Origin of the sequence: Paenibacillus aurantius (assembly GCF_032268605.1) — a bacterium.
GTDB classification, from domain to species: domain Bacteria; phylum Bacillota; class Bacilli; order Paenibacillales; family NBRC-103111; genus Paenibacillus_AO; species Paenibacillus_AO aurantius.
This window is the reverse complement of the sequence record NZ_CP130318.1, coordinates 3,973,922-4,089,264: the sequence shown is the minus strand read 5'-3', so window position 1 is coordinate 4,089,264 and position 115,343 is coordinate 3,973,922. Positions and strand designations below refer to the sequence as shown.

Annotated in this window: 99 protein-coding genes, 1 riboswitch and 1 other annotated feature (1 of these 101 cut by a window edge); of the genes, 83 read left to right on the top strand and 16 right to left on the bottom strand. The window is 54.0% G+C overall.

The window, feature by feature from the left end:
• Positions 1–1,111: 1,111 nt before the first annotated feature.
• The 3 genes from MJA45_RS18470 to MJA45_RS18460 all read left to right on the top strand — a co-directional run bounded on the left by MJA45_RS18470 (position 1,112) and on the right by MJA45_RS18460 (position 5,043).
• Positions 1,112–1,612, top strand: a complete 501-nt coding sequence (locus MJA45_RS18470) for a hypothetical protein (protein WP_315603379.1) — start codon at positions 1,112–1,114, stop codon at positions 1,610–1,612.
• Between the two features lie 736 nt (positions 1,613–2,348).
• A complete protein-coding gene (locus MJA45_RS18465; protein WP_315603378.1) occupies positions 2,349–3,371 on the top strand; it encodes a homoserine dehydrogenase in 1,023 nt (340 codons plus the stop codon).
• 226 nt (positions 3,372–3,597) lie between these two features.
• Positions 3,598–5,043 (top strand): sulfatase family protein, encoded by a 1,446-nt coding sequence (locus MJA45_RS18460; protein ID WP_315603377.1) that lies wholly within the window; start codon positions 3,598–3,600, stop codon positions 5,041–5,043.
• A 146-nt stretch (positions 5,044–5,189) separates the two neighbouring features.
• Here the strand turns inward: MJA45_RS18460 and MJA45_RS18455 are convergent, their stop codons facing one another.
• Positions 5,190–6,656: an MFS transporter gene (locus tag MJA45_RS18455; protein WP_315603376.1), complete on the bottom strand. Its 1,467-nt coding sequence runs from the start codon at positions 6,654–6,656 to the stop codon at positions 5,190–5,192.
• Between the two features lie 157 nt (positions 6,657–6,813).
• On the opposite strand from MJA45_RS18455, the gene MJA45_RS18450 reads away from it, so the two are divergent.
• The 9 genes from MJA45_RS18450 to MJA45_RS18410 all read left to right on the top strand — a co-directional run bounded on the left by MJA45_RS18450 (position 6,814) and on the right by MJA45_RS18410 (position 14,662).
• On the top strand, positions 6,814–7,398 hold the full coding sequence (locus MJA45_RS18450; protein ID WP_315603375.1) for a TetR/AcrR family transcriptional regulator: 585 nt from the start codon (positions 6,814–6,816) through the stop codon (positions 7,396–7,398).
• A 254-nt stretch (positions 7,399–7,652) separates the two neighbouring features.
• Positions 7,653–9,077: an MFS transporter gene (locus tag MJA45_RS18445; RefSeq protein ID WP_315603374.1), complete on the top strand. Its 1,425-nt coding sequence runs from the start codon at positions 7,653–7,655 to the stop codon at positions 9,075–9,077.
• Positions 9,078–9,183: 106 nt separating this feature from the next.
• Complete coding sequence (locus tag MJA45_RS18440) at positions 9,184–9,522, top strand: metal-sensitive transcriptional regulator (protein ID WP_315603373.1); 339 nt, start codon at positions 9,184–9,186, stop codon at positions 9,520–9,522.
• A 244-nt stretch (positions 9,523–9,766) separates the two neighbouring features.
• Entirely contained in the window at positions 9,767–10,096 is a 330-nt protein-coding gene (locus MJA45_RS18435; RefSeq protein WP_315603372.1) for a metal-sensitive transcriptional regulator, read from the top strand.
• Positions 10,097–10,129: 33 nt separating this feature from the next.
• Positions 10,130–10,330 carry a cation transporter gene (locus MJA45_RS18430; protein WP_315603371.1) on the top strand — a complete coding sequence of 67 codons (201 nt, stop codon included), beginning with the start codon at positions 10,130–10,132 and terminating at the stop codon, positions 10,328–10,330.
• Positions 10,331–10,359: 29 nt separating this feature from the next.
• Positions 10,360–12,801, top strand: a complete 2,442-nt coding sequence (locus tag MJA45_RS18425; protein ID WP_315603370.1) for a heavy metal translocating P-type ATPase — start codon at positions 10,360–10,362, stop codon at positions 12,799–12,801.
• A gap of 30 nt (positions 12,802–12,831) precedes the next feature.
• A complete protein-coding gene (locus MJA45_RS18420; protein ID WP_315603369.1) occupies positions 12,832–13,746 on the top strand; it encodes a hypothetical protein in 915 nt (304 codons plus the stop codon).
• Between the two features lie 23 nt (positions 13,747–13,769).
• Positions 13,770–14,390: a nitrite reductase gene (locus tag MJA45_RS18415; protein WP_315603368.1), complete on the top strand. Its 621-nt coding sequence runs from the start codon at positions 13,770–13,772 to the stop codon at positions 14,388–14,390.
• 14 nt (positions 14,391–14,404) lie between these two features.
• On the top strand, positions 14,405–14,662 hold the full coding sequence (locus MJA45_RS18410) for a glutaredoxin family protein (RefSeq protein WP_315603367.1): 258 nt from the start codon (positions 14,405–14,407) through the stop codon (positions 14,660–14,662).
• Positions 14,663–14,900: 238 nt separating this feature from the next.
• Here MJA45_RS18410 and MJA45_RS18405 read toward each other — a convergent pair whose 3' ends face one another.
• Positions 14,901–15,770, bottom strand: coding sequence for an alpha/beta fold hydrolase (locus tag MJA45_RS18405; protein WP_315603366.1), 870 nt, complete (start codon positions 15,768–15,770; stop codon positions 14,901–14,903).
• Positions 15,771–15,879: 109 nt separating this feature from the next.
• Here MJA45_RS18405 and MJA45_RS18400 point away from each other — a divergent pair, with 109 nt between their 5' ends.
• Positions 15,880–16,761: a LysR family transcriptional regulator gene (locus tag MJA45_RS18400; RefSeq protein WP_315603365.1), complete on the top strand. Its 882-nt coding sequence runs from the start codon at positions 15,880–15,882 to the stop codon at positions 16,759–16,761.
• Positions 16,762–16,871: 110 nt separating this feature from the next.
• Here MJA45_RS18400 and MJA45_RS18395 read toward each other — a convergent pair whose 3' ends face one another.
• Positions 16,872–17,630, bottom strand: coding sequence for an MBL fold metallo-hydrolase (locus MJA45_RS18395; RefSeq protein WP_315603364.1), 759 nt, complete (start codon positions 17,628–17,630; stop codon positions 16,872–16,874).
• A gap of 175 nt (positions 17,631–17,805) precedes the next feature.
• On the opposite strand from MJA45_RS18395, the gene MJA45_RS18390 reads away from it, so the two are divergent.
• The 12 genes from MJA45_RS18390 to MJA45_RS18335 all read left to right on the top strand — a co-directional run bounded on the left by MJA45_RS18390 (position 17,806) and on the right by MJA45_RS18335 (position 25,971).
• The gene (locus MJA45_RS18390; RefSeq protein WP_315603363.1) at positions 17,806–18,213 is read left to right on the top strand and encodes an Lrp/AsnC family transcriptional regulator; all 408 of its coding nucleotides are present in this window, start codon (positions 17,806–17,808) and stop codon (positions 18,211–18,213) included.
• A 12-nt stretch (positions 18,214–18,225) separates the two neighbouring features.
• Positions 18,226–18,369 carry a hypothetical protein gene (locus MJA45_RS18385; protein WP_315603362.1) on the top strand — a complete coding sequence of 48 codons (144 nt, stop codon included), beginning with the start codon at positions 18,226–18,228 and terminating at the stop codon, positions 18,367–18,369.
• Positions 18,370–18,479: 110 nt separating this feature from the next.
• On the top strand, positions 18,480–18,770 hold the full coding sequence (locus tag MJA45_RS18380) for a DUF6509 family protein (protein WP_407083057.1): 291 nt from the start codon (positions 18,480–18,482) through the stop codon (positions 18,768–18,770).
• Positions 18,771–18,958: 188 nt separating this feature from the next.
• A complete protein-coding gene (locus tag MJA45_RS18375; RefSeq protein WP_315603360.1) occupies positions 18,959–19,633 on the top strand; it encodes a response regulator transcription factor in 675 nt (224 codons plus the stop codon).
• Complete coding sequence (locus tag MJA45_RS18370; RefSeq protein WP_315603359.1) at positions 19,630–20,964, top strand: HAMP domain-containing sensor histidine kinase; 1,335 nt, start codon at positions 19,630–19,632, stop codon at positions 20,962–20,964. Before MJA45_RS18375 ends, MJA45_RS18370 begins: the two co-directional genes overlap by 4 nt.
• A gap of 140 nt (positions 20,965–21,104) precedes the next feature.
• The gene (locus tag MJA45_RS18365; protein WP_315603358.1) at positions 21,105–21,452 is read left to right on the top strand and encodes a hypothetical protein; all 348 of its coding nucleotides are present in this window, start codon (positions 21,105–21,107) and stop codon (positions 21,450–21,452) included.
• 103 nt (positions 21,453–21,555) lie between these two features.
• The gene (locus tag MJA45_RS18360) at positions 21,556–22,503 is read left to right on the top strand and encodes a hypothetical protein (RefSeq protein ID WP_315608054.1); all 948 of its coding nucleotides are present in this window, start codon (positions 21,556–21,558) and stop codon (positions 22,501–22,503) included.
• Between the two features lie 53 nt (positions 22,504–22,556).
• Positions 22,557–23,162, top strand: a complete 606-nt coding sequence (locus tag MJA45_RS18355; protein ID WP_315608053.1) for an NADP-dependent oxidoreductase — start codon at positions 22,557–22,559, stop codon at positions 23,160–23,162.
• Positions 23,163–23,374: 212 nt separating this feature from the next.
• Positions 23,375–23,989: a CGNR zinc finger domain-containing protein gene (locus tag MJA45_RS18350; protein ID WP_315603357.1), complete on the top strand. Its 615-nt coding sequence runs from the start codon at positions 23,375–23,377 to the stop codon at positions 23,987–23,989.
• Positions 23,990–24,130: 141 nt separating this feature from the next.
• A complete protein-coding gene (locus MJA45_RS18345; protein ID WP_315603356.1) occupies positions 24,131–25,036 on the top strand; it encodes a pyridoxamine 5'-phosphate oxidase family protein in 906 nt (301 codons plus the stop codon).
• A gap of 40 nt (positions 25,037–25,076) precedes the next feature.
• A complete protein-coding gene (locus MJA45_RS18340; RefSeq protein ID WP_315603355.1) occupies positions 25,077–25,445 on the top strand; it encodes a hypothetical protein in 369 nt (122 codons plus the stop codon).
• Between the two features lie 13 nt (positions 25,446–25,458).
• Positions 25,459–25,971: an HPP family protein gene (locus MJA45_RS18335; protein WP_315603354.1), complete on the top strand. Its 513-nt coding sequence runs from the start codon at positions 25,459–25,461 to the stop codon at positions 25,969–25,971.
• Positions 25,972–26,093: 122 nt separating this feature from the next.
• Here MJA45_RS18335 and MJA45_RS18330 read toward each other — a convergent pair whose 3' ends face one another.
• Entirely contained in the window at positions 26,094–27,155 is a 1,062-nt protein-coding gene (locus MJA45_RS18330) for a sulfite oxidase (protein WP_315603353.1), read from the bottom strand.
• A 174-nt stretch (positions 27,156–27,329) separates the two neighbouring features.
• On the bottom strand, positions 27,330–27,548 hold the full coding sequence (locus tag MJA45_RS18325; protein WP_315603352.1) for an alpha/beta-type small acid-soluble spore protein: 219 nt from the start codon (positions 27,546–27,548) through the stop codon (positions 27,330–27,332).
• 138 nt (positions 27,549–27,686) lie between these two features.
• On the opposite strand from MJA45_RS18325, the gene MJA45_RS18320 reads away from it, so the two are divergent.
• The 7 genes from MJA45_RS18320 to nrdF all read left to right on the top strand — a co-directional run bounded on the left by MJA45_RS18320 (position 27,687) and on the right by nrdF (position 37,303).
• Positions 27,687–28,532: an ATP-dependent DNA ligase gene (locus MJA45_RS18320; protein ID WP_315603351.1), complete on the top strand. Its 846-nt coding sequence runs from the start codon at positions 27,687–27,689 to the stop codon at positions 28,530–28,532.
• Positions 28,533–28,604: 72 nt separating this feature from the next.
• Positions 28,605–28,863, top strand: a binding site (T-box leader).
• Positions 28,864–28,922: 59 nt separating this feature from the next.
• Positions 28,923–32,018, top strand: a complete 3,096-nt coding sequence (gene ileS, locus MJA45_RS18315; protein ID WP_315603350.1) for an isoleucine--tRNA ligase — start codon at positions 28,923–28,925, stop codon at positions 32,016–32,018.
• 370 nt (positions 32,019–32,388) lie between these two features.
• The gene (locus MJA45_RS18310; protein ID WP_315608052.1) at positions 32,389–33,123 is read left to right on the top strand and encodes a class I SAM-dependent methyltransferase; all 735 of its coding nucleotides are present in this window, start codon (positions 32,389–32,391) and stop codon (positions 33,121–33,123) included.
• 198 nt (positions 33,124–33,321) lie between these two features.
• Positions 33,322–33,496, top strand: a riboswitch (cobalamin riboswitch).
• Between the two features lie 171 nt (positions 33,497–33,667).
• Positions 33,668–33,892: a glutaredoxin family protein gene (locus MJA45_RS18305; RefSeq protein WP_315603349.1), complete on the top strand. Its 225-nt coding sequence runs from the start codon at positions 33,668–33,670 to the stop codon at positions 33,890–33,892.
• Positions 33,889–34,260 carry a class Ib ribonucleoside-diphosphate reductase assembly flavoprotein NrdI gene (nrdI, locus tag MJA45_RS18300; RefSeq protein ID WP_315603348.1) on the top strand — a complete coding sequence of 124 codons (372 nt, stop codon included), beginning with the start codon at positions 33,889–33,891 and terminating at the stop codon, positions 34,258–34,260. Before MJA45_RS18305 ends, nrdI begins: the two co-directional genes overlap by 4 nt.
• Entirely contained in the window at positions 34,257–36,350 is a 2,094-nt protein-coding gene (nrdE, locus tag MJA45_RS18295) for a class 1b ribonucleoside-diphosphate reductase subunit alpha (RefSeq protein ID WP_315603347.1), read from the top strand. Before nrdI ends, nrdE begins: the two co-directional genes overlap by 4 nt.
• Complete coding sequence (gene nrdF, locus MJA45_RS18290; protein WP_315603346.1) at positions 36,338–37,303, top strand: class 1b ribonucleoside-diphosphate reductase subunit beta; 966 nt, start codon at positions 36,338–36,340, stop codon at positions 37,301–37,303. Before nrdE ends, nrdF begins: the two co-directional genes overlap by 13 nt.
• A 101-nt stretch (positions 37,304–37,404) precedes the next feature.
• On the opposite strand, the gene MJA45_RS18285 is transcribed toward nrdF, so the two are convergent.
• Positions 37,405–39,063, bottom strand: coding sequence for a sialidase family protein (locus MJA45_RS18285; protein ID WP_315603345.1), 1,659 nt, complete (start codon positions 39,061–39,063; stop codon positions 37,405–37,407).
• Positions 39,064–39,660: 597 nt separating this feature from the next.
• On the opposite strand from MJA45_RS18285, the gene MJA45_RS18280 reads away from it, so the two are divergent.
• On the top strand, positions 39,661–40,839 hold the full coding sequence (locus MJA45_RS18280; protein WP_315603344.1) for an iron-containing alcohol dehydrogenase: 1,179 nt from the start codon (positions 39,661–39,663) through the stop codon (positions 40,837–40,839).
• 133 nt (positions 40,840–40,972) lie between these two features.
• On the top strand, positions 40,973–41,779 hold the full coding sequence (locus MJA45_RS18275; protein ID WP_315603343.1) for an IclR family transcriptional regulator: 807 nt from the start codon (positions 40,973–40,975) through the stop codon (positions 41,777–41,779).
• Positions 41,780–41,894: 115 nt separating this feature from the next.
• Here the strand turns inward: MJA45_RS18275 and MJA45_RS18270 are convergent, their stop codons facing one another.
• Positions 41,895–43,256, bottom strand: coding sequence for a sulfatase family protein (locus MJA45_RS18270; RefSeq protein ID WP_315603342.1), 1,362 nt, complete (start codon positions 43,254–43,256; stop codon positions 41,895–41,897).
• A 171-nt stretch (positions 43,257–43,427) separates the two neighbouring features.
• Between MJA45_RS18270 and MJA45_RS18265 the strand changes: the two genes are divergently transcribed.
• From MJA45_RS18265 to MJA45_RS18185, 17 genes are all read left to right on the top strand, one after another.
• Positions 43,428–44,276 (top strand): AraC family transcriptional regulator, encoded by an 849-nt coding sequence (locus MJA45_RS18265; RefSeq protein ID WP_315603341.1) that lies wholly within the window; start codon positions 43,428–43,430, stop codon positions 44,274–44,276.
• Between the two features lie 112 nt (positions 44,277–44,388).
• Entirely contained in the window at positions 44,389–46,650 is a 2,262-nt protein-coding gene (locus MJA45_RS18260) for an AraC family transcriptional regulator (protein ID WP_315603340.1), read from the top strand.
• Positions 46,651–46,856: 206 nt separating this feature from the next.
• Positions 46,857–47,720 (top strand): carbohydrate ABC transporter permease, encoded by an 864-nt coding sequence (locus MJA45_RS18255; protein ID WP_315603339.1) that lies wholly within the window; start codon positions 46,857–46,859, stop codon positions 47,718–47,720.
• Between the two features lie 20 nt (positions 47,721–47,740).
• On the top strand, positions 47,741–49,288 hold the full coding sequence (locus tag MJA45_RS18250) for an extracellular solute-binding protein (RefSeq protein ID WP_315603338.1): 1,548 nt from the start codon (positions 47,741–47,743) through the stop codon (positions 49,286–49,288).
• Positions 49,267–50,211: an ABC transporter permease gene (locus MJA45_RS18245; RefSeq protein ID WP_315603337.1), complete on the top strand. Its 945-nt coding sequence runs from the start codon at positions 49,267–49,269 to the stop codon at positions 50,209–50,211. The genes MJA45_RS18250 and MJA45_RS18245 overlap by 22 nt, the downstream gene beginning before the upstream one ends.
• A gap of 28 nt (positions 50,212–50,239) precedes the next feature.
• Positions 50,240–51,595: a sulfatase family protein gene (locus MJA45_RS18240; RefSeq protein ID WP_315603336.1), complete on the top strand. Its 1,356-nt coding sequence runs from the start codon at positions 50,240–50,242 to the stop codon at positions 51,593–51,595.
• Entirely contained in the window at positions 51,592–53,025 is a 1,434-nt protein-coding gene (locus tag MJA45_RS18235) for a sulfatase-like hydrolase/transferase (protein ID WP_407083056.1), read from the top strand. The genes MJA45_RS18240 and MJA45_RS18235 overlap by 4 nt, the downstream gene beginning before the upstream one ends.
• Before the next feature lie 180 nt (positions 53,026–53,205).
• Positions 53,206–53,952, top strand: a complete 747-nt coding sequence (locus tag MJA45_RS18230; protein WP_315603334.1) for a BNR-4 repeat-containing protein — start codon at positions 53,206–53,208, stop codon at positions 53,950–53,952.
• Positions 53,921–54,454: a hypothetical protein gene (locus MJA45_RS18225; RefSeq protein WP_315603333.1), complete on the top strand. Its 534-nt coding sequence runs from the start codon at positions 53,921–53,923 to the stop codon at positions 54,452–54,454. Before MJA45_RS18230 ends, MJA45_RS18225 begins: the two co-directional genes overlap by 32 nt.
• Before the next feature lie 173 nt (positions 54,455–54,627).
• Positions 54,628–55,578, top strand: a complete 951-nt coding sequence (locus MJA45_RS18220) for an ABC transporter permease (RefSeq protein WP_315603332.1) — start codon at positions 54,628–54,630, stop codon at positions 55,576–55,578.
• Positions 55,579–55,589: 11 nt separating this feature from the next.
• Complete coding sequence (locus MJA45_RS18215) at positions 55,590–56,456, top strand: carbohydrate ABC transporter permease (protein WP_315603331.1); 867 nt, start codon at positions 55,590–55,592, stop codon at positions 56,454–56,456.
• 34 nt (positions 56,457–56,490) lie between these two features.
• A complete protein-coding gene (locus MJA45_RS18210; protein WP_315603330.1) occupies positions 56,491–58,071 on the top strand; it encodes an extracellular solute-binding protein in 1,581 nt (526 codons plus the stop codon).
• Between the two features lie 70 nt (positions 58,072–58,141).
• Complete coding sequence (locus MJA45_RS18205) at positions 58,142–60,631, top strand: glycoside hydrolase family 38 N-terminal domain-containing protein (protein WP_315603329.1); 2,490 nt, start codon at positions 58,142–58,144, stop codon at positions 60,629–60,631.
• A 14-nt stretch (positions 60,632–60,645) separates the two neighbouring features.
• The gene (locus MJA45_RS18200) at positions 60,646–61,848 is read left to right on the top strand and encodes a DegT/DnrJ/EryC1/StrS family aminotransferase (RefSeq protein WP_315603328.1); all 1,203 of its coding nucleotides are present in this window, start codon (positions 60,646–60,648) and stop codon (positions 61,846–61,848) included.
• A 17-nt stretch (positions 61,849–61,865) separates the two neighbouring features.
• Positions 61,866–63,593, top strand: a complete 1,728-nt coding sequence (locus tag MJA45_RS18195) for a polysaccharide deacetylase family protein (RefSeq protein WP_315603327.1) — start codon at positions 61,866–61,868, stop codon at positions 63,591–63,593.
• Positions 63,594–63,691: 98 nt separating this feature from the next.
• On the top strand, positions 63,692–66,199 hold the full coding sequence (locus MJA45_RS18190) for a hypothetical protein (protein WP_315603326.1): 2,508 nt from the start codon (positions 63,692–63,694) through the stop codon (positions 66,197–66,199).
• Between the two features lie 3 nt (positions 66,200–66,202).
• A complete protein-coding gene (locus MJA45_RS18185; protein WP_315603325.1) occupies positions 66,203–67,195 on the top strand; it encodes a Gfo/Idh/MocA family protein in 993 nt (330 codons plus the stop codon).
• Here MJA45_RS18185 and MJA45_RS18180 read toward each other — a convergent pair.
• The gene (locus MJA45_RS18180) at positions 67,187–68,260 is read right to left on the bottom strand and encodes a response regulator transcription factor (protein ID WP_315603324.1); all 1,074 of its coding nucleotides are present in this window, start codon (positions 68,258–68,260) and stop codon (positions 67,187–67,189) included. The genes MJA45_RS18185 and MJA45_RS18180 overlap by 9 nt on opposite strands.
• Before the next feature lie 24 nt (positions 68,261–68,284).
• Positions 68,285–70,087 carry a cache domain-containing sensor histidine kinase gene (locus tag MJA45_RS18175; RefSeq protein ID WP_315603323.1) on the bottom strand — a complete coding sequence of 601 codons (1,803 nt, stop codon included), beginning with the start codon at positions 70,085–70,087 and terminating at the stop codon, positions 68,285–68,287.
• A gap of 283 nt (positions 70,088–70,370) precedes the next feature.
• Here MJA45_RS18175 and MJA45_RS18170 point away from each other — a divergent pair, with 283 nt between their 5' ends.
• The gene (locus MJA45_RS18170) at positions 70,371–71,804 is read left to right on the top strand and encodes an MDR family MFS transporter (RefSeq protein WP_315603322.1); all 1,434 of its coding nucleotides are present in this window, start codon (positions 70,371–70,373) and stop codon (positions 71,802–71,804) included.
• 118 nt (positions 71,805–71,922) lie between these two features.
• Here MJA45_RS18170 and MJA45_RS18165 read toward each other — a convergent pair whose 3' ends face one another.
• Positions 71,923–72,522, bottom strand: coding sequence for a DUF2087 domain-containing protein (locus tag MJA45_RS18165; RefSeq protein ID WP_315603321.1), 600 nt, complete (start codon positions 72,520–72,522; stop codon positions 71,923–71,925).
• 204 nt (positions 72,523–72,726) lie between these two features.
• Here MJA45_RS18165 and MJA45_RS18160 point away from each other — a divergent pair, with 204 nt between their 5' ends.
• The 20 genes from MJA45_RS18160 to MJA45_RS18065 all read left to right on the top strand — a co-directional run bounded on the left by MJA45_RS18160 (position 72,727) and on the right by MJA45_RS18065 (position 97,611).
• Positions 72,727–73,719 carry a LacI family DNA-binding transcriptional regulator gene (locus tag MJA45_RS18160; protein ID WP_315603320.1) on the top strand — a complete coding sequence of 331 codons (993 nt, stop codon included), beginning with the start codon at positions 72,727–72,729 and terminating at the stop codon, positions 73,717–73,719.
• A gap of 76 nt (positions 73,720–73,795) precedes the next feature.
• Entirely contained in the window at positions 73,796–75,586 is a 1,791-nt protein-coding gene (locus MJA45_RS18155; RefSeq protein ID WP_315603319.1) for an L-fucose isomerase, read from the top strand.
• A 154-nt stretch (positions 75,587–75,740) separates the two neighbouring features.
• Positions 75,741–76,820, top strand: a complete 1,080-nt coding sequence (locus MJA45_RS18150) for a glycoside hydrolase family 172 protein (RefSeq protein ID WP_315603318.1) — start codon at positions 75,741–75,743, stop codon at positions 76,818–76,820.
• A gap of 208 nt (positions 76,821–77,028) precedes the next feature.
• Complete coding sequence (locus MJA45_RS18145; RefSeq protein ID WP_315603317.1) at positions 77,029–78,246, top strand: carbohydrate kinase family protein; 1,218 nt, start codon at positions 77,029–77,031, stop codon at positions 78,244–78,246.
• Positions 78,247–78,259: 13 nt separating this feature from the next.
• A complete protein-coding gene (locus tag MJA45_RS18140; protein WP_315603316.1) occupies positions 78,260–78,808 on the top strand; it encodes a D-lyxose/D-mannose family sugar isomerase in 549 nt (182 codons plus the stop codon).
• Between the two features lie 15 nt (positions 78,809–78,823).
• The gene (locus MJA45_RS18135) at positions 78,824–79,864 is read left to right on the top strand and encodes an aldose 1-epimerase family protein (protein ID WP_315603315.1); all 1,041 of its coding nucleotides are present in this window, start codon (positions 78,824–78,826) and stop codon (positions 79,862–79,864) included.
• 286 nt (positions 79,865–80,150) lie between these two features.
• Complete coding sequence (locus MJA45_RS18130) at positions 80,151–80,978, top strand: class I fructose-bisphosphate aldolase (RefSeq protein WP_315603314.1); 828 nt, start codon at positions 80,151–80,153, stop codon at positions 80,976–80,978.
• On the top strand, positions 80,975–82,123 hold the full coding sequence (locus MJA45_RS18125) for a Gfo/Idh/MocA family protein (RefSeq protein WP_315603313.1): 1,149 nt from the start codon (positions 80,975–80,977) through the stop codon (positions 82,121–82,123). The genes MJA45_RS18130 and MJA45_RS18125 overlap by 4 nt, the downstream gene beginning before the upstream one ends.
• A 136-nt stretch (positions 82,124–82,259) precedes the next feature.
• Entirely contained in the window at positions 82,260–83,015 is a 756-nt protein-coding gene (locus MJA45_RS18120) for a DeoR/GlpR family DNA-binding transcription regulator (protein WP_315603312.1), read from the top strand.
• Between the two features lie 270 nt (positions 83,016–83,285).
• Entirely contained in the window at positions 83,286–85,211 is a 1,926-nt protein-coding gene (gene rbsK / locus MJA45_RS18115) for a ribokinase (RefSeq protein WP_315603311.1), read from the top strand.
• Positions 85,212–85,225: 14 nt separating this feature from the next.
• Positions 85,226–86,593 carry an acyclic terpene utilization AtuA family protein gene (locus tag MJA45_RS18110; protein ID WP_315603310.1) on the top strand — a complete coding sequence of 456 codons (1,368 nt, stop codon included), beginning with the start codon at positions 85,226–85,228 and terminating at the stop codon, positions 86,591–86,593.
• Positions 86,590–86,901 (top strand): DUF4387 domain-containing protein, encoded by a 312-nt coding sequence (locus MJA45_RS18105; protein ID WP_315603309.1) that lies wholly within the window; start codon positions 86,590–86,592, stop codon positions 86,899–86,901. Before MJA45_RS18110 ends, MJA45_RS18105 begins: the two co-directional genes overlap by 4 nt.
• Positions 86,898–87,833, top strand: a complete 936-nt coding sequence (locus MJA45_RS18100; RefSeq protein WP_315603308.1) for an ABC transporter permease — start codon at positions 86,898–86,900, stop codon at positions 87,831–87,833. Before MJA45_RS18105 ends, MJA45_RS18100 begins: the two co-directional genes overlap by 4 nt.
• 9 nt (positions 87,834–87,842) lie before the next feature.
• Complete coding sequence (locus MJA45_RS18095; protein WP_315603307.1) at positions 87,843–88,727, top strand: carbohydrate ABC transporter permease; 885 nt, start codon at positions 87,843–87,845, stop codon at positions 88,725–88,727.
• A gap of 27 nt (positions 88,728–88,754) precedes the next feature.
• The gene (locus MJA45_RS18090; protein WP_315603306.1) at positions 88,755–90,239 is read left to right on the top strand and encodes a type 2 periplasmic-binding domain-containing protein; all 1,485 of its coding nucleotides are present in this window, start codon (positions 88,755–88,757) and stop codon (positions 90,237–90,239) included.
• Positions 90,240–90,328: 89 nt separating this feature from the next.
• Positions 90,329–91,507, top strand: a complete 1,179-nt coding sequence (locus tag MJA45_RS18085; RefSeq protein ID WP_315603305.1) for an ADP-ribosylglycohydrolase family protein — start codon at positions 90,329–90,331, stop codon at positions 91,505–91,507.
• Positions 91,508–91,551: 44 nt separating this feature from the next.
• On the top strand, positions 91,552–93,609 hold the full coding sequence (locus tag MJA45_RS18080) for an ADP-ribosylglycohydrolase family protein (protein WP_315603304.1): 2,058 nt from the start codon (positions 91,552–91,554) through the stop codon (positions 93,607–93,609).
• Positions 93,606–94,508 carry a ribokinase gene (gene rbsK / locus MJA45_RS18075; protein ID WP_315603303.1) on the top strand — a complete coding sequence of 301 codons (903 nt, stop codon included), beginning with the start codon at positions 93,606–93,608 and terminating at the stop codon, positions 94,506–94,508. The genes MJA45_RS18080 and rbsK (MJA45_RS18075) overlap by 4 nt, the downstream gene beginning before the upstream one ends.
• Before the next feature lie 7 nt (positions 94,509–94,515).
• Entirely contained in the window at positions 94,516–95,421 is a 906-nt protein-coding gene (locus tag MJA45_RS18070) for an alpha/beta hydrolase (RefSeq protein WP_315603302.1), read from the top strand.
• A gap of 261 nt (positions 95,422–95,682) precedes the next feature.
• Positions 95,683–97,611, top strand: coding sequence for a methyl-accepting chemotaxis protein (locus MJA45_RS18065; RefSeq protein ID WP_315603301.1), 1,929 nt, complete (start codon positions 95,683–95,685; stop codon positions 97,609–97,611).
• A 105-nt stretch (positions 97,612–97,716) separates the two neighbouring features.
• Here MJA45_RS18065 and MJA45_RS18060 read toward each other — a convergent pair whose 3' ends face one another.
• A complete protein-coding gene (locus tag MJA45_RS18060; protein WP_315603300.1) occupies positions 97,717–98,562 on the bottom strand; it encodes a helix-turn-helix transcriptional regulator in 846 nt (281 codons plus the stop codon).
• 129 nt (positions 98,563–98,691) lie between these two features.
• Here MJA45_RS18060 and fabF point away from each other — a divergent pair, with 129 nt between their 5' ends.
• Entirely contained in the window at positions 98,692–99,939 is a 1,248-nt protein-coding gene (gene fabF / locus MJA45_RS18055; RefSeq protein ID WP_315603299.1) for a beta-ketoacyl-ACP synthase II, read from the top strand.
• A 158-nt stretch (positions 99,940–100,097) separates the two neighbouring features.
• Here fabF and urtE read toward each other — a convergent pair whose 3' ends face one another.
• From urtE to urtA, 5 genes are all read right to left on the bottom strand, one after another.
• On the bottom strand, positions 100,098–100,793 hold the full coding sequence (gene urtE / locus MJA45_RS18050) for an urea ABC transporter ATP-binding subunit UrtE (protein ID WP_315603298.1): 696 nt from the start codon (positions 100,791–100,793) through the stop codon (positions 100,098–100,100).
• Positions 100,786–101,571: an urea ABC transporter ATP-binding protein UrtD gene (gene urtD / locus MJA45_RS18045; RefSeq protein ID WP_315603297.1), complete on the bottom strand. Its 786-nt coding sequence runs from the start codon at positions 101,569–101,571 to the stop codon at positions 100,786–100,788. Before urtD ends, urtE begins: the two co-directional genes overlap by 8 nt.
• A gap of 50 nt (positions 101,572–101,621) precedes the next feature.
• Entirely contained in the window at positions 101,622–102,800 is a 1,179-nt protein-coding gene (urtC, locus tag MJA45_RS18040) for an urea ABC transporter permease subunit UrtC (protein ID WP_315603296.1), read from the bottom strand.
• 62 nt (positions 102,801–102,862) lie between these two features.
• Positions 102,863–103,768, bottom strand: a complete 906-nt coding sequence (gene urtB, locus MJA45_RS18035) for an urea ABC transporter permease subunit UrtB (protein ID WP_315603295.1) — start codon at positions 103,766–103,768, stop codon at positions 102,863–102,865.
• 90 nt (positions 103,769–103,858) lie between these two features.
• Complete coding sequence (urtA, locus tag MJA45_RS18030; RefSeq protein ID WP_315603294.1) at positions 103,859–105,133, bottom strand: urea ABC transporter substrate-binding protein; 1,275 nt, start codon at positions 105,131–105,133, stop codon at positions 103,859–103,861.
• A gap of 236 nt (positions 105,134–105,369) precedes the next feature.
• On the opposite strand from urtA, the gene MJA45_RS18025 reads away from it, so the two are divergent.
• The 10 genes from MJA45_RS18025 to MJA45_RS17980 form a co-directional block, all read left to right on the top strand.
• Positions 105,370–105,696 carry an urease subunit gamma gene (locus tag MJA45_RS18025; RefSeq protein WP_315603293.1) on the top strand — a complete coding sequence of 109 codons (327 nt, stop codon included), beginning with the start codon at positions 105,370–105,372 and terminating at the stop codon, positions 105,694–105,696.
• A complete protein-coding gene (gene ureB, locus MJA45_RS18020) occupies positions 105,693–106,079 on the top strand; it encodes an urease subunit beta (protein ID WP_315603292.1) in 387 nt (128 codons plus the stop codon). Before MJA45_RS18025 ends, ureB begins: the two co-directional genes overlap by 4 nt.
• Positions 106,063–107,805: an urease subunit alpha gene (gene ureC / locus MJA45_RS18015; protein WP_315603291.1), complete on the top strand. Its 1,743-nt coding sequence runs from the start codon at positions 106,063–106,065 to the stop codon at positions 107,803–107,805. The genes ureB and ureC overlap by 17 nt, the downstream gene beginning before the upstream one ends.
• Positions 107,806–107,867: 62 nt before the next feature.
• Positions 107,868–108,569 (top strand): urease accessory protein UreF, encoded by a 702-nt coding sequence (locus MJA45_RS18010; protein ID WP_315603290.1) that lies wholly within the window; start codon positions 107,868–107,870, stop codon positions 108,567–108,569.
• 38 nt (positions 108,570–108,607) lie between these two features.
• The gene (gene ureG / locus MJA45_RS18005) at positions 108,608–109,270 is read left to right on the top strand and encodes an urease accessory protein UreG (protein WP_315603289.1); all 663 of its coding nucleotides are present in this window, start codon (positions 108,608–108,610) and stop codon (positions 109,268–109,270) included.
• Positions 109,263–110,141 (top strand): urease accessory protein UreD, encoded by an 879-nt coding sequence (locus tag MJA45_RS18000; protein ID WP_315603288.1) that lies wholly within the window; start codon positions 109,263–109,265, stop codon positions 110,139–110,141. The genes ureG and MJA45_RS18000 overlap by 8 nt, the downstream gene beginning before the upstream one ends.
• Positions 110,142–110,351: 210 nt before the next feature.
• Positions 110,352–112,103: a cache domain-containing sensor histidine kinase gene (locus MJA45_RS17995; protein ID WP_315603287.1), complete on the top strand. Its 1,752-nt coding sequence runs from the start codon at positions 110,352–110,354 to the stop codon at positions 112,101–112,103.
• Between the two features lie 5 nt (positions 112,104–112,108).
• The gene (locus tag MJA45_RS17990) at positions 112,109–113,677 is read left to right on the top strand and encodes a response regulator transcription factor (protein ID WP_315603286.1); all 1,569 of its coding nucleotides are present in this window, start codon (positions 112,109–112,111) and stop codon (positions 113,675–113,677) included.
• A 106-nt stretch (positions 113,678–113,783) separates the two neighbouring features.
• Complete coding sequence (locus MJA45_RS17985; protein ID WP_315603285.1) at positions 113,784–115,112, top strand: ABC transporter substrate-binding protein; 1,329 nt, start codon at positions 113,784–113,786, stop codon at positions 115,110–115,112.
• 193 nt (positions 115,113–115,305) lie between these two features.
• A protein-coding gene (locus MJA45_RS17980) for a carbohydrate ABC transporter permease (protein ID WP_315603284.1) crosses the window boundary here: on the top strand, positions 115,306–115,343 show its start. It continues 865 nt past the right edge of the window; only the first 38 of its 903 coding nucleotides appear in the window; the start codon lies at positions 115,306–115,308; the stop codon falls past the right edge of the window.

Sequence of the window (115,343 nt, the reverse complement as noted above, 5' to 3'; positions counted from 1 at the left end):
ACAGTCGGCTATGAGTGGCTGACTACCCTTGTGGAAATTTTCTGAAATTACGATTGATCATTGAGACCATTTGGACATACGGGATACGTATGTACATTTTGAGTCTCCCTTTTTTATTCCACAACATGGAGGACATTGGATGCCGGAAATAATGCTAAATGTATCAACTTGGATATGTGATCGGAAATGCGGGTTGGATTTGCGTGAATGCAAAGGATGGAGTGGTATCCGTTATTTGGACGATGAACTCACTTGTAAGGTTCGAAAAGCGGTTGACCCGCAGGAATTAAATTCGATCTTGCCATCGACAATGGTGAAAAGTTGGTCGGCAGTTTTTCCACAGGACCGAACGGTCAGCATCGCGTTAATGGCTATAACCTAGGAAGTCATCGTGTTAGCATTAACGGAGCCGAGCTGTTCATTATTCAGTGTTGGTGATCTTTCCTATTTCTTCACTGCCCGGTGTAAAGTGCGAGGTGGTTTGTTAAAAATGCTTATATATCAAGGTTTTTTAAATATTGGAAGCATAATTTTGCCATGGTCAATCGGAAGCATAAGTATGCAAAATCGGCAATTTTATGGGTTAAGTTACAATTATTCATGAAAAATAATGAATTCATTAAGGTTACCCATCACGGCAACAAAACAATTTGGCTGTAAGTATAACCCCAAGAAAATTAAATAAACAGAGGATTAGGCAATTTACATATTCATTTTAAAAGCAAACCAAGTTTAAAAGATTAATTTGTGGGAACACTTGGATGTAATTGAACTAAATAAGTACGATATAAAGGCGGGGAAAACGTTGATAGCTATATCAAGTGATTTATTTCGAATTTAGGAAAGTATTTGACGCTATTTCTGAGTGCCATGAATCCTCAATAATTGGATGTCCTAGCAATCTTTTGTTGACTGGAACCTCAGGCAGGTACTGGAAAATCAACTCTTTTGTCTTTTTACAAAAACAAGTATTTGGAGAAATGTATCAGTGATTCAGTTTTTCCAATACTTTTTTTGAAATTGCCACTTCAGCAAAACCAAGGCAATTAGCCATAAGTCTATTAGAACAAATGGATGTTAATTATCGTAATAATCTCTCTTTTTATCATCAATGACAAACAAAGTTGTTGAGTCAATTACACAACTTGGTATTGAAATGATTATGCTCGATTATATTGAGCATCTTTTCGATGCTACTACTCTAAGAATACATAGAGATTCCGTCGAATGGCTTAGAATTCTACTTGACGCTATACAGGTTTCAGTTATTTTTTCTGGTTTAGAAATTTCTAATAAATTACCAGTTCATAATGAAACATTCGCTAGTAGGATTCTATCTAGGGTAACATTGTCTCCATTAGATGAAGATGAGTATGACATATTTCTTCAAGCAATTGATTCTTGCTTGCCTTTCTCCGAAAAGTCATGTCTTACGGATCAAAAAGCAGCCGAAAAATTGTATCTCACGTCGGGCGGACTCCCAGGTTACACTAAAGAGATAATAATTAAAGCAACTATATTGGCTTTTGAAGAGGACCGACTTACAGAGTGGCACATAAATAAAGCTTGTAATTTGCTTAATAGCTCACAAAATTTTAAAAATAGATTTTGACATGCTAGATGAACAACATCTTATTAGAAGAAAGTCGAAGAAATTCTATTTAATCTAGCATTATAAGTAAATTTCAGTAATTGCATTATTTAAGTACTTAACTGTGACTTTATGAGTCATTAGTTAAGTATTTTTTTGTTTAGGTAGTGAGCGGTAAGCGAAAAACTTTATACACTTTTTTGCATAAATAATGCATAACTTAAAATACGGTTTTTCGCATTATTTATGAAAAGGACGAATTTTTATTCAAATTTACTTTTTCTCTTCTCATTAAATATGAAAAAGCAGATTGATAAATCAACGATTTTCAATCCATTTTTCTCAATAATAATGACGCCACACATTGCTGTACGCCGCGTTCTTTTTTTGCTTGTGTTCGAATGGTGGAATTATGGAGCCTATTAGGCCATCACAATCAACAATCATCAAGCATCAGGTCTACTGCTCCCGCCCTTATTATGCCGCCAGTTTCGCGGGGGATCCGACTGGGACGGGTTCGGCTGGTTTTAAAAATTTGACCAGTCCTTTAAAAAAGAATACCATGAATAAATTTGGTACAGAATCAGAATCGCAGTTAGAACAATTCCCCCAATCAAGATCTGTTTTTTAGTCATCATTTCCCTCCTAAACCATCGTAGTCACTTCTATATTCTACAAAGCTTTTTTATGTTATTTTTATCCATGATAAGGTAGGGGAATCGATTTTTCAAAGTTTCATACTAACGGGGGATTGGACATGCGCCAAATAAGAATTGTATTAACCGGTTTTGGCACCGTAGGCCGAGAATTTATTCGTCTTATAAAAGAGAAATCCGAAAGGATTAAAGAGAACTACAATCTTGAATTACGGCTGGTAGCGGTAGGAGGACGGGATGGTTTTATTGGTTCGGAGGAAGGACTACGCCTCGATAGTCTGTCTGAAGCCAGGCCGGGGTCCCAATCGCTAGCGGATTATGCTCGAAACTTTCACATGCCACTTACGACCCGTTATGGGAAAGCGGATGTATTGGTAGAAGCTGCCCCTACGGATGTAGAGAGGGGCGAGCCGGGTTTTACCCACATCATGACAGCATTCCGTAATCGGATGGATGTTATAGCCATTTCCAAAGGTGCGCTTGTGGCACGGTATGATACGGTTTTCGAGGCGGCCAAAGCCAACAAGGTGAGAGTAAAATATAGCGGGGCAACGGCCGCCGCCTTGCCAACAAAGGATATTGGTGAAATCAGTTTAGCCGGCAGCGAAATCGTGGGGATCGAAGGGATCCTTAACGGGACGACTAATTATATCTTAACCCGCATGCAGGAAGATGGTCTTTCTTTTGAAGAAGCCTTGCTAACGGCCCAGCAGAAGGGCATCGCGGAAACCAATCCGGATTTGGATGTAAAAGGGATCGATAGTGCTTGTAAAATTCTCTTATTATCTAATGATTTACTTGGCACTCATTATTCGCTGAAGGATCTGTCGATCCAGGGGATTGATCAAGTAACCAAAGAGCAAATAGCTGGAGCTAAAGGAAGAGGGATGAAATACAAGCTTCTTGCCAGAGCACATAAACAGGAGGGGAACGTTCACATTAGCATCGCTCCTATGGAAATCGGTCCCGGTCATCTGTTGGCCGCCGTTGACGATACCAATAAAGGTATCGTTTTCCAAACGGATACCATGGGGGAAGTTTGTGTGCTGGGGGGTTCCTCCAGTCCTCGAGGGGCAGCTGCAGCGGCATTGAAAGATCTAATCAATTTGTATCGGGATCATTAAACCTTTTAAATAAAAGGAAAAAGATTGAGATGTTGTACGGAGAAAGGATTTTGAGGAGCAGCATGGAAGTATTCTTTCAGGAACGCCATGGTTCGACATCCAGCGGCGAGGCCGGAAGTCCGCTTGTCTTATCCGCAGCCGCCGCTTAAGCTGGCCAGCTTTATTTTATCAGAGAAAGGAGTAATCAGCGGTCCCGAAAGGTGGATTTAGCTGGTGATCGAGAACAATGAATATTCTCCTTTTGATCACTGACCAGCAAAGAGCCGACACGATTGAGAAAAGCACCGTATGTCGAACCCCAAACCTCGATCTTTTAGCAAAATCAGGGGTGCGTTTTACTCGCGCTTACACTCCTAATCCGATCTGTTCGCCAGCAAGGGCCAGCCTGATGACAGGTCTCTATCCGAGCCGCCACGGCATGGTCGATGTGACGCATAATGTGCCCAGCTACCGCGCAGACCTTCAGCCCGGCTTTCCGATGTGGTCGCAGGTTTTGAAGCAGGCCGGCTATCATACGGGCTATTTTGGCAAATGGCATATTGAACGCTCGGATAACCCTCATGCCTTCGGATTCGACATCTCCCTTTCCTGTCAATCGGAAGAATATATCAAGTACCGCGAATCGCTGGGTCTTCCGAGAAAGCCACACCTTCTGCATCAGCATACTCTTGTTAAACAGGGATATCATTCGGTCGTGCATTACGGTATTTGCGATGAGCCTGCAGAAGCTTCCGAACCTTATTTTCTCTACAGCAAGGGAATCGAATTTATAAGAAGTCAGCAAGACCGGTCTGCACCTTGGGCCGCCGTCATCAGCGTGAAGGAGCCGCACGACCCGTATATAGCGGCAAAATCTTTTTTTGACTCCTATCGACAAGAGGATATTCTACTTCCGTCCAGCCGCCGGGATCCGTTAACGGATAAACCCCGTATCCTGAGAAGATTGCAGTCGGTATGGGAGCCCCTCTCGGATGATCAAATAAAAGAAGCCATAGCTTGTTATTATGCGATGTGCACGCTCGTCGACGAACAGGTAGGCAGAATCATACAGGCTTTGAAGGAAACGGACCAGCTTGAGAACACGCTCATTGTTTATACATCGGATCACGGGGATATGTTAGGGGACCATGGCTTGTTTCTAAAGGGAGTCACTCCTTACGAGGAGGTTTACCGAATTCCCTTGATCCTAGCCGGAGCCGGCGTTAAATCGCCGGGAAGAGTCTCATCGGCGGTTGTCAGTCTGGTTGATCTTGCCCCGACGATAATCGAGACGGCGGAACTGCAGGAAATGGATGGCCAGGGGCGCTCTCTTGTGCCGCTTCTTCGAGAGGAAATCGGCCACGAGGAAGTGTCTGCGTATTGGCAGGAGGGATACGCGGAATTTTTCGGCCAGCGGCTCGGCTACAGCCAGCGTCTCGTATGGTTTGACCGGTATAAATACGTGTTCAACGGCTTCGACTTTGATGAACTTTATGACTTATGCGCCGATCCGGACGAGATGAACAACCTTGCCGGCCTGGAGGAGTATGAGCCCATACTGAAAGCAATGGTAAGCCGAATGTGGAGCCGGGTGCATCGCTTGGGAGACCACTCTTTAGGTGAAACTCACTATGGAATGTTCCGTTTTCTCCCCATTGGACCGAACGGGCCGGGAGAGACCGGAATGTGTTAATTTTACATAAAGATCGCCTGCACCGCCCATTGCGAATTAGCGGTGTCAGGCGATTTTTCATTACGGGATATATTCGTTCACTTCTTTGGCTTGTAACCAGGCTGGGGTGAATTCCTTGATCTTCTTAATAAGATTCTCTTTCAAGATCAACGGGCTCCGTTTCGCCCCGCCAGCATCAAGGCGAGCGGCAGGATGAGCGCACTGGCGGCGGCAAGCACATATAGAGAAATGGTAAACGCGTCGGGATAGGCGGAGACCGAACCGGTGCGGGCTTCTAGAGCGCTAAGCCAAACGATGCCGATCAGGGCGATTCCGACCGTAGAGGCGATCTGTATGCTGGTTGTCATGACACCGGATGCGGAGCCGATGTCCGTTGTGCGGATTTTCGCCAAAACGATATTAGTCAGTGGCGCGGCGACGAAGCCTTGACCGATGCCGAGCGCAGCTAGAGCCGGGAACCACACGCCGATATCGGATGAAACTCCGGTCGTTCGGACCGCCCAGCTAAGCAGCAGGTAACCGGCTGTCGTCAAGATGGAACCGAAGGTCAGCACGTGGGCTCCAAGCTTCGCAGCGACTCGGGAAGAGAACAGCGATGCGAGGAAATAGCCCATTCCCATTGACCCGATTACAAGACCTGCCTGCAGAGCCGAGAAATGAAGTCCAAGCTGAAGCATGTAGGCGGCGACAAGGAAGAAGGCGCCCTGCGACGACATCAACAGCAGCACGATGAGAATGCCGGACGTAAACACCTTATGTCTAAAGAGATCGACATTCATAAAGGGGAGCTGGCCGCGGCGCAGCAGTCGCCGTTCGTACCAGGCGAACAAAACCAACACAGGGGCCGACAAGAGCAAGCTGACGACGAGACCGGCGGGCCATCCTTCACGCTGTCCCTGCACGAGCGGATAGACGAGCATCAACAAGCCGGCAGCGGCGAGTGCGGCTCCCATCCAATCCTGTCCGGCACGATCCGGCGAGCCGGATTCCGGAATAAACGGGATCAGGGTTAGGATTAAAGCCCCGACCAGGACACTGATCAGGAACACCGCCCTCCAATCCAGATCCCACAGATTCATGCGGAGCAGCATCCCGCCGATTATCTGCCCGGCCGTCGCCGCGATTCCCTGGGTCGCTCCATACATGCCGAAGATCGCACCTCGACGTTCCGGAGTATAATTGGCTTGAATGAGGGATAAAACCTGCGGCATAAACAGAGCGGCGCCGACGCCCTGCAAGACGCGCGACGCAATGAGCATAGGGACTTGGGCAGACAGGCCGCATAACAGAGAAGCGATCGTGAATAAGGCCACTCCAATGAACAGCATTTTCCGGCGTCCAAACCGATCGCCCAGCCGGGCACCGATAATCAACAGCACGGCGAACGTCAGAGTATACCCGGTAAGCAGGAATTGTACATCGGCGAAGCTGGCTCCGAGCCCTTTCTGGATCGAAGGCGTGGCTACGTTCACGATAAACACGTTCGACACTGCCATAAATACAGGCAAAAGCAGAGCCGGCAGCATCAGACGCGATCTGCGTTCGTCTCCTTTGGAGACGGGGACGCGAGTCCGCACCAACTGGGCGGAAGCGTCCGAAAGTGAATTGGACATAGAATGTTCCCCTTTCTCATTACTCGCTCGATTGACAGGAGGCGAGAGAATTTCATACAATGGGGGAGACAGGTCTGTCTCTTTATGATGAAATGATACAGACAGATCTGTCTGGCGTCAACACAATTTTTTCCAACCTATAGAGGAGGGGTCGGGGATGAATAAAGAATCTGCTAGAGATCGTATACTGCGGGTCGCCTCCGAATTGTTTTACATGGAGGGCATACGGGCGGTCGGCATCGATCGGATTATCAAGGAATCCGGCGTTGCCAAGGCAAGCTTCTATCGAAACTTCGCGACGAAGGATGATCTGGCGGTTGCTTATCTCGAATCCCGAGATGAACTAAAAGTAGAAAAGCTGGAAAAACTGAGGCAACTGTATCCGGGCGACCCTAAGGAACAGCTCGTCACCCTTATTCACGACGTGACCGAAAAGATGGGGAAGCCGGATTACCGGGGGTGTCCGTTCTTGAACGCAGCAGTCGAATTCCCGGATCCGGATCACCCCGCACACGTTAAATTGCTGGACATTCAGAGGAGCTTCTGGTCTCGGGTTCAAGAGCTTGCAAGGGAAAGCGGGGTACGTCAGCCCAAGGAGCTGGCTGCGCAGCTGAGGATGTTGTATGACGGATTCGTCATGAAGAGTTACCTGGATAAGACCGATTATGATCCGGAGTCTTTCCGGAAGGCCGCGGAGCTGCTCTTGGAGAAGCAGCTCGCTCCGGACAACCATCGCGGGTAACGGAAGGTATTCATTTCGCGGGACATGGTTAAGGATATAACGAAGGTAGAAGAGACATGACGAGGGATATGCCAGCCAAAATAAAAACGGCTAAACCGGAACAATAGGTTAGCCGTTTTTATTTTGCTGCTGGAGGTACCTGGCTCCGTACAAAAATGGATGGAAAAATCTTCTTGACATATAGGGTAGGGGGCTATACTATTTTTATTGAAGTCGAATTCCATTCAATAGTTCAGCAAGGGAGGAAATCAAACATGTCAACGCAAGCAAATGCAATTGCAGCGCCGGATGCACGAAGATGGAAAGCCTTATTTTTGCTTTGTCTCGCACAATTCATGGTGATTATGGATACATCCATTATTGGGGTGGCGCTTCCGGCCATCAAGGAAGCGCTCGGCTATTCTCAAGATAGCCTCCAATGGATTTTCAACGCCTATGTCATCTTCCTGGGGGGCTTCATGCTCCTTGGCGGACGCCTATCTGATCTGTTTGGCCAGCGAAGAATGTTCATGCTGGGATTTTTCATTCTTTCCATGGCTTCTTTGCTGGCCGGTCTTGCCTGGTCGGAGGCAGCGATGAATGCCGGTAGAGCCCTGCAGGGTCTAGGATCGGCGTTCATTTTGCCTGCCGCGCTAACGATTGTGATGATTTTATTCAGTCATAACCCGAAAGAACGGAATAAGGCGCTCGGTTATTGGGGAGCCTCAGCGGCAGCTGGCGGTACGGCAGGTGTGTTTCTTGGCGGTGTCATTACCGAATGGCTCAGCTGGAACTGGACATTCCTCATCAATATCCCGGTAGGGATATTCGCACTGATTTATAGCATGAGGGTCCTTCCAGCCGGAGAACGTCAGATGGGGAGCGTTGATGTTATCGGATCGCTGGCGATCACAGCGGCGCTTATCCTCGCTGTTTATGCTATTGTTACGGCTGAGCAAGTTGGATGGGGATCCGTCCAGACGCTTACCTTGCTTCTCATTGCCGCGTTGCTGTTACTCGTATTCTTTGTGATTCAAAAAGTAAAAAGAGAGCCTCTTATCCCGCTTGGCATATTTGCCGCGCCGAACTTACTTGCCGGCAACCTTGCTTTTGGCCTGCTGGCAGGTGCATGGATTCCGTTATGGTTCTTCTTGAATTTGTATTTGCAGCAAGTATTGCGGTTCTCAGCATTTGCTGGCGGCGTAGCACTTGTCCCCATGACGGTTCTCGTCATGGTTGTCATGATCGGATTAACGGGGCGTTTAGTCGGACGATTTGGTTTTAAAAGCATTCTGGTTATTGGGTTTCTTGCTTTGACAGGCTCTCTGTTCCTGTTAGCCGGCTATACGCCGATCCATGGGAGCTTTGTGGCGAATGTACTTCCAGCGTCTTTGCTGGGTGCATTGGGAATGGCGCTTGCCTTCATCCCCGGCACTATTGCTTCGATGTCAGGGGCAAAGCCGGAAGAAACGGGCCTAGCATCAGGGATCGCCAATACAAGCTATCAGATCGGTTCGGCGATTGGTCTTGCCATTATGTCTGCAGTGGCAGCCTCCTGGACAGGCGGGCAGCTTGAAAAAGGGGCAGAGCAAATCGCCGCACTGAATACCGGCTTCCATGCGGCGTTCATCGGGGCGGCGATCGCTTCAGTCGCAGGCGCGCTCCTTGCACTGCTTTTCTTGCGGAAACCGAAGCAATAAGAAATCGACGTTGATGATTTAGCCTTGGCTGGGTCACTTTTTGTTTTCTTTGTATAGGGTAGGGGGGCTATGGTATAATAGGAGGTGAGAAAAAGGAGTGATTTGGATGGAGGAACTTACGCAAGATAATGCCCAGACGCCTACCCACGATTCGTGCTGCACGAACGGGCGGCAAAGTCACCATTCTGAAAAAACGAAAAACAATTTGATAAACCGCCTAAACCGAATCGAAGGTCAGGTTCGGGGGCTTAAAGGTTTGATTGAGAAGGATACTTACTGCGACAATGTGCTAAATCAAATTTCATCGGTCCAGTCCGCATTGAACGGTGTAGGAAAACTTCTTTTGGAGCACCATATGAAGAGTTGTGTGATCGAGCGTATTCAAGACGGGGAGAACGAAGTGATTGACGAACTCCTAGTCACCATTAATAAGCTTATGAAATAAGGATTGCCTGGAATTTGAAGTGCACCCCGTCATGTAGACAGTACAAATATTAAAAGTCAGTTAAGCGGCTTTGGTCCTGAATTCCATCGGACTAAGGCCGTTTAGTTTTCTCATGGTGAATTTTCTAGTCTGCGCATGAGAATCCCTTTTGTTTGGATTCAAATATAGGGATGGGGGGTAATGTAAATATGTGTTGACGGAAATAGTATAGGGGGGTATGCTATATACCAAGGAGGTGCTGACGATGGACGTTATGGAAGTGAAGGTTGAAGAAGCATGTTGCCCGTCCGATAATGGCCGAAGAAGTCACCATTCCCTAGCCGTAAAATCGGACCTGACCGTTCGCCTAAATCGTCTTGAAGGGCAAATTCGCGGTGTGAAAGGTCTCATTGCTAAAGACACTTATTGCGATCAGGTGTTAAATCAGATCGCTGCCATCCAAGCTGCACTGAACAGCGTGCGAAAAGTTCTTTTGACAGGACATCTTAAAGAGTGTGTGGTAGAGCGCATCCAACAAGGCGATGCCGAAGTCGTAGATGAGCTGCTGCAAACCATTCAAAAGCTGATGAAATAATCACCAATAAACAGTTAAAGGAGAAATGAATCCATGAAAAAGGTAACGTTGAAAGTTGAAGGTATGTCTTGCGAACACTGTGTCAATTCGATTGAAGGGGCTTTGAAAACAATCGGGGCAAGCGGCAAAGTCGATCTCTCGGGCGGAACGGTAGCTGTAGCGTACGATGAAAGCCAACTGACGCTCGCTGCCATTAAGGAAGCCATTGAAGAACAAGGATACGACGTGGTTTAACGAAACGGAAAAAAATCGAGGTGTTCGTGATGGAAGCAGCCAGACTGGAAACGGAGCAAACATCCCTGCAATTAACCGGTATGACATGCGCCACTTGCGCAAACCGGATTGAGAAGGGACTCCATAAACTCGAAGGGGTGACGAAAGCGAACGTGAACTTTGCCCTGGAACGGGCGACGGTTACGTACGATCCGAAAAAAGTAAATCTCGCGCAAATGGAACAAAGCATTCAGAAACTCGGCTACGGTACGGCAAAAAAAGTCGTCGATTTCAAACTGGAAGGCATGACCTGCGCGGCTTGCGCGAATAAGATCGAGAATGGCCTTGGCAAATTGCCCGGCGTCACGAACGCTTCCGTTAACTTTGCTATGGAAACCGCACGGGTCGAATACAACGCGGCCGATGTATCTATCGCCGATATGCAGCAGCGCGTGGAAAAGCTGGGCTATAAAGCGATACCGAAGCAAGACGAAGCCAATCATTCGGAGCATCGCGAGAAAGCCATTTCGCAACAAAAGCGCAAGCTGCTGATCTCCGCCGTCCTTTCGCTGCCGCTGCTCTGGTCCATGGTCAGTCACTTTTCGTTCTTATCCTGGATCTGGATGCCGGAACTTTTCATGAATCCGTGGTTTCAATTGGCGTTGGCTACACCCGTTCAATTTTACATTGGCAAACAGTTCTATGTGGGCGCGTTCAAAGCGTTGCGGAATAAGAGCGCCAATATGGACGTACTCGTCTCGCTCGGAACGTCGGCTGCGTATTTCTACAGCTTATACTTAACCATTGAATGGGCCTCAATGGGCAGCATGGCGCATCACGGTCCATCGATGTACTACGAAACGAGCGCGGTCCTGATCACTCTCGTTATTCTCGGGAAGCTTTTCGAGTCGCTGGCTAAAGGCCGTACATCCGAGGCGATCAAAACGCTGATGGGCCTTCAGGCGAAAACGGCTCTCGTTGTTCGGAATGGGCAGGAAATGACGATTCCGGTCGAAAACGTACTTGTCGGCGATATCGTGGTGGTGAAACCGGGGGAGAAGATTCCGGTAGATGGGGAAGTCCTGGAAGGCAGCTCTTCGGTCGATGAATCGATGCTAACCGGCGAAAGCATCCCGGTCGAGAAAAAAGCCGGAGACAGCGTGATCGGTGCTACCGTCAACAAAAACGGCAGATTGAGCTTGAAAGCGACCAAAGTGGGCAAGGAAACCGCCCTTGCCCAAATCATTAAAGTCGTGGAAGAAGCGCAAGGCTCGAAAGCGCCTATTCAACGGGTAGCGGATGTCATTTCCGGAATCTTCGTACCGATCGTCGTAGGGATTGCGGTTGCTGCATTTCTCGTTTGGTACTTCTGGGTTACCCCGGGCGATTTCGCAAATGCGCTGGAGAAAGGGATTGCCATCCTGGTCATCGCCTGCCCTTGCGCACTGGGGCTTGCTACACCGACATCGATTATGGCGGGTTCCGGCCGAGCCGCGGAGCTTGGCGTGCTGTTCAAAGGCGGCGAGCATTTGGAATCCACGCACAAGATCGATACGATCATTCTCGACAAAACCGGCACCGTAACGAAAGGTAAACCGGAACTTACGGATGTTGCCTCCGCGCATACGGAAGAACATGCCTTTCTACGCTTGGTTGGCGCTGCCGAGAAGGACTCCGAGCATCCGCTTGCGGAAGCAATCGTTGCCGGAATCCGGGCCAAAGGCATCGAGCTTCCGGCAACCGATCAGTTCGAGGCGATTCCAGGGTTTGGGATCCGTGCCGTCGTCGAAGGCAAAGAGGTTCTGGCCGGTACGCGCAAGCTGATGGCGAAATATGACGTTTCGGTGGAACAGGAGCTTGACCGGATGACGCAGCTTGAAGAAGATGGAAAAACGGCGATGCTGATTGCGGTTGACGGAGCGTATGCGGGTCTCGTCGCGGTAGCCGATACGATTAAAGATACGTCGAAAGAGGCTATAACGCGACTGAAAGAAATGGGTATTGAGGTCATCATGATCACGGGTGACAACGAACGCACCGCACGGGCGATTGCGGGGCAAGTCGGCATCGATCATGTTCGCGCCGAAGTGCTTCCGGAAGGCAAAGCGGAAGAAGTGAAGAGGCTGCAAGCCCAGGGCAAGAAGGTGGCGATGGTCGGCGACGGTATCAATGACGCCCCCGCGCTGGCGATGGCAGATATCGGCATGGCGATCGGTACCGGTACGGACGTGGCTATGGAGGCTGCCGACGTCACCCTGATGCGCGGCGATCTGACGAGCATACCGGATGCGATCTACATGAGCCGCAAGACGATGAGTAACATCCGCCAAAACCTCTTCTGGGCACTCGGCTACAACACCCTCGGTATTCCGATTGCCGCGATTGGACTGCTGGCCCCTTGGGTTGCGGGCGCGGCGATGGCGCTCAGTTCGGTGTCCGTCGTCCTTAACGCTTTGCGGCTGCAGCGTGTCAAGGTTCGCTCTGTATCCTAGAACTCGTAATGAAACGGAGTTGTTATAACCATGAAGAAGAAAATCATCCTCGTCGCTGCTGCGATTCTCGCTTTCAGTGTATTGGCCGCATGCGGCAAAGCGGAGGATAAGAAGCCCGCAGGCGGAAATAACCATGCGGGTCATGGGGCAAGCGGTGGGCAAGAGAACACCGCAGGTCATTTGGAGAAGGGGGCGGAAGATATGGAGCACGGAGGCGGCCACGGCGGCCATGGCGCAGATGCGAAGGCTACGACGGAGAATCTTCAAGCATCATTTTCCTTCCCCGCAGGCGCCGCAAAAGCAAATGAAGAAACGGAATTGACCATTCAAGTGAAGGATAAGGACGGGAAACCGGTCAATAAATATGATGTCAATCATGAGAAATGGCTTCATCTCATCATCGTCAATCACGATTTGTCTTTCTTTAACCACATTCACCCCGAGTTTAAGGGAGACGGCACTTTTACGGTGAGTACGTCGTTCCCGGCTGGCGGGGAGTACAAAGTGTTTGCGGATTTTATTCCGGCTGGCGGGGCCAATACTACGCTCAGCGAGTGGGTGAAGGTGGAAGGCAAAGAAGGCAAGCATGCCGCGATTGCAGCTGACGCCAATCTTGTGAAAGAAGTTAATGGCAAGGAAATTGAGCTCTCTATGAGTGCCGCCAAACCGAAAGAAGACGTGACGTTGACTTTCAACATACGCGACGCGAAGACGAAAAAGGGTATCCATAATCTGCAGCCATATTTAGGCGCGGTCGGCCACGTCGTGATTCTTTCGGAAGATGCGAATCAGTATCTTCATGTTCATCCGATCGATGAGAAAGCAACCGGGCCCGATGCGAAATTTGCTACTTCTTTTCCGCAAAGCGGCACGTTCAAAATTTGGGGACAATTTCAGCACAATGGCGAAGTAATCACCGTACCGTTTGTCGTCCATGTGAAATAACGGAAGAGCAAAGGGAGATGATCATGGGAGAAAAGACGAAACTGGCGGTATCGCCTGCGATTCAAGTCGGGGGAAGCCTATTTACGCCGGATCAACTTGCCAAAATTGGTACGGTTGCCGGTTCGGACACCAAAATTGAAATGACCTCCTTCAAGCAGCTTTACTTGGAAGTGCCTCTTGATAAGCGAGAAGCCATCCAGGAAGAGCTTGAGCACGCCGGCTTGGAAGTGTATCCGGCCGGGTTTGCGACCAAGAGCCTGATCGCCTGCAACTTCTGCAAAGGCGCGGAAGGAGCCGGTCTGGAGACGGCTCGCATCTTGAATCGGGCGATCGCCGGCATCGCGACGCCAACGCCGCTGAAGATTGGCTACGCAGGCTGTGCGCTGGGCACAAGTGAGCCGCTGCTGAAGGATATCGCTGTCGTCAAAATGCGGGATACGTTCGATATTTATGTTGGAGGAGAACCTAAAGGCATCAAAACGGTGACAGGACGGCTGCTTGTCTCCGGCCTAACAGAGGAACGACTGGTCTTTGTGGTATCTACGCTTATTGATTTCTACAAGCAGCAAGCAAAAGGAAAAGAGAAGTTCAGCAAATTCGTGGACCGGATCACGATGGAGCAGTTAAAACAAATCGTCGCGTAAAGGAGTGAACGGCCATGCCGAAAATCGATCCGAAAGAACCAATCAAAATTTATACGATCCCGACCTGCAGCGACTGCCACTTTGCCAAGCGCTATTTCAATGAGAATCAAGTTCCGTTTGTTGACTACAATTGCGAAGAAAATATCGAATATGCGAAAGAAGTTTTGGAGCTGACAGGAAAGCAGGTCGTCCCAACCATCGTCATCGGCGACAAGGTGTTTGTCGGTTTTGCGGAGAACTTGAATGAAATAAGCAAACTCCTTGTAGGCTAAGACTTATAGAAGTCTCGCGCAGGCTCTATTTGTGTCCGTGTCATCCCTGTAAGCATCAGCAGTCATCTTTGGAAGATCAAACTCCACAAGAAAACAGGCTGCCTTAATGGCTGCCTGTTTTCCATTCTGAACCTAGGGGCTACCTGTTAGCCTACGAGCTGGATGCTGCCGTAGTCTGACATAGCGTATTTTTCACGGAGAAAGGCGCTTATAGCTGAACTTGTCGAGCGGTCTCCGTTTAGTTCCATGCAATCGACTGTATAAATTCCCGCAGTTCAATATTAAACCGTTCCGGTTGATCCCAGAAGACAGCATGTCCTGCCTCTTCATACAGCGCTAACCTGGAGTTAGAAGTGATTTCAGCGATTCGTTGTCCAACGGCAAGATTGACTGTTCGATCATGCAATCCTTGCGCGATAAGAACCGGCTTGGTGAGCGAGGCTAACAAATCATCATTCGTCACTTGCCTGGTAAAGATTCCTTGATGAACGTAAGCCGGGACAATTACATTACATCCTAGAAAGAAGTAATGCTCCTCCTGAGAAAGCTCTTTATGATGAACACATTGCTTTAACCACTGATCCAGAGCATTTATTCGTACCATAGGTTCATCCGAAAAAAAGCTTGTTGAATATTGCAACGTGGCGCCAGACAAATCAACCATAGCCGCTTCCCTGCCGAGTCGTGTTATCGCTCCGACAAAATGGATACCTCCAATATCCTTCTCCCCATAAATACGGATATAATCGAGAATGGGAATTCCGGCGAACGACCAACCGACTAATGCGGGCTGCATTAACTTCAGTTCTCGGATGACAGCGTGAATATCATCCGCCCACAACTGTGCTTCTCCATACCCGTCTTTCGGTTTCTGGGAAAGTCCATGTCCGCGCAAATCCATGGTGACCAATCGAAAATCCGAAGCAAGTTCTGAATGAATCTGCTTATTCCAACATAACCGGCTCTGCGATCCGCCGTGAATAAACAGGATATGGGGGCCATGAACATTGCCGAACTCCTCTACATGCAATTTAACGCCTCCACCTCCGGTTACCGAATGTACGGTGGGTTTTCGCCATTCATTTTGTAACGGATTATTACTCGACATATCCTATCCCTCCTTATTGTTAGAATCGTATAATTGTTCTTTTATGATGTCTAATTTATATTAATCATAAGAATCATGAGTTTTTGTAATCATTTGAGGAGGGCATTGGATGGAGTGGCAGCAGATTGAATATTTTATCGCAGTTGCGAATTTGCAGCATATGACAAAGGCAGCGAAAGAGCTCTCCCTCACTCAACCCGCATTAAGTCGTTCCATCGCCGCTCTGGAAAAGGAGCTAGGCGTGGCTTTATTTGAACGCAGCGGCCGCAACTTGGTTTTGAATCGGTATGGACGCCTCTTTCTGAAGAGGGCCAAGCTCGCTTTAATGGAAATGGAGAAGGCCAAACAGGAGATTGCGGATCAAATCAATCCTTATGGGGGAGTAATCTCTCTTAGTTTCCTTCATATGCTTGGAGCTCAATTAATTCCGTCCTTGCTTGGTTCGTTCCGGGATCGATACGCTGACATCCGATTCGAGCTGCATCAGAGTTCCAATGACGAGCTAATGAAGCTGATTTCAAACAATGATTGTGATTTCGGCATAACCACACCGGAGTTTGTGAATGACACTTTATATTGGCATTTAATAGGGAAATCGGAACTTTTCCTGGCACTCCCTCTTAATCATCAATGGGTTAATAAAAGCAGCATAAGCTTGGACGAGCTTCAGGAGGAGCCTTACGTCGGATTAAAAACCTCTTGCGGATTAAGCTTCACCATCCATAACCTTTTCGAAAAAACGCAGATTCGTCCGAACACCGTATTTCATGCAGATGAATTGGATACGGTAGCCGGTTTGGTATCTGCTGGATTTGGGGTCGCTTTGCTGCCAAAGACTTTAGGTCTTCAAAGCCATCCTTTGGTTTGGGTGAACGTGGATGAACCGGCATGCGAGCTTTCGGTTGGAATGGTTTGGAAAAAAACTAAACAACTTACCCCTGTATCTAATATTTTTCTTGAGTTCATACGTGAAAGGTATCCCATTGAATGAGTTCTCTGCAAGATGAAGTGACGTGGACATACAACGTGCGCTCATGGAGCCTAGACAGGGGAGTAATACAAAACAGACAGGAAGAAACCTCTCCTGTCTGTGGGTGCTTTTTAGAAGGAATAGGCTTCTCCGTCATCCGGTACGAGTACATGGGAAGCGATGCCTTTTTCCCGCAAAAAGCTTTTTAATTCTTTCCTGGATAAAGTCCAGTGGTTTACAGCTTCCATATGGACGGAGATGATGGTTGCGTTAGGAGCTGCCTTATACACCTCATGGATATCTTCTTTCCCCATGACCAGGGAACCGCCTTGCAGGAATTGATTGTCTCCGCCGTTAACCACGATAATTTCCGGGCGGTGGGACTCGATCGTTTCCCGAACGGCTTCGTACCATACCGTATCTCCGGCTACATATAACGTTTTCTCATCGGGGTGCTTGAAGACGACGCCGCATATTTCACCGGTCCGCTTCAGGATCTCCCCCCTTCCGTGCTCGCCTTTGGTTTTCTGGACCCGGATCCCCTCAAAGGCCGTATCTTCTCCTAATACCTGAACATTTCGGAAACCATCGTTTCTGACTGCCAATGCGTCTTCCTCGTTCTGCACGAACATTTGGATATCCTTGGGCAATGCTTCTTTGGCCGTGTCGTCAAAGTGATCCAAGTGCAAATGAGTCAGAATAACGGCGTCCACTTTAATGATATCGTCAAGGGAAGCCGGCAAACCGACCAAAGGGTTGAATTGATCCTGCCTTACGGAATTGGGGAAAGGAGGATATGCGCCTTTATCGGCCAAAAACGGATCGATCAGAAACGTATTTCCCGCATATTCCACAACCAGGGTTGCGTTTCGAATGAGGATAACTTTCATCTTTATAGCTCCTTTTCTTTTTGATGAGTAAAGTTTACGCCATACGCCATACGAGGTTACAGGGATGAAATCAAGTCTTTTTCGTGTTTGACTTGAATTTTGAAAGGATGGTGTTTATTTTGGATAAAGGGATAGATGGCAGGGTCACAAAAACAATTAAAGAGGGTTGGATCTAATGTTGGACCATACGGATAAGCGCATCCTGGAGGAGTTATCTAAAAAAAGCAGGATCTCGATGAAGGAACTGGGAGAGAAGGTTCATTTGACGGGGCAAGCGGTCGCATCCCGGGTCGTGAAGTTGGAAGAGAACGGAGTCATTGAGGGGTATACCGTTAAAGTCAATCAAGCGAAACTGGGGTTCGTTGTCCATGCTTTTCTTAATATCTATACAAAAGATCCCCGTCATCAACCGTACCTCGACTTTGTCAAAGCGCAGGAGACCTTCATCCTCCACAATTATAAAATCAGCGGTGACAGCTGCTATCTCATGGAATGCAGATTTCCATCCAATGAACGGCTGGATGAATTTTTGATGGACTTGAATAAGCATGCCAACTACAAATTGTCGATTGTCATATCCTAATAACTTTGCGCGATGATGCGACAACCGGTGGGAACAGCTCCATTCCTTCATGTGAAGGATGCGGCGAACGCGGCTGAAGTGATCGGCATGGTGATGACAATAGGAGTCAACCGCAACAGGGGCGGAATCAGGGCTTATACGGAAGAAGACATCTAATGGGTCGACTTTATTGTAAAAGCCGAAGGTGAGATGAGCTGTATTATGGGATATACTGTTATGAAGAGGACGGCCGGTCGGCCGTTAATTCATACGAAACGAAGGTAGGGATGGTCATGAATATTACTTCCTATAGGGTGGAGCAGGTAAAAGACCCGTTCCAAATTATTTCAGGCAAGCGGTTTGAGTTTATCATTGACATAGAGGTGCCGGAGGATGATGAGCTCCATACGGATAAAGGAGTGTATGTGCGGGTGGTGTATAGAGTGGATGGAGACGTATCGGGGATCGTCACCCACGATGTCAGGGAGAGGTCGACTGAGCGGATTCTTGATTTTGACCTGGAGGATGATGAAGAGGCTGTGATCGCCGAGTTTTGCAAGGAGCATTTGCCGGAATAGATAACTTTGGCCCTAAACAAAAAAATCTTTCCTTAGTCAACCAAATACTGGAGATATGTCGAAAGATCCTGAGCCACAAATATGGTGTGCGGGATCTTTTTTAGATGCCCATTGTGGATGCTCTCTTGGAGTAACCCTTATCTTAGTGTAAAATTTTACTCATCCTTTATAAGGAAGGGACTTTTGAGATGAACTCAACGATTTTACATATTGAGGATGATCCGGAAATTGGATCATGGGTCAGCGATTTTTTAACCGGACGGGGTTATGAAGTGATATGGTTAAATTCCGGACAAAATGTAATGGAGCATATGGGGCAAGCCGATCTTGTCCTATTAGACATCATGCTGCCTGGGTTAGATGGGTATACCATCGGACAGCGTCTTAAACAAAAGTACCCTGACAAACCCATTATGATGTTAACAGCCAGAACCTCCATGGAGGATAAACTACAGGGACTTTCCTTTGCGGATGACTATATGACAAAGCCGTATCATCCCGACGAACTAGAGGCGCGGATTCAAATTCTGCTCCGGCGCTCTGGCGTTGTCTCTGTCGATCTTATGCAGTTGGGGCATTTGAAATTAGATCGGAAAGTCAACCTCATTATGAATACGGAAACCGATACGGAAATTGTTCTGACCGGTAAACAATTTCATATTTTTATGTATTTTCTCGATCACCCCAATCAGATTCTAACCCAAAGGCAAATATATGAAGCCGTGTGGGAAGATCTCTATATCAAAGGGGATCGAACCTTAATGGTGCATATCCGTCATTTGCGTGAAAAAATAGAGGTTGATCCCAGTCATCCGAAGTTGATCGAGACGATTCGCGGCATCGGGTATAGGTTGAAGTTATGAATATTAGAAGATCGCTCGTCACCAAATATGTCCTGCTGATCCTCACCTCTATCCTCATGTGGCCTATTTTGCCGGCCCTCTATTATTTGCCCGGCATTTTGCTTAAACAAAAGGCGATACTTGATCCACTGGAAATAGAAGAAATGTGGAAACATGCAGCTGAACAACTAAATGACGCGGATGAGCTTGCAATCAATGAAAAGCTGGGTAAGATACAAGAAAACTATCAGAAAGCCGAGCTCTTTTGGGTCGACAAAGCTGGGAAAACCCATATGATCCATAAGCGCATCACAGAAATTCCCGATGAATGGACCCCCTCGAACCTCGTCAATTATCTCGATAGGAAGAAGACACTAGGCCTATTCACCGTAACCGCTGTGATGGGTACAGAAGACCAAAAAGGATTTATGGTTTTTCAGATCCCAAAATCTGCTACGACGCTCGCCATTAAGCCGGTATATGAAGATCTCTTATTAATCCTCCTTATAATTGTCGCAGGTGTTACGATCGTGATGGTATCCTTGTTGTTCTTTGTTAGCATTCGCAAAAGGCTTGTAAAACTTCAAACGGCAATGTCTGATACCGGAAACAACGGGATACCGGATGAAGTCGCAGTCAACAACAGCGATGAGATTGGACAGTTGGAAAAAGCCTTTAACCGGATGGTGACCCAATTGAAAATCAGCAGGGCACGGGAGAAGGAGGAGGAAAACCTTCGAAAACAATGGATCGCCAACATATCTCACGATCTCCGCACACCCATGACCATCATTCAACAGCATGCCTACACGGTTCAGAGCAATCCATCCTCACCCGGAGCAACGAAGTCCATGCAAATCATTATCAAAAAACTCCATGATGTTGGAAAATTACTCGAAAACCTGCTTACCCATACCTTGCTGTCAGCGGGCAAACACCCAATAAAACGGGAAGTTATCGATGTTATAGAGGAAATGCACCATGCCGCTGTGGAATGGTACCCTGTCTTAGAAAAAGAAGGATTTCGAGTGGAGATAGACTTACCGGACCAAGTCCTGAATTGGAATGTGGATCCCTTATGGCTGCGATGCATTCTGGATAACCTGGTGCAAAACGTGATCCGATATGCCCAATCCGGTCTATACATAGGGATTGGTTTTGTTGAACGGAATGGCATCATGTGCCTGTACATTGAAGATAAAGGAGAAGGAATAAAGCAAGACACAGAATCGAAAGGGGCCGGTATTGGTCTGTCCATCGTCTCCTTAATGACGAAAGAAATGGATATCGAGTGGGAGACATCTAGCTCTTCAAACGGGATAATCCATTATTTAAGCCAGAACTTAAACTAAATTTAACCTTCCGGTCACCTCAATTTCCCATTTAACGAGTAAAGTGGGATTTGAGGTGATTTTATTTAGGAAAGGTGTTAGGAATGGGTCGACGGGGACCATGTGGTCACAATCTAAAGTTTGAATAGGAGGATTTACAGATGAGAAAATCAATTGTAATCATTGCTATCGTTATTTTTATTATTGGAGTCTTGCATATTGTTGTAACTCCAATCGCTTACCAGGGATATACAATCGATGACCTTTGGTTTGCGAGTGCCGGTTTAGCCCTGATTTTTGTTGCTTTTTTAAATTATATTCTGATGAACATAAAGCAAAGGCAGACAAAAATTTTTGTTGTATGTCATGTGGCAAATACGCTGTTAACGATTTTGGTTTCCCTGCTTCTTACATTTGCCTTTGCTCCTCATATCCTTTTATTGTTTGTTTTATTAGTTCTGGAAACCTTACTTGTCATCAGATATCAGTTCTCTTCAAAATTCGATTAATGGCAAACCGCTATCAGAGATCTAGGGTAGGTTCTAAAGCACTTGTAGAGTTATTTTAGGAGGTAAGAACATGCAATACGAACAAAACTCGACCATTGACGACATGACAGGAACAGCAGAGTGGAAGGTCTCCCGATTAATGAAGATGCGAAGAATTTGCGGATATGGTGCTGCCTTAGCGGTGACTCCCTATCTGCTGATCAAAATCGCCTGGACTTTCGGCCTTTTCCTTCCGACCGAGCAAATGGGCGACGCCAGTTGGCGCGCGATCAACGCAGCAACCGCGGTTATCGCCGCGGTCGGCATCCTGCTGGCGATGGCGTTCTGCCGGCCGTGGGGGGAACGGCTGCCCGCGTGGCTGGTAGCCCTGCCCGTGTGGATGGGCACGGGTTTGCTCGTTCCCCTGCTGTTGCTAGCACCAGTGCTCGGCCCGGCCGCTATGAACCGGGACATGGAGGCAGGTGCCGCCGACTTCTGGGCCTACGAGCAGATCTTCGTCATGGTTTCACTGATCGGGGTCGGCATATGCCTGCCACTCGCCTTGGCGGGGTACGCCAAGGCACGGTGGCCGGAGGCACTGGGCGGTTCGACCGAGAGTGGTAAGCTGCAGGGACATACCCGGCAGCTGCAGATCCCCCTGGCAAGGATAGCCGCAGCCGGCTGCATCCTGCTCGGCGTCATCAAGGTATTCTGGGCGGCGGGCGGCACCCTCGGCATCGACCCGGGCCTGCTGGATGGCCGCGACGTGTGGTGGCAGCTGCTGACGTTGAGTACCGGGGTGTGGTCCTTAGCGGGGGCGTGGGGCTTGCTGGTGCTGACCTCCCGCCGCGGGTCGAGGAGGTTCTTGCCTCCCATGGCGGCGGCATGGATCTCCTCCGGAATGCTGTTCTCCTACAACCTCTTTTCCGCCATTCACCCCGATGCGCCGTCCTACCCGGAGTATCCGCTGGCACGGGTACTTGCCACAGAGGCCGGCATCGTCCTGGGTGTAATGATGTTGCTAATCATCCTGCTGGTGCTGCATGACCGACGTCATGCCCGACTTGAGTAGTTATTTCCCTTTATCGAAAGATCAAAATTGGTATTGGAATGGGTCTCTATTTGGTGGCTCTTAAGCCTTATTCCATCAGCTTTGATGAGGCAGCAACGATATCAGGTGGTGCAGCAACCGCTTGGCAGGCACTAATACATGATGGAGGGCTGCAAGCAGGAGAACGGGTCCTGATTCATGGAGCTGCTGGGGGAGTCGGATTATTTGCTGTCCAATTCGCCAAATGGAAAGGTGCGCATGTAATTGGGACAGCTTCTGCGGCAAATGTGGATTTTGTACGGTCATTGGGAGCAGATATAGTGATCGATTATTCCTCTACATCGTTTGAACAAGTCGTGCAGGATGTGGACCTTGTTCTTGACACCGTGGGAGGGGAAACGCTTGAACGCTCATGGGCTGTAATAAAATCCGGAGGAACTCTTATTTCCTTATTGGAACAACCGTCATTGGAAAAAGCGCAGGAGTTGGGCATCAGGGCATTAAAACCGAGCCGTCTTTCCACAAGTGAAGATTTGAAAGCCATTGTTCAATTAATGGAAGAGGGGATCGTGAAGACCATCATTGCCGGAACATTTCCTTTGTATGAAGCCGGTCTTGCCCACGAAATGAGCCAACGAGGACACGGACGTGGTCGTATAGTGCTTCATGTTTCAGATTAATCCATGTTTCCAATTCGGGTGACGCCAGCAACATTGGCAATGCATTCGTCGAAGAGACGTTCAAAAATAAGGCAGAGAAGAAGACCGCTCTCGATGAGCGGCCTTTTTATATTTAGGACCCAAGTCAAGACGGTCAAGAATCTCCGTCGTTTGAATAAACGAGAGAGATAGAGCTATAATGAGGGCAAACAGGCGGTAAGGAGTGCGGAAGGATGCCCAAGAAAGTCGCCCCATCATTTTTTTTCATAGGAAACCATCCGGCATTGGACTTTATAAATACGGAAGTCGTAAGCGATGGCAAGCTGGTGGATCTGCTAGGGACATGGGAGGATATCTTGAATTGGTTATCCCTAAGTCAGCTCTTTACAAAAGAGCAAATCCATGCCGTGAAGGAAAAATGGGGGCCTGCAGAAAGCAAAACACTAGTCGCGGATGCCGTCGAGCTCCGAACGAGCTTGCAAACGTTGGTTAAGCAGGCGATACAGGGAGCGGAAGGATCCGTAGAAGCCACAGAGCATGTTAACCGGATACTAAAGGATCAGGTTACGACGACAAGATTGCTGCGCCTCGATGGCGGATTCTTCGTGGAACGGCAGGTCGAGGTACGGGACCCGAGCGATTTGCTCATTCCGGTGGCTGAGGCGGGCGTTGACTTGCTCGCCCATGTCGATTTTGGATTGGTCAGGAAGTGCGGGAATCCGGATTGCGTTCTTCATTTTTACGACAACAGCAAGAACGGGACGCGCCGGTGGTGCAGCCAGAAGACGTGCGGCAACCGTATGAAGGTAGCGGCGTATCTGGAAAGGCGCAAACCTAAGGAAACCTAAAAAATCGCTTGTCTCAGACCAAGGTCTGGGACTATTTTCTGCTCTTTTTTATTAACCACTAAAATTGATGTTTACAGGTTAAAAAAATTGAACTATAATACTCTTAAGCCAGTTAAGATGGTTAAAAAAGGAGGTGGACCTATGAACGATGTGTTTCATGACGGCGAGCTGGCTGTGCAAGCTTTGGCGGGAGAACGGATTGTCGCGGAGCAGAACGGCAGGAACATCCAGAACATCCTTTTCAAAGGCGCGGCAGCCTTTCTGCGGACCCAATCTCTTCTTATTGCTTCGACTGCCGGAAAGGACGGTAAGGTATGGTGCTCGTTTCTGACCGGTGAACCGGGCTTCCTCCACGTCACGTCTGAAACGGAATTGACTATCGTATCGCGGCTTCCGGAGAGCGATCCCCTCCGTACCCATTTGAAAGCCAATCCGGAAATCGGCCTTCTGGCGATTGATTTCAGCAGGAGAATACGGATGAGAATCAATGGAAAGGGAGAATGGGATGGGGACCGGAACCTTACGGTAACCGCCGACCAGGTATACGGCAACTGTCCTAAATACATACAGAAACGATCCCTGCAGCCGAACGGAGGCTATCGTCGTACCGAACGAACGGCGTTTCACAGCCGGGTACTCGAGGCAAAGCATCAGGAGTGGATCGGCGAGGCGGATACTTTTTTTGTCGGAAGTGTCAGCCCGGAAGGAAAAATGGACGCCTCTCACCGTGGGGGACCGCCGGGTTTTGTAACGGTGGTGGACGACCGGACGCTCCTTTTTCCCGACTATTTCGGTAATTCTATGTTTAATACGCTAGGCAATATTTACAGCAATCCGAGCACGGGGCTTCTCTTTCTCGATTTTGACGGCGGCCACTCCCTGCAGCTGACCGGGCGATCCGAGATCGTCTGGGACAAGACGGAGGCTGCCCGGTTCCCGGGGGCGGAGCGGCTCGTCCGCTTTGAAATGGATGACCTGCTGCACATCGAAAATAACACCCCCATCCATTGGGAATTTTGCGAGTATTCTCCTGCGAACCCCCTATAAAAAGGAACGATATTAAATAATCCTATTGGAGGTATGAGAAATGGCAGTAGCAGCGAAATTTGTGATCATTATTCAGGCGAATTCCCACGACGTAGGCAAAGCGGTGCATGGCTTATTGTACGGGCAGGAGCTGCATGAACAGGGCTTTGAGGTCGATATTCTCTTCGATGGGGCGGGAACAGAATGGCCAAACGAGCTAAGTAAGGCCAATCATCCGTTCAACGGATTATATAAGCAGGTGGTGAAGTCAGGAATTGTGAAGGGCGGATGCCAGGCATGCTCGGGCTTTCACGATGTAGAGAATGAGATACAGGAGGCGGGGGTGCCGTTGGTTGGCCATGAGGAGACAGGGGGACATCTTCCGTTTGCCCAGTATATCAAAGACGGGTATTTTCCAATTGTCCTCTGAAGGGAAGGCCGTAATGCGCGAAACGTATTTCTCTAAAATGAAGGGATCGGGAAAAAGCCCTCTGCAAGTCCTTCCCTGGAATGCCTTTATGGGCTTCCTGGGTGGGCTGTTTACCATCGGGTTATTATCCACCCTGACCGATCTGACCTCGGCCGTATGGATTATGGCTCCGTTTGGCGCCAGCTGCGTGTTGGCGTTCGGGGTCTGGGAAGCGCCTCTCTCTCAGCCGAGAAACATCATCGGCGGGCATCTCATTTCCACTCTTGTCGGCCTGATCTTTTATCACAGCTTCGGCCCAGGCGTTCTGGTAACGGGGCTGGCGGTCGGTACCGCAACCGCTGCCATGATGCTGACGAAAACGACACATCCGCCGGCAGGTGCCGATCCGATTGTGGTGATCCTGGCAGGCAGTGGGTGGTGGTACCTGATTTCCCCGGTTCTGCTCGGCTCCGTCCTCGTGGTTATCCTTGCTCTTCTGGTGAATAACGCCAGCCGCCATCGGAAATATCCTACATTCTGGTACTAAACGTATACAAGACCATGCTTCGGCATGGTCTGTTTACAGGACCGATCGTTCACGGGAGGAGCTTCCACGTGCTCTCCGTGACAGCTTGCTGGCGGCTGCATTAATCCGGAGAATTGAGTCCTTTACTCCACCTTGACCCGTACGGTGGAATAGGCGTTATACCCATAACCTTTTCGGTTCCATCTTGCTTCCGCCGGTTGAGCGAATCCGAGCGAGTCCGCAGCCCTGGACATGATGGTGTACTCCCCTTTTTGGGTGGCGGCCCAGGTGTAGGTCCAAGTGATCCAACGATACGGATTTCCGGGATCTTTTTGAATGGCAGCCGGTTCCCAGTGGTTTCCCCCATCTGTGCTGATTTCAACCTTGGTAATGAATCCGGTTCCCGTCCAGGCCAATCCGTAAATTTGATGCGCCCCAACTTCCAACACGCTCCAGTCTATCGGTTGCTGAATGATAGAATCGACATGGATCGTAGTTACGGGCATTTTCCCCGCGTCGCTGTCTTTTTCCGGATAGTACATGTAATCGTTAGCTTGAAAAGGCCCGTTGAAAGGAGTGCGGATTACCGTTATGCTTCGGAGCCATTTGACGGAGGCCATCGCATACCACTGAGGAACAATTAGCCGAAGCGGATACCCTTGCTTGTAGGGGATCGGGTTCCCGTTTAGCGCATAAGCAATTAACGTATCCGGATGCAATGCTTTTTCCAAAGGAAGACTTCTTGCAAATACGAACTCGCCTTCAAGATCGGTACGGCTTCCGTAATCGGATCCTTCAAACAAGATTTCTTTTGCTGTCGCCTGCAATCCAGTCCACTTAAGCAGCTCTCTTACAGCCACTCCTTTCCAGACGCCCTGGCTCATGGCACCGCCTTCCCACTGTTCACCAAAAACCTTCGGAGCAAAATGTCTTCTATTGTTTCCGGAGCATTCCAAAACAACCATGATCTCTTTGGACGGTAAACGGAGTAAGTCTTGGTAAGAGAAAACCAGCGGCCTCAGAATCTCCCCGCCTACTGAAAGCTTGAACGATTGCTCGGATATTGCAGGATAGGGAAAATGATTTCTTCGGTAAAAGTACTGCTCTGGAGTAACGGCCGCAGAAATAAAAGGGATGGGGCTCTCTTGATTTTCCGGGATCAATCTTCGCGTAACTAGATAAGGCTTGCTTTCCGGCGAACGCATTGTTATGACCACCCGCTATGCTCGATATTCGACTTTCATCTGCAACCGATTATATGAGAGCACCGTAAACAGCATGATAAAAGGCGCGAACCTTTTCGCGCCTCAAATGCCGAACAAAGCTTAGCGTGCGAATATTTCCGTTTCGTGAGCAGGCCCCTGAGAATAAAACCAAGGTTAACGTTGAGATAGCGTTTGTTCGGCCATCTGAACCAAGCGGCGAACCATGTGTCCGCCGATCGCACCGGTGTCACGTGTAGCCATGAAGCCATAATAGCCATCGGCCGGAATATCAATACCGAGTTCCTTAGCCACTTCGTATTTCAACTGTTCGAGTCCTTGAGCAGCTTGAGGAATCACGATTTGGTTATTGCCTGCTCCCTGTCTTCTTGCCATGAAAACCCACCTCCATCTGGTTTCCCGTATTATGTGGAAATCTTATGCGCCTTATCCAACATTCTCATAGTTAAACGTTAAATAGTTCTTGCTACAATCGGAGAAGGAAGAGGTGTTGGTATGAGCTTTATTTCTCCGATGTTGCTTGAAACAGGCGATCAGCCCTTCAATGATGATCGTTACCTATTTGAACCGAAGATCGACGGCCACCGCTTGATCCTTTCGCATCGAAACGGCCAGACCAAGCTGTACACCCGGTACCAAAATGAATGCACCCGCCAGTACCCCGAACTGCTGCGCGTTCCAACGAATGACGATGTGATCTTGGACGGAGAGGTCGCCTGCATCGATCCGGATACCGGTGAAATCTGCTTGGAGTCGGTTATGGAACGATTCCGAACGACCAAGCAAACAAAGATTCAATACGCTTACAAGACCCAGCCCGTCCATTTTGTGGCCTTCGATATCCTAAGCCATAATGGCCGGGACCTACGCCGGCTGCCGCTGGCGGAGCGCAAAGTCATCTTGAACGAAGTGCTTGAGGACAACCATTACTTCAGCAAAAGCATGGTTGTCGATGGCCGCGGCACCGAACTGTTCCGGCTGATCCAAGAACGAAACATGGAAGGCATCGTCGCCAAGCGCAAGGACAGCATCTACGTCAGCAAGCGCAGCAACCAGTGGGTAAAGATTATCAATTGGCAGTACGCAGACGTTTACATAGCGGGCTATCGAAGGAAGGAATTCGGCTGGCTCGCTGCCGTTCCAACGGCCGATGGCCAGATGCGGACGGCAGGCGTCATTGAGCTTGGCGTCACGCCGGAGCAGAAGAGAGCATTTTATGGGGTCTGTAAACACCTTGTGATCGGGGAGGATAACCATTTCGTTCACCTGGATCCTCGGATTAGGGCGAAGGTCAAAATCCGGAATTGGACCCGAAGTGGAATGCTCAGAAGCCCTGCCTTTGTTGAATTCGCCTTATAAGGGGACACGCAGGACGTGCAAGTTGACATTCTATAGAAAGTAGTGTAAAAATAAAACAACTAAATACCCTATTTAAATTCATTGACGAGAACGAGTACGCTAATCCGTTGTTCCCCAGAGAGTTGGCCTTGTGCTGAAAGCCAATGTTCAAGAATTAGCTGAAAATCCTCTCCGAGAAGGAAAGCTGAAGTGGTATAGGTAAGCTGACCCGGGATCCTGCCGTTACAAAGGACGCGTATGATGGTACGCAGGATGAGCTGCCGTGTGATTATTTGCTTGATGATCATTACGGAACCAGGGTGGTATCGCGAGGTAAAATCTCGTCCCTTTCGGGACGGGATTTTTTTGTTTTTTTTCGTCAACCAACAGGATAAAGAAAGGGTTGGACAAATGAGAAAAGTCGATGGGAAAGAAAAAGCGAGAACCCGGGAGCTGCGGGTTCTCGGACAGTGGAAACAAGGCGGCACGTTCAGCAAATCGATTGAAAACCGCGAGGGTAGACCGAACTTTGTTTTTTATGAAGGACCTCCTACGGCAAATGGAAAACCGCATATCGGCCACGTGCTCGGAAGAGTGATTAAGGACTTCATCTGCCGCTACAAAACGATGTCCGGTTATCGGGTCATCCGCAAAGCGGGGTGGGATACCCACGGACTCCCTGTTGAACTGGGCGTCGAGAAACAACTGGGAATCTCCGGCAAGAAAGAGATTGAAGAGTACGGGATTGCTGAATTCGTTGAACAATGCAAGAACAGTGTATTTGAGTACGAAAAGCAGTGGCGGGAATTAACGGAAGCGATCGCTTACTGGACGGACATGGATGATCCGTACGTCACCCTGACGAACGATTATATCGAGAGTGTATGGAACCTTTTGTCCGTCATTCATAACAAGGGACTGCTCTATAAAGGGCATCGGGTGAGCCCTTATTGCCCGGACTGTCAAACCACGCTCAGCTCCCATGAAGTCGCACAGGGGTATGAGGATGTTAAGGATTTGAGTGCTACCGTCAAATTCCGAAGCAAACGGACCAACGAAACGTTTCTTGCCTGGACCACAACGCCTTGGACGCTTCCGGCGAATGTTGCTTTGGCGGTAAACCCAAACCTGGAATACGTTAAGGTCAAAAAGAATGGGGAAGTCTACATTATCGCGGAAAAACTAGCGGAGAAGGTCTTTAAGGACGATTACGAGATCTTGTCCAAGCATAAAGGTTCGGAATTCGTCGGCGTTCCTTATGAGCCGCCTTTCCCTTATATCCAAGTGAAAAAAGGACATATCGTCGTGGATGCCGATTATGTAAGCGACACGAGCGGGACGGGAATCGTTCATCTTGCCCCGGCCCACGGGGAGGACGACTACCGTACCACCATGCAGCACCAGCTCGATTTTGTGAATGTGGTTAACCAGGCCGGACGTTATACCGATCTCATTACCGATTACGCGGGACGTTTTGTTAAAGATTGTGACGTTGACATTGTCAAAAGCCTGTCCGAGAGAGGTCTGCTGTTCGCCAAGGAACGTTACGAACACAGCTATCCTTTTTGTTGGCGATGCAAATCTCCGTTACTTTATTATGCAACAGATAGCTGGTTTATCAGGACAACCGCCGTTAAAGAACAGCTTATCGAAAATAACAAAACGATCCAGTGGTATCCCTCTCATCTTCAGGAAGGACGGTTTGGCCATTTCCTGGAGGAGCTTGTCGATTGGAACATCAGCCGGAACCGTTATTGGGGAACGCCGCTTAATGTGTGGGTATGCCAGGATTGCGGGGCCGAGTATGCGCCTTGTAGTCATCAGGATCTCCGGGATAGATCCGTACAGCCGATTGCAGACAACTTGGAGCTGCATAAACCTTACGTGGATGAAGTCTATCTGCACTGCTCTTGCGGCGGTAAGATGCAAAGAACACCGGAGGTGGTGGATGTCTGGTTTGACAGCGGCTCCATGCCTTTTGCCCAGTACCACCATCCCTTCGGGGAAGAGAAGCTTTTTAAAGAACAATACCCTGCCGATATCATTTGCGAAGGAATTGACCAAACGAGAGGCTGGTTTTTCAGCCTGTTGGCCGTTTCCACCCTTTATAACGGTAAAGCACCGTACAAAGCCGTCCTCTCAACCGGGCATGTACTGGATGAAAACGGACAAAAGATGTCCAAGAGCAAAGGCAACGTAATCGACCCTTGGGAGATCATCGAGGAGTATGGGACAGATGCGTTTCGCTGGGCCTTGCTGTCCGATAGCGCGCCATGGAACAGTAAGCGTTTCTCGAAACAAATCGTGGCCGAAGCCAAATCGAAAGTAGTCGATACGCTGGTCAACGTGCACGCTTTCTATGCCTTGTACGCGGCGATCGATCAATATGAGCCGGAAAAGTATCCGAAGCAAGCCGCCAGGAGCCTATTGGATCGTTGGATATTGTCCCGGCTGTACAGTACGCTTCAAAAAGTTACAAAAGGACTCGAAGCGAATGATTTCCTGAACCCGGCTAAAGAAATCGAAGCCTTTATCGACGAGCTCAGCAACTGGTACATCCGCCGCTCGCGTGATCGTTTCTGGGGCAGTGAAATGTCAGGAGATAAATTATCCGCTTATCAGACTCTGCGTGAAGTGTTATTGACCCTTGCAAGGATGATCGCACCCTACGCTCCATTCCTTGCTGAAGATATTTACCTGAACCTGGATGGCGCGGGAAGCGTTCATCTTACGGATTACCCCAAGGCGGATGAATCCGCGATAGACGAAGCATTGGAAAATGACATGGAAACGGCGAGGCACGTAGTCGAACTGGCCCGAAGCATTCGTAACGAAACCGGGATCAAAACCCGGCAGCCCCTGTCCGAATTGGTTATCTCGCTAAACCGAGAATTCAACCTGGCACCGTTCGAAACCATCATCAAGGACGAAATCAACGTTAAAGAAATACGGATGGAAAAGAATGATAAGGGGTTTGTCGAGTACAAGCTCAAATTGAACCTCAAAGCGGCTGGTAAAAAGTATGGTAAATTTGTTGCCCCTCTTCAACAACATTTGAAGGAGCTAACCTCTCACGTTACCACTCAAATAGTCCATAACGGTTATTTCGACATCATCATGGATGAAGAAGACTTTCATCTAACCCTTGACGAGCTGCTTATAGAAAAACAGGCAAAAGAAGGGTTCGCATCAGCGGCCGGTTACCAAGTGACCGTTGCATTGAATACGGTAATTTCAGAGGAACTGCGGCAGGAAGGAGTTGTACGTGAGGTCATACGCGCCATTCAGGACTACCGTAAGAAACTGGATCTGCCGATCGAGAAGCGGGTGAATCTTTTCCTTGATGTCGACAGCAAGACGAAAGAAGCCATGCAGCGGTTCGAGAAGGTGCTGTATGAGAACGTGTTGCTTTCGAGTATCACCTACGAGAATAAAGCAGGCATGGAAGCCGTTTCGATCGAAGACAATATTGTCCGAATGCTCATTGATGTACAATCAGGGAAATAAGGAGTAAAGCTTTCTAAAAAGGAACTTCAATAGATTTTGAAGTTCCTTTTTTCCTTACGTTTTCCTAATAGTTGATGGGGCATGTCGGCTTTGCTTCGAATTCTAGCTCTTCTTTCCTTGATCGTCCGGGTCGTTAGAGCGTGACGGGCTGCTCTTTGGGTTGGTTTTATCGGGCTTGGTTTTGGTACTCATGGCTAAGTTCACCTCCTGGATTATCCCTAATGAGTATTTCTCAAAACCGTTATCCTTATTAGAATTAACCATTAACAGGATGGGGTTGACTTTGGTTATAATAGTGTTTCAACTGGAAAAATTTCTTGATGATTTATTAAAATATAGGATGGAAGATGAGCCAGGAGGTGTCCGTGATATGAAACAAAACAAGTATGATGACGAGAATTTTTATTCGGCGTATGAAAAAATGCCGCGTTCCGTAAGAGGGTTAGAGGCTGCAGGGGAATGGCCTGTATTTCAATCCCTATTACCGGACTTCAGAAACAAGAGCGTGCTGGATTTGGGGTGCGGATTCGGATGGCATTGCCGTTATGCAAGGGAGCGGCAGGCCAGCTCAGTGGTCGGCGTAGACATCTCGGAGAGAATGCTTCAAAAGGCTCGAGAACGCACAGACGATCCAGCCATTTCATATATCCATAAGCCGATTGAAGACATTCATTTCCCAGAAGGACAATTTGACATTGTAATCAGCTCATTGGCTTTTCATTATTTGGAGTCTTTTGATCTGATTTGCAACAAGGTCTATCACTATTTGAAAGCTAATGGTGTCTTTATCTTTTCGGTGGAACATCCCGTATTCACTTCGAGAGCCGAACAAGATTGGTATTATGATAACCAAGGGAATCGGTTGCACTGGCCGGTCGATAATTACCAGGAGGAGGGGATTCGGGAAACATCCTTCCTAACGGAGAACGTGATAAAATATCATCGTACGTTATCCACTTATTTGAATGGCTTACTTAACGCCGGGTTCCATATTAAAGCGGTGAAAGAACCCATTCCTTCCGAAGAAATGCTGCAAAGCATCCCTGGGATGAAGGATGAATTACGAAGACCCATGTTTTTGATTATATCAGCAGAAAAGCAGTAAGAACCACGGGACACTCGAGTTAACGGCTACGATAGCTCTATCACCCGCAGCCGTTTAGGCCTTTGTTTCCAGTCAAAGACGGATTAAAGCGTCCTTTTCGCGGGATCAAGATATTGAGTTGAAACGAACGAAAAACTCTTTTTTTCACTATATCTTGGAATGTGGGCCGCGTTGTGCTACAATCTCCTTATTCCAATTTCATAATAGTTTCGGTTAGGTACTACACGGTAGTTTAATAGGGAAGCTAGTGAAAGACTAGCGCTGTCCCCGCAACTGTAACGCTGACGAACGTTGGACCCACTGTGCTTCGGCATGGGAAGGGAACGGGAGAATGAAGCGAAGCCAGGAGACCTGCCCGACTGAAACGACGATTGCATTTCTCCGGGGGTTGAGGAATGGAACGAACAGGACGGGCTTCCCGGCAGCTTTGCGGCGCTAATGCGTTGTTAGTTTGCCGTACTTTAGCACACTTTCGTTTGAAACACCCTCGGAGCTGAGGGTGTTTTTTTATTTCCGATTTACCTATTGGACGGGAGGAGAAAAAATGAAACTGTATACGAAAACGGTCTGCCCCAAATGCCTGTGGATCAAATCAGAGGTACAGCGCTCCGGCCTTGCGGTAGAAATCGTAAACCTCGACCACGACACGGCGGCACAGGAGCGGCTTGCTGAGGCTGGCATTAGGAGCGTACCGGCCATGGAAGTCGACGGCCAATTCCTAGTGGATCCGAATGAGATGATTAAGCGAATGGAGCGGAAGAACGGATGATCGCTTACGCCAGCAGAACGGGAAATGTTCGTTATATCGTAAGCCGGCTGGGGCTGCCCGCCGCTGAGATCGGGGCGGATGTCACGCTGGAGGAACCGTTCCTGCTCATTACCTACACGGATGGAATAGGGGAGATTCCTCATCAGGTTAAGCAATTCCTGGAATCGAATGGAGCTTATTGCCGTGGGGTCATCGTAAGCGGCAACAGCAATTTTGGCCATCATGTCTTCGGGGGGGCCGGCGATGCGATTTCGCAGCAGTGGCAGATCCCCTTGGTGCGCAAAGTCGAGATGCGCGGCTTCCCGGAAGACTATGAGGCGATCCATCAGTATTATGAACGCTGTTTTCGAGAGGAGCGAGTTAGATGAAGTCGTATTTAAAGCTGAATAACGAAGTTCTGAATCACTACAATCGAACGGGAAAGCTCGATCTCGACAAAGACAAGGAGGGAACGCGCCGCTACTTCCTGGAACATGTGAATGTGAAGCTGCGCTACTTTATCGATACGGAAGAGAAGATCCGCTACCTTGTGGAGGAAGGATACTATGACCCCGATTTCCTCCGGCCCTACAGGATGGAATTCATTAAAAGGCTTTATGAGAAGGCTTATGCCTACCAGTTTCGTTTTCCGTCGTTCATGAGCGCCAGCAAATTTTACGAAAGCTATGCGATGAAAAGCCGGGACGCCGAGGAAATTCTCGAGAAATACGAGGATCGAATCGTAATCATTGCCTTGTATTTGGCTCAAGGGGAGGAGAAGCTGGCGGAACGGGCGGTTGAGGCGATGATGTCGGCTTATCAACCGGCCACGCCTACTGCTCTAAACAGCGGCAAACGGGCTCGCGGGGAGTTGGTCAGCTGCTTCAAATTGACCATGGATGATTCCATGAACAGCATCGCCGAGAATATCGGCTATTGCCTGGAGCTGTCCCGCTTGGGAGGCGGAGTTGGCGTCAATGCCACCGACTTGCGTCCGCTAGGCGATCCGATCAAGGGCATTCTTAACCGCGCCAGCGGCGTTATGCCGGTAGCCAAGCTGCTCGAGAACTCGTTCTCGTATTCGAACCAGCTCGGTCAGCGAAATGGTTCCGGTGTGATCTATTTGAACATTTTCCATGCGGACATCGAGAATTTCATTTCCTCCAAGAAACCGAACGCCGACGAGAAGATTCGTCTGGCTACGCTTTCGACCGGGATTATTGTTCCCAGCATTTTTTTCGAGCTAATGAAGCGGGATAAAGACATGGTGCTGTTCAGTCCATACGACGTCTATAAAGAATACGGCAAGCGGATGTCCGAAATCAGCATCAGCAGCATGTATTATGAGTTGCTGGATAATCCTAACATCCGCAAGATCAAACGGATTAACGCGCGTAAATTGTACACGGAAGTCAAGAAAGCACAGTTCGAGTCGGGCTATCCGTTCGAGGTGTTCGACGACAATGTGAATGAGAACCATGCGCTCCGCCATTTGGGACGGGTGAAGATGTCCAATCTCTGTACGGAGATCCTGCAAGTACAAGAGACATCGGTTATTCACAATCATGGGACCGAGAACGAGTATGGGCTGGATGTGTCCTGCAACTTAGGCTCCATCGATATCCATAAAGCAACGAAGGACGAGCAATTCGAGCAATTGATCGATACGGCCATGCGGCTGCTGACCAACGTGTCGACAATGACCAACATCCAGAACGTGCCGTCCGTCGCGAAAGCAAACCGCTGTATGCACTCCGTCGGCCTGGGCGTCATGAATTTGCACGGACATTTGGTGTCGCAAGGGCTGGCGTATGGAACGCCGGAGTCGATCATCTTCGTAGACAAGTTCATGGAGGCACTCAATTATTTCTCGCTTCAGTCCTCGATGCGGATCGCCCGGGATAGAGGGGAGACGTTCCAAGGATACGAACAAAGCGATTATGCGAACGGAACCTACTTTGACAAGTATGTCACCAAATCCGAGGAGCCCTTGCCCGACGTAGTCACGAAGGCATTAGGGCATGTACCGCTGATTAGCCGGGAGATGTGGATAACCTTGAAGGAACAAGTCATGACGTACGGCTTGTTTAACTCCTACCGGTTGGCCATTGCCCCTACGGGGAGCATCTCCTATATCCGCAACAGTACAGCTTCCATCGCCCCTTGCACGGAGAAAGTCGAGATTCGCGATTACGCCGACAGCCGCACCATCTATCCGATGCCGTTCTTGAATAATGACAATCTATCGCTGTACAAGGAGGCCTACGAGATCGACCAGTTTCGAATGATTGATCTCTACGCGGCCGCCCAGAAGCACATCGACCAAGGGATCTCGATGACCTTGTATGTAACCGACCAGTGGACGACGGAGAACCTCGCCCGGCTGTACATTTACGCCTGGATGAGGGGAATCAAGACGGTGTATTACGTACGCCAGCGCTTGCAGACCATGGAGGAGTGTGTAGCATGTTCGATCTAAAGCCGTTCGAAGCGGTTAACTGGAACCGCAATCCGCTGGAGCTCACCAAAGTATTCTGGGACCAACAATGGAAGCAAATCTGGTTCCCCGAAGAAGTGGCAGTCAGTAAAGATATCAAGCAGTGGAAGGACTTTCCCCATCAGGACACGTATAAGAAAGTATTCGGCGGTCTGACGCTGCTTGATACGATTCAGACGAATATCGGCATGAACGAGATCGCGCGGTATGCGCCCGATTTGCAAGAAAAAGCGTTATACACCGTGTTCGCTTCGTTCGAAGCGATCCATGCCAAATCGTACTCTTACATTTTTACTACCTTGTGCACGAATGGCGAGATCGATACGGTGTTCGACTGGGTCCAGCGCAACGAGTACTTGCAGTACAAAGCCAAGCGAATCAGCGACATCTATTTAGCGATTGAAGAAGACGACCCGGTCTCGCTATGGAAGGCGATGTTCGCTTCGGTCATGCTGGAATCGTTTCTGTTCTACTCGGGCTTCTTCTACCCGCTCTACTTGGGCGGTCAAGGGGTGCTCCGCAACAGCGCGGAGGTCATTTCTCTCATTTTACGCGACGAATCCATCCATGGAGTGGCGATCGGGTATTTTGCACAGCAGCGCTTCAAGCCTTTCACACAGGAGCAGAAGGAGAAATTGACCGTATGGGGGTATGAGTTTTTGCTGGATCTGTACCACAACGAGATGAAATACACCCATGATCTTTATGCTGAGACAGGTCTAACCCCCGATGTCAAAAGCTATGTCCGCTACAATGCGAATAAAGCGCTGATGAATATCGGCTTCGAGGTTATGTTCCCGGAGGAGGAGGTCAATCCGATCGTTATGAACGGGATCCGGAACGAAGGCTCGACCTATGATTTCTTCTCGCAGAAAGGTTCGACTTACGCGGTGGCCAAGGTCACTCCGATCACGGATGATACCTTCCGATTTTAAGATTACACCTAACGCTGCTTTGACCACCTCTACTACTCACCTCTTGCACAAAAGAAAACCGACCGCAAGACGGGCGGCCGGTTCGTTGGGGACGCGAGGGATTAGTCCCAATACAGGTTGTCGACGTAGTAATCGTCCCCGGTTCCCGTCGTCGATCCGCTCATGAAGCGGACGCGGTCGATGGTCGCAAAGGAGTTCCATTTGCCCATACGCCCTTTGTAGACGTCGTTGATATACAGGTTCGCCCGTGATGTCGAGACGGCTTCGATCTTGATTTTGTTCCAAGCACCTAAGGTGACAGACCCCGCCGGGGCAACATTCGTCCAGGCACTGCCGTTATACCAGTTGACGCTGCCGTCCGCCGTGATGCAGACATGAAACACGCTATGGGCGTTGTCGTTGGCTCCGCTATTCAAGCTGATGATATTGCCGTTCGTGGAGGAGACGGGGCGGATCATCGCCTCGAACGTTTTGAACGATTTGGCGGTCGAGGTCTTCACGACATTCGTCAGAACCGAGCTCGACGTGTCGTTGATGCGGAGCGCTTTCGAGCCGGCGTATACCGGACTGCCGACGACGGTCGCATTGCCGCCGACAACGGTAAAGCCGATCGGCGCGCTGCCGGCCGTATCGCTCTCGAAGCCGTTCATCGGGATCGCGGAGCGGACGACGTCGATATACTTTCCTATGATTTTGGTCCGTGTGGAGTTGTCGCTTATGAGCAGGAGCTTATTCGCTGACACTTCGCGGACACCCGTGTAATTGGACGCGGTGGAGCCGAACGTACCGGTCTGCACAGCTCCCCACATTTGTCCGCTGCCGTCCAGCGAGAACAGCATTTTGGTTGTCGGCCGGCCGAAGCTGAGGACGAGCGTACCGTTGGTCATCATCGTTAAGTCCGGATCGACGCTGTAGGCATCGGCACTGTCGACGCCCGGCAGCGGAACCGGCGTGCTCCAGGTCAGGCCGTCGTTCGTGGAACGCGTCTGGTAGAGCGGATAGCTTACGCCGCCGGATGTCCCGCCGGTTCTCATGACGACTAGGAGGGAGTTGTCTGCGGCGCGAATGGCGACCGGCTCGCAGAAGCCTTCGTTACCGACGGTCGTGCTGTACGCAACCGTAGATACGACGCTCCAGTTGGCCCCGCCGTCAGTAGATTTGACCCAAAGCACTCGATATTTCGAGTCGGTGGTGTACTTCCCGTACATCGTGCCCTGCAGGGACCCGTCAGGCATGACCAGGATGCTGCGATGAAACAGGAAGCCTCCCCAGTTCGCCGAATTGACAGCCTGATCCTGCGGGAAATTCACGTTGCCGGTAAGCTTCGTCCACGTCGTTCCGCTGTCCGAGGAAATCCAGTAGAACATGGTGGAGTTGCGCGCGTCGACCCGCTGCGTCACATAGCTTGTTCCCATCAGATCGCCGTTGTTAAGGCGGATAATGCTCGTCAGGTAAAAGTCCGTATTTTGCTTATACGTCGGCCATGTCGCTCCTCCGTCGGACGAGATGCGCATGCCGTCGGTCGTGGGGTACAGGACGGAATCCGGATGCTGGCTGAAGGTGACGATCGCTTTATTATTCACGTATGACAAAAAGGGCAAATGCCGGGTCGCCGTTCCGCCGTCCTCGACTGCAAATTCGGCTCCGTACGAAATGCTCAGCGTGTCGGGAGCGGCGCTCGCGGCCGGACCGGCTATAACGGATAGCGCGAGCACGAAGCAAAGCGACCAGATCAGGCGGGTGGAGCGGCAACTCCCCATTCGGTTCCTGTTCAATCCATTCATCCTTCCCGTTAATGGAATTTGGCAAGCTACTCTTGCAAAAGGATGGATCTCGCGAGGTCAAAAAGTTACGAATCAGCCAGGGTATCGGGCAAAGAGATACGGCGGTACCGACAATCCGGAAGTAAGACTGGAGAGGGGGAGAACATGCGGATTCCTAAGAGGAGTTCATGCTGTAGGAAGAGGCAAGGATCGACTTCCGTAAAGGCTTATTCTTCGTCACCGCCTTTCGACTAAAGAAGTCTCGTTTCCTGAAAGGTGTTTCTTGTAACGGCATCATTGACAAAAGCACGATCCGTGTTAATATGTGAAACATATGTGCCGTTATGCGAAACATTATAACGAACGATCGGCGAATGTTCAATATGCAGTTTTAAGGTAGAAGGTCCGGCTGCCGCATTACGTAACACAAAAAAAAGGTGCCCCAAAGTCACGTCTTCTCTTATCATCCGCACCCGGGGATCGAATGGGTCGCAGCGGTAGGCGTCCGGGCGGAACAAGGGGAGAAGTCGGCCGGGGTGGCGCCGGTGCCGTCATAGAAGTGAAACGGTAATCCGAGGAGGTAAGGAAACCATCATGGGAACCCATTCCAAGCTAACGTTCGCGCCGTTATGTTACATCGGCTGCGGAGCCGTATGCCGGTTAAGTGATGAAGTGAACAAACACGGCGCCAAACGCGTTCTGCTGATCGCCGATCCGATTCTCGTCAAGCTGGGGACGGCATCACGCATCGCCGCTCAAGTGGAGGGGCCGGCATGCAGCGTTGACGTGTTCGCGGACGTTACGCCGGAGCCGTCCCTGGAGCTTGGCGAGCGCTTGATCGAGCATACGCGCAGCGGAAAGTACGATTTCGTCGTCGGCTTGGGGGGAGGCAGCGCCCTTGATCTGGCTAAGCTGGCTGCCGTACTCTCCGGAAACGTTGGCAAGGCGGCCGACTATCTGAATTTGTCGGCAAGCCGCCGAATCGCCCATAAGGGACTTCCCAAGGTACTGATTCCGACAACGTCCGGTACCGGCTCGGAGGTGACGAACATTGCGGTATTGTCGCTTGACCATACAAAGGACGTCGTGGTGCACGATTATTTGCTGGCCGATGCGGCGATCGTCGATCCGGAGCTCACTTTGACGGTTCCACCGCGGGTAACCGCCGCCACGGGAATGGACGCGCTGACGCATGCGGTCGAGGCCTATTTGTCTGTGAGCGCCACACCTGCGACGGATGCGCTGGCTCTGCATGCCGTGCGGCTGATCGGCCGGTCCCTGCGGCGGGCGGTTCAAGACGGAGCGTACCTCCCGGCTCGGGAGGAGATGAGTCAGGCCAGCTTTATGGCGGGACTAGCTTTTTTCAACGCGGGGGTGGCGGGGGTACATGCGCTTGCTTATCCGCTCGGCGGACAGTTTCACCTTCCGCATGGCGAAGCCAATGCGGTGCTGTTGCCTTATGTGATGCGGCATATCGCTTCGTCCTGCAGAGGACGGATGACCGATCTACGGCACGCGCTCGACCCTGGCTCCGTGTTCCAGCCCGACGCGGAAGCACCGGAGCCATTCGTCGCACAGCTGCACAACCTGATTAAGGACATCGGTTTACCGGAGAGGCTGGAGGCCTGGAACATTGCGGAACGAGATCTTGCAGGGCTTGCGGATGACGCCTGCAAGCAGACGCGGCTCCTTGCACGAAGCCCGATGCCGCTGGGGCGGGACGACATTTACGCCATCTACAAAGCCGCCTGCGACGGACCCGCTAAGGAATAACACACAGGGAAAACCGACACCGCTTCCATGACCGGTTGCCCGGCCGGCACTAGGCGATTATTCTCTGCTTCAGCTTGCCGGATCTTTACCCAGGATGTTATATTGGGCTCAAAACCGACGGAGGATTAGCATAATGAAGGAAACAGACGAGAGGCAGGAACGATATACGATCCAATCGATTGATAAAGCGCTCGATTTGATGGAGCTGCTCTCTGAAAGAGGCTCACTCAGCTTGATTGAACTGACCGAGCTTTTGCAGCAGCCGAAATCGTCGACTTACCGCATTGTTCTCACGCTGGAAAATCGCGGATTTATAAGCCGCAGCGATGTGGACGGCAAATATTGCCTGGGCTATAAACAGCTGATTCTGACCAAAAATTTGCTCGAGCAAAGCAATATTCGGACGGCCGCCTTTCCCGAAATGAAGAAGCTCTCGGACTTGTATGGCGATACGATCAATTTAGGTGTTTTGACGGAAGGCGCGATTCTGTATCTTGAAATTATCGAAAGCATGCATGCTTTGCGAATGACGGATTCCGTCGGCTCCAGGTCCCCGTTCCATGCGACGGCGATGGGCAAGGCGATTGCGTCGCATATGAGCGAGTCGGCAGTCGATGTGTTAATCCGGGACTATGGACTAGAGCGTTATACGGACAATACCATTACAACCCCGGAGCGGCTCTGCGAGGAGCTTGCCTTAATCCGCAAAAGGGGCTTCGCCATGGATGATCAGGAGATTGTGGAAGGCGCGCGTTGTCTTGCGGCTCCCATCTTCGGGCTGCATGGACATATCAACGGAGCGATCAGCATTTCCGGTCCGATGCACCGTTATACCGACGAGAAGGTTCCCGAGATCGCGGCAAACGTTATGGCGGCCGCCGCCGTCATCTCCCGAAAGCTCGGCGCGGTTCCGTCTTCTTCGCCAGTGCCCCGCTCGTAAGTTGGAATGGAAATCCACTTCCCGCCGGTACTCTTGTCAAAAAAAAATCGCCTGCGCCGCCAATCGGAAAAATTAGCGGAGTCGGGCGATTTTTTTATAGGGGAGCTGTCACACTTCACAGCTTTAGGCGCAGCTCTTCGATCGAAACCCTCCGTTTCCCAGCCGGCCTGGACTGTGCAGGGACAATTTCAGGTACAGGCTCGCCGGCCTCGGCCATGCGGGAGATGAGCTTCCTCTGGAGTTCATCGGCCACGCTCCGGTAGGAATCCCATCCGGCAAGATTGGTTAACTCATAAGGGTCGGCCTGTAAGTCATACAGCAGTTCTTCCACATAGCTCTCCGCATGCGATTCGGACCAGCCGTCGAGATCGGGAGCGGTTACACCGTATTTCCAGCGGCCGGTTCGAATGGCTCTTCCCACCTGGGATTCGCTGATCTGCACCAGCACCTCCTCCGGCCATTCGACCGGTTCTCTTCTTACCAAAGGAAGAACCGAACGGCCCTGCATGTCGGAAGGGACGGGAATGCCGGCCGCGTCAAGCAGCGTGGGGGGGATGTCCAGCAGGCTGACCAGCTGCCGGACCTGGCCTCCCTGCATAAAACCCGGGCCATAAATCGCCGCAGGAATCCGGATCGAGCTCTCATGCGCACTTCGTTTGTATTCCCCGTTGCGTGTTTTAAAGTGGCATCCATGATCCGATGTGAACAAAACGATAGTTTTTCGGGTCAAATCCAAGCTTTTCAGCGCATCCATCAGCCGTCCGAGCGCTTCGTCCAGCCGCTTTACCATTCCGTAATAACCGCCGAGGTGCTGAGGTGCGGTGCCGCCCAGCGCTTTCAGATCCGGCGGGGTCCACCGGTCGGTGTACATCTCCTCATAGCCGTCCGGAGCCGGGTAGTTGTCCGTATGGTTCTGGTGATGCGGTTCCAAATAGGACAGGAACAGGAAGAACGGATGGGTTTGGTTACGATCGATATAACGAATGGCCGCGTCCGTCTGGGCATCGACCCGGTAGCCGGGCAGCTTCACTTCCTTGCCGTCGTTGTCATATAACACGGTGCTGTAGGCGTCCGAAGAAAACTCGAGAAGATTGGCCGCCAGCCAATACTCATAACCGCCCCGGTCTTCGGCAGGCACGGGTTCTTTCTCCGAAAGGTGCCATTTTCCGATATATCCGGTCGCGTATCCGGCTTGTTTAAAATAATGAGCCAGTGTTCGTCTTTCTCTCGGCAGAGGAATGGCATTTTTAAAGCAGCCGGTTGTCGTGGCGTACATCCCGGTCTGAAGACAGGAACGGGCCGGGCCGCAAACCGGCTGACAAGTAAAGGTATGGTACAAATGCGTTCCTTCCCGCGCCATCCGGTCAAAGGTTGGGGTTAAGCCGAGCGGGTTTCCATGTACGCCCGTCGTGTCCCATCGCTGCTGGTCTGTAAAAAAGACAATCACATTTGGCTGTTCCCTGTCGTTTTTCTTCATCTTTATGTACTCCTTTGCTTCTTCATGGATAGGAATTCGAGCTTGGAAAGCGAAGAAATATATTCAGGTTGCCAGCGCGCGTCGGCGTGCCTTAGAACTAATGATAAAGACTGAGGGAACTGGTGGGAATAACGAAGTGTTGGTTTGGCATAATGTTGGGTGGAAAGGCGGATGAGGATGCGGGAATACCAGTTTGAGTATGCGAATATGTGGTTCATGGAGCCATCCTCCCTGCAGCAGGCAGGCGGCTGTTGGATCGTGAGAGCGGGCCGGAACCAGGCGAAGCCCCATTACCGGATCGGACCGAAAAGGATTGAGTGCTATAGTCTTCATTTTATATTGGAAGGAAAGTTGAAGCTGAAACCAGGCGAGGAAGAGGAGGTTGAACTGGAGGGCGGGGACCTCTTTTGTCTTTTTCCCGAAAAAACCTATAGATACAGCTCCGTCTCCGGCGACCGTGCCCTGCAGCTCAATTGGCTGGCTATAAATGGACCCCAGGTGCCTCAAATTCTAGAGGCTCTTGGCTTGAAACGAAACAAGACTTACTTGAAGGGCGTTGTCGTGCCCGAGATCAGGGCGGTACTTAAACAGCTGCTCGCCCAGATCTCTAAGAGCGAAGCCTATTCGTTTATGCTCCAAAGTCTGCTGTTTCTGCTGCTGGACAAGCTTACCTCCACCAAATCTTTTGAACCGGCCTGCTCCTCCTCGCGCCATGATTGGGTTTCCCGGTCAATGGAATATATGGAACAGCATTTTACCGAACCCTTATCTGTGGAGCAGCTGGCCCAAATGGCCGGCATTCAACGCTCTTACTTTTCAACAGCCTTCAAGGAACGGACCGGATTGTCTCCCGCCCAATATTTGCGGCATCTGCGTATGGAAATGGGGGTGCAGCTGCTAAAAACGACGAAATTGTCCGTTACCGAAGTGGCTCTTTCTACGGGATACCCGGAGCTGTTTGCTTTTTCAAGGGCGTTTAAGCGGCATTACGGCATCTCGCCAAGCGAATACCGCGATTGATCCTTATGATAAGAATTTGTATATTTTACCAAAAACCGATTCAAGTATGCTATACTCTAGCTTCAAGAAAGCAGTAAGGTGGTGGGAAATGGACATTCCAAAGATATGGAGGATGCTCTGGTTTCGAAAAACGCTGCTCTTTTTCTTCCTTACGGTTTGTATCCCCATGCTCACGATCAGTTCCATTTATTTGTTCACCTTCTCTCAAGAGCTGCAGTCCCGCTATTCCAGCTCACTAAGTATGGAAACGGACCGGCTGACCGATCAGCTGGATGCTTTAATGAAACCGATCGAGAGGCTGTCGTGGCAGCTGACCTTCTCCAGCAGTTTGGACAATCTTTTGCTGCGCACCGATAAGGCCAACATGTACGACTATTTGAAGCTGCAGACGGCGATGAGGGACCAAGCTTCGATAGGCGGATTCATACAATCCCTATATGTGTACTTTGGGGTAAGCGGCAAAGTGATAACGACGGATGAGGGGCTGTATGCGTTACAGGATTTTTTCGATAGGAGCATCATCCAACAGAATCAGCCCAGTGGCTCTTATCAGATCCGGAATCTTGCTTTCGATAATTTCGGGAACCGGACGAAAGAAGAGAGTTCCGTCATCACGTTCCAGCAGGAGCTTCCGCTAGCCGGTCAGGTAAAGCTTGGACGTATGATTATCAATATTGACCTGAACCGGTTCGAAAAGGCCCTTCGCAGCGTCAATAAGTCCGACTCCGGCTCGTATTTTCTGATAGACACGAACACCGGCCGGGTTTTTTTGAAAGAGGGCGATTTTTCGGGGGAGCATGGCGACTGGCATCTGACGAATTGGAAGCGTTATCACAAGATGAGCGATTTCGTCACGCTGAACGGCGAGCGGCACTTTACCGCTTACCGCAGCATCAACGATTCCTGGCTTCTCGTGAAAACCTTACCTGATCTGTCCTATAGGTCGGAATTTGCCGCCAAACGGAAGTCCCTTATGCTGACGGACCTGATCCTATTGCTGATCGGGTTTGGTTTCGCTTTTTTGTTCTCCTTTATCGTCTATTCCCCTTGGCGCCGCATCTTCAAGCAGTACGGCTCGCACTTTATGCCATCGTCCCCAAGCAGGATTTACGACGAATCCGCACTGTTCGGGGAGGGGGTAAGGCGTCTGCTGACGGAGAACAGCCGGATTTACACGACCATGGAGCAGATGTCACCCCTGCTAAGGCGCAAGCTGGTCTATGATCTGCTGAACGGCTATGCGGGCTCGGACTCCTCCATCCCCCAGATGCTCAAAACACACGGTATCGAATTTCCCGAGGAACGCTACATGATCGGCGTCGCTTCCTACGAACCCGGCGACTTGAAACCGAATGAGGAGCCGGAATCGCTTAATCTCCTTTTGTTCAGCATTATTGAGACGGCCTTCGCCGGATTGTATTATACGATTGGGACCTGGGTGGAAGACGGACGGTACGCCTTTATTCTTAATGTGGGGACCGAAACGGATGAGAAGGATTTGAACGGCCGGCTCCGGGCCGAATGCCAGCGTATTAACATAATGCTCGAAGAGCAGATGGGCATAACTGTACGTTTCGCGTTCAGCCGTTTGCTGGATAAGGTAAGCGGAATTTCCCAATCTTACACCGCGACACGACGGCTTTTGAATTATCGGGCCCTGTATTATAAAGCCGAAGTCCTGTTTGACAGCGAGGTGGAAGCAAGCCGCAAGCATCCCGTATTTCCGGTCTCCCTGCAGCATCTTCTCGTCCGCCATGTATTAAAGGGGGACCGCAGCGGCGCAGAAGAGACTTTGGAGCTGTTTTTTACCCAGTATATCGATAATGGCAAATTCCCCCCGGCTAAAATGCAGGAAACCATGATGGTCTTGATGGGAGCCCTCATGAATGAGCTGCTTAAGGAAGGATACGACCTGGAGGATATGGAGGATCTTCCATTCTTGTTCTGGCAGGACTGCAGCGACAGGCAGGAGCTCAAAAACTTTCTCCATGCGCGGATCGGACGTCTCATCGATCGGATGAATCCCCAGGAGCCGCCCAAATCGGGGAACGACTATGTCGTGAGGACCATCGCGATTATCGAACAGCGCTATATGGACAATCTCACCATAGCCGATTTGGCCGGCGAGCTCGGGCTTACCCCGAATTACATCAGCCGCCTGTTCAAGCAGGAGACGGGGGTGCCGCCGCTTGATTATTTGACGCGCTACCGGATTAACAAGGCGAAAGAACTGATGCTTTTTTCCAAGCATTTGACCTTGAAGGAAATCAGCCAGCAGGTTGGCTACCCCGACGTGCACAGCTTCATCCGCTTTTTTAAAAAATACGAGTCCGTTACACCGGGTACCTTCCGCAAGCTGGAGATGAAACCCTGATAAAAGCAAATCCGCCTACCGGATGGAATGGCGGATTTTTGTTTTGGATGTGTCATTTCTAACCAGTCCCGTCCGGATAGACGATTTAGGCGGATTTTCCGCATGGAAAGACGGAAATTGCGGATTGAGAAGGAGCCTTCCGGGCCGGATAATGAAGGAAGACCGGTCCATTCAACAAAACATGCTTGAACTTACGAGGAGGGGCAATGAATTTCGCTAAGCACAGATGGGGACTTTTTCATTGGTTCAACGGGATCTTTTTTCTGCTGTTCGCCACGGCGACTTTTTATCCGCTCTGGCATGAGATTTCGGTTTCGTTAAGCTCTCCGGAAGGCGCGGCAAGAGGAGGATTCTTTTTTTTGCCGAGGGAGATCAACGGGGAAGCCTATCAGACGGTGCTGGATTCCCCGTATATTTGGAGGGCCTACACGAACTCCGCCTTTATCACGATGACGGGCACGATCCTTAGCACGTTCCTTACCGCTTGTACGGCGTACCCGCTTGTCATTCGGGGACTTCCCGCCAAACGGTCGATTACTCTCGCCATTTTGTTCACGATGCTATTCAGCGGCGGCATGATTCCCGCCTACCTGCTTGTCAAAAGCCTGGGACTGGTCAATACGCTGTGGGCGGTCATTATTCCATCCGCTATTTCGGCGTACAACGTGCTCGTCATGCGCAGTTTTTTTGAAACGCTGCCTTACGAGCTGGAGGAATCGGCGATGATGGACGGGGCCAATCCTATCGTGACGTTTTGCCTGATTATTTTGCCGCTGTCCACACCGGTCCTCGCCACAATCGCGCTCTGGGAAGCAGTGGGGCTCTGGAACAATTTCCTCCAGTCGCTGATTTACCTGAATGATAAAAGCTTGTATACGCTGCCTCTGCTCCTTAGAGATATCATAAACGGGCAGCAGGCGGCGATGCAAAGCGGCGAATTCTCGAAAACGTCAACGGATTCGGTCATCGCCGCAACCGTGATTCTAACGATCCTTCCGATTCTGTGCATCTATCCGTTCTTGCAGAAGTATTTCACGAAAGGCGTCATGATCGGCGCCATCAAATCTTAATTAGCGGGGGTATTGGAAACATGAAGCATGTTCGGAGAACCGTTCCGGTTCTGCTTACCTTGATGCTCGGACCCGTTCTCGCGGCCGGGTGCCAAAGCAAATCCTCGAATCCCGCTCCCTCATCGAGCACGGATGCGAAACAGCCGGTGACGTACAAAATTTATATGAACCGGGGCGAGGTCAATTACCCGGAGGACGGCGGGGAAGGCAAGAAGCTGATGCTCGAAGGCTTGAATAAAGCGGGAATTAGCGGAGTCGATTTTAAAGTATCGCTCACGGGCGGCCAGGAATATTTCACCAAGCTGAACCTGATGATCGCTTCCGGCGATGTTCCGGATTACTTCAGTGTCGATTTGCCGACGATGACCAAACTGGCCGGAGAAGGCTTGATCATGCCGCTGGACGACATGCTGAAAAAGATGCCCAATGCCAGCAAATACTACAAGCCGCAGGATTTGCAGGCCGGCATGGTCAACGGCAAAATTTACGCTTTTCCGGACGCCATTCGGCCGGAGCCTTTTAACGGCCAGAATGTAAACGGCTTCGTCGGAAGGCTCGACTGGCTGAAAAAAATCGGAGCGGGCGAGCCGAAAACATTGGATCAGCTGTACGATGTCCTGAAAGCGTTCACGATGAACGATCCGGACGGCAACGGCAAGAAGGACACGTACGGGTTGGGTGGCACCAAGCCCGGCGCATTCGGATCTGTCTCCGGCTTCGACGGCATTTTCGGCGCATTCGGCGTGGCGCCCAGCTTCTGGCACGAAAGAAACGGCACGATCAAAATGGGGATGGTGCTGCCGGAAACGAAGCAGGCTCTTACCCTTTTGCAGAAATGGTACAAGGAAGGCTTGATCGATCCGGAGTTTCCGGTCACAACGGATAAGCAGCTGGATGAGAAGATGACGAACTCGAAGGTCGGAATCGTCGGCAAAAACGCCTGGCTGGTTCAGCCGACCAACAGCGCAAGCTACAAAGCCCTGCAGAAGCTGGTACCGGGTGCCGAGCTCGGCGTCATCGTTCCCCCGACCGGACCGGGGGGAAGCGGCTGGCCGGAGGCAAGTCCCGGAGGCGGCGGCTTGAAGGCGGTTTCCGCCAAGGTGAAGGATCCCGATCGCCTGGCCAAGCTGCTCGACTGGATTACCAATGACCAGCCGGAGGGGGGATTTTTCCTGACGGCGTACGGAATCGAAGGCAAGGACTATACGTTCGACAAGGCGAACAACCGCATTACCCAAACGACGGATGCGACTGCGTTATCGGGCCGCGGCTTATCCAACCCGGTTCAATTCATCAAAGTCGTGGACCGGCGCTGGAGTCCCCAGGTAACGCTTGACGCCCTGCAGAAAACAAATGAGCACACGATGAAAAACGCTTTGTGGACGACGCTGCCCGCCCAGCTGGATTATCCCGACCTCGGCAAGCTGTGGGAAGAGTATTTTATCAAGATCGTAACCGGAGAATTTTCGGTGGACAAATGGGATGAATTTGTTCAGAAGTATTACAGCCAGGGCGGCAAGGAGATCGAGCAGGAGGCAAACGCCGAGTGGAAGAAGGGCAAGCGCTGATGGAATTGACAAGAGAGACAACGATGCGAACGAGGTCCCGCCGGAATTACCGGTGGGACCGTTACAAATATTATTATTTGCTGCTGCTGCCCGCTATGGTCTACTTTCTTGTTTTCCAATATGCACCGATGTTCGGAATCGTGATTGCGTTCAAGGAGTATCGAATTGTCGACGGCATTTTCGGCAGTCCCTGGGCGGGGCTGAAATGGTTCGAACGGCTATTTTCGGCCCAGGACTTCTGGATCGCTCTGCGCAATACGTTAATTATCAGCTGCTACAAACTGCTTTTCGTCTTCCCGGTTCCCATCGTCCTCGCCTTGTTTTTGAATGAAATATGGAATGTGAGATTTAAGCGATGGATCCAGACCATCATTTATTTCCCGCACTTTGTGTCCTGGGTTATCCTTGCGGGAATTCTGCACGCCTTATTTTCTTCCTCGACAGGCATATTAAGCGCGATCGGCATCAGCGTTTCGCCCATGATGCAGCCGGAGATGTTCCGCGGCATGCTGGTCGCGACGGAAATTTGGAAAGAAGCGGGCTGGGGAACCGTTATTTATTTGGCGGCCATCGCGGGAATTAATCCTGAGCTGTACGAGGCGGCTAAGATCGACGGGGCAAGCCGCTGGCAGGAAATGTTCAGAATTACCCTGCCCTCCATCGGCGGGACCATCCTTATCCTGCTTATTTTGAAAATGGGCCATATCCTGAACGCCGGCTTCGATCAGATTTTTGTACTGTACCATGCGCTGGTTTACCAAGTGGCCGACATTCTGGACACATACGTGTACCGCGTCGGATTATCGATGGGCCGTTTCCCGCTCGCGGCGGCGGCGGGGCTGTTCAAGTCGGCCGTCAGCCTGGTTCTTATTCTGCTTACCAACACCATTGTGCGCCGTATGGGCGGGTCGGGATTATGGTAGAACCCATTACATTTCTAGGAGCTTGCCGATGAATCTTTTATTGATTATGGCGGATGAGCATAGACGGGATGCGATGGGCTGCGCCGGCCACCCCGTCGTACGGACTCCGCATTTGGATGCGCTGGCGGCGGGGGGCGTTCGTTATACGTCCGCTTATTGCACGAGCCCGCTTTGTGTGCCGAGCCGGGCGAGCTTCGCATCCGGACGTTATGTGCACGAAACCGGGTGCTGGGACAATGCGGCACCCTACAAGGGGCAGCCGGTCTCCTGGGGCCGGCTCCTGAAGGAAAACGGGGTAGACGTGACGACAATCGGCAAGCTCGATTTTGACGGAACCCACGATCACGGTTTTGATGATGCGCGATTTCCCGCTTATCGGAAAGAGCATTCCGGCGGGGGGGCCTTCGATCGCCATCCGCCTAAGCCGGCGGCAAGGGGCAAGGAGAGGCTTGCCGACTCCGGCACCGGCTCCTTCTGGACGGAACGGGTGGAAAGAGAAACATCCGAGGCCATTTATTTCCTGATGAATGAAGTGCCGCACAAGAGCAGGCCATGGGTGCTGTGGCTCAATTATTTGCCGCCGCATTTTCCGCTCATTGCTCCGGAGCCCTATTCTCGCTTATATCCCGAGGAAAAGGTGGATATGCCATTCGATTTGCCCGCGGCCGATAGGCATCCTGTTGTCCAACAGATGAGGGAGTACTACAACATGACCGATCTGGACGAGTCGACGGTACGGCGGGCAAGAAGCGCTTACTATGGATTGTGCACCTTGATCGACGACCAGGTGGGCCGGGTGATGGCCGCTTTGGAAGCTTCCGGCCAGGCGGACAACACGCTGATCGTTTATACGAGTGATCATGGCGATCAATTGGGAGATCACGAGCTTTGGTGGAAAGGCTCCATGTACGAGACAAGCGTCGGGGTACCGCTTTTGGTATCCGGGCCGGCAATTGAACCGGGGATTGTGGACGACACGCCCGTTTCGCTTGTCGATCTGAGTGCGACCATTCTGGATATGTTCGGTATCGAGGCACCGTCCGGGTGGCGGGGAACCTCGCTTCTCAAGCTGATGGAGCAGCCGGATCCGGAGCGTGCGGTCTTCAGCGAATATCATGCTCACGGCGCGTCGACGGGTTTGTTTATGATCAGGCGCGGACCGCTAAAGCTTGTGCATTACGAGGGCTTTGAACCGGAGCTTTTCCATCTGGAGGAGGATCCGCAGGAGTTGCGCAGCCTCTCCCGTGAGCCCGAATGGCAGACGGCAAGGACGGAGCTCGAGCATGCCTTGGCCGCAATCGCCGACACAGCTGCGGTCGATCTGGCGGCAAGAAGCGACCAGTCTTTGCGGCGGGAGCAGCGGGAAGAAAGGAAGCGGCAATGAACCATAGGGAACGACCCCATATTCTCGTTTTTATGACGGATCAGCAGCACGCGGATACGATTGGACCAGCAGGGGTTTGCCGGACTCCGCATCTGGATGCTCTAATGGAGGAAGGGGTTACGTTTAGCCGGGCCTTCACCGCCTGCCCGATGTGCACCCCATCCAGAGCAACCGTCATGACCGGCTTATACCCGCATGAGCATCGGCTTGTGATGAACGCACATTCGGCGCTTACCCTGCAGGAGCGTTTGTCCGAGGGAACGCGAACGATCGGCACCACTCTGCGGGAGAGGGGGTACCGCACCGTATATGCCGGCAAGTGGCATGTGGGGAGCTCGCTGCCCACCGAACACGGCTTTGACGAAGAGTTGAAAAAGCGGGCTGCTCACGATCATCCGGAATGCGGCCGGGTCCGCGACAAGGTCGTCCTGAAAGACCGGACCGGAGAAAAGGTGCTGGCGGGCGGCAGCGATGCTCTCCCCAGCGAAACCGATGAATTCCGGCTGGCCGAAGCCGTGAATGGATGGCTGGAGGCTCACCAGGAGGACGAGGAGCCGTTCTTCCTCTTCGCCTCATGCGGGAAACCTCACGTTCCTTGGATCGTTCCGGAGCCATACGCGTCCCTATACGATCCTCAGCAGATCCTGGAATGGCCCAGCTACCGCGATGATTGGAGAGGCAGACCGGAGACGTATCGGAAAAATTACCTCAATATCAATTTTTGCCGTCTGCCGAACCAGTGGCCGGTCATGGCGAAAGCACTGGCCAAGTATTTCGGTTTGGTGACCATGGTTGACGACGCGTTCGGCTCCATAGTAAAAAAGCTGGAGGAGACCGGTTTAATAGACCATACCATGATCATTTTTACTTCCGATCACGGCGAGATGATGGGACGTCATGGTCTAGTAGGTAAGACGGCCATCATGCTGGACGATCTCATCCGGGTCCCGCTGGTTGTTTATTGGAAGGGAAGGCTGATTCCGGGAATGCGTGACGAGCTGGTCAGTTTGCAGGACTTGTTCCATACCCTTATGGAGGTGGCGGGAGGGCAGGCGGACGGGAAGCTTGACAGCGTTTCCTTTCTTCCCAGTCTTTACGGAAAAGACGGAACGGGACGTGACGCCGTGTACGTGGAGCACCATGGCACCACGGCCATGCAGTGCGTACGCGCCGTCAGAACGGCCCGCTACAAATACGTCTTCCGGGCCCATGAGACGGATGAACTGTACGATCTGGAGCAAGACCCCGATGAAATGGTGAACCGAATCCACGATCCCGGATATGCCGAACCGAAGGAGAGACTCCGCGAAATGCTGCTTCAATGGTCGGAAGCCAGCGGCGATTTTGCCAGACAGGCGATCGTAAGCTGCTTTGCGAATGAGGAAGGCGTCGTTTTCGAATCGGAAGTCATGGAAGAACAGACACCATAAATTTTCATGCCTCTGGCATAAAAGCCCGGAGGCTTTTTATTTGCCCTGTCGTCCGCTAACTGGATTTAAGAAGTATAATGGTCTTAGCAGCTTAAAATCTTATACAGGGGAATCGGGATGAGCTGGCTAAGATCACCCAGGCCGCTTATGATCGTTTGAAGTAAGAAGGGGGATAAGAGCATGAAAGAGGCCCGCCTGACCCATGATTTAGCTGGAGAAAGCTTCCCTGCTTTAACGGAGGACGGAGCTTGGTGTTTTTTTGCGGACCCTCGAGCCGTTTATTGGGAAGGGGAGTATCAAAAAACTTACATCGGATGGTTGACCCGGGAAGGACACGTGATGGCCGGAAGCTATGATCACCAAACGGGGCAAATCGCGTCGGTGATGCTAAAGCATGGCTTACAGAAGGACGATCACGCGAATCCTGCCATCCATATAGACGCAGAGGGGTTTGTGACCGTTTATTATTCGGCGCATAACGGGGACCACATGTATTACCGGAAGTCGTTATCCCCGGAAGATATCTCGGGATGGGGGCCGGAACGGAAGCTTGTCGTGAACACCGAAGGCCGTTTCGGTTTTACCTATCCCAATCCGGTTTACCTGCTATCCGAAGCAAAGCAGTTCCTGTTTTGGAGGGGCGGTGACTTTAAGCCGAATTATTCCCAGTGCAGCCATGAGGGAGAGTGGGAGCCGGCCCGGACCCTTATCCAGGGAAGCGGGGCAAGACCCTATATTAAATATGCGACAGACTCTAACGAGAAAATCTACTTTGCCTTTACCGACGGCCATCCGAACGTAGAACCAGCCAACAGCATTTACTGTGCGTATTACAGCCAAGGGCTCTATTTATCAAGTGGACGGAACCCCCATAAAGGATATCTCGCACCTGCCTTTGAACCCTGCCGAGGTGCACGCCGTTTATGACGCCAAACAGCTAGGACGGAAAACGTGGATATGGGATATAGCGTTAGACAGCCACAACCAGCCTGTCGTCGTGTACGTTGTCTTTAATAAGGAGGAGGACCATCGGTACTGGTACTCCCGGTGGGACGGGGCGGAATGGAGGCACGTAGAAATCTGTGAGGCCGGCCCTTGGTTTCCCGAGACGCCTCCGGGAGCGATTGAGACGGAGCCTTACTACTCAGGAGGCCTTATCCTTGATCATCATGATCCCTCCCATGTGTATCTATCCCGATGCGTCGAGGGGGTCTTCGAGATTGAACACTGGTACACGCCGGATCACGGGGAAACCTGGGCGAAGGAAGCTGTCACGGAGAAATCGGCGAGGCATAATGTAAGGCCCTTCGTGTCCAGGGGGCATTCCGGCCGAAACGGCTTGTTGTTCTGGATGCACGGCAGCTATACCCATTGGACCGATTACGATACGCAGATTAAAATGGTTCCTTTGCAGCATGATAGGAGTTAACTAAGACCTTGAGGGATTTATCCTTCAAGGTTTTTCCTTTTCCCCTCTAGGACCCACCCCGACAGCGCTTACACAAAATATCACAACATTTCGCAAAAAAAACCATGTCTCCTTCCGCCCCTTCCCCTTATAGTAAAGACTACATTACTTAACCGAGGAGGGGAGCGGCCGCCATGTTGGAACAACCGCTAAGTGCCGATGCTGTCCACCCGGTGCACCGGCGTAGAAAGAAGAATTACTTCCTCAAGCATTGGGCCATTTATTCCATGATCCTGCCGGGACTCGCTTACTTCGTTCTGTTTCGGTATATCCCGATAGGCGGAAGCATCATCGCCTTTCAGGATTACAACATCTTCAACGGGGTGCTGCACAGCCGATACGTCGGCCTGAAGCATTTTGAGAATTTGTTCGCTTACCCGGATCTAATGCGGATAATCAAGAACACCTTGCTCTTGAGCTTGTACCAGCTCGTTTTCGGCTTCCCGGCACCGATTATTCTCGCTCTGCTGCTGAATGAAATGCGCAAGCTCGTGTTCAAGAGATTGCTGCAGACGGTGCTCTACCTGCCGCACTTTCTTTCCTGGGTTATCGTCGGCGGGTTGTTCATCAGCTTCCTTTCGCCTTCCACGGGACTGCTGAACGAGGTGGTAAAAGCTTTCGGGGGGACGCCGGTGTTCTTCATGCAGGAACCCGCTTATATCCGAAGCATCATTGTCGTCTCGGGCATATGGAAAGAAGTAGGCTGGGGAACCATTCTCTACTTGGCCGCTCTGGCGGGAATAAATCCCGAGCTGTATGAAGCGGCGGAGGTGGATGGGGCCGGGCGCCTCCGGCAAACGTGGAGCATTACCCTGCCGAGCCTGCTGCCGACGATTGTCGTCCTTCTGCTGCTAAGAATAGGAAGCATTCTCGATACGGGCTTCGAGCAGGTGTACATGTTCATGAACCCGCTGAACACCGTAAACTCGGAGGTTTTCGACACCTATATCTACCGAGTCGGTCTTCTCGGGGCCCAATACAGCTACACGACGGCCATCGGAATCTTTAAATCCGTTGTCGGGTTCATCCTGCTTATGGGAGCTAACCAGCTCAGCAGGCGGGCGACCGGCGAATCGATCTATTAGGAGGGGGACGGATGAATGCCCTATTTTCCCGCCAAGCCTTCAGCGTGCTGAACTATCTCGTCATGACGCTTTGCGGTATCGTTATGCTGCTGCCCTTTCTGCATATCGTGGCCGGCTCGTTCAGCAGCGGACATGCCCTGATTACGGGGCAGGTGACCGTACTGCCGGTGGAGTTTAACCTGGAGAACTACAAAGCGGTGCTGAACAACCGCCCGATCTGGAACGCTTTTGGGGTAACGGCTGTCGTGACGGTGCTGGGAACCCTGTTGAACCTGGTGTTTACTCTGTTGATGGCCTATGGCTTATCCAAGCCGGATCTTCGAGGCCGCAAGGCGATCATGCTGCTCATCCTCTTCACGATGATTTTCCAGGCGCCGCTTATTCCTTCGTACTTGCTTGTTAAATATTTGGGGATGCTCAACACCATTTGGGCCCTCATGATTCCGGGCTTGATCAGTGCCTTCAACCTTATCATCATGATTTCCTTCTTCCGTTCTTTCCCCGAGGGACTGGTCGAATCCGCCAAAATGGACGGCTGCGGGGAATACCGCACGCTATGGAGAATCGTTCTCCCGCTATCCCTGCCGTCTCTTACGACCATCGGATTGTTTTACGCCGTCAGCCACTGGAATTCGTATACGGCGGCGCTCATATACGTCCGCAATCCGAAGCTTCAGCCCCTGCAGATCGTTCTGAGACGGCTCATCGTCGAAAGCGATGCGGAGCAGATGATGCGAAGCGCCGTCGTGACGATTCAATCGTTAGAGGGGATCAAGGCTGCCTCCATTATTGTGGCGACCGTACCGATCTTGGTTATCTACCCGTTGATCCAGAAGCATTTCGTTAAAGGCGCGATGCTCGGGTCCGTGAAAGGATAAAGATTTCCAGCAATCCATAAAGGAGAGGGTTCGAGTGTCAAACAAAAAGATTATGCTTGCCCTGATGACAGGCGTTCTGGGGACATCCCTTGCCGGCTGCGGAGGAGCGAATGACCAGGCGAAAGCCGGGAACGGGGGAGGCGATTCCAGCCAGGCAGGTCCGGCCAAGATCAAGGTCGCGCTTGAAACCGGAGGGCTTTCCTATGTAGAGGGTTCACCGGACCTTAACAACGATCCGTATGTAAAAGCGGTAGAGAAAATGGCCAATGTGGATATGGATCTCCAGCTTATTCAACACCAGAACTACAGCCAGAATATGCAGCTGCTTTTTGCCGGGGGAGAGCTTCCTGATCTGCTTCAAACCCAAGGGATCAACAAGCCGGAGGTGGCGCCTGCCATCGATGCCGGCGTGCTGCTTCCTCTTGACGAACTGATCGACAAGTATGGTCCTAACCTGAAGAAGCACATTCCGAAAGAATCCTGGGCCAATGCCGCCGTCAGCAAGGACGGGAAAATCTACGGAATTCCGCAGGAGAATCCGATCCGCAACAGTGCAGTAACCTACATGCGCAAGGATTGGCTGGACAAGCTCGGTCTTCAGCCTCCCAAAACCGTTGACGAATACATCAAGGTGCTGACGTCCTTCCGGGACAACGACCCGAACGGCAACGGCAAGAAGGATGAAATTCCGTTCTCGGCACGGGCCAAGTTCTCTTTCGGCTTCCAGTTCTTCTCGGCTTACGACGTCCATCCACAAACGTGGACATTTGAGAACAACCAGCTCGTACCGAATTTTATCCGTCCGGGTATGGTAGAAGCGCTTAAAGTTTACAAAACATTATACGATCAGAAGCTGATCGACAATGAATTTCTCGTAAACCAGGGCAAAGATTGGGATGCCAAAATCAAGGGTGCGGGAACCGTAGGCATGTGGGCAACGACCTCCGCCGCACCGGACGGAGTTCTGGCCGCCATTAAAGCGAACGTGCCTACAGCCGAGATTGCCCTCATTCCTTCTCCGGTAGGACCGAGCGGCAAGCCGGGCGGGGTCTATCCGCTTGGGTCGACCGTCTCCGATTTTGTGTGGACGATTCCTAAGAACGCCAAGAACCCGGAAGCCATTATCAAGTTTCTGGACTGGTTCTACGCGGAAGGAGACAAGGAAAAGGACAATTTCTTCATGTATGGCCTGAAGGATGTCAATTACACGGAGCAGAACGGGCAAATTCAGTATAAATACCCTACCACCAACGAAGCCATCGGCCAGCAGGTCATGTTCCAGGAGTGGATTCACTTCACCGGTCCGAAGCGCCATTTAACCGATGAAGCGTTCCTGAAAGGCAAGCCGAACGGAGATCTGATTGTAAAATCCCTTCAGGTGGCCAAGGCCGAAGGCTTTGAGGATGCCGGAGTGGGAATGCCTTCGCTGCCGACCATGCAGGCCAGACCTGAGCTGAAGTATGACGGGCTGTGGCTGGAGTTTGCGGCCAAAGTAGTAACCGGCAAGGAATCGGTAGACAAGTTCAATGATTTCGTGGCGGACTGGAAGAAGCGCGGCGGCGACCAGGTCATCAAGGAAGCGACGGACTGGTACAACCAAACGCATAAAAAGTAAACGACGCGTGCAGCCGGCCCCCGAATCTTTTCGGGGGTTTTGCTTACCGCGAAGAGGAGTCGATGCCCCTATGAGAAACGTACACCTGATCTGCAATGCCCACCTGGACCCCGCCTGGCTGTGGCAAATCGAAGAGGGGGCGGGAGAGGCTCTTTCCACCTTCCGCATCGCGGCCGATTTTTGCGAAGCTTACGACGGGTTCGTCTTTAACCATAATGAAGTGATTCTCTATCAATGGATCGAGGAATACGATCCGGCTTTGTTCCAAAGAATCCGGAAGCTCGTGGCCGAAGGCAAATGGCACATTATGGGCGGGTGGTACCTGCAGCCCGACTGTAACATGCCGAGCGGCGAATCGTTCGTCCGGCAAATTTTGACGGGGCGGCGCTATTTCCAAGAGAAGTTCGGGGCCCGCCCGACCACGGCGATCAATTTCGATCCGTTCGGCCATACGCGGGGGCTCGTTCAAATCATGAGCAAGGCGGGCTACGATTCGTATATCGTCTGCCGGCCGGGGGACAACGATTGCCCGCTGCCGGGTGACGAGTTCGTCTGGGTCGGCTACGACGGCTCGGAGGTGATCGGGCACCGAGCCTATAAGGCGTACCTGTCCGGTCGCGGGAAAGCCCACCTGAAGGTAGAGGGCTTTCTCGCCGATCATCCGGAGAAGGAGACCGGAATGGTGCTGTGGGGGATCGGCAACCACGGGGGTGGCCCTTCCAAGCTCGATCTCGATAATTTGCAGGAGCTGAAAGCCCGCACCAAGGACCGGACCCTTCTTCATTCCACTCCGGAAAACTATTTTGCGGAGCTGAAGCAGACCGGTGTGGAGCTTCCCCGTCATGAGAAAGATCTGAATCCGTGGGCGGTCGGCTGCTACACCTCGCAGATCCGCATCAAGCAGAAGCACCGCAAGCTGGAGAACGAGCTGTACTTTGTGGAGAAGATGGTTTCCCACGCGGCCCTGCAGGGGCTCCTTCCTTACCCCGGCCGGGAGCTCAAGGACGCGCAGCAGGATCTGCTCACCGCGGAATTCCACGACATTCTGCCGGGAACGTCCATCCGTCCGGTTGAGGAGGACTCCCTCCGGTTAATGGACCATGGCCTGGAAATTCTCTCGCGCCTGAAGGCCAAAGCTTTTTTTGCCCTGACCCAGGGGCAGGAGAAGGCGGAGGAGGGAACGGTCCCGCTGTTTCTGTACAATCCCCACCCTTATAAGGTTAAGGGAATGTTCGAATGCGAATTCCAGCTCCCGAAATCCTCCAAAGGGGAGTTTGCCTACCCGGTGGTGCTGCGCAGCGGCGTGAAGCTCCCCAGCCAGGTGGAGAAAGAGCTGAGCAGCCTCTATATCGATTGGCGCAAAAGGGTCGTCTTCTACGCGGAGCTCGAAGCGTCCTCGATGAACCGGTTTGACTGTACCGTGGAGTTCATGCCGGAGAAGCCGAAGCCTGCCCTTCAGGAGAGCGGCGGACGGATCCGGTTCGAAACCCCGGAGCTTCTGGTGGTGATCAGCACGGAAACGGGATTGGTGGAGGAATATAGAGTTGAGGGAGTTTCGGTTCTGAAAAGCGGAGCGTTTTGTCCGCTTGTCCTGGAAGACGCGGATGATTCCTGGGGACAAGTCCATAGCTTCCGCAAGCTGAAAGGACGCTTCAAGCGGATGTCCAAAGCCAAAGCGGCCCGGTATTCCGGTCTTAGAGGCAAGCCGATCGAAGCGGTTCGCGTCATCGAGGATGGGGCGGCCCGAACGGTGGTGGAGGCGTTGTTCGAATATGGGGATTCCATGCTCTGCCTGCGGTACGGCCTTCCCAAGAGAGGGACAGAGGTCCGGGTGGATCTGACCGTTCATTGGAACGAGAAAAGGAGCCTGCTTAAGCTGTCGGTTCCCACCGCCTTGTCCGCGCCCGAATATTGGGGGCAGGTCGCTTATGGAGCGGACCGACTTCCATCTGAAGGGAAGGAAGCCGTTGCCCAGAAATGGACGGCCGCCGTATCGAAGGAGGATGGAGTGGCCTTCACCTGCATCAATGACGGAATCTATGGCTCCGACATGGCGGACGGGGAAATTCGGCTGACCCTTCTCCGGTCTCCCGGGTATTCGGTTCTCCCCGGAGGAAAGTTGCCATTTCCCATGCCGCGTGACCGGTTCTCCGACCGGATGGACCAAGGAGAGCGGACCTATTCGTTCTGGCTGAATGCCGGCCCTCTCGAGGAGAGAATGAACTCCGTGGACCGGGAAGCCTTGTCTCATAACGAGAAGCCCTATGCTCTTACGTATTTTCCGCCGGGAGCAGGAGACAAGCCGGAACCCCTCGTTAGGCTGGGTGACGAAACGGTGCTCATGACGGCTTTTAAACAGGCGGAGGATGAGGAAAAGCATTACATTCTGCGTCTGTTCGAACCAACCGGAACCGCAAGATCCACGAGCGTGGAGCTGCCTTCTCTCGGGATCGGGCAGACGGTAAGCCTGAAGCCTTTTGAAATCAAAACTTACCGGATTCGAACCTTGGAACGGACCATGGAAGAAGTATCGCTGATCGAAGAACCGATGGAAAGGTAAAGGAGAGATCGAGAATGGAACGTTTGGCTGCAGATGGCGGGAAACCGGTCCGTACGGAAGCTTTTCCCGTATGGCCGGTAACCGGGGAAGAGGAAGAACGCCTGGTGCTGGAAGTGGTCCGCTCCGGCAAATGGGGCGGCTCGGGCACGCGGATCAAGCTGCCGGAACTGGAGGAGAAGTTTGCCGCCATGCACGGGGCGAAGCATGCGGTAACTCTCGTTAACGGAACGCTTGGCTTGACCGTAGCGCTGCAGGCGGCAGGAGTAGGACCCGGAGATGAGGTGATCATGCCTCCTTATACCTTCATCGCCACGGCTTCCTCCGCGCTTCTGTTCGGTGCCGTGCCGGTGTTTGCCGATGTGGAACCGGATTCGATGAATCTGGATGCGGACCGGCTGGAGGAGGTCATCACCCCGCGCACCAAAGCGGTCGTGGCGGTGCATCTCGCCGGGGCACCGGCCAACATGGACAAGATCACCGCGATAGCCCGCAAGCACGGGCTAGCCGTGATCGAGGATGCCGCTCAGGCGGTCGGGGCTTCCTGGGACGGGCGGCCGGCCGGCTCCTTGGGTGACTTGGCCTCCTTCAGCTTTCAGCTGGGCAAGAACGTCACCTCCGGGGAGGGAGGGATTATCCTTGGCAGCGACGATAAGCGGATGGATGCGGTCTGGTCGCTGGTGAATGTGGGCCGGATCAAACAGGGAGGCTGGTACCAGCACGAGAGGATCGGATGGAATTTGCGCATGACGGAATTCCAGGCGGCGGTTCTTCTTGGCCAGCTGTCCCGCTTTGAGGAGCAGTTCCAGAAGAGGGAACGCAATGCCCGCCGGCTGACGGAACTTCTGAACGGAATCGAAGGCATCCGCGTGCTGCCAAGGGATCCCCGGGTGACCCGACATGCTTACCATCTCTTCTTGTTCGGGCTGCAGCCGGAGCTGGAAGAGAGAATCGGCAAGGCGGACTTTATCGCCAAAGTTCAGGCGGAGGGCATCCCGGTGCATCCCGGCTATGTATCGCTTAACCGGAATAAGGCCGTCCGGGCCGCGGTAACCAGGCTGACGGGACAGGAAAGGGAGGTGACCTGCCCGGTCAGCGAGAGGTTCAGCGACCGGTTGGGCATGTGGCTTCACCAGAATGTCCTGCTGGCCGGGGACTCGGACATGCAGGACATCGCGGAGGCCGTGCGCAAAGTGGCCGAATGGGCAAGAGCTCGATGAAAGGAGTCGGTGAAACGATGAAACTAGCCCGAATTGGAATTTTGCTTGACCGGCAAGCCGCCTCCCGGCTGCATGGGCTTGGACAAAATGTTTTTCAGGCTTATCTCGGTGAAATTCTGGCACACGCGGGAATCGGGTTCCGTTGGCTGGATTCGGCCGATGAGCTGAACAGGGACAGCTTCGACCTCGTTCTGGTCGCCCTGGCCGGGGAGGACAAGGCAACGGCCGAAGCCCTTCTCCGCTTTGCGGAACAAGGAGGAGGCATCCTGTCCTACGGAGGGCTGAACGGACGCCTGGCTTCCCGTCTCGGGTTTTGCCGGGGACAGGAATGTGGACCGGGCTATCTCATCCAGTATTCGGGGGAAGGGACGGGACAGACCCTCCGCTTCCTGACAGCTGTCCCTTGGCGTGCTTCGGGGGGAGCCCCCGCTTATCCCATGAGGGAGCGGGGAATCCTCATCCCGGGAGCACCGGAGGACCATACGGCCGGAGCGGCGTTCCAGCAGTTTACGATCGGCACCGGCTTTATCGACCGCTGGGCGGTGGATATTCCCTCCACCGTCGTTCAGCTTCAGCAGGGAGCCGGGCCGGTGACGGAGGATGGGGCACCGGCTCCGGACGGAACCGCCGAACTCAATGACGGCTTTCTGAAGGCCGATGATGTGTTCGAGCTGGATTGGGAGTGGGATCGGAAGAAGACCGAAACGGGACAGCCGTATTTCAGCACGGCCTACGCCGACTTGTGGCGGGAGGAGCTGATCGGTCACCTGCTGCAGCGTGCGCTCGGGATGGAGCTTACGGTTCCCTTCGTCGACTACTGGCCGGAGGGAGTCTCCTATACGGCGGTTCTTTCCCATGACAGCGACGGAAATCTGGAGGAGGAAGCGCAGGCCGCGCTGGAGCTTCTCGAGGAATGCGGGATTCAGTCAACCTGGTGCATGCTCGAGCCTGGCTACAGCGCCGAGATCTATAGCCGGATCCGCGAGGCGGGGCACGAGTTGGCGTTTCACTACAATGCCGTGGAACCGGATGAGGGCTTTTGGGACGAGTCGGAATTCCGGCGGCAGCTGGAGTGGCTGAGGAAGGCGATCGGAGAAGAGGGACCGCTGACTAACAAGAACCACCTGACCCGAACCGAGGGATGGGGAGAATTTTTCCGGTGGTGCGAAGGGGCCGGCATTACTTGCGACCAGTCCAGGGGACCCAGCAAGAAAGGAAACAGCGGGTTTCTGTACGGGACCTGTCATCCGTATTTCCCTATCTCCTGGTCGGATGAAAGCAACCGGCTCTACAATGTGCTTCAAATCGGCTTCCTTACCCAGGACCTGGACCATGGGAAATGGGCGGACAGCAGCGTTATCGTCCCTTATTTGGAGGAAGTGAGGAAGGTTCGGGGGGCGGCGCATTTTGTCGTTCACCAGTATCACATTTACCGGCGGGAAGAGGTTCGGGACTCGATGAGACGGATCGTGGCCGAAGCGAGGAAACGGGGCTTTGCCTTCTGGACGATCCGGGAGATCGAAGAATGGGAACGCTGGCGCCGTGAGCTTACGATCAAGGCAACACCAGAGGACGGACGGTTCTCCGTTATGGATTCGAAAGGAAATTCCCATTGGCAGGGCAAGAAGCCAGTCGTGTGGATTCCCGTATCGGCGGAAGAGCAGTCAGCCGGAGAGGCTGAGGGACTTACCCAACGATTTGGGGTCTGGTGCCGTCAGGCGGCCCCGGCCATAGAAGAAGCGTAGAAAGGCGGTATGCGGATATCAGACGATAAGAGAAGGGAAAATCGTTTGCGCTCGATCCGCCTTACCAGAATTTATTTCAAAGAAAAGGGATGGTATCCATGGAGTTTACACCGGTCACCGAAGTGCTGCCGGTTCCTCCCGTCCGATGGGAGAATGCCGGGGATAACGAGCTGGCTTCGCGGATTTACCGGATTCTGCTGCGCTGGCTTCCTTTCGCCAACGAACAGTTCGGAGAATGGGACGGCCGTCCGGAATGCGGGCATTTTTTCGGGGGGCACTTCTGGTACTGCTCGGATACGACTTCCGTCTCGCTCGTCTATGCCATTATGGCCAAGCTGGGGAATTATGACGAAGGCGTAACGGGGATCCCCCGGGAAGAAATCCAGGCCAGGGCGATCCGGGGAATCCGTTACGCTGGCTTCACCCATGATACGGGGCCGGAGGATTGTGTCCGGGTCGAAGGGGTTCTCTCTTACACAAGCGGCAAGAAATGGGGGGGCCGCGGGGATAACTTCTTCATGGCGAGCCAGAACGGCCGCTCGGTGGCTTCGCTTTGCCATGCCGCATGGCTGCTCTGGGAGGAGCTGGATGACGAGACCAGGCTGATCGTGCAGAATGTCGCCGTCAGCTATGCCGACCGGTGGAGCGGGGAGGAGCCGAGGAATGGGGCGTACTACGATACGCAGTGTGAGGAGAATGCCTGGACCTCCATGGGGATTGCGGCGGCTGTGGCGCTTCTCCCCGGTCACCCGCACCATGCGGAATGGGTCAAAGGGTTTATGCAGTGGTCCATCAGCTCGGTAACGACCTTCCGCGACCGGCTGGCCGATCCTTCGGGGCTCATTGATACCCCTCTTGCCAACCGGGTCAAAACGGTAACCTTTCATCCGGACATGACGACCGAAAACCATGCCTTTGTTCATCCGAGCTATCTATGCGCGGGAACCAACCTTCGTGCGCTTCATGCCACGTTCTCGCTGCTTGGCGGACAGCCCATTATCGAAACGGCGCTCCATAACAACGTGGAGCTTTATGAACGGACCGTTCGGGTCTGGTCCCAGTTCGACGGGTTGGCGGTGCCGGTGCAGGGACAGGATTGGTGGTACAACCGGCAGCATGAACGACAGCTGACCCATACGGTGCTGAATGTCCTTCATGGGCACCGTGACGCGGCTCTCTTGGAGAGGGCGGCCCTCGGGTCCATTGAGAGGATCCAGGCGAGCAACCCTCGTGGTTGTCTGCTGGAGGAGAATGGAGAAACCTGCGTCATCAATGCCGCCCACGCCCAATACGCCAAAGACCTGGAGCCGGGCTCGGCCTTGGACCTGGCGACCTCCTTTCTGCTTCATACCTTTGGCGGCCTTGGGGCTGAGCCGTCCGGACGTCAGGAGTTCGCCTGGCGAATGTCGGGGGTCCATCATTATCCGTACGGTTGCACAACGGTCTACCGGACTCCGGAAGCCTTCACCAGCTTCAGCTGGCGGAATAACGTAATGGCCCTGACCCTTCCGCGAAAAGGGCTTTGGACGGTCACCCCCTTGTATGCAAGCTACACCGGCACTGTGGAGTTTGAAGTAAGCAGGGGAGTGCAGGGACTATCGAACGAGCACATTATCCGCGATGTGGACCGCAGCCGGATTTCCCTGCTTAACGACGGGTTCGGAGCGGCCGTCTCCATCTCCCGGGGGGACCGCGAGCTTCTTCAGCATGCGGCTTTCGTAGCGCTTCCGGACGGTTCGAGCGTGTACTTCGAGAATTGGGAAGTTCTGCGCAGCTGCCGGGTAAAGGAAATCAGCACGGGGCTGATAGGCGTACGAAACGATTCGTATTCCGCTATGCCCGAGCTTGCCCCGGGAACCCGAACCGTTTACCTTCCGGAAGGGGAGGCTGTTTTCCAAGGGTTCTATGGAAAGGAGCCCAACCGCATAGTTTCTTTCGGCTCCATCCCGTATTTGAATGTGGATAACGAAATCGGCTATCTGCTCTACGGTTCCCAAGAGGTCCGTTACCTTAACAAGCATGAATATCCCAAGTGGAAAGGCGTAGAGGATATTCTGACGCTCAATTATCGGGAGCCCTTGGAGCTATCGGAATCGGGACCGGGTGCCCTGGAGCCATTCGTCGCCGTCTCGCTTCCCAACCGCACCAGAGAACAAACGGCGGAGGCATACCGCCAATCCGCCCTGTTATCATCCGGTGAAGAGGCAGGCCCCGCTCTGCTGGAAACAGGCGGTTATCTGGTTTATGCCTATCATGGAAGCATTCCGGTAGAAGCGAGAGCACAGAAGCAAGCCCAAGGCCGCTGCGTGTTGTCCGTTTATGAAGGGAACGGCAGGCTGGCATCCGGTAAGTGGAATTGGAGGAATAAAGTGGAGCCCTTAACGGCGGGCTATTATAAAGCCCGGTACCGAATGGAGCTGGAGGCCGGCCCGCAAACGGACCTGGAATGGAGCTTGCACGGGAACCGGCTGCTTCTGCTCAATCACGGATCGCAAATGGTGAAGCTCCGGTTGCAGCCCGCAGGAGGCGAGAGGGAAGAGGGCGGAAGCTGGGAAGAGCGGGAGCTCGCGCCCGGAGGATATCTTGTTTATGAAAGGGAGGGATAGGCAATGGAGTACCGGTATGCGATCATCGGCTGCCAGCACGGTCACATAGCCTTGTTTCTGGAGGAAATGCAGGCACTCGGGCATGAATGTGTCGGAATCTACGATTCGGAGCCGGACTACCTTGCCCGAACGTTAGCCGCCCGGTTTCAGGTTCCCTTGTCCGCCGATCCCGTCCCTCTGCTGGAGCGGGCGGATGTGATCGGCTGTGCCGCCGTGAACCGGGAGAAAATCGATATCGTGGAGCTGTGCGAGAAGTATGGCAAGCCTGTCATGCTGGACAAGCCGGCTGTCATTTCCCGTGAGGGGCTGAATAGGTTGGAAGGGGTCTTGAACCGGGGCAGGATCCAGGTGGGCATGCTTCTGACGGAGAGATTCCGGCCGTCTCTCGTCACCTTGAAGCATCTGATCGAGGAAGGGCAGCTTGGCGAGCTCGTGCATATTGGCATGCGCAAGCCCCACCGGCTCTCACCTGCCAGTCGGCCTGCCTGGTTCTATGAGAAGGAGCGGAACGGCGGGCTGGTTGTTGACCTGCTTATTCATGACTTTGACCTGCTCCGGTGGCTGACAGGGGCCGAATGTGTCAGCTTCCAAGGCTACAAAGGCAAGAAAAGCCACCCCGACAAGCCCTCCTTCTACGACTGGGCTTCTCTTGAAGTGCAGCTCAGCAGCCGGATGTCGGCCAGCCTGTACACCGATTGGCATACTCCGGAGGCGAGCTGGACCTGGGGGGACGGCCGCTTGTTCGTAACCGGAACGGAAGGAACGGCCGAGCTCCGGCTGGAGGGAGATCCGCTTCAATCCGCCCCCGAGCTGCTCCTGCTTGTCACCAATCGGAATAAGCTTCGAACCGTTCCCTTACGGGAGCCCGCAGGAACGGTAACGGCCGATTTCCTCGTCCGAATCGAAGGGAAAGGCTCCCTCCTCACCCATGGGGATCTGTTGACCGCTTCCCGGGCTTCTCTGGAAGCGGACGAAGCCGTCCGTGTCCTAGTCTGACGAAGGCGCGTCCAATCCCATGGCTTTGCGGTAGTAGCTGGGGCTCACCCCGTACAGCTTTTTGAACACCTTGGCAAAATGGGGGTAGTCCTGGTAGCCGACGGCATAAGCGATTTCATACGTTTTGGCTAAAGGATCGCGAAGAAGCTCGCAAGCCCGTTCCATCCGCAGCCGGGTCAGATAATGAATAAAGCTGATGCCAAACTCCTCTTTGAACATCCGGCTGAAATAAGAGGGAGAGATTCCCGCATAATCGGCGGCATCCTGAAGGGAAAGCTTCTCATTCGAATAATTCTCCTTGAGGAAATCCGCCGTCCGTTTCATGTTATGATGGCTCTGCCAGTTACGGCTCTGGCGGATTTCGTCCGCCTTCCGGGTAAATAAGCTTTCGATTTCCCCGCGAAGGGCGTCAGGGTCCTCCGAAAGGTCGGCTCCCTTATCCCCGAAGAGTAGGATCGTGCCGCTGCTCTTCTCCTCCAAGGCTCCGTTAACGAAGGAAAGCAGGTCAAGCCAGAATCCTTTGGCCCGCCCCTCTAGACCGGGAGTGGAAGAGGAGAATTCCCGGTGAAGGTCATCCAGCAGGCCGGATAAAGATTCCCCATTCAGCAGCCAAAGAGCTTCGGCGAGAACCTCCGCCCGGCTTTTGATGAACCAAAGCCTATCCCGGCGTTCCAGCTCGGAACGGTTAATCTGATCAAGGCTGGCCTCCACCTTATCCAGAACCTCTCTCAGCTGGTCCGGTTTAATCGGCTTGAGCAGGTAATCCGCCACTCCGAAGCGCAGGGCCTGCTGGGCATAAGAGAAGTCGTCGTGTCCGGAGATGATGACGAATATCGTTTCGGGAGCCCTGGACCGGGCCTCACTGATCAATTCAAGTCCATCCAGAACCGGCATGCGAATATCGGTAATGACCAGCTCCGGCCGGTGAACGCTTATCCACTCCAGCGCCTCTCCGCCGTCTTCGGCTTCCCCAATCACGGTGAACGGGCTGTTCTCGTACTCGATCAATTTCTTAAGGGTGCGCTTGATCAGCATTTCGTCGTCTGCCACCACTACTCTGTACATAGGTTTCACCTCCAGCTATTCCCCCTAATCCGTCTTGTCGTAAGGAAGCCTGATCTCGATAAGGGTACCGGGTCCTTCTGTCCGAAGGATATGCAGGCCGTACGGCTCGCCGAAGGTCAGGCGAAGGCGCTCATGCACATTCATCAATCCGATCCTTTTGCGAGAAGATGCCGGTTCATCCGGCTCTTCTTTTGCATTTTCCAGGAACAGGCGGTTGTATCTTTCGATGAGCTCCGGTTCCATCCCGCCCCCTTTGTCCGAGATCTGCACCAGATATCCGTCGGCAAGAGGGATTCCCTTTATTCCGATATAGTCCGGCCTCTGTTTATGTTTCTCATAAGCATGGATAAAAGCATTCTCCACCAGGGGCTGAAGCATAAGCCGGACCCCCAGCACCCTTGCGGCCGTCTCCGGGTCGACGTCCAAATCAATGGCCAGGTGCCGGAAGCGTTCGGACTGGATGGAGAAATAGGTGGTGATATGATGCATCTCTTCCGCCAGGGTCACCACCTGTCTCGCATCGCCCACGCTGTACCGGAAGATGTCGGCAAGCGAGGAAGCCATCCGGGAAATCGGCGTAACTCCCTCAAGAATCGCATAGGAATTGATGACCTCGAGCGTATTGTATAGGAAGTGGGGGTTAATCTGCGACTGCATGGCTTGAAGGGAGGATTCCCTTTGCCGTATCTGCATCTCCTTCTCCCTGAGCTCGGAGGTATGAACGAACTCAATGAGCCGGCGGAGCTCCGCCACCATCTTGTTGAAGCTGCGGTTCAACATTCCGATTTCATCCAGCCGTCTCTCCGGAGCATGTACCGTAAGGTCCCCGTTCTCGGCTTTCTTCATAAGACGCTGAAGGTTCGATAGTGACAAGGTCAGGTTGAAGGAGAACGCACTGATGACGAGAAGCACGAACAGAACCAAGCCGGATCCTATCCAGATGGTGGTATTGCGCAGCCGGTTCAAGCGGCCGTTCAGCTCGTTCAAAGGGACCTCCGAAATCATCGTCCATCCGGTACGCTCCGATTTCTGCATATAGATCAGCTTGTTGACCCCGTCCACTTTGCGGTAGACCGCTTGACGGTCAGCCGTTTGAAGATAAAAGGCAGGGGCAGGCCGGCCGAGCGTGGACCAGTCGGGATCATAAACAATGCGCCCTTCCGCATCCATCAGCCATACCTTACCGGTTTCCCCGAGCTTAATACGGGACAGCATGGAGGAAATTTTGTTGAGCTTAAGGTCGACGGCTAGAAGGCCCATCGTCTGGTAAGTCTGGGCATCGCGGAAATAGCGGAGCACGGTAATCGCATTATTGCCCGAAAGCTTGTTGATTCCAGCGACCTTAAAGGTTTCCGTTCCGGTGGCGTTCATCAAATACCCCACGTTACGCTCCCGTGCCCCGTAGTTCCCATAGCTTGTGACGGCTCCGTTCTTGGTGATGATGGAGAAGCCGTATAGATCGGGCCGGCTGTTAACCATGTTGGGCAGCAGCTCTTTTTCTATTTTACCGGAGATCTCGAACATCCCGTATTGATCGGAAGGATCCGTTTTCATAAATTGAATAATCAGGGGATGGGTAACGAGAGGGAACGTCACATTCTCCACATCGCTGAAATAGGAATCGAGCTGGCTGCTGAGCCGTTCCACCAGCTGGATATTGGCCTGCTCGGCATTGTCGCGGATCGTCTTGGTGGCCTGCTCGTACCAAAGGATGCCAAGCACTAGAAAGGGGGCGCACAGAAGGCAGAGAACCAGCACGATCAATTTGGTTTTGATGGATAACGTCTGCAGCCTGACAGGCTTCATGGTGGCCGTTCCTCCGGACATAACGGAATTCTCCATTCCATTCTCTTTTGTGCGATTATATCATGATTGGCTGTTCGAATGGTCACTTATTTGCAGAAGAAGGTAATATTTTCCTGGACCGTTTTGTTAGAAACAAACATTTTGATATAAATGGATTCCGAAGCGGAGGGGAAGGCCGGGCAGACTCGCGAGAAAAAAATAGATTCCGTCCCCGTTTCCCGTTATGATATAGAGACCGGATGGACAAGACAGAGTAAAGAGAAAAAGAGAGAGAGTATACTCGGAAAAAGGATGGAGTGCGATCATGAAGAAATACAATACGCGGGCCATTATGGCCTCGCTGCTTATCTGCGGTTTCGTCGGCATGTTCAGTGAAACGGCGCTCAACATCGCGATCAGCAATTTGATGGAGATCTTCCAGATTACGGCCGCCACGGCGCAGTGGTTAACGACGGGGTTCTTGCTTACGCTTGGCATTCTGATGCCTCTGACCGGCTGGCTCCTGCAGCGATTCTCCACAAGGCAGCTGTTTATCGGCTCACTTGCCAGCTCCATCGCGGGTACGTTGCTCGCCGCCGTTTCTTACAGTTTTGAAATGCTGATGGCCGCCCGCGTTCTGCAGGCGGTGGGCATGGGGCTGCTCATTCCCCTCATGTTCAATACGATTCTAGTGGTATACCCGCCGGAGAAGCGCGGGGCGGCCATGGGCTTCGTCGGGCTCGTCATTATGTTCGCGCCGGCCACCGGTCCAACGGTAGCGGGGTTGTTAATCGAATATTTCACCTGGCATTATATTTTCTGGTTATCCCTGCCTTTCCTGATCCTTGGCCTCTTGGTTGGGCTGAAGTATCTGGATAACGTCACCGAGGTGACGAAGTCGCGGGTTGATCTGCTGTCGGTCGCCTTGTCCACGATCGGCTTCGGCGGGGTTGTGTTCGGCTTTAGTAAAGCGGGGGAAGGCTCGGAGGGATGGACCAGTCCCATCGTCCTGACGTCCATTCTCGTGGGGGCGGCCGCTCTACTCCTGTTCTCGCTGCGGCAGAAGACGATGAGCGAGCCGATGATGAATCTTGGGGTATTCAAGTATCCCATGTATCTCGTAGGACTGGCCATGGTGCTGTCGTGTATGATGATCATCCTGTCGAGCATGATTATCCTGCCCATGTTTCTGCAGAAGGGGATGAACCTGACGGCCTTCACCGCCGGTCTCATGCTACTGCCGGGCAGTGCTTTGAACGGTATCCTGTCTCCCCGAATGGGGAAATTGTTCGACAAATACGGACCGAGGTGGCTCGTTATTCCCGGCCTGATCCTGGTGGGGATCATGCTGTGGCTTTTCTCCACCTTAACGCCCGTGTCTTCTGTGGGTTTCATCGTAGCGCTGCACATCGGGTTGATGGTGGGCATTTCGATGGTATGGATGCCTGCGCAAACGAACGGACTGAATCAATTGCCGCCTGAGCTCTATCCGCACGGGACGGCGATCATGAACACCCTGCAGCAGGTGGCGGGAGCCATCGGCACGGCGATCGCCATCAGTATCCTTACCGGCGGGATGGAGAGGTATATGAGCGGCGCTCCGGCGAAGGCTGTTCAGAACCCGCTGGCCCATGCAATGACGGCCGGATCCCAGCATGTCTTTCTATTCGCCTTCGTCGTAACGTTAATCGGTCTTGCGATGGCGTTTTTTATCCGCCGGGTTGCCGTTACTCATTCAGCGATGAATTCGATGCATTAACGCTTGTATCGGAAAATAAGTGTATATTTGCAAAAAGAATGGCGGGGCAGGCGAAAGCTTGCCCCGCTTTTTTTAGCGAAAGCTTCCGGCTGACCCGCTTCTCTTCCTGATCGCTTGATCAGGAAAGGGTCTTCCAGTTAGCCCACATCTCGGGAGGGTTCAGCTCATAAATCTGATTCTCCCTGAACATGAACTGGTGCATAATGAATTCCCTTCGGATTGTGGCAAAATCGTCATGAAAACCGGTTATAAACTCGTTGATTTCCTTCTCGGTATAAGTTCTGCCCATTTCCAATTTTGAAATCAAAACCTCCAGCACCATAAGCTTCTTCTTAAGCTGAACGGGGATGCTCTTCAGCTTACCCTCTTTGGTGAAGAAGTTCTTAATGACCGAGTCCCTCAACCGGTTCTCGTTGTCCTGCGCCATCTCGTTTCCTCCTTTGGTTTTGCGGTAAATCAGGCTTTCCGTAGCCGTGGCATAGCTCTTGATGAAATAATGGTTTAAGGAAAAATATATGGTATTCTTCTCCCGCCGTTCGTTAAGCAGGCTGGCTTCCCGCAGCTTCGCCGCGTGGTGGGTGATGGTAGCGGGGGTGACACCGAGCTTCTCCGCCAGTACCTGCCCGTTCCGCTCCCCGTCCGCCAGCAGGATCAGCAGTTTGATTCGGGTAGGATCGGCTAGAGCTTTGTGATACTGGACGACTTTTTCTAATTGCACGAAGAACACCGCCTTTTTGTGATTTATAATTTAATGAATGTCTAATTAGATGATTGTTAAATTAGATGGTAAGCGAATGATGCGTCCGTGTCAATGCTCTTTTTTCGTTACGGCATAAAATTTTGTTTGGCCAAAACCCCATTGGCAAAGATATCCGACTCTGCTAGACTCAATGTGTAAACGTTAACATAACAGGAGACGCAGATGAAGAAAATCACCATTAAAGACGTAGCCCAGGAAGCGGGCGTATCTACGGCCACAATCTCCCGGGTTCTTAACAACACGGGCTATGTGAGTGAAGGGGCGCGCCGCACCATCCTGGAAACGATCGAGCGCCTGAATTACCGGCCGAATGCCATCGCCCGCAGCCTCAAGCAGGACAGATCCCGGATGGTCGGCATCGTATTGCCGGACATGACCAATCCCTACTTCATGAAGCTTTCCCGTTCCCTTCAGAAAAGGCTCCGGCAGAGCGGGCTTCACGGCATGTTTATGGATACCTACGGGGATCCGGACATGGAGCTGGAAGCTCTGAACGGGTTGATGATGATGAGAGTAGAAGCCGTCGTCTTAGCCGGAACCGGGCGGAATGTTCCCGCTATTCGCAAGATGGTCCGCGGCTCTGGCATTCCGTTTGTTCTCGTAGACCGGAAACTTCCGGGCGTCGCGGCCGATCTCGCGGCGGAAGAGAACGAGGCGGCGGCCCATGAAGCGGCTGCCGAGCTGGCGCAAAGGCACGAAGCAATCGGGATACTGGCCGGGCCGGACTGGATCAGCACCGCCCGGGAACGGCTGGACGGAGCCGCCGCCGCCTTGAGGGAAGCAGGCGTGGCGCTCCCCGCGTCTTATGTATTCGCCGGAGACTTGACCAGGGAATCCGGCAGGGAGGGAATTCTGACCTTCCTGCAGCTTCCGAAGCCGCCGACTGCGGTCTTCAGCGTTAACAACGAAATGACCTTCGGCCTCTATCTCGGTCTCCGGGAAGCAGGAAAAGCGCTGGATTCCATCGAGGTGGCCTCCTTTGGCGATCTGGAATTTTCGGGATTGTTCGGTCATAGGCTTTCGATTGTGGAGCAGTGTCCGGACGAAGTAGGCCAAGCGGCGGCGGAATTGTTGATCCGGCGGCTTGCTCATGCGGAGAAAGGGGAAGGAACCGAGAGTCGCACCTTCGTGCCCACACTGGTACGCAAATGGTGAAGAGAGGGGAAACCCTCTTTTTTGTTAGCCGATAGGTTAACGTTTACCTATCCGAATTATGGGAGGAGACTGAGGGATGGAAGGAAGCGCATGGAACCGCTGGAAAGGAAGCATGCCGAAGATCGGAATACGCCCCATCATTGATGGCAGGCGAGGTGGGATTCGGGAATCGCTCGAGGAAGTCACGATGAAAATGGCTGAGACGGTGGCGGACTTTTTAACCGCTAACCTGCGTCACGCCAATGGGGATCCGGTGGAGTGCATCCTAGCCGAAACCTGCATCGGCGGGGTCGCGGAAGCGGCCCGCACGGCGCAACGGTTCGCGGGTGAGAATGTCGGGGTAACGATTTCCGTCACGCCTTCCTGGTGCTACCCAACGGAAACGATGGACACGGATCCTTTCCGGCCCCAGGCCATCTATGGCTTTAATGGAACGGAGCGTCCGGGCGCCGTGTACCTCGCTGCGGCTCTGGCGGCGCATAACCAGAAGGGGCTTCCGGCGTTCAGCATTTACGGCCGGGACGTTCAGGACATCACGGACACCACCCTGCCGGACGATGTGAAAGCGAAGCTGCTTCAGTTCGCGAAGCCCGCTCTGGCCGTGGCTGTCATGAGGGGCAAATCCTACCTTTCCATGGGCTCGGTTTCCATGGGCATTGCGGGCTGCATCATAGACGAAAGCTTCTTCCAGGATTATCTGGACATGAGGAACGAGTATGTGGATATGAGCGAATTCCTGCGCCGGATGGAGCTCGGCATTTATGACAAGGAAGAGTTCGAAGCCGCGATGGCCTGGGTGAAGGAGAACTGCCGGGAAGGAGAGGACGTCAATCCGGTTGACGGGCAGCGCACCCGGGAGCAGAAGGACGAGGATTGGGCCGTCTCCGTCCGAATGACCCTGATCGCGCGGGACCTGATGACCGGGAACCCGAAGCTGGATTCGATGGGATATGGCGAGGAGGCCCTCGGTCATAATGCCTTGGCGGCCGGCTTTCAGGGCCAGCGCATGTGGACCGATTTCAAGCCGAACGGGGATGTCATGGAAGCGATCCTCACGTCTTCCTTTGACTGGAACGGCATCCGCCAGCCGTATATGCTCTCTACCGAGAATGACGCTCTTAACGGAATGACCATGATCTTCGGCCATCTGCTGACGAATGCCGCGCAAATCTTTGCCGACGTACGAACCTACTGGAGTCCGGATGCGGTACAAAAGGCAGCGGGCTATGAGCTGGAGGGGATGGCGAAGGACGGAATCATTCATCTTATCAATTCCGGACCGGCCGCCCTGGATGGGACGGGCCGCCAAAGCCGTGAGGGAAAGCCGGCCATGAAGCCGTTTTGGGAAATTAGCACAGAGGAAACCAAAGCTTGTTTAGAGGCGGTGGAGTGGCGCCCGGCCGTCGACTTTTTCCGCGGAGGCGGGTTTTCGACCGATTATACGACACGGGAAGGCATGCCCGTTACCATGGCCCGTCTTAACCTGGTCAAGGGACTGGGGCCGGTGCTGCAGCTGGCCGAGGGCTATACGGTTGAGCTTCCCGGCGAAGTGCACGACAAGCTCGACCTCCGTTCGAACCCGACCTGGCCGACGACCTGGTTCGTCCCCCGCCTGACCGGGGAAGGGGCGTTCCGCGACGTCTATACGGTGATGAACAGCTGGGGCTCCAACCACTGCGCGGTCAGCTTCGGGCATATCGGAGGCGAGCTGATCACGTTGGCCTCCATGCTGCGGATTCCCGTATGCATGCACAACGTGCCGGACGACCGCATTTTCCGGCCGAGCGCCTGGAACGCTTTCGGCACCGGAGACGCCGAAGGGGCCGACTACCGGGCATGCGCGGCGTACGGGCCGCTGTATAAGTAGCCGGGAACGGGGCATCGAATGTCCCGATCTTAAAGACCGGAATGTCCGGAGACCCAAGTGTCGGGCCATCCCTTCCCGGAAGAGGTCGCGCCTCCAGACAAGGTCCTGTTCAACGTCACCAATCCAAACGAATGAATTGAGGAGGATGTTTAGTATGATACCATTCAATGGAATCGGCATGGGAATCGGCAGTCTCTCCCGTCTCTCCAACGCCCAGACACGCTCTATCTCTCCGGAGAATTTCACCGGCGAAAAAGGCAAGGGTGCCATGGCCACGGAAGGAACCGGATCGGGGCCATCCCGGGATTTGGGGCAGGGATGGAAGGTCTCTCCGTCCGTCTTGGTGGAAGGGAACACGGAGTTCACCATGGGCGAAATCACCGGTCCCGGCATGATCCAGCACATCTGGCTCACCTGCGCCCCGGAGGTTTGGCGTTCCTTGATTTTTACAGTGTATTGGGACGACGAGACCGAGCCATCGGTGCAGGTGCCCGTGGGTGATTTCTTCTGCAACGGCTGGTGCGAGAGGACCAACGTCAACTCCCTGCCTATCGCCGTGAATCCCGCCGGGGGATTCAACAGCTACTGGGAAATGCCCTTCCGCAAGAAGGCCCGCGTTACCATGAAAAATCTTTCTCACGAAAATGCCGTGCTCTACTACCAGATTGATTACACCTTGACGGAAATTCCGGAAGATCTGGCGTACTTCCATGCCCAGTGGCGCAGGAGCAACCCGCTTCCCTACAAAGAAGTACATACGATTATCGACGGCATCGAGGGAAAAGGGCATTACGTGGGAACCTATCTCGCGTGGCAGGCCAACAGCAACAACTGGTTCGGCGAAGGGGAGATCAAGTTCTATATGGACGGGGACCGGGAATATCCGACGATCGCGGGGACGGGGACCGAGGATTACTTCGGAGGCGCGTGGAACTGGGACATGAACAACCAGTATACGACTTATTCGACCGCTTTCCTCGGCATGCACCAGGTGATCAAGCCGGACGGCCTCTACCGGGCCAATCAGCGCTTCGGGATGTACCGCTGGCATATCATGGATCCTATCCGGTTCGAGGAAGACTTAAAGGTAACCATCCAGGCACTCGGATGGAGGTCGCACGGCCGGTACCTACCTCTTAAGGACGATATCGCGTCCGTCGCTTTCTGGTACCAGGCGGAGCCTCATGGGTCTTATCCGCCGCTGCCGTCCAAGGACGATCTCGAAGTTATCTGATACAGCATTCCCCTGTATCCCGGCCGAGGCATCACCTCTTCCCCGGACGGGGCTTTGTTCGAAAGAATATTTGTGAGAAATGAACCCAAACTTTCGGGATTTTTGGTAAACTAACAAAAAGGGATGTTACAAAATAACATTTTATGTCCTTTTGTTAGCATACTGGCAGGTAAGAGTTCCTTTTATCCCATTTTTAGTGAGGTGTTTCATGAAGCTGTCTCAACCGTCATCTCCGGAGGTAGCCGTGGCCGGTCATATTTGCTTGGACCTCATTCCTGCCCTCCTCGGGGAAACCGCCGTTATACCCGGCAAGCTTCTGGCCGTGGGACCCGCCGTCACGTCCACAGGAGGAGCGGTGTCCAATACGGGGCTTGCCCTTCACCGGCTCGGGTTCCGCACCCGGCTGCTCGGCAAAGTGGGCGACGACTTGTTCGGCAAGTCAATCCTGGCCATAGTAGGGCAATACGGCAAGGAGCTGGCCGACGGCATGATCGTCTCCGCCGGGGAACACAGCTCGTACACGGTCGTGGTAAGTCCGCCGGGGGCGGACCGCTGCTTCTGGCATTACTCGGGAACGAACGACACCTTCGGGGAGGATGACCTGGCTCCCGAAAGCTTGCAAGGCCTGCGGCTTTTCCATCTCGGGTACCCTACTCTCATGAAGAGGCTTTACCGGAACGAGGGGCGGGAGCTGGAGCAGCTATTGCGAAGGGTGAAGGAGCAGGGAATAACGGTGTCCCTGGATCTGGCGGAGCCCGACCCTTCCTCGGAAGCCGCCCGGCAGGATTGGAGGGCTATTCTGGCAAGGGCGCTGCCTTATACCGATATCTTTCTCCCGAGCTTTGAAGAACTGCTCTTCCTGCTGCGGCGGGAGCAATTTATGGAAATGAAGCGGCAGTACGGCCATGACCTGCTCCCGCACGTGGAGACGGAACTGCTTAGAGAGTTAACGGCGGAGCTGCTGGGTGGCGGAGCGGCCGTCGCCGGAGTAAAGCTGGGCACCGGTGGGCTTTATCTTCGTACGACGGAGGAGGCCGCCCGGCTGTCACCGGCACGGATGGGGGCTGCGGCTCCCGCCGATCCCTCCAGTTGGAGGGGAAGGGAGCTTCTCGCTCCATGCTTTCAGGTGCCGGTGAAGGGAACGACGGGAGCGGGCGATTGTACGATCGCCGGCTTTCTGGGCGGGATGCTGAAAGGGCTTTCCCTGGAGGATGCCTTGCTCCGGGCCGTAGCCGTAGGAGCCTGCAATGTGGAGGAAACGGACGCCCTCTCGGGTATTCCCCCGTGGGAGTGCGTGAACGAACGTCTGGCGGGCGCGTGGCCTCAGCTTCCCTCGGTCATCCGACTCGAGGGGTGGAGGTATCAGCAGGAGTTGCTGCTCTATCGCAGTCCGCTGGATGCCGGGCAAGTGAAGGATCTAAAGTGAGGAGGCTGGTTTCATGTTGAACAAGAGAGAGCTTCAGCATTATCAGGAGCAGACAGCCGGTTCTCTAAACCGGGCCGGGATTGTGCTTACCCCGGAAGAAGAAGCGGGGATCGAAATCGCGGATTTCGGACTGGGGGAGTTCGAGAAGCAGGGCCTTGGGCTTGTCACGTATATCAATACGGATCCTTACTGTGCCAAGGAGCTGGTTCTTCTTCCGGGGCAGACCTGTCCGGAGCACCGCCACCCTCCGGTCAACGGAACGCCGGGGAAGCGGGAGACGTTCCGCTGCCGGGCGGGGCTTGTTTATTTGTATGTCGAGGGGGAGGCCGCTCCATCCGTTCAAGCGGCGGTACCCCAGGGCAGCGAGGCTTACTATACGGTCTACCGGGAAATCGTGCTGACTCCCGGCCGGCAGTTTACGATTCCGCCGGATACCCTTCACTGGTTTCAGGCCGGACCGGAAGGCGCGGTCGTCTCCGAATTCTCCAGCACGAGCCGGGACGAAGCGGATATCTTTACGGATCCCCGAATTGTGAGGGAACCGCAAGTCGAGGAAGGCTGACAGGTGGAAAGGACCATGAAGCTATTCGGAAGAAGCTGGACACGCGATGAACTGGAAGCCCGGGTGGGGCGGATCGAACAGCTGGGCGGAATCCGCAGGGTCCGCCTCGAAGAAGGAGTCGAAACAGGCACGGAACAGATCTGGGTGAGGACCGGAGCCGGTCTGGCCTACGCCGTGACCCCCTCCAAGGGCATGGATATCTCCCTGGCTGCGTTCGGTGATGTGCCGATTTCCTGGCAAAGCCCCAACGGAGACGCCCACCCAGCCTATTACGACAGCCGGGAAGCCGAATGGGTCCGGACAGCGTCAGGGGGCTTGCTCATGACATGCGGCCTGACCCAGGTGGGATCGCCCGGCGCCGATAAGGAAGGAAGCTACGGGCAGCACGGACGTGCCCACCACATCCCCGCCCGCCAAGTGTCGGCGGTGTCCGATTGGGTGCAGGACGAATACCGGATGGAGGTACGGGGTGTTGTAGAAGAGACATCCATCTTTGGCGACTGCCTGCGCTTAAAACGAGTCATTCGAAGCCGTCTCGGGGATAACCGGATTCAGATAACCGACGAGGTGGAGAATATGGGGTTCCGGGAGGCCCCTTTTATGCTGCTTTACCATTTCAACTTTGGATTTCCTCTCCTGGATGAGGGGACCCGCATCGTGTTTCCGGAAGGTCCCGTCCGGCCGCGGGAGCCTGGAACGCCTATCGACGGGATGGACACCTGGCAGCAGCCGGATCCCTTATTCCAGGAACGGGTGTATTACCGGCGGCCGGAACCGGACGGCCAAGGATGGGCGCGTGTGCGGATCGAGCAGCCTGCTTTTCCGCAAGCCGGTGGGGGGACATTCCCGCTGACGGTAGAGCTCGGTTGGCACACCGGGACGCTGCCGAACCTGATCCAATGGAAAATGGCGGGAGCGGGAGAGCATGTCTTGGGCATCGAACCCTCCAACTGTTTTGTAAAGGGCCGGGCGGCGGAGAGGGAGAAGGGGAGTCTGGTCCGGCTCGCCCCCCGCGAAAAAGTGCAGACCGAGCTGTATGTGGAGATTCGACGATAGGGGATTGGGGTTATGAGCACGGAAGGGCAGGCTGGAAGAAAAGGGGGCTCTCCCGTGTTCTTAAGGCTGCTCAGCAGCGGAAGCAGCTTGACGGCATGGTCATGCCGCTTCATGGAAAGGTCCCGACTAGGGTCCTTTTTTATGCTTGCCAATCGGAAGGTTGCCGGGGGAAGGCAAGAATAGGGATAGACATTCCGAACAATCGAACCTATAATTATGTTTGAAATGAATACATAATGTTCGAATATAACAAATGGGGTGAATGTTCATGTCAGCGAGCGCAAGAATGAACCGGATGTTTAGTCCCGAAGGCAAATGCTTCGATGTGGCCATCGATCATGGATTTTTTAATGAGTTTTCTTTTCTTTCTTCCATTGAAGACATGAAGCAAGCCGTCGAAACCGTGGTCAAAGCCAATCCCGATTGCATCCAGCTCAGCATCGGACAGGCGAAGCACCTGCAGGAGCTGCCCGGCAAACAGAAGCCGGGTCTGGTGCTGCGCACCGACGCGGCCAACATTTACGGCACGTCCCTGCCGTCCTACCTATTCAGCGAGATTATCGACGGAGCCATTGAACATGCCGTACGTCTTGACGCCGTGGCGGTGTGCGTGAATCTGCTTCTGCTGCCGGGGCAGCCGGAGCTTCATTACCAATGCGTGAAGAACGTCATGAAGCTGAAAAGCGACTGTGAACGGTACGGCATGGTGCTCATGGTGGAGCCGCTCGTTATGCTTCCGAATGAAACGAAAGGCGGCTATATGGTGGACGGCGACCTTCACAAAATCATGCCGCTCGTCCGCCAGGCTGTCGAGCTGGGGGCCGACGTGATCAAAGCCGACCCCTGCGACGAGGTGGAAGAGTACCACCGGGTTATCGAGGTGGCTTCGGGAGTTCCCGTCCTGGTACGCGGCGGAGGCCGGGCGTCCGATGAAGAGATCGTCACCCGTACGGTCAAGCTGATGGAACAAGGCGCCTCCGGCATTGTGTACGGCCGGAACGTCATCCAGCACCCGGAGCCGGAGAGGATGACCCGGGCACTTATGGGGATTGTCCATCGGGGGGACAGCGCGGAAACGGCTCTATCCATCCTGCAGGGAGGCGAGCAGGCATGACCCAACGAACGATTCGTTTCGGCGTAATCGGCTGCGGCTTGATGGGCAAGGAGTTTGCCAGTGCGGCCGCCCGCTGGTGCCATCTGACCGATGTAAATTTCATTCCCGTTATTACGGCTGTTTGTGACGCCAATCCTGATGCCATCGGTTGGTTCAAACAGGCGGTCCCGAGCGTGGAGAAGACGTTTACCGATTACCGCGACCTTCTCGCCGACCCGGACATCGATGCCGTCTACTGTGCGGTTCCCCATAACCTGCATGCCCAGCTGTATGTGGATATTATCCGGTCCGGCAAGCATCTGCTCGGAGAGAAGCCTTTTGGCATCGACCGGGAGGCGAACGCGGACATTCAAAAGGCCATTGCCGAGAATCCGGAGGTCCTCGTGCGCTGCTCCTCGGAGTTTCCTTTCTTTCCGGGAGCCCTGCAGATCGCAAAATGGGTGGAGGAAGGGCGCTTCGGCAAAATCATCGAGGTGGAGGCGGGCTTCTGGCACTCGAGCGATCTCGATCCGCAGAAGCCGATCAATTGGAAGAGAAGGATCGCCACGAACGGGGAATACGGCTGCATGGGCGATCTCGGCATGCACGTGCTGCACCTGCCGATGCGCTTCGGCTGGAAGCCGGCCAACGTTCGCTCCCTGCTGAGCCAGATCATCGAGGAACGGCCGGACGGCAAAGGCGGTACAGCTCCTTGCGAAACGTGGGACAACGCCATTTTGGCTTGCGAGGTCCAGACGAAGGATCAGGCGTTCCCGATGCTGCTCTCGACCAAGCGGATCGCTCCCGGCCACGCCAATACCTGGTTCATCCGCATTCAGGGCACGGCCTTCTCCGCGGAATTTACGACCAAAAATCCGAAGCAGCTTGCCTGGCTTCCCTATGAAGCGGGAGGAAAGCAGGCTTGGCACGTGATGGATGTCCCTTATAAGTCGGCCTACGGAACGATTACGGGAGGCATTTTTGAATTCGGGTTCTCGGACTCCATCCTGCAGATGTGGGCGGCCTTCTGCGATGAAATCGCAAACGGAACGGGACGCATGCTCCAGCCTTTCCACTGCGCGACGCCGGAAGAGGCGGAGTTCAGTCACCGCTTGTTCACGGCCGCCTTGGAATCCAACCGGACCGGCGGGACGATTCCTCTCTAATCCATCGGATCAGAAAGGATTCCCCTTTTCGCTCCCCTGTGGGATCATCCCCTTGCCGGAATAGGAGATGACTTCCGGGAGAAGACGGCTATAATAGAGCTAATGGAACGGAATACGGGAGCGGGAGTGGCAGACCATGGCAAGCCGGTTAAACGATAGACAGCAAGTGATTATGGATAGGCTGGAGGCCGAAGGAGAGATTCGGCTTCATGATCTGAAGGAAATGTTCGAGGTAACGGAGATGACCATCCGCCGCGACCTCGAAAAGCTGGAGCAGGCGGGGCTGCTCAGGCGAACCTTCGGAGGGGCCATCCGGGCCGGAACCGATATCGCCTTGAAGGACCGGACCGGGGTAATGGCCGAGGAGAAGGCGCGGATCGGACGGAAGGCGGCCTCGCTCATCCTTCCGGGTGACTGTCTGTTCATCGACGGCGGGTCCACCACGTTCGAGCTGGTCCGGGCTCTGAAGCCCGGTCTCGACATTACGGTGGTGACCAATGCCCTCAACATCGCGAACGAGCTTCAGACTAAAAGGATTGCCGCCATCGTCTCCGGCGGAATGATTCTTGAAGCGACCTCTACCTTGATCGGGCCTTTTGCCGAGAGTCTGGTAGAATCCATGGCCTTCTCCAGAGTGTTCCTCGGCTCGACAGGGGTATCGCCCCAGCATGGCTTCAGCAATTCGAACATGTACGAAACGGAGATCAAGAAGGCCGCGATCCGCAAAGCCTCGGAGGTTAACATCCTGTTGGATCATTCGAAATTCGGCGGGGCGGATCTCTTTTCCTTTGCCCGTCTGGACGATGTTCAGCGGGTGATCACGGACAGGCTGCCGGATCCTTCTTTCCTGGAAGCCTGCCGCCAGGCGGGGATTGATATGGTGGAGGCTTAGCGGGAGCGAAGGATTCGAAGAAGAGAGTGGCCGTCAGGAGGAACCGCCGAGGCGAATGATGAAGTGCACCCCTTAGAATAGTCATTGGAAAAACCGTCTGGGTATTTTTCCGTGAATTCTAAGGGGTGTATTTTTGTATTCTTTTAGCTGTAATCGCTTACAAATTTTCGTTGACACCCTCGCGGAGGCTGTGTTACTTTTGAGGGGGAAACCGTTTTAGTAAAATGTTTTCGTACACGCTATCCCAATGAAATGACAAGAGGTACGCTTATGACCAAGGCTCTTTCCATTAAAGATATCGCCAGGCTGGCGGGCGTTTCCACCGCAACCGTTTCGAAGGTCCTTAACCAGAAAGACCAGGACATCGGGGAGGAGACCAAGCAGAAAATCATCAAAATTGTTCAGGAAACCAACTACGTTCCTTATCAGAAGGTTATCCAGCGCATGGCGGCCAAGACGGGGGCCATCGGTCTTGTTCTTCCCGGTGTAACGGATTCTTTCAGTCAGGCGTTCATCCGCGGTGTGGAAGAGTGCGCCTACCGGGAAAAAAGGAGCGTTATTCTCGGAATGACGGACGGGGATCCGGCCAAAGAGAAGAAGCATCTGGATACTCTTTTGCAGCGTAACGCGGAAGGGGTGCTGATGATTCCTTCTGCAGGGTTTATCTCCCAAGACCTGAATCCCTTACAGCAGGAAGGAGTTCCGTGTCTCCTGGTTGGCCAAGGGGAGGATAACGAGGCGGCCACCCGCATCCTGCTTGACCATCGGCAGGCAGCTTATCTGGCGACGGAATGCCTCCTGCGTATGAAGCACGAGAAAATCGGTTATATCGGAGGTCCGCTAACCCATCAGGACGAGGCCGGCCGGTTCGAAGGTTACAAGAAGGCCCTGTATGACCATGGCATTGCCTTTAACCGGATCTTCGTTTATGAAGCCGGGGAACAGGAGGGTAAGCAGGCGGGATACGAAGGGGGCCGTCTCCTTCTGTCTCAAGGGGTGACGGCTATCATCACGGCGAGCGATATTCTGGCAAGCGGTGTCTATCTTGCGCTAAACGAAGCCGGTGTGCACATACCGAAGGATGTATCCGTTATCGGCTGCGGGGATTCCAGTCTATGCAGCCTGCTGACTCCTTCCCTGACGTCGGTTGGGTTTCCCGCTTACGAGATCGGCTTCCAAGCCTGCTCTTCGCTGATTGCTCAAATCCAAGGGGAAACCGTGGATCGGAAGCTTGTTTATGAGCCGTATCTGACCGAAAGACAAAGTACTTCGCCTCCCCAGCTTAAAGACTCCGCTGCGAGAGAGAAAATGGTCATTGTCGGCAGCTTGAATATGGACATCATCATGAGGGTTTCGCATATCCCCCGGGTCGGGGAGACCATCCTTACCTCGGACATCAAAAATGCGGCGGGAGGAAAGGGAGCGAACCAGGCGGTCGGCGCCGGAAAGCTTGGCGGCCGGGTGTATATGATCGGCCGGGTCGGAAACGATCTCTATGGCCGGGAGCTTTATAACAGCCTGATCAAGAATGGAGTGGACGCGAACGGCATCGTGTTTGACGACCTGCTCCCGACCGGCAATGCTTATATTTACGTTTCGGAAAACGGGGACAACAACATCGTGGTGAACCCGGGAGCCAATTCACGGCTCAGTGTGGAGCAGGTTCAATCGTTCGAAATGATCTTTGACCAGGTTTCCTACTGTCTGATTCAGATGGAAATTCCCATGGACACGATTGAATACGTGGCGGCTATATGCCGGGAGAAAAAGGTGAAGCTGATCCTGAATCCGGCCCCCGCCCGGGAGCTGAATTACCAGTACTTCCAAGACGGCTTTCTGATTGTCCCGAACGAAACCGAGATCGAGCGGATGATCCCAGGCGAGGCTTCCATCGAAGAGAAGGCCGAGAGGCTGCTCGCCAAAGGCTTCCAGAACGTGATTGTCACACTTGGAGAGAAGGGCTGCCTGCTCGTCAACGACAGGGGCAAGGAGTACTTTCCGGCCGCCAAGTTCAAGGCTGTGGATACGACGGGAGCGGGAGATTCGTTTATCAGCGGGCTTGCCGTAGCGCTAGCCGACGGCAAGGAACTGGCGGATGCGATCCGGTTTGCGAGCCTGGCCGCCGGCATTACGGTGAGCCGGGAAGGCGCGCAGCCGTCGCTTCCCGATTACGAGACGATCCGCATGTATATGTGAGAGGGGACTTCACCATGAATGAGTTCACCATTTTGGCGCCATGCGGAATGCTCGGCTACGGCTTTCCGAAAGCGTCTTTTCTGAAAGGAATGGAAGCGGGGCCGGATGCCATTGTCGTTGACGCCGGATCGACGGATGCGGGTCCCCACAAGCTCGGGGCCGGAACGGCGATTGTCAGCAAACAGGCGTGCAAGAAAGATCTGGAGCTGATTCTCACGGGGGGCGCCGCAGCCAAAATTCCAGTCATCATCGGGTCGGCCGGTGGAAGCGGAGCAAGGGTGCACGTGGAATGGACGCGTGCCATCATCATGGAGATTCTTGAGGAGCACAACCTGAGGGGGCTTAAGCTCGCCATCATCTGGGCGGATATTCCACCGGAAATGGTGGAGAGTAAGCTGGCCGAAGGAAAATGCGAGCCTCTCGGCTCTTCTGTGAAACCGCTAACAAGCGAAAGGCTTAAGGCGACGAACGGGATTGTCGCCCAGATGGGACATGAGCCGATAATCGCCGCCTTGGATGCCGGCGCCGACATTATCCTATGCGGGAGGGCCTATGATCCTTCTCCTTTCGCAGCAGTCGCCATGAGGCAGGGCTTCGATCCCGCTCTTTCCTACCACCTGGGGAAAATTTTGGAATGCGCCGCTCTGTGCGCCGACCCGGGTACAACCAAAGACTGCATGCTGGGCATTCTCCGGGAGGATTCTTTCCTTGTCAAGCCGCTGAATGAGAAGCGGAAGTGTACGGCCGTCTCGGTTGCCGCCCATACCTTTTATGAGAAGGATCATCCGTATCTTCTTCACGGGCCCGGCTTCGTTCTTAACCTCGAGCACTGTACCTTCCAGGAGACGGGAGACGGAGCCGTTGAAGTGCGGGGCAGCCGCCTGGAGGAAACGCCTGTTTACCGGATCAAGCTGGAGGGAGCCATGAAGGTGGCATACCGCACCTTCGGCATCGCGGGGGTGCGCGACCCCCTCCTCATCCGCCAAATCGAACAGGTGGAGGAGCTGGTCAAGGACCAGGTCCGCGAGTATTACAGCGAAATCCCGCCGGATACCTATGCCATCCATTTCATCAATTACGGGTTGAACGGGGTGATGGGGAACCTGGAGCCTCATCTGGCCCCTTCCCATGAGCTCGGCGTCGTGTACGAGGTCGTGGCCGAAACCCAGGAGCTCGCAAGTGCCGTCTGCAGCTCGGTACGCTCCACCTTCCTGCACTATGGCTACGAAGGAAGGAAGTCCACGGCGGGCAATCTCGCCTTTCCATTCGCTCCGAGCGATGTGCCCTTCGGGGCCGTCTACGAGTTCTCCGTCTATCATCTGATGGAAGTGAAGGATGGACGATGCCTATTCCCCATCGACTATGAAGAGGTGCTTCCATGAAATTATACGAAGCGGCGTCGGTTCTCCGAAGCAAGAACAGCGGACCGTTCGAAATTACCCTTGACGCCCTTTTCACTGATCCGCTCTTGTACCACAAAATTAAAGACTCCGGCATCATCAGCAAACCGCTCATCTCCAAGCTTTACCGCCTTCCGGAAGACGCCATCACTCATATCGTCTTTTTCGATCAGGCGCTCGGGTTCAAGATTACGTTTGCAAGACAAATATCCTCAGGCACATTTCTAGACCGGGATGTGTACGGAGCGCAGCAGGCGGCTCCTCTAATGGAACTGGAGGTGGACGTATGAAGGCGGTGAGAACGACGGCACCTGCCCAGATAAGAGGAAGCTCGCGATGGAAACAGGTGTGGAGCGATAAGGTGCTGTATGTCATGCTTGTTCCGGCGATCGCCTATTTTGCCATCTTTCATGTGTGGCCGATTTACGGGATGAAGCTGGCCTTTTACGATTACCGCATTCTCGGCGATCACGAATATGTCGGATTAAAGTATTTCCGCGAGCTCTTCAGTACTCCTATTTTTTCGAACATTATCAAGAATACTCTGATCATCAGCGCCATGAAGCTGATTATTATTTTTCCCATTCCCATTCTTTTCGCTCTCATGCTGAATGAGTTCCGGAACGGAGTGTTCCGTAAGATGGTGCAGGTGGTGGCTTATTTGCCCCACTTCTTGTCCTGGGTGGTCATAGCCGGAATCTGGTTTGAGTTTCTGTCTCCTTCCACCGGAGCGGTCAATGAAGGGCTGAAGGCCATCGGGCTGCCTCCTCATGACTTTCTTACGGATAAAGAATCCATCCGCTGGGTACTGGTGGCAAGTGAGGCCTGGAGGAGCGCCGGCTGGGATTCCATCATTTTCTTTGCGGCGATTATGGGCATCAACCCGAGCCTGTACGAGGCGGCCTATGTCGATGGAGCCAACCGGTGGCACATCATGACCCGCATCATTCTGCCTCACCTGTATATCCCCATGGTTACGATCTTTACCCTGAATGTCGGGTTCATCATGAACGCCGGACTGGATCAGATTCTGAACTTTACGAACGACTCCGTGAATTCCAGCATCGACGTTATCGATACCTACGTATACCGCATCGGCTTGATCAACAGCCAGTACTCTTTTGCAACCGCTGCCAATCTGTTCAAGAGCGTGATTGGGGTCATCCTGGTGCTTTCGACCCATTTTATTTCCAAGAAGCTGACTTCCAAAGGCGCCTGGTAGGAGGATGCTATGACAGGAAAAAAAATTACCGTTTCCAAGACGTTCCTTGCGCTCCTTCTGAGCCTTATGACGCTATCCATGTTCGTGCCGATCGTCAATCTCTTCGCCAAATCGCTTTCCCATCCGAATCAGGTGCATCTGCTTCGCGGATACGAGGTCCTGCCGAGGGGATTCTCGCTCATCAATTTCGAGGTGGTGCTTCATAATCCGATCATTGTCCGCGCCGTGATGAATTCCTTGTTCATTACCGTGACGGGCACCCTGTTGAGTCTTCTGTTTACCACGATGTCGGCCTATGTGCTGACCCGAAAAAAGCTCGTCGGCAAGACGCCCCTGATGGTCTTCCTGATTGTCATCATGATTTTCGAGCCGGGAATCGTTCCGGAGTATATGGTCATCAAATCGCTGGGGCTGCTCGACAACCTGTGGGCGATGGTGCTGTACCGGACGATTAACGTCTTTTACTTGATCATCATGATGAGATTTATCGAGGAGATCCCGGATTCCCTGCTGGAAGCGGCCAAAATCGACGGGGCCGGCCATGTCAAGCTCTTTACCCGGATCGTGCTCCCCCTGTCGAGGATCCCGCTATTAACCATCGGTATGTTTTATGCCGTAGCCCGCTGGAACGAGTTCTTCAAATCGAGCATCTTCCTGTCCAGCCGGGATCACACGGTGCTGCAGGTGCTTCTGCGCCAGTTCATTGTAGAGAGGGACACGACGGCGATGATTGATGCCGCCGAGCTGCTTAAGAACAGCGGGATCGCCCAGCTCGACTTCGGTTCCCTGAAAGCGGCTACGATCGTGATAGCCATGATTCCGATTCTTATGCTCTATCCCATTATCCTGAAGTATTACACCAAAGGGGTTATGGATGGCGGCGTTAAAGAATAAAGCAACCACAAAAGGGAGGAAACAAAGATGAACAAAAAGCTTGTCACGCTCGCCGCGATTCTCATGACGGTGACCACGGCTTGCAGCACGGGGGGAAACAAAACGAGCGGGGGCGCTTCTCCGGCACCGGGCGGATCGGCAGCGGCCACAGGCGGCAGCCAGCCGGTTACCCTTACGATCGTGAGCAAGGACTTCCAGCCGGAGGATGCTAACGTCCAGCGTAAGGTGAAAGCGATTGAGGAGGCTATGAAGGCGGACGGAAAGAACGTGAAGCTGCAGGTTCTGCCTGTTCAAAGCGGCACTTATTCCGAGAAGCTCGGTCTCATTCTCCAAAGCGGAAACATTCCGGATTTGATCTACTTCCAGGGGGGAGACTACAACTTCGCCATCACGCAGAAGATTCTGGAGGACCTGACCCCTTACGTCGACAAGTCGACCAACATCAAGGCTTCCCTTAACGACTACAACAAAGAGCGGATGAAGAATTACCCTTATCTGCTGTGGCTGTCGCCGCCGATCAGCGCTGTTCCGGTCGTCCGGCAGGATATTCTTGACAAAGCCCCTTCCGGCAAAGAAGCGATAGCGAACCCGACCACCGATAATTACTATAAGTTCTTCAAGGAGTTGAAGGAGAAGGCCGGCGTGAAATACGCCTATACCACGGCAGGCACGATCGACGAGCTGGATTCGATGTTCGGGCAGTCCTTCGGATTGACGTCCACTTGGATCAAAGGAGCAGACGGGAAATACTCGTACGGCAAAACGACGCAGGCGGAGAAGGAGAAGCTCGACTTCTATGCGAAGCTGTACAAGGAAGGCCTGCTCGATCCCGAATTCCTGACCAAGAAGTGGGACACGAAGGAAAAAGCGTTTTATGACGGCCAGGCCGGCATTATTGCGGGCAGCCAAGGTAAGGTCATCGACGTCTACAATACCAAAGCGATAAGCCAGAACGGCGCAGGAGCCAAGGTCGTTCCGCTTCCTCCCGCCAAGGGCAAGGCGCAGGGCTATACCCCGGTTGATGTCTCGAAGGAAAGCCGCGGGTGGGCCGTTTCCAAAACGTCCAAGAACAAGGACATGGCCTTCGCCGTGCTGGAATACATGGCAGGGGAGAAAGGCCAGATTATCGACAAGATCGGCATCGAGGGGTCGGAATATACGATGGCTAACGGCAAAATCAAGCTGACGGACAAATTCGCCGCCTGGTATCCTAATTTCGTCGAGTCGATTACGAATTTCAAAGCCCCTATGGATCCGTCCACGCCCTATCTGACCGAGCCGGCGATGAAATCGCTGGAGATGTTTACCTCCATGTCCACGAAGGACAATTCGTTCGTCATACCGTCTGACCTTGCCTCCAAGTGGGATGCGGCAAATGCCGTTTACAAGGAATTTGCGGCCAACATGGTCACCGGAAAGAAAACGGCCGCCGACTTCGACAAGTTCGTAGCCGACTGGAATGCGGCTGGCGGCAAGGACGTTACGGATTACGCGAACAAAACGATTAAGTAAAGACTTTCCGCAAACTACCGTCCCCGCAAAGGATTCAACCGGGAGTCCGGGTTACGCCTTTTGCGGGGATGGTGACAGGAGGGAACGGTGTGGTTTCTTTTGCAGAGAGGGTAAGGGGAGTGGTCTTCGGTACAGCCTTCGGAGATGCGCTTGGAGCTGTTGTGGAGAAAATGCCTTACCGGGAAATCAGGGACACGTACGGAAGAGTGGAAACGGTCAATACGAGGTGGTGGAAGGCCGATTGGCCAGAGGATAAAAGACTGGGCCGAATGAGAGGCAACGGCATTGTCACGGACGATACCTTGATGACGCTCGCGCTGATGAGGGTGTATGAAACAGAAAGAAGACACCTGGACGCTTATGACTTGGCGAATGAATTCATGAAGGAAATCGCCTTCCGGCCTTGCTACATCCCGGAAATGGGTAAGGAAGCGCTCATTCTGGACCGGCTGTTCTATCCCGAGAAGCACCTGTTCAACCGGCATGTTCTCGCCAACTGCGAGCCGCGGGAGGGCGGCTACGGAAATATGGTAAACTGCGGTGCGGCCATGTATATGGCTCCAATCGGCATCGTGAATGCCGGCAATCCGAAGGGTGCTTATGACGAAGCGATTTTGTTTGCGTCCGGCCACCAGGTGAGCTACGGGCTGGAGGCGGCGGGGGTTATGGCCTGCTGTGTGGCCAAAGCATTCGAGCCGGATGTCACGGTGGAGGATATTGCGAATACCGCTTGGGAGTTTGCCAAGGACGGCACCAAGAGGGCCATCCAGGACATTTGCGAGATAGCGTTAAGCCTGCGGGGCGGGAAGGAAGACCGGGAAGAAGTGGTCCGTAGGTTTCATGAGGGGATTGCCCGCTATTCACCGATGGGGGACGATGTTAACCGGAGTCTGGACAAAGTCGGTATTCCGTCCAATCATTACACCCCGAGCCGCTTGTTCTCGATTGAAGAGCTTCCTCTTGCTCTTGGTTATTTGGTTCTGCATGAGGGGGACTTTATGGAAAGTGTCAAGGACGGCGTAAGCTCCGGACGGGATACGGACTCGATCGGGGTCATGATCGGGGCCATTCTGGGGGCGATGCACGGTGGTGAGGCCATTCCGCGCGAAGAGAAGGAGCAGCTGGAGATGGCGAGCAGGCAAGACCTGGAGAGGCACAGCAGCCGCTTTGCCGAGACGGCGGCTGCCATTATCCGCAAGGATCTCGAGAGAAGCGCTGTGAGAGGCCGGCAGCTGAATATAGAAGAGGAAGGGCGGAGAGAAGATTGATTCCTGACCAATACTTGGAAAAGATTTATGCAGGTTACCTGGGGATGAATATTGGCATAAGGCTGGGGGCTCCGGTGGAACCGACCATCTGGACTTATGAAAGAATACAGCAAACCTACGGCGAGATTACGGACTATGTGAAGGAATTCAAAAATTTTGCGGCGGACGATGATGCGAACGGGCCGTACTATTTCCTGCGTGCCCTATATGATGATGCTAAGGACCGGGACGTGACCCCGAACGACGTGGCGCGAGCCTGGCTGAATTATGCGCGCGAAGGCATCGGGATGTTCTGGTGGGGCGGGTACGGGGTCAGCACGGAGCATACGGCTTATATCAACCTGAAGAACGGCATCCCGGCTCCCCAGTCCGGCTCCATCCAGCAAAACGGGAGGATCATTGCGGAGCAGATCGGCGGCCAAATTTTTATCGATACCTGGGGCTTGGTGAACCCGGGTAACCCGAAGAAAGCGGCTGATTATGGCGAGGCGGCCGCGAGGGTATCGCATGACGGGGAAGGGGTTTGGGGCGCGCGCTTCTTCTGTGCCGCCATTTCCAAAGCCTTTGAAACGCCCGACATTGGGGAAATTCTGGAGGCTGGGTTGGCTCAAGTGCCCCCGGACTCGCTGTACAAAAAAGTAGCGGAGGCCGTGCTCGCCTTTCATGCGGAGCATCCGGACGACTGGCGGGCGTGCCGGGACATGCTGGAGCGGAAATGGGGCTATGACAAATACAAAGGCGTCTGCCACATGATTCCCAATGCCGGTGTCTGCATCTTGGCCATGATTTACGGGCAGGGAGATTTCAACCGGACGGTGGAGATTGCGACCATGTGCGGCTGGGATACGGATTGCAATGCCGGGAATGTCGGCACGGTCCTGGGGGTAGCCTGCGGGCTCAAGGGAATCGCGGAGAAATACCGCGGTCCCATCAATGATGCCATCGTGATGTCGGGCATCTCTGGCTTCCTTAACCTATTGGACATTCCGACTTATGCGAAAGAGCTGGCGATTCTAGGTTACCGGCTCGCAGGGGAGCCCTGTCCTTCCGAATTGCTGGACAGCTTTACCGAGCGTGATCTTTATTTTGACTTTGAGCTGCCGGGCTCGACCCATAACATCCGGATTTCGGATCCGTTCTTCTGCCGGGCCAAGCATTCCACGGAAAAAGCTTACAAAGGAACGGGCTCGTTGGAAATCCTGTTCGACCGCATGACCCGCGGAGAACAGTCGAAAATCTACTACAAGCCGTTCTACACAAGAGACGACTTCAGCGACGAACGGTACACACCGACCTTCTCTCCCCGGGTCTATTCCGGTCAAACGGTATCCATGAAGCTATATCTCGACCAGTGGAGCGGTAACGAGACGATGGGCTTCGCCCCTTATATCCGGCTGGCCAAAAGCAAAAAAGAGGTTCTCCAAGGCTACCGCAAGCTCATTAACGGAGAGTGGCTGGAGGTGGAGTTTACGATCCCGGATACGGATGGAGAGCTGATCGACGAGGTGGGCATCGTTCTGGAAGCCTACTCCACCCGTAAGCCGAAGAGCTTGGGCCGCCTCTTCCTCGACGAATTCCGTATTTACGGAAAAGCCCAGTACTCCATCGATTTCGGCAAGCAGCAGATGAGCTTCGGCTGCGTGACGCCCTTCTCCCATAACCACGGGGCCTGGAGCTTGACAGACGGCTCGATGTATCTGATGACGGCCGAGCAGAGCGAGGCTTATGCCGGTAATTACTTCTCCGACGATTATTCCTTGACGGTAACGGTTAATCCGCAAAACGGTTATTCCCATATGCTGGCGGTCCGCGCCCAAGGAGCCATGCGGGGGTACCATGCCGGTTTGGACGGGGAGAACGGGGTTTCGCTCTATGTTAACGATTTCGGGTTCCATAAGCTGGCAAGCTGTCCCTATGAGTGGACCTTCGACCGCGATTACGAGCTGAAGCTTACCGCCGCCGGCTCGGTCATCACTCTGCATATTGACGGCGAAGAGGTCCTGCGCACCGAGGACAGCCGGTTCGGTTACGGCATGTATGGAGTGAGCACCTTAGGGGCGGCACGCACCTTCTTCAAGACGTTGAAGGTGGAGGAGCTATGAAGATCATCGTCATCGGCAGCGCCAACATGGATATGGTGATGCAGACGAGCCGGATTCCAGAGGCTGGAGAGACGATTAGCGGCCGAGGCTTCTTCTTGTCCGGCGGCGGGAAAGGGGCCAACCAGGCGGTGTCCTGCTCCAAGATGGGGGCGGATACGTGGTTTCTGGGGAAAGTTGGAGATGACCTGTTCGGACGATCCATTCTGGAGAGCCTTACGGGCTTTGGGGTGCATACCGAATACGTGGCCGTCGAGAAGGGGGTTACGACAGGTGTAGCCGCCATTACCGTCTGCGAGGGAGACAACCGCATCATTCTGGATTCGGGCGCCAACGGCAGAATGACTCCCGCTTATATTCAAGCGTTTCAGAAAGAATTGCTTGCTGCCACAGCGGTCATGCTGCAGCTGGAGATTCCGCTCGATGCCGTAACCGAAGCCGTCCGTCTGGTCAAAGGGAAGGTTCCGATCTTTCTGAATCCAGCTCCCGCCGTGCCCTTGGCTGACGAGCTTCTTCGCGGGGTGGATTATTTTACACCCAACGAGATCGAATGCCGCACGTACACCGGGGTGAGCATCCATACGGTAGCGGATGCGTTCCGAGCGCTGACGATCCTGAAGGAGAAGGGGATCCGCTATCCGGTGGTCACGCTAGGCGAAAGAGGGCTCGTGTATTACAACGGAACGGATAACGTGTACAAGGAAGGGCGCAAGGTAGAGGCGATCGACACAACGGCTGCCGGGGATACCTTCTCCGGTACGCTCGCTGCCATGATCACATCCGGCAAATCGATGGATGAAGCGGTGGATGTCGCCCAGTATGCTTCGTCCATCACTGTGACGCGTTTAGGTGCTCAGACCTCCATCCCCCTCCTGTCGGAAGTCGGTTTAGCTCGGGAGTGAGTCTAAGATGAAAGAAGAGGCATTTTCCGGCCGGGCTTGCTTCGGGAGAACCGAAACCCACGAGCTGCACTCCTTCGGGGAGGATCCGGTTCCCGTTTCTTTCCGCTACAAGGTTTATTTGCCGGAGGGCTATGACGCCGGGAGGGAGAACGGGTATCCGGTGCTGTATTTGCTGCACGGCAGCGGAGGGGACGAAACCAGCTGGGACAACTTCCTGCCTTTCCTGAATGGAAGAACCGGCAGCGGCTCTCCGGAAGCCATGATAGCCGTGGCCCCTTCCGGCGGGAACAGCTTCTGGATTGATTCCCCCAAATACGGTCCCTACGAAACCGCCGTCATCCACCGGCTCGTTCCGGAGATCGATCGGAGGTATAACACCGTTCCCGGGCGGGAAGGCCGGTTTCTTGCAGGAGTCTCCATGGGCGGATACGGGGCCCTCCGATATGCGTTAACCTATCCGGGAATGTTTGGGGGAGCGGTGCTGCTGAGTCCCGCCGTTCAGGCGGAGGAGCCCCCGGCGACTTCACGGGCTGTGACGGGGGGAGCCTTTGGCGAGCCGTTCGACCGGAAGGCGTGGGACCGACTGAATTACCCGGCGGCTTTGGCGAGCTACGCCGCCCAGCCTTGGCAGGTCCCTATCTTTATCCTTGCCGGTGACGAGGATTGGAATCACTTAAGCGAGAAGGAGGACCTCCCAGAGGACGCTTGGCGTTATAATATGGAGGTTCAGGCTGTTCGTTTATACTTTGAGCTGCACCGGAAGAACTTGTATAACCGCTTCTATCCAAAAGGAGGGGAAGTGCCGGCAAGCCCGGCTGAGCTTCGAATCGTCAAGGGGGGACATACCGAATCGGTTTGGCTGCCGGGCTTTGTGGAGGGCGTGAGCTATCTGCTCCGTTATTACCGGGAATGAAGGGCGGCCAATCGAAATCGGTTGTGGCTGAATAAGAAGGCTTCGGATTAACGAACGAATTTGGTTCGGGTCCGAAGTCTTTTTGCATGGGGCTTATGGTAAGAATTGGATTCATCGAAATGCTGCGGAATTCCGATAACTATTTTATCAACCAAAAATGACAATCGGGGGACCGCCATGACAAACATACAAAAACAAAAAGCCCGGCAGACCAACATTCTGTTCCGACCAGGGAGGATGACATCCGTCCGCTTTCGGCTGATGGCTTCTTTCTTGCTTATCCTGTTGATTCCGAGCTTCGGAATCGGGTACTTTTCTTTTGATAGTGCGAGGGACACCCTCCGGGACCAGATTCATTCTTCCGCCGAAACGAATGTAAGGGCCGTTAACCAGATGATTGAGCAGTATATCCAGCCGGTGGTTAAGGAGACCGAGCTTCTCTCGGAGCAGCTGTCGACGGATTCGGTCGATAACCAGGACCGGGAAGTGCGCAAGCGGCTGGACCAATGGATAGCCAAGCACCCGGAGATCGAGCTTGTTACGATCGGGAACCATAACGGGGCGTGGATGAAGGCGCCGGATCCCGGCAAGCTCGAGTATGATCCCCGGCAAAGAGACTGGTATATCCAGGCCATGAGCAGTCCGGGCCGCATTACCATCTCCAAGCCCTACCCTTCGACCACGACGAAAAAGCCGGTTATTACGATCGCCCAAACTTTCCCGGACGGCAAAGGAGCGGTCGGGTTCAACCTGGATTTGCAGAAGCTAAGTGAAATGCTGCACGAGGTCAAAATCGGGCAGCAGGGTTATGTGTACCTGCTTGATGGCGACAGCAAGTATATCGTCCATCCCAAAAACCCTCCGGGGACCGCCGCTGCGGGCAGCCAATACGAGTACATGCTGAAGAACGACAGCGGAACGATTGCCTATCGGTTGAATGGTAAACCGAAGGAAGCGCTCTTTGCGACGAATGCGCTTACAGGCTGGAAGATAGCGGGGACCATGGAGGTGGCGGAATACAGCGAGGCCGCGAGGCCTATTCTGATAAGAACGGTGGAGGTGGTGGCCGGCTCGATCCTGGTTTTCTCCCTGATGGCCTGGTTGTTCCTACGCACCATTCTTGGTCCTCTTCGGGAGCTTCAGCAGGGAGCGGACCGCATCAAAGCAGGCGACCTCGGAGGACGGATCCGCCTCACCCGCCGGGACGAATTCGGCGCACTCGGGGGAAGCTTTAACGAGATGGCGGCTTCCTTGTCCGCCCTCGTCCGGGAAATGGCCGATACGTCCGGGCAGCTGGCCGCCTCCTCGCAGCAAATGACCGCCATTACCGAACAGACGGCCGATTCCGTCCAGCATGTGACGGAATCCATTCAGCAGGTGGCGGGGGCGGGCGAAATTCAATCCCGGGCTGCCGGGGAAACGTCGCTTGCGGCTCAGGAAATGGCGGAAGGGATTCAGAAGGTCGCTTCGGCCGCCGGAGAGATGGCGGCTTCCGCCGCCCAAAGCGAACGGCATGCCCAGGCCGGCGGTGCGGCCGTACAGGAATTGAGCGGTCAGATGATGAGCATCCGTCAAGCGGTGGACGAATCGGCGGACACGATAGCCGGACTGTCCAGGCTGTCGGCGCAAATTCGCGATATGAATGATGCCATCGCCAATATGGCGGGACAAACCAACATTCTCTCGTTGAACGCCTCCATTGAGGCGGCGCGTGCGGGAGAACACGGCAGAGGGTTTGCCGTCGTGGCGGAGGAAATCCGCAAGCTGGCCGACCAGTCCAAGCGGACGGCGGATAACATCCAGGACGTGATTCTCCAGATGGCCGGGCTGATCGACGCAGCGGCAGGCGGGATGTCCGAGAAGGTGGCGAAGGAAATGGACAAGGGGTCGGAGGTTACCCTCAAGGTTGGAAGCGCCTTCCGGGACATGGAGGAATCCACCGAACGGATAGTGGGACAGATTCACGACGTGACGGCGGTTGCCGAGCAGATGTCCGCCAATGCCGAAGAGGTGGCGGCTGCCATGGAGGAGATTTCGTCGTCCGCCCAGCAGGCCGCGAGCCACATTCAAAGCGTGTCCGCCGCTTCCGAGGAGCAGCTTGCTTCCATGGAGGAGCTGACCTCCTCCTCCGCTCACCTGTCCGGCATGGCCGAGAAGCTCCAGCGGATGATTGACCGGTTTACTTTGTAAGGAAAGCAGCGGAGAACGGAAGAGCCCTCGTCATAACGGTGAGGGCTTCTTTGCCGTTTTATAAAACAGGTCACCCGGGTCACTCCACCGGAGGGACCGATCTCCTCACGAATTCACTCGTTCCATCAGCTTCTGAAGCTTGCCTTCGGTCGTGGAGTCGGGGGCCGGGGTGTATATGCTGCAACGCAAATCGGAATCCCCTTGAACTTGAAGGGAGGTCAGGGCAAACAGCATTTTTCCGGCCTTGGCATGCCGGAACTCGAGAAGGACCTCAGGGGCGGATCGGACCTCGCTCTGCTCCCACAGAAGCCCAAATTCGGGATGCGTTTCCTTCATCTCCGCCAGAAAGCGGCCGTACCACGGGTCTTCCAGATACTGGCCGTAATAAGCCCGGAAGATGGACAGGTAGGCCTTCGTGAATTGCTCCCAATTAACAGCCAGGCGCCGCAGCTCCTTTCTTGTAAAAAGCAGACGGATCATGTTGCGCTGCCCGGGTGGGATCTGGTCAAAGTCCAGGAAAACATGGGAAGCCGCCTCGTTCCAGCTAAGGATGGAAAACCGCCGGTCCGTCAAAATAGTCGGGCAGTAGCGGAGCTCATCCATAATCTTGCGCAGGGAGGGACCGATCACCGGGGGAGCCTCCTTCGGAACGGCCGCACCCGGTCCTGTATCCTGGGCGAGGGACAGCAAGTATTTGCGCTCATCGTTGGTGAGGCGCAGGGCCACGGCTATACAATCCAGCACCTCCGGGGACATCCGGATGTCTCTTCCTTGCTCGAGCCACGTGTACCAGGTAGGGCTGACACCCGCCAGCTGGGCGACCTCCTCTCGGCGCAGGCCGGGGGTACGCCTGCGCGTCCCCCGAAGGAATCCCGCTTCCTCGGGGGACAGCTTATCCCGCTTGGCTTTCAAAAAGGCTGACAGGGCTTGGCGTCTCGTTTCGCGATCCATGGGCAAGGCACTCTCCTTATTACCGGTTATCAGGGTGTTCCTAATACTAGGATAACCTATTCCTTGTAATAGGATAAAGAGGATGACAAACTAGAATTATTCTTACGAAAGATAAGGGAGGAAGAAGCCATGGAACGAGTCGTCATTACGGGAATGGGTGTGATTTCTCCGCTAGGCCATACTGTGGAGGAGTATTGGAGGAAGCTGGTTCGCGGGGAGTCGGGGGTCACGAGGATCGATACCTTTGATGTCTCGAGGCACAAAACGAAAATAGCCGGCCTGGTACGGAATTTCGACGGGGAAGGGTTATTTAGCCGTAAGGAAGCCCGGCGAATGGACCGCTTCTGCCAATTCGCTCTGGCGGCAGCCGAGCAGGCACGCGAGGATTCGGGGATCGATCTGGGGGCGATGGACCGGGAACGGCTCGGCGTCTTTGTCGGCTCGGGAGTGGGAGGACTGCAAACGCTGGTGGATCAGGACGGCATACTCCGTGAGAGGGGACCCGAGCGGGTCAGCCCGCTGCTCGTGCCCATGATGATCTCCAATATGGCCGCCGCCATGATCAGCATGAAGTGGGGGGCAAAGGGACCGTCCCTCTCCCCGGTTACGGCCTGTTCCATCGGGAACACCTCCATCGGCGAAGCTTACCGGCTGATCCGGGCGGGAGCCTTGGACGCCGTTGCCGCAGGAGGGGCGGAGGCCGCCGTTACCGAAATCGCCCTTGCCGGCTTCGGCAATGCGGCGGCCTTGTCCACCCGCAATGAGGAGCCGCAGCGGGCCAGCCGGCCGTTCGATGCCGGGCGGGACGGCTTCGTCATGGCAGAGGGAGCCGGCGTGCTCCTTCTGGAATCGCTGACCCATGCCCGGCGCCGGGGAGCGCGGCCCTATGCGGAGGTCATCGGCTACGGCGCGAGCTCGGACGCCTACCATATGGTAGCAACCCATCCGGAAGGAGCGGGGGCTTACCAAGCGATGAAGCAGGCTCTCGGGGAGGCAGGCCTCTCCCCGCAGGACGTCGACGTGATCAGCGCTCATGCCACCGGCACAGAAATCGGGGACCGGTCGGAAACGATGGCGATCAAGAAGCTCTTCGGTAAAGAGGCATACCGGATCCCGGTGACGGCGAACAAGTCCATGACGGGCCACCTGCTCGGGGCCTCGAGCGCCGTGGAGGCCATTGCCCTGGTGAAGACGCTGCAGGATAGCCTCATTCCTCCTACGATCAACCTGGAGAATGAGGACCCGGAATGCGATTTGGATTATGTTCCCGGGAAAGCAAGGGATAGCGGGGACCATCCGCTTCGGTTCGGGATATCCAATTCCTTCGGGTTCGGCGGGCACAATGCGGTCATCGCGCTGAAGGCTTTCCGGGAGTAAGATAATCGTAACGGGGACCGTGCTGTAAGAGAGAAGCCCGCTGGATCCAAATAAGGAACGAAAGACGCCGCGTGAGGACGGCGTCTTTTGTTTGGAAGAAGGAGGAATAGCGGGGCTCCAAGAGGGAAGGAGCGGGGAGGAACCGGCAGGCCGCAGTGTCAAACGGCCAAATGCTTACGGAGCAGCTCCTCCCCGAGCTCGGAGGGAGGGCCCTCTGCCGCGACGGCTCCTTTATCCAGGACGTAGCAATAATCCGCGATGCCCGCCGCAAAGCTCAGGCTTTGCTCGACGAGGAGAACGGAAAGACTTCGCTCGGCCTTGATCGACTCGATGACCCGCTCAATCTGCAGGACGACGGAGGGCTGAATGCCTTCCATAGGCTCGTCGAGCAGAAGCAGCTTGGGCCGGGAGACAAGGGCCCGGGCGATGGCGAGCTGCTGCTGCTGGCCGCCGCTCAGGTCCCCGCCTTTGCGGTCGGCCATTTCGTGAAGGACCGGGAACTGCTCATAAATGGAGTCGGGAATTCCGTCTTGGCGGGTGCGGGAGGCCTCCAGGCCTAGGAGCAGATTTTCCTTCACCGTCAGCCGGGGAAAGATTTCCCTTCCCTGCGGGACGTAGCCAATGCCGAGCCTCGCCCTCTTTTCGGTTTGTGCCGCGGTCATGTCCTGCTCCCCGAACCGGATCTCCCCCCGCTTGGGCCGAATAAGGCCCATGATGGTTTTGAGCAGGGTGGTTTTACCGACTCCGTTGCGGCCCATCAAACAGACGACCTGTCCCGGCTCCACCCGCAGCCGGATTCCCCGCAGCACCATGCTTTCCCCGTACCCGGATTCCACTCCCTGCATGCTAAGCATCCCGTTCCCCCCTTCGGCCCAAATAGACCTCCGCCACTTTGTCGTCGGCCTGAATTTCATCCATGGTTCCTTCACAGAGGACGGAACCCTCATGCATCACCGTCACGGTTTTGGCGAACCTGCGGACGAACTCCATGTCGTGCACCACGACAAGGACCGTTTGGCGGTCGTTGATTTTGTGCAGCAGTTCTCCGGTCTTCTCCGTTTCGCTGTCCGTCATGCCGGCAGCGGGTTCGTCAAGGAGCAGCAGCTCGGGCTCCTGAATGAGGAGCATCCCGATTTCCAGCCACTGCTTTTCTCCATGGGAGAGGGAACCCGCTTTATGAAGGGCTTTGCCGGCAAGCCCGATGAGCTCCAGATGCTCCCGCATTTTGCTGCGCTGGGCGGAAGTCGTCCGGGCGGTGAGGGAGCTGAGCAGGCCCCGCCGCTGCCGCATGGAGAGCAGCAGATTCTCTTCCACCGTCAAGGTGGAGAAGATAGAGGGAGCCTGAAACTTGCGGCCGATGCCCAGCTGGACAATCTGATGCTCCTGCTGTCTGGTCAAATCGATATGGCCCTGGTAGCGGACCGTACCGCGGGTAGGCTTAACCTTGCCGCACAGAACGTCCAGCAGGGTCGTTTTGCCCGCTCCGTTCGGACCGATGAGAAAGCGGAGCTCCGCGGGCATCAAGGTGAAGGAGAGGCCCCGGAGGGCTTTAAAGCCGTCGAAGGCAACCTCCACATCCTCCACTCGGATAAGTTCTCCTTCAGCGGCCAGGCTTGGTGACGGTTCATTCATTGTGGATCAGCCCCCCCTTGAAAATCTTAACTTCATTTGCGGATTAGGCACTAGAGTCCGTTCCTTTTCGGAGAGGCCGCTGCGGCTTTTCCCATGGCGGCACCTGACGAGGCCGCTACCGGCGTTCCGGCTGCCGGATGGCCCGCTCCCCTGCCCACGGGCTCGGGAGCGGACCCGGCTAAACCGGGCTCGCCTCTGGCGAACTTATCCCTTAGGGTGCCGACGATGCCTTTGGGCAGGAAGAGCACGACAAGGATGAACATGGCTCCAAGGATGATCGGCCACCATTCGGGATAGGCCTCGCTGAAGGTCGTTTTGGCGGCGTTGGTGAGAACGGCTCCGATCAGGGCCCCGATAACCGTCCCTCTTCCTCCTATGGCCACCCAAAGGACCATCTCGATCGAGGGGACGATGCCCATCTGGGCCGGGGAGATGATCCCTTCCTGCAGGACGAACAAAACCCCGGCTATTCCGGCGAGAGCGGCCGAGAAGCTGTAGATGAAGACCTTGTAAACAACGGGATTGTAGCCGATAAACCGGACCCGGTTCTCCCCGTCGCGGATGGCGACCAGAATTTTGCCGAACCGGCTGTTTACCAGCCACCGGCTGATCAGCAAGGTCGCGACAACGGCGGCCACGGTGACATAGTAGAAGATTCGCTTGGAGGAGGCGTCGCCAACGGGCATGCCCAGAAACGTATTGAAGCTGGTCAAGCCGTTGGTGCCGCCGGTGTAGCCCTGCTGGCCGACAAACAGCGTGACGGTGATCACGACCAAGGCTTGCGACAGAATGGAGAAGAACGTTCCCTTGATCCGGTTGCGGAAGGTCAGATAGCCCAGAACGGCGGCGACGGCCACCGGCAGCAGGATAGCTGCCGCAAAGGCAAAGCCGGCGGATTCGAAGGGAACCCAGAACCAGGGAAGTTTTTCCACGCCGCTCCAGGACATGAAATCCGGAAGCTCGCCGGGGGCGGCCGCCAGCTTGAGATGCATGGCCATGCAGTAAGCCCCTAGTCCGAAATAGACTCCGTGACCGAGACTAAGGATGCCGGTATAGCCCCAGATGAGATCCAGGCCGACCGCGAGAACCGCGTAAGCCAGAAATTTACCAAGCAGGGAAAGGCGGAATTCGGACAGGACCATCGGAGCCGCCAGCATCGCGGCAAGAAGCAGCAGAGAGAGCAGGAGCTTCCGGTTAAGGCTCAGGGAAGGACGAAACGATTGGATCATAGGGTGAATCCCTCCTAACGGCCGCCGGGAACCAAGGCGGCGGGAATGGGCTCGTTCGGCGGTTAATCCAGCGCCCGCGCCTTCCAGGAGACGAAACCGGACGGTCTCCACTGAAGGAAGGCGATGATCAGGCTGAAGACAATGACTTTGCCGAGCGTAGCGCTTGTGGTGTACTCGAAGGCGGTGTTGAGCACGCCGATGCCAAGGGCACCGGCCACGGTGCCGATCAGCTTGCCGATGCCGCCGAGCACGACCACCATGAACGCATCGACGATGTAGTACGTGCCGATCGTGGGGCCGATCGGGCCGACGAGCGTCAGGGCGCATCCGGCGATGCCCGCCATGCCGGAACCGAAGGCGAAGGCCTGCGCATCGACACGCCGGGTGGAGATGCCGAGGCTCGAAGCCATCGGACGATTCTGCATGACGGCCTGCATGCGCCGGCCTCCCCGCGTGTGATATTGATAGAAATAGATGACGGCGAGACAGACGAGGGCGAGGGCGAGAATGAACAGCCTTTTGTAAGGCAGGATAAGGTCCGCGCTCAGGACCAGCCCGCCCTCCAGCCATTCGGGGGCTTTCACCGCCACGTTAGGGGCTCCGAACAGCTGTCTCGCCAGCTGCTGCAGGACGAGGCTTACCCCCCAGGTGGCGAGCAGGCTGTCGAGAGGCCGCCCGTACAAGTGACGGATAAGCGTGATTTCGAGCAGCCATCCGACCGCAAAGGCGGCGGCGAACGCGGCTCCAAGCGACAGGATGAAGTACCACCCGAAGGCGGATGCCGGGAGCAGCTTCTGAAACAGCTGCTGGATGGTATAGGCCATATAAGCTCCGATCATGATGAATTCGCCGTGGGCCATGTTGATGACATTCATCAGGCCGAAGGTGATGGCGAGTCCAAGCCCGATCAGAAGCAGGATGGAGCTTAAGCTGATTCCGTTGAAAAGCTGCAGGAGCAGCAGAGCCATCGGGTTCACCTCCAGAGGTACCTAAGGAATTAGGGGACTGCCCGAAAGAGCAGTCCCGTGAAGCTTCCGGCAACGGAGCGTCCGGTGCTCTTACTTTTTCGTTACTTCGCTTCCCCAAGGATAGGTTTTGAGGAAGGGGTCGGGCTTAACCGGCTGGCCGGAGTTCCACACTTCCTTGAACTGGCCGTCCGCCTGCACCTGTCCGATGCGCACGGTCTTGTAGACGTGCTGGTTCTCCCCGTCGATCTTGACTTTCCCGCCAGGCGCCTGGAATTCCAATTCCTTAGCGGCCGCTTTTACCTTCTCGACCTCGAAGGAGCCGGCCTTCTTAACCGCCTCGGCCCAGAGGTAGACGCCGAAATAACCCGCTTCAATCGGATCGTCGGTTACCCGGTCCTTGCCGTATTTGGCTTTGTAGGCCTCGACGAACTTCTTGTTCTCCGGCGTGTCGGTCGTCTGGAAATAGTTCCAGGCTGCGTAATGGCCTTCCAGGACGGACGCCCCGATTCCCCGGATCTCTTCCTCGGCGATGCTGACGGACAGGGTGGTCAAGTCCTTGGAGGAGATGCCCGCATCCTTAAGCTGCTTGAAGAAAGCCACGTTGCTGTCCCCGTTCAGCGTATTGAAGATGACGTCAGGTTTATCTTTTTTAATCTTGCTGATGATGGTGTTGTAGTCGGTATGACCGAGCGGAGTGTATTCTTCCGCGATCAGCTGGCCGCCCTCGGCTTTGAGCTGTTCCTTGATGATTTTGTTGGCGGTACGGGGAAAGACATAGTCGGAACCGAGAAGGAAGAACTTCTTGCCTTTGTTCTGAAGCAGCCAGGTGACGGCCGGCACGATCTGCTGGTTCGTCGTGGCCCCCGTATAGAATATGTAGGGAGAGGATTCCAAGCCTTCGTACTGCACGGGATAGAAGAAGAGCCCTTTGTTCTGCTCTACGACGGGGAGAACGGCCTTGCGGCTTGATGACGTCCATCCGCCAAAGATAACCGCCGCCTTATCCTTCTGAAGGAGCTTCTTCGTCTTCTCCGCGAAGGTCGGCCAGTCCGATGCCCCATCCTCCACGATCGGCTTCAGCTGCTTGCCGAGAACCCCTCCGGCCTTATTGATCTCTTCAATGGCCATCATTTCCGCATCCTTAACCGATACCTCGCTGATGGACATGGTTCCGGTCAGCGAATGCAAAATGCCCACGGGAACCGCGTCCTCCTTTCCTCCCGCCGATGTCCCGGACGGTGAGGCGGCGGCTGCGGATGCCGGCGATTCCGAAGGACCAGCCGTTTGGGCTCCGCATCCAGCCATAAGAGCGGTAAGAGACAGGCAGGCCGCCAGCATAACACGCATTCCTTTTTGGTTTCTCATCCAACCACTCCCTTTGTGATTATTTTCCGTTTCCCCTTCGATCTTAAGCGAGTGATCGATTTAATGTCAATATACATGACATAAAAATATAGTGGATCAGCTATTTTAGAGGTTTTCGTGTAAAAAAATATACTGTGAAGGATTTACAAGTGAACTTTGTGGCTCTATAATCAGTTTCAAGCTTTCTATTTCGTTGTTTGTGTAATATTAACTAACATAAAGGGAGGGCAAGTCTTATGAATTTAACCGAGAGGGAAAAAGAGAAATTGATGATTACCGTCGCGGCCGAGCTTGCCAAACGGCGCCTGGCCCGGGGAGTCAAGCTTAACTATCCCGAGTGCATCGCTCTCCTTACTTCCGAGATTATGGAAGGAGCCCGGGACGGTTTATCGGTTGCGGAGCTTATGAGTCTCGGCACCCGAATTCTAACTTCAGAGCAGGTGATGGAGGGCATTCCCGAGATGATTCACGAGGTTCAGGTGGAAGCGACCTTCCCGGACGGCACCAAGCTGGTGACGGTTCATCAACCCATCGGGCCTGCCGGTATGGGGGTGACGCCATGATTCCGGGGGAATACCGGATAGGTCCCGGGGAGATCGAGTTGAACGCCGGCAGGAAGACACTCGCCCTCCTGGTCACCAACCGCGGCGACCGGCCGATCCAGGTCGGGTCTCATTATCATTTCTTCGAGGTGAACCGGGCCTTGGTCTTCACCCGGGACCGGGCCTTCGGGATGCGGCTCGACATTCCTTCGGGCACGGCCGTTCGCTTTGAGCCGGGGGAAGAGAAACCGGTCCGTCTCGTGGAACTAGGCGGCGCGAAGCTCTCCTACGGGCTTAACGGCCTGACTGGGGGAAGAGCCCTGCCCGGCTCCATTACGGAGCAGGCGGAGCGGCGTCTTAGGGAATGGCAGAAAGGAGGCCGAGGCGATGGCGCGAATGGATAAGAAAGCCTATGCGCAAATGTTCGGGCCGACCGTCGGAGATGCCGTCCGGCTCGCCGATACCGAGCTGTGGGCGGAGATCGAATATGATTACACCGTTTACGGCGAGGAATGCAAATTCGGGGGAGGCAAAGTGCTGCGGGACGGGATGGGCCAGTCGGGCCGACACACACGCGATCAAGGCGTGCTGGACACCGTCATAACCAATGCGATGCTGATCGATCACTGGGGGATCATCAAGGCGGATATCGGCATCAAGGACGGGAAGATTGCCGGGATCGGCAAGGCGGGCAACCCCGACCTGATGGACCGGGTCCAGCCCAACATGATCGTGGGCGCGGGAACGGAGGTCGTTGCAGGGGAAGGGCGGATCATCACCGCGGGAGGAATGGATTCGCATATCCATTATATCTGCCCCCAGCAGATTGAGACTGCTCTTGCCTCGGGCGTCACCACCATGATCGGCGGGGGAACGGGTCCGGCCGCCGGCACCAGCGCCACGACCTGCACCCCCGGGGCTTGGCACATGCACCGGATGCTGGAGGCGGCCGAGGCGTTTCCCATGAACCTGGGCTTCACCGGCAAGGGCAACGCCTCCTTCCCGGAGCCCCTCGTGGAGCAGGTGAAGGCGGGAGCCATCGGGCTTAAGCTGCATGAGGACTGGGGAACGACCCCCGCCGCGATCGATGCCTGCCTGAGCGTGGCCGACGCGTATGATGTTCAAGTGGCGATTCACACGGATACGCTTAATGAATCCGGCTTCGTGGAGGATACGACGGCGGCGATCGGGGGAAGGACGATTCACACCTACCATACGGAAGGGGCGGGAGGCGGACACGCGCCGGATATCATCAAGATCGCCTCCGAGCCGAACGTGCTGCCGTCTTCGACCAATCCGACCCGGCCCTACACGGTCAATACGATAGAAGAGCATCTCGATATGCTCATGGTGTGCCATCATCTGGACAGCCGCATACCGGAGGACGTCGCCTTCGCCGATTCGCGGATCCGTCCCGAGACGATTGCGGCCGAAGACATTCTGCACGACCTCGGCGTGTTCAGCATGATCAGCTCGGATTCCCAGGCGATGGGCCGGGTCGGGGAAGTGATCCTCCGGACTTGGCAAACCGCGGATAAAATGAAGAAGCAGCGCGGCCCTCTGCCGGATCCTTCCGCACCGAAGGAGTCGGGTCCCTCACCGGGGGAGGAGAACGATAACTTCCGCATTAAACGCTATATTGCTAAATATACGATCAACCCGGCCATTACCCATGGAGTCTCCCATCTGGTCGGTTCCGTGGAGGTCGGTAAGCTGGCGGACCTGGTGGTCTGGCATCCCATGTTCTTCGGGGTAAAACCCGACATGGTTCTCAAGGGGGGGATGATTGCCTACGCCCAGATGGGGGATCCGAACGCCTCCATTCCGACCCCCCAGCCTGTATTTGGCCGGCCCATGTTCGGCGCCTTCGGTAAGGCCCTCCGGCACAGCATCACCTTCGTGTCCCAAGCGGCCTACGAGGCGGGCGTTCACCGGGAGCTCGGGCTGAAGAAAAGAATCGAGCCCGTGCGAAACTGCCGGAACGTGTCAAAGCGGGACATGATCCATAATGGGGCCACCCCGCAAATAGAGGTCAATCCCGAAACCTACGAAGTCAAGGTGGATGGAGAGCCGGTGGGCTGTGAGCCGGCGTCCGTGCTTCCCATGGCCCAGCGGTATTTTCTTTTTTGACCGCGAGCCGGCAGGAGCCGGTCCATCATGGTCCCCAACCCAACCGGAAGGAGGAGAAGCGCATGGAAAACAGCGCCGGTCCCGCCTGGCTGTCCTACCTGCAGCTGCTGGATTCCGCCCTCCCCATCGGGGGCTTCAGCCATTCCTTCGGGCTGGAGACGCTAGTGCAGACGGGCGCCGTCAGCCGGGCCGGGCAGCTTAGGGAATACATCGAGACCATGCTTCACCACAGCTGGGCGCCGGTAGATGCCATGGCGGTAAAAGCCGTCTATGCGTATGTCCCCCGGCAGGAATGGGGCGTTCTGTGGCGGGTCGACCACCGGCTGCACGTCCAGAGAACCGCATCCGAAACGCGCGACGGGGTCGCCAAGATGGGACGCCGGCTCTACAGCTTGACCCGTTCGCTTTATCCCGCGCTGCCCTGGGAGCCCCTTCACCAGGCGATACAGGATTCGCGCTGCCCGGGAACCCATCCTCTGATTCATGGATGGGTCAGCTTTCACCTCGACGTTCCGCTTGCTATGGCCGTCGAAGGCTACCTGTACACGTGTGTGCAGACCTGCATCAACAGCGGGTTGAGGCTCATGGCGATCGGACAGACGGAGGGGCAGAGGCTGCTCGCCTCCCTGCTCCCCGTCATTACGGAAGCCTGGAAAGAGGCGGAAGGGCTTGATCCGGCGGAGGACGGCTTCGGCAGCGTTCCCCAGGCCGATTTGGCCATGATCCGCCACGAGTCCCTGTATTCGCGGCTGTTTATGTCTTAACCTTTTATAAACCTAACCATTAAAGGAGGCCACACACCATGTGCCAAGGAAGCCATCATCATCACCATACCTGGGAAACTCCTAACGAACAGAAACTGGACCGTCCGATGAGAATCGGGATAGGGGGCCCGGTCGGTTCGGGCAAAACCGCTCTTGTCGAAAGGCTGGCGAGAAGACTGCAAGGCCCGTACAGCGTCGCTGTTATTACCAACGATATTTACACAAAGGAGGATGCCCGCATCCTGGTTCATTCCGAGGCTCTTCCCGAGGAGCGGATTATCGGCGTGGAAACGGGAGGCTGCCCGCATACGGCGATCCGCGAGGATGCATCGATGAATTTCGAGGCGGTCGAAGAGCTGGAAAGCCGATTCGGGGATCTCGACATCATCTTCATCGAAAGCGGCGGGGATAATCTGGCCGCGGCCTTCAGCCCGGAGCTCGTCGACCGGTTCATTTATATTATCGACGTGGCCCAGGGCGAGAAAATTCCACGCAAGGGCGGACCGGGCATCATGCGGTCGGATATGCTCATCATTAACAAAATCGATCTCGCCCCGCACGTAGGGGCAAGCCTTGCGGTGATGGAGGAGGATACGCTCCGGATGCGGGGGGATCGTCCGTTTGTCTTCTCCAATTTGTTCAGCGGCCAAGGCCTGGATACCATTGTGGAATGGGTGAAGACGGAACACCGCCATGCCTAGCCTAACCGGCTGTCTCTCCGCGGTCTTTTGCCATATGGAAGGCCAAACGAGGCTTGCCGGCAAGCATCACCAGTATCCGCTGAAGATCGCCAAGCCCTTTCCCTTGGAAGACGGCCAGCTCGGGGTCTATGTGATGGACGCCTCGCCGGGGATTCTGGCCGGGGACCGGTACGTTATGGATTGGAGGGTGGGGGAGGGCGCGCAAGTCTTGATCACCAACCAGTCCTATACGAAGGTTCACCCGGCCCGGAAGTCCCCGAACGAGGAGGCTTTGCCAAGCAGCCAGATCCAGACTTTTGCCCTTGGGCGGAACAGCTGCGTCGAGTATATGCCGGAGCCTCTGATGCTGTATGGGGACGCCGTGTTCGAGAGCCGGACCGAGGTGACCATGGAAGAAGGAGCGGTGCTGCTCTTTAGCGATGTGGTGACGCCCGGCCGGACGCTTCGGGGGGAGGTCTTCCGGTTTGAGAAATACCGCAGCTCCTTCTCGGTCAACTATGCGGGTGAGCTCATCTACAGCTCGCGCCAGCAGCTGGAGCCTGGCCGGCGGAGGGCCGACCGGCTGGGAAGCTGGGGCCGATACACCCATACGGGCTCCCTCTATGTATTCAGCGATCGCGTGGATGCTTCCTTCGTGGAAGGATTGCGCCAGGCGCTGGAGCATGGCGCCGATACTCTCCGGATAGAGGTCCCGCCGGAAGAGGACGTTCCCCGACCTTTGGATTACGGCATCAGCCAGACGTACAAGCACGGGCTGGTGCTGTCCGCGATGGGCAGCCGCTCCTATGAAATCCAAGGACTGCTGGACTTGGCCTGGGGCTTTGTCCGCCGGGAGCTTCTCGGCCGGCCGCCTCTGACCATACGCAAGTAGCCCTGCAGCAAGAGCCGGCCATGCCGTTCTGCTGCTCGATGACCAGCCTCAGACGGGAGGCTGGTTTTTTTGATAGGTGCAGGCAACTCCCGATTTGGGATGGGATCCTGTTCCGCCGGCGTAAGTTTCCGGAAAGATCAGGAGGATTGACCTTTGGGCAGGCCGGTGACATAATCATAATACCATTCCAACAGCAGGGAGTTTCCGGCCATGAAGGTAAGCGCTATCATCGATGCCTACCGGCATATGAACATTCGCAACAAGCTTTCCCTGCTTCTTACCTCGGTTGTTCTCGTGTCGCTTGCCTTTACGATTGCCGTGCAGCGGTACGCCTTTTCCCTGTATGACGGGCAGATCTACGAGAAATCCTCCCGTGTGCTCAACCTGTCTTCGACCGCTATCGAAACGGAGCTGAAACGGCTCGAGCAGCTCTCCTATAATCTGGTGGCGGACGCTCAGATCCAGAAGTGGCTGACCTCGCTTAAGGACAACCCGTCCGGCTACGATACCCTGCTCGTCCGCCAGCAGCTGACGGACCGGCTGTTCAGCTATTCGGGCTCGGAGTCCTACGTCTATTCCATCCAGATCTTCGATGCGGGGGGAGGGGAGCATGCCGGGGGAAATATCCGTCCGTTCTCTCTAGGCAAGTTCAAGGAGATTACACGGATTGCGAACGAGGCGCAAGGAGAGAACCGCTGGATTTTCCCGGACAGCAGCGATGATGCACTGATTGCGGCAAGGGAGATCCGCTCGTTCACGAACACGCAGTTCGATCTTCGCAATCTGGGCACGCTTGTCCTGCGGATCAACCTCAAGAGAATCGCTCACGACCTTGCTTCCGGCGAAGGGGATTTGATGATTGTCTCCGAGGAAGGGGTCATTTATGCGGACAAGCCGACGCCGAATCTCGAGAACCTGCCTCTGTCTACCGGGAAACAGCGGGGATACGTCATTACGGAGCTCGGCGGCGAACAGTATTTTGTCGCCTACCGGCGTTCCCCCGACTCGGGCTGGACCTATCTTAACCTGACCCCGTTCCGGCAAATTTTTGAACAGATTCTGTTCATCAAAGAGCTGGTCGTGTTCGTATTTGTCGGCATTTTTCTGGTGGTGATCGTGCTTGTCCTGCGCTTCTCGCGCAACATTACCCATCCGATTTACGATCTGATAGGGCGGATGAAGCTGGCGGAGAAGGGGAATTTTGAGGAGGCGAATTTCGCTCCGGCGGGCGAGGGTCCGGTGGTGATGAACGAAATCGGGCTGCTGCAGCGCACGTTCCGCCTGATGATCGAAAGGATCAATAGGCTCATCAAGGAGAATTATTCCAACCGTCTCTTAATCAAGGAAACGGAGTTTAAAGCGCTCCAGGCCCAGATTAACCCGCATTTTCTGTACAATACCCTGGAATCCATCAACTGGATGGCCAAGGTGAACAAGCAGGACCGGATTTCGACGATGGTGGAAGCGCTTGCGTTTCTGCTTCGCCAATCCGTCGATATGAAGCGGCCGATGATCACGCTCGAAGAGGAGCTGGACATCGTACGCAGCTATGTGACTATCCAGACGATCCGCTTCGAGGAGCGGTTGGACTTCCGAATGGACGTACCGGAAAGGTTCTTCCGGCTTGCGCTTCCGAAGCTGACCCTGCAGCCGCTTCTGGAGAATGCCATCCATTATGCCCTGGAGCCGACGATAGAGCCCTGCCGGATTACCCTCCGTGCTTGGGAAACGGATTCGGACATTCGATTGGCCGTGGAGGATACCGGCCCCGGAATTCCTGCCGGCACGCTCGAGAGGCTGAAGAGCGGAGAGCTGCTGACCAAGGGCAAAGGCATCGGGCTGCTCAATATTGACGAGCGGATCAAGATCGCCTTCGGCGAAGAGTATGGAATCCGCCTGGAGAACACGGAAGGTGGAGGAGCCCGCGTCATTCTGGCTCTTCCCCGGGACAAGGAGGAATAACCGGCATGTACAAAGTGCTTCTGGTGGATGACGAACGGATTATTCTCGAAGGAATTTCCAGCATGGTGGATTGGGCTTCCTACGGCACCGAGCTGGCCGGGACCGCCCGCAATGGCATCGAGGCCATGAAGAGGATTTCCGAAGCTCCGCCGGATATTGTCATCAGCGATATCCGCATGCCCGGCATGGATGGGCTCGAGCTGGTCGAGAGGGTTCATGCGGATTATCCGGAAATCCGCTTCATTCTTCTATCGGGCTTCGGTGAATTTGATTACGCGAGCCGGGCGATGCAGTTCGGGGTTAAGCATTACCTGCTTAAGCCGACCAATGAGGAGAAGATCGGAAGCACGCTGGCTGAGGTGACCGGAGAGCTCGATCAGGAGCGGCAGAAGGAGACCTTCGTCGAATCGATGAAGGAGGAGCTGGAGAAGGTCAAGCCTCATGTGAAGGAACAGTTTCTTAAGGAGTTTGTTACCAACAAAACCTACGGAACCCGCGACTGGGAGGAGTACCGGAAGCTTTTCGGCCTTGGCCCCGATTACCGGGTCCGTCTCCTGCTCTTTCAGCTGGAGGGAAGCTTTGAATACGAGCACCTTTTTGCCATCAAGAATATCGCGTATGATCTGCTCGACCATCCCTTATTAAGCACCACGATAGGCGACCACGTGCTTATCCTTCTGGAAGATGGGGAAGGGGACGGGGAAGGGAAGCTTCACGAACGCATCTACGAAATCCGGGATATCTTTCAGAGCTATTACAAAAAAGACCCGACGATCGCCTTAAGCGAGCCGGATCGCCTCACGAACGCCCGAAGCCTGTACAAGGAAACGCTTCAGTGCCTGACCTATCGCTTCTATCTGGAGGAAGGCAGCCTCATTACCCGCAAAGATACCGCTCCGCTTCCGGCAGAGCCGGCCCGGGAGTTCGTGTTCGACGAAGAGCGGCTACCGATGGCGGTAAAGTCCGGGCACCGGGAGGAAGCCGAAGCCGCGCTGACCGCCCTGTTGGATGGGCTTAAGGAAGCACAGCTGGACATAGCGGTCACAAAATCCTATGTCATTCAACAGTTCGTCTCGATTATCCGGCACTGCGAGCCCGACCAAATGGGGGAGTATTACCGCCGCATTTCTCACCTTGTCGAGATGACGACGCTGCAGGCCGTCGGGGCGTTTCTTGAGAAAACAGTCGAGGAGCTGACCGAGAAGTTTTACGAGAATCAGGTCCGGAAGCACAGCGCGGTGATCCGGCGGGCCATCGAGGTCATCCACGAGCATCTGGGCAACCAGGAGCTGTCGCTTAACTGGGTCGCTCATGAAATGCTGTATATGAACGCCGATTATCTTGGCAAGCTGTTCAAGAAGGAGACGGGGGAGAAGTTCTCCAACTACGTCATGAAAGCGAGAATTCGCCAAGCCACGGAATGGATGGCGGAGGAGAAGGACCTGAAAATCTTTGAGCTGGCCGAACGCCTCGGCTTTGGGGACAATCCCCAGTACTTTTCCCAGGTGTTCAAGAAATATACGGGAAGTACGCCCTCGGAGTATCTTAAATCGACGGATATCTCTGCTTTTTAAACAACGAGGTCGGTATTTTGGATTAACGGGAAACGCCCTTCTGACGGATAATAACAGATGTAAGCCTTATCATTAGAGAGCGAATCCGATCGGGGAGGTAGTTTCATTGAAAAAAGCGATTACCGCAGCATTATCTTCAGCCTTGTCCGCAGCCCTGCTGTTAACCGCGTGCGGCGGGGGCGCCAGCTCATCTTCCGGTTCCACGTCCGGTTCCACACCGGCCGCAACGTCGGGGAGCAGCAAGGATCCGGTCACGCTCCGCGTCGCCTGGTGGGGGGGACAATCCCGCCACGACTATACGCTTAAAGTGATTGACTTGTACATGAAGAAGAACCCGAACGTCAAAATTGAAACGGAATACGCGGCGTTCGACGATTACTGGAAGAAGCTGGCCCCGCAGGCGGCGGCAGGCGGACTGCCCGACGTCATCCAGATGGACATTTCCTACCTGACCCAGTACGGGGGAAGAGGGCAGCTGGAGGATCTCGATCCCTATATCAAGAAGGGGACGATCCACACCGGGGACATCAACGAGAACAGCCTCTCGGGCGGCAAGGTAGACGGAAAGCTGGTGGCCCTGAACCTCGGCTCCAATGCCCTGCAGGCTACCGTGGACCCGCAAATGCTGAAGGATGCGGGGGTAACGCTTAAGCAGGACTGGACGTTCGCGGATTGGGAAGAGATCGGCGCCAAGCTGAAAGCCAAAGGGAAAATGATCGCGGCGGACCTTCGTCATGACGTATACTTTCCTTTCTACCTGAGAGGAAAAGGACAGAAGATGTACGCCGCCGACGGCACTTCCCTCGGTTACTCCGACGACAAGCCGTTCGTGGAATTCTATACCATGTACAAAAAGTGGTACGATTCCGGGTACCTGCTCCCTCTGGATAAGCTTTCCCAGAAGAAGGGGACGCCGGAGGACAGCGAGCTGGTTATGGGGAACGCCGCTTCGTCGAACGGCTGGTCCAACCAGTACATTCTGGAAGCGGCAGCGGCCAAACGACCGGTGGACCTCGTTCCGGTACCGGGCTGGAGCCAGAACAAGGCTCTCTTCCTGAAGCCGAGTATGTATTTCTCTGTAGCCAAATCCTCCAAGCAGAAGGAAGAGGCGGCGAAGTTCATCGATTTCTTCCTGAACGATATCGAAGCGAACAAAATCATTAAAGGGGAGCGCGGGGTGCCCGTTTCCTCCAAGGTCAAAGAAGCGCTTATGCCGGATCTGACCCCGGAGCAGAAGAAAGTATTCGAATATGTCTCCTGGGCCGAGAAGAACAGCTCCCCGATGGATCCCCCTAACCCGGTAGGGGCGGTGGAAGTGGATAAGCTCTTGAAGGATACCGTGGAGCAAATTCTGTACAAGAAGATTTCCGTAGAGGAAGGCGCCGCCAAATTCCGCAAGGAAGCGAACGCCATTCTCGCGAAGAACAAAAAATAAACCTTACGAAAAGCTCCTTTGGAATGACCGGAAGTGCCTTCAGGCGGTTCCCGTTCCAGGGAGCTTTTTCTCATGCGGGCAGGGAGCAAGCGGCTTGGCTGAGCCTCGGCTATTTGAACAAAAATGACGGTTTTTTGCCTTCTTCGATAGGGGGCGGCGGTTTACACTTAAGGAAAGAAAGGGGTTGAGCGCCATGACAAAGCTTCGGGAGAACGACAACCTGGTCGGGTA

What these genes read in the sequence shown, in the direction of transcription:
- MJA45_RS18470 (WP_315603379.1), top strand. Translation starts at nt 1,112, where the DNA reads ATGACAAACAAAGTTGTTGAGTCAATTACACAACTTGGTATTGAAATG.
- MJA45_RS18465 (WP_315603378.1), top strand. Translation starts at nt 2,349, where the DNA reads ATGCGCCAAATAAGAATTGTATTAACCGGTTTTGGCACCGTAGGCCGA.
- MJA45_RS18460 (WP_315603377.1), top strand. Translation starts at nt 3,598, where the DNA reads ATGAATATTCTCCTTTTGATCACTGACCAGCAAAGAGCCGACACGATT.
- MJA45_RS18455 (WP_315603376.1), bottom strand. Translation starts at nt 6,656, where the DNA reads ATGTCCAATTCACTTTCGGACGCTTCCGCCCAGTTGGTGCGGACTCGC.
- MJA45_RS18450 (WP_315603375.1), top strand. Translation starts at nt 6,814, where the DNA reads ATGAATAAAGAATCTGCTAGAGATCGTATACTGCGGGTCGCCTCCGAA.
- MJA45_RS18445 (WP_315603374.1), top strand. Translation starts at nt 7,653, where the DNA reads ATGTCAACGCAAGCAAATGCAATTGCAGCGCCGGATGCACGAAGATGG.
- MJA45_RS18440 (WP_315603373.1), top strand. Translation starts at nt 9,184, where the DNA reads ATGGAGGAACTTACGCAAGATAATGCCCAGACGCCTACCCACGATTCG.
- MJA45_RS18435 (WP_315603372.1), top strand. Translation starts at nt 9,767, where the DNA reads ATGGACGTTATGGAAGTGAAGGTTGAAGAAGCATGTTGCCCGTCCGAT.
- MJA45_RS18430 (WP_315603371.1), top strand. Translation starts at nt 10,130, where the DNA reads ATGAAAAAGGTAACGTTGAAAGTTGAAGGTATGTCTTGCGAACACTGT.
- MJA45_RS18425 (WP_315603370.1), top strand. Translation starts at nt 10,360, where the DNA reads ATGGAAGCAGCCAGACTGGAAACGGAGCAAACATCCCTGCAATTAACC.
- MJA45_RS18420 (WP_315603369.1), top strand. Translation starts at nt 12,832, where the DNA reads ATGAAGAAGAAAATCATCCTCGTCGCTGCTGCGATTCTCGCTTTCAGT.
- MJA45_RS18415 (WP_315603368.1), top strand. Translation starts at nt 13,770, where the DNA reads ATGGGAGAAAAGACGAAACTGGCGGTATCGCCTGCGATTCAAGTCGGG.
- MJA45_RS18410 (WP_315603367.1), top strand. Translation starts at nt 14,405, where the DNA reads ATGCCGAAAATCGATCCGAAAGAACCAATCAAAATTTATACGATCCCG.
- MJA45_RS18405 (WP_315603366.1), bottom strand. Translation starts at nt 15,770, where the DNA reads ATGTCGAGTAATAATCCGTTACAAAATGAATGGCGAAAACCCACCGTA.
- MJA45_RS18400 (WP_315603365.1), top strand. Translation starts at nt 15,880, where the DNA reads ATGGAGTGGCAGCAGATTGAATATTTTATCGCAGTTGCGAATTTGCAG.
- MJA45_RS18395 (WP_315603364.1), bottom strand. Translation starts at nt 17,630, where the DNA reads ATGAAAGTTATCCTCATTCGAAACGCAACCCTGGTTGTGGAATATGCG.
- MJA45_RS18390 (WP_315603363.1), top strand. Translation starts at nt 17,806, where the DNA reads ATGTTGGACCATACGGATAAGCGCATCCTGGAGGAGTTATCTAAAAAA.
- MJA45_RS18385 (WP_315603362.1), top strand. Translation starts at nt 18,226, where the DNA reads ATGATGCGACAACCGGTGGGAACAGCTCCATTCCTTCATGTGAAGGAT.
- MJA45_RS18380 (WP_407083057.1), top strand. Translation starts at nt 18,480, where the DNA reads ATGGTCATGAATATTACTTCCTATAGGGTGGAGCAGGTAAAAGACCCG.
- MJA45_RS18375 (WP_315603360.1), top strand. Translation starts at nt 18,959, where the DNA reads ATGAACTCAACGATTTTACATATTGAGGATGATCCGGAAATTGGATCA.
- MJA45_RS18370 (WP_315603359.1), top strand. Translation starts at nt 19,630, where the DNA reads ATGAATATTAGAAGATCGCTCGTCACCAAATATGTCCTGCTGATCCTC.
- MJA45_RS18365 (WP_315603358.1), top strand. Translation starts at nt 21,105, where the DNA reads ATGAGAAAATCAATTGTAATCATTGCTATCGTTATTTTTATTATTGGA.
- MJA45_RS18360 (WP_315608054.1), top strand. Translation starts at nt 21,556, where the DNA reads ATGACAGGAACAGCAGAGTGGAAGGTCTCCCGATTAATGAAGATGCGA.
- MJA45_RS18350 (WP_315603357.1), top strand. Translation starts at nt 23,375, where the DNA reads ATGCCCAAGAAAGTCGCCCCATCATTTTTTTTCATAGGAAACCATCCG.
- MJA45_RS18345 (WP_315603356.1), top strand. Translation starts at nt 24,131, where the DNA reads ATGAACGATGTGTTTCATGACGGCGAGCTGGCTGTGCAAGCTTTGGCG.
- MJA45_RS18340 (WP_315603355.1), top strand. Translation starts at nt 25,077, where the DNA reads ATGGCAGTAGCAGCGAAATTTGTGATCATTATTCAGGCGAATTCCCAC.
- MJA45_RS18335 (WP_315603354.1), top strand. Translation starts at nt 25,459, where the DNA reads ATGCGCGAAACGTATTTCTCTAAAATGAAGGGATCGGGAAAAAGCCCT.
- MJA45_RS18330 (WP_315603353.1), bottom strand. Translation starts at nt 27,155, where the DNA reads ATGCGTTCGCCGGAAAGCAAGCCTTATCTAGTTACGCGAAGATTGATC.
- MJA45_RS18325 (WP_315603352.1), bottom strand. Translation starts at nt 27,548, where the DNA reads ATGGCAAGAAGACAGGGAGCAGGCAATAACCAAATCGTGATTCCTCAA.
- MJA45_RS18320 (WP_315603351.1), top strand. Translation starts at nt 27,687, where the DNA reads ATGTTGCTTGAAACAGGCGATCAGCCCTTCAATGATGATCGTTACCTA.
- ileS (WP_315603350.1), top strand. Translation starts at nt 28,923, where the DNA reads ATGAGAAAAGTCGATGGGAAAGAAAAAGCGAGAACCCGGGAGCTGCGG.
- MJA45_RS18310 (WP_315608052.1), top strand. Translation starts at nt 32,389, where the DNA reads ATGAAACAAAACAAGTATGATGACGAGAATTTTTATTCGGCGTATGAA.
- MJA45_RS18305 (WP_315603349.1), top strand. Translation starts at nt 33,668, where the DNA reads ATGAAACTGTATACGAAAACGGTCTGCCCCAAATGCCTGTGGATCAAA.
- nrdI (WP_315603348.1), top strand. Translation starts at nt 33,889, where the DNA reads ATGATCGCTTACGCCAGCAGAACGGGAAATGTTCGTTATATCGTAAGC.
- nrdE (WP_315603347.1), top strand. Translation starts at nt 34,257, where the DNA reads ATGAAGTCGTATTTAAAGCTGAATAACGAAGTTCTGAATCACTACAAT.
- nrdF (WP_315603346.1), top strand. Translation starts at nt 36,338, where the DNA reads ATGTTCGATCTAAAGCCGTTCGAAGCGGTTAACTGGAACCGCAATCCG.
- MJA45_RS18285 (WP_315603345.1), bottom strand. Translation starts at nt 39,063, where the DNA reads ATGGGGAGTTGCCGCTCCACCCGCCTGATCTGGTCGCTTTGCTTCGTG.
- MJA45_RS18280 (WP_315603344.1), top strand. Translation starts at nt 39,661, where the DNA reads ATGGGAACCCATTCCAAGCTAACGTTCGCGCCGTTATGTTACATCGGC.
- MJA45_RS18275 (WP_315603343.1), top strand. Translation starts at nt 40,973, where the DNA reads ATGAAGGAAACAGACGAGAGGCAGGAACGATATACGATCCAATCGATT.
- MJA45_RS18270 (WP_315603342.1), bottom strand. Translation starts at nt 43,256, where the DNA reads ATGAAGAAAAACGACAGGGAACAGCCAAATGTGATTGTCTTTTTTACA.
- MJA45_RS18265 (WP_315603341.1), top strand. Translation starts at nt 43,428, where the DNA reads ATGAGGATGCGGGAATACCAGTTTGAGTATGCGAATATGTGGTTCATG.
- MJA45_RS18260 (WP_315603340.1), top strand. Translation starts at nt 44,389, where the DNA reads ATGCTCTGGTTTCGAAAAACGCTGCTCTTTTTCTTCCTTACGGTTTGT.
- MJA45_RS18255 (WP_315603339.1), top strand. Translation starts at nt 46,857, where the DNA reads ATGAATTTCGCTAAGCACAGATGGGGACTTTTTCATTGGTTCAACGGG.
- MJA45_RS18250 (WP_315603338.1), top strand. Translation starts at nt 47,741, where the DNA reads ATGAAGCATGTTCGGAGAACCGTTCCGGTTCTGCTTACCTTGATGCTC.
- MJA45_RS18240 (WP_315603336.1), top strand. Translation starts at nt 50,240, where the DNA reads ATGAATCTTTTATTGATTATGGCGGATGAGCATAGACGGGATGCGATG.
- MJA45_RS18235 (WP_407083056.1), top strand. Translation starts at nt 51,592, where the DNA reads ATGAACCATAGGGAACGACCCCATATTCTCGTTTTTATGACGGATCAG.
- MJA45_RS18230 (WP_315603334.1), top strand. Translation starts at nt 53,206, where the DNA reads ATGAAAGAGGCCCGCCTGACCCATGATTTAGCTGGAGAAAGCTTCCCT.
- MJA45_RS18220 (WP_315603332.1), top strand. Translation starts at nt 54,628, where the DNA reads ATGTTGGAACAACCGCTAAGTGCCGATGCTGTCCACCCGGTGCACCGG.
- MJA45_RS18215 (WP_315603331.1), top strand. Translation starts at nt 55,590, where the DNA reads ATGAATGCCCTATTTTCCCGCCAAGCCTTCAGCGTGCTGAACTATCTC.
- MJA45_RS18205 (WP_315603329.1), top strand. Translation starts at nt 58,142, where the DNA reads ATGAGAAACGTACACCTGATCTGCAATGCCCACCTGGACCCCGCCTGG.
- MJA45_RS18200 (WP_315603328.1), top strand. Translation starts at nt 60,646, where the DNA reads ATGGAACGTTTGGCTGCAGATGGCGGGAAACCGGTCCGTACGGAAGCT.
- MJA45_RS18195 (WP_315603327.1), top strand. Translation starts at nt 61,866, where the DNA reads ATGAAACTAGCCCGAATTGGAATTTTGCTTGACCGGCAAGCCGCCTCC.
- MJA45_RS18190 (WP_315603326.1), top strand. Translation starts at nt 63,692, where the DNA reads ATGGAGTTTACACCGGTCACCGAAGTGCTGCCGGTTCCTCCCGTCCGA.
- MJA45_RS18185 (WP_315603325.1), top strand. Translation starts at nt 66,203, where the DNA reads ATGGAGTACCGGTATGCGATCATCGGCTGCCAGCACGGTCACATAGCC.
- MJA45_RS18180 (WP_315603324.1), bottom strand. Translation starts at nt 68,260, where the DNA reads ATGTACAGAGTAGTGGTGGCAGACGACGAAATGCTGATCAAGCGCACC.
- MJA45_RS18175 (WP_315603323.1), bottom strand. Translation starts at nt 70,087, where the DNA reads ATGTCCGGAGGAACGGCCACCATGAAGCCTGTCAGGCTGCAGACGTTA.
- MJA45_RS18170 (WP_315603322.1), top strand. Translation starts at nt 70,371, where the DNA reads ATGAAGAAATACAATACGCGGGCCATTATGGCCTCGCTGCTTATCTGC.
- MJA45_RS18160 (WP_315603320.1), top strand. Translation starts at nt 72,727, where the DNA reads ATGAAGAAAATCACCATTAAAGACGTAGCCCAGGAAGCGGGCGTATCT.
- MJA45_RS18155 (WP_315603319.1), top strand. Translation starts at nt 73,796, where the DNA reads ATGGAAGGAAGCGCATGGAACCGCTGGAAAGGAAGCATGCCGAAGATC.
- MJA45_RS18150 (WP_315603318.1), top strand. Translation starts at nt 75,741, where the DNA reads ATGATACCATTCAATGGAATCGGCATGGGAATCGGCAGTCTCTCCCGT.
- MJA45_RS18145 (WP_315603317.1), top strand. Translation starts at nt 77,029, where the DNA reads ATGAAGCTGTCTCAACCGTCATCTCCGGAGGTAGCCGTGGCCGGTCAT.
- MJA45_RS18140 (WP_315603316.1), top strand. Translation starts at nt 78,260, where the DNA reads ATGTTGAACAAGAGAGAGCTTCAGCATTATCAGGAGCAGACAGCCGGT.
- MJA45_RS18135 (WP_315603315.1), top strand. Translation starts at nt 78,824, where the DNA reads ATGAAGCTATTCGGAAGAAGCTGGACACGCGATGAACTGGAAGCCCGG.
- MJA45_RS18130 (WP_315603314.1), top strand. Translation starts at nt 80,151, where the DNA reads ATGAACCGGATGTTTAGTCCCGAAGGCAAATGCTTCGATGTGGCCATC.
- MJA45_RS18125 (WP_315603313.1), top strand. Translation starts at nt 80,975, where the DNA reads ATGACCCAACGAACGATTCGTTTCGGCGTAATCGGCTGCGGCTTGATG.
- MJA45_RS18120 (WP_315603312.1), top strand. Translation starts at nt 82,260, where the DNA reads ATGGCAAGCCGGTTAAACGATAGACAGCAAGTGATTATGGATAGGCTG.
- rbsK (WP_315603311.1), top strand. Translation starts at nt 83,286, where the DNA reads ATGACCAAGGCTCTTTCCATTAAAGATATCGCCAGGCTGGCGGGCGTT.
- MJA45_RS18110 (WP_315603310.1), top strand. Translation starts at nt 85,226, where the DNA reads ATGAATGAGTTCACCATTTTGGCGCCATGCGGAATGCTCGGCTACGGC.
- MJA45_RS18105 (WP_315603309.1), top strand. Translation starts at nt 86,590, where the DNA reads ATGAAATTATACGAAGCGGCGTCGGTTCTCCGAAGCAAGAACAGCGGA.
- MJA45_RS18100 (WP_315603308.1), top strand. Translation starts at nt 86,898, where the DNA reads ATGAAGGCGGTGAGAACGACGGCACCTGCCCAGATAAGAGGAAGCTCG.
- MJA45_RS18095 (WP_315603307.1), top strand. Translation starts at nt 87,843, where the DNA reads ATGACAGGAAAAAAAATTACCGTTTCCAAGACGTTCCTTGCGCTCCTT.
- MJA45_RS18090 (WP_315603306.1), top strand. Translation starts at nt 88,755, where the DNA reads ATGAACAAAAAGCTTGTCACGCTCGCCGCGATTCTCATGACGGTGACC.
- MJA45_RS18080 (WP_315603304.1), top strand. Translation starts at nt 91,552, where the DNA reads ATGAATATTGGCATAAGGCTGGGGGCTCCGGTGGAACCGACCATCTGG.
- rbsK (WP_315603303.1), top strand. Translation starts at nt 93,606, where the DNA reads ATGAAGATCATCGTCATCGGCAGCGCCAACATGGATATGGTGATGCAG.
- MJA45_RS18070 (WP_315603302.1), top strand. Translation starts at nt 94,516, where the DNA reads ATGAAAGAAGAGGCATTTTCCGGCCGGGCTTGCTTCGGGAGAACCGAA.
- MJA45_RS18065 (WP_315603301.1), top strand. Translation starts at nt 95,683, where the DNA reads ATGGCTTCTTTCTTGCTTATCCTGTTGATTCCGAGCTTCGGAATCGGG.
- MJA45_RS18060 (WP_315603300.1), bottom strand. Translation starts at nt 98,562, where the DNA reads ATGGATCGCGAAACGAGACGCCAAGCCCTGTCAGCCTTTTTGAAAGCC.
- fabF (WP_315603299.1), top strand. Translation starts at nt 98,692, where the DNA reads ATGGAACGAGTCGTCATTACGGGAATGGGTGTGATTTCTCCGCTAGGC.
- urtE (WP_315603298.1), bottom strand. Translation starts at nt 100,793, where the DNA reads ATGCTTAGCATGCAGGGAGTGGAATCCGGGTACGGGGAAAGCATGGTG.
- urtD (WP_315603297.1), bottom strand. Translation starts at nt 101,571, where the DNA reads ATGAATGAACCGTCACCAAGCCTGGCCGCTGAAGGAGAACTTATCCGA.
- urtC (WP_315603296.1), bottom strand. Translation starts at nt 102,800, where the DNA reads ATGATCCAATCGTTTCGTCCTTCCCTGAGCCTTAACCGGAAGCTCCTG.
- urtB (WP_315603295.1), bottom strand. Translation starts at nt 103,768, where the DNA reads ATGGCTCTGCTGCTCCTGCAGCTTTTCAACGGAATCAGCTTAAGCTCC.
- urtA (WP_315603294.1), bottom strand. Translation starts at nt 105,133, where the DNA reads ATGAGAAACCAAAAAGGAATGCGTGTTATGCTGGCGGCCTGCCTGTCT.
- MJA45_RS18025 (WP_315603293.1), top strand. Translation starts at nt 105,370, where the DNA reads ATGAATTTAACCGAGAGGGAAAAAGAGAAATTGATGATTACCGTCGCG.
- ureB (WP_315603292.1), top strand. Translation starts at nt 105,693, where the DNA reads ATGATTCCGGGGGAATACCGGATAGGTCCCGGGGAGATCGAGTTGAAC.
- ureC (WP_315603291.1), top strand. Translation starts at nt 106,063, where the DNA reads ATGGCGCGAATGGATAAGAAAGCCTATGCGCAAATGTTCGGGCCGACC.
- MJA45_RS18010 (WP_315603290.1), top strand. Translation starts at nt 107,868, where the DNA reads ATGGAAAACAGCGCCGGTCCCGCCTGGCTGTCCTACCTGCAGCTGCTG.
- ureG (WP_315603289.1), top strand. Translation starts at nt 108,608, where the DNA reads ATGTGCCAAGGAAGCCATCATCATCACCATACCTGGGAAACTCCTAAC.
- MJA45_RS18000 (WP_315603288.1), top strand. Translation starts at nt 109,263, where the DNA reads ATGCCTAGCCTAACCGGCTGTCTCTCCGCGGTCTTTTGCCATATGGAA.
- MJA45_RS17995 (WP_315603287.1), top strand. Translation starts at nt 110,352, where the DNA reads ATGAAGGTAAGCGCTATCATCGATGCCTACCGGCATATGAACATTCGC.
- MJA45_RS17990 (WP_315603286.1), top strand. Translation starts at nt 112,109, where the DNA reads ATGTACAAAGTGCTTCTGGTGGATGACGAACGGATTATTCTCGAAGGA.